Annotated in this window: 102 protein-coding genes, 2 tRNA genes, 2 rRNA genes and 1 pseudogene (1 of these 107 running past the window's edge); 43 read left to right on the top strand and 64 right to left on the bottom strand. The window is 70.2% G+C overall.

Going from position 1 to position 112,397, the window contains the following annotated elements; translation table 11 throughout:
* The 7 genes from E3328_RS11690 to E3328_RS11660 form a co-directional block, all read right to left on the bottom strand.
* On the bottom strand, positions 1-702 hold the 5' portion of the coding sequence (locus tag E3328_RS11690; protein WP_135364826.1) for a DUF7857 domain-containing protein. The gene continues 150 nt to the left of window position 1, outside the view; the window shows 702 of its 852 coding nt (coding positions 1-702); the start codon lies at positions 700-702; its stop codon lies beyond the left edge, outside the window.
* Between the two features lie 94 nt (positions 703-796).
* A complete protein-coding gene (locus E3328_RS11685) occupies positions 797-1,693 on the bottom strand; it encodes a DUF7856 family protein (RefSeq protein WP_135364825.1) in 897 nt (298 codons plus the stop codon).
* Complete coding sequence (locus E3328_RS11680; RefSeq protein ID WP_135364824.1) at positions 1,690-2,028, bottom strand: DUF7855 family protein; 339 nt, start codon at positions 2,026-2,028, stop codon at positions 1,690-1,692. Before E3328_RS11680 ends, E3328_RS11685 begins: the two co-directional genes overlap by 4 nt.
* A gap of 70 nt (positions 2,029-2,098) precedes the next feature.
* Entirely contained in the window at positions 2,099-2,680 is a 582-nt protein-coding gene (locus E3328_RS11675; protein WP_135364823.1) for a DUF7504 family protein, read from the bottom strand.
* 89 nt (positions 2,681-2,769) lie between these two features.
* Complete coding sequence (locus E3328_RS11670) at positions 2,770-3,054, bottom strand: DUF7854 family protein (RefSeq protein ID WP_135364822.1); 285 nt, start codon at positions 3,052-3,054, stop codon at positions 2,770-2,772.
* Positions 3,055-3,060: 6 nt separating this feature from the next.
* On the bottom strand, positions 3,061-5,676 hold the full coding sequence (locus E3328_RS11665; RefSeq protein ID WP_135364821.1) for an ATP-binding protein: 2,616 nt from the start codon (positions 5,674-5,676) through the stop codon (positions 3,061-3,063).
* 111 nt (positions 5,677-5,787) lie between these two features.
* Positions 5,788-6,333: a hypothetical protein gene (locus E3328_RS11660; RefSeq protein WP_135364820.1), complete on the bottom strand. Its 546-nt coding sequence runs from the start codon at positions 6,331-6,333 to the stop codon at positions 5,788-5,790.
* 286 nt (positions 6,334-6,619) lie between these two features.
* On the opposite strand from E3328_RS11660, the gene E3328_RS22540 reads away from it, so the two are divergent.
* Positions 6,620-6,745, top strand: coding sequence for an Sjogren's syndrome/scleroderma autoantigen 1 family protein (locus tag E3328_RS22540; RefSeq protein ID WP_135364819.1), 126 nt, complete (start codon positions 6,620-6,622; stop codon positions 6,743-6,745).
* A 43-nt stretch (positions 6,746-6,788) separates the two neighbouring features.
* Here the strand turns inward: E3328_RS22540 and E3328_RS11650 are convergent, their stop codons facing one another.
* The 7 genes from E3328_RS11650 to E3328_RS11620 form a co-directional block, all read right to left on the bottom strand.
* Complete coding sequence (locus tag E3328_RS11650; protein ID WP_135364818.1) at positions 6,789-7,586, bottom strand: group I intron-associated PD-(D/E)XK endonuclease; 798 nt, start codon at positions 7,584-7,586, stop codon at positions 6,789-6,791.
* An 85-nt stretch (positions 7,587-7,671) separates the two neighbouring features.
* Positions 7,672-7,744 (bottom strand) — tRNA-Pro (locus E3328_RS11645).
* A 90-nt stretch (positions 7,745-7,834) separates the two neighbouring features.
* The gene (locus tag E3328_RS11640; protein WP_135364817.1) at positions 7,835-9,709 is read right to left on the bottom strand and encodes an SLC13 family permease; all 1,875 of its coding nucleotides are present in this window, start codon (positions 9,707-9,709) and stop codon (positions 7,835-7,837) included.
* Positions 9,710-9,778: 69 nt separating this feature from the next.
* Entirely contained in the window at positions 9,779-10,648 is an 870-nt protein-coding gene (locus E3328_RS11635; protein ID WP_135364816.1) for a PHP domain-containing protein, read from the bottom strand.
* A 108-nt stretch (positions 10,649-10,756) separates the two neighbouring features.
* Positions 10,757-12,808: a DEAD/DEAH box helicase gene (locus tag E3328_RS11630; RefSeq protein WP_135364815.1), complete on the bottom strand. Its 2,052-nt coding sequence runs from the start codon at positions 12,806-12,808 to the stop codon at positions 10,757-10,759.
* Between the two features lie 106 nt (positions 12,809-12,914).
* Positions 12,915-14,360 (bottom strand): hypothetical protein, encoded by a 1,446-nt coding sequence (locus E3328_RS11625; protein ID WP_135364814.1) that lies wholly within the window; start codon positions 14,358-14,360, stop codon positions 12,915-12,917.
* Between the two features lie 11 nt (positions 14,361-14,371).
* A complete protein-coding gene (locus E3328_RS11620) occupies positions 14,372-17,752 on the bottom strand; it encodes a tubulin-like doman-containing protein (protein ID WP_135364813.1) in 3,381 nt (1,126 codons plus the stop codon).
* 324 nt (positions 17,753-18,076) lie between these two features.
* On the opposite strand from E3328_RS11620, the gene E3328_RS11615 reads away from it, so the two are divergent.
* Positions 18,077-19,921, top strand: a complete 1,845-nt coding sequence (locus E3328_RS11615) for a hypothetical protein (RefSeq protein WP_135364812.1) — start codon at positions 18,077-18,079, stop codon at positions 19,919-19,921.
* 604 nt (positions 19,922-20,525) lie between these two features.
* The gene (locus E3328_RS11610) at positions 20,526-23,009 is read left to right on the top strand and encodes an outer membrane protein assembly factor BamB family protein (protein WP_135364811.1); all 2,484 of its coding nucleotides are present in this window, start codon (positions 20,526-20,528) and stop codon (positions 23,007-23,009) included.
* A gap of 66 nt (positions 23,010-23,075) precedes the next feature.
* Here E3328_RS11610 and E3328_RS11605 read toward each other — a convergent pair whose 3' ends face one another.
* The 3 genes from E3328_RS11605 to E3328_RS11595 all read right to left on the bottom strand — a co-directional run bounded on the left by E3328_RS11605 (position 23,076) and on the right by E3328_RS11595 (position 25,585).
* Positions 23,076-23,426, bottom strand: coding sequence for a DUF7968 family protein (locus tag E3328_RS11605; RefSeq protein WP_135364810.1), 351 nt, complete (start codon positions 23,424-23,426; stop codon positions 23,076-23,078).
* Positions 23,427-23,494: 68 nt separating this feature from the next.
* Positions 23,495-24,319: an MBL fold metallo-hydrolase gene (locus E3328_RS11600; RefSeq protein WP_135364809.1), complete on the bottom strand. Its 825-nt coding sequence runs from the start codon at positions 24,317-24,319 to the stop codon at positions 23,495-23,497.
* Positions 24,320-24,736: 417 nt separating this feature from the next.
* A complete protein-coding gene (locus E3328_RS11595; protein ID WP_135364808.1) occupies positions 24,737-25,585 on the bottom strand; it encodes an alpha/beta fold hydrolase in 849 nt (282 codons plus the stop codon).
* Positions 25,586-25,723: 138 nt separating this feature from the next.
* On the opposite strand from E3328_RS11595, the gene E3328_RS11590 reads away from it, so the two are divergent.
* Positions 25,724-26,332 (top strand): hypothetical protein, encoded by a 609-nt coding sequence (locus E3328_RS11590; RefSeq protein ID WP_135364807.1) that lies wholly within the window; start codon positions 25,724-25,726, stop codon positions 26,330-26,332.
* On the opposite strand, the gene E3328_RS11585 is transcribed toward E3328_RS11590, so the two are convergent.
* Entirely contained in the window at positions 26,329-26,976 is a 648-nt protein-coding gene (locus tag E3328_RS11585; RefSeq protein WP_135364806.1) for an ArsR/SmtB family transcription factor, read from the bottom strand. The genes E3328_RS11590 and E3328_RS11585 overlap by 4 nt on opposite strands.
* A 97-nt stretch (positions 26,977-27,073) precedes the next feature.
* Complete coding sequence (locus E3328_RS11580; RefSeq protein WP_135364805.1) at positions 27,074-27,790, bottom strand: DUF1405 domain-containing protein; 717 nt, start codon at positions 27,788-27,790, stop codon at positions 27,074-27,076.
* A 174-nt stretch (positions 27,791-27,964) separates the two neighbouring features.
* Here E3328_RS11580 and E3328_RS11575 point away from each other — a divergent pair, with 174 nt between their 5' ends.
* Complete coding sequence (locus E3328_RS11575; protein WP_135364804.1) at positions 27,965-28,381, top strand: DUF5802 family protein; 417 nt, start codon at positions 27,965-27,967, stop codon at positions 28,379-28,381.
* Positions 28,382-28,486: 105 nt separating this feature from the next.
* Positions 28,487-29,227, top strand: coding sequence for a competence/damage-inducible protein A (locus E3328_RS11570; protein WP_135364803.1), 741 nt, complete (start codon positions 28,487-28,489; stop codon positions 29,225-29,227).
* Between the two features lies 1 nt (position 29,228).
* Here E3328_RS11570 and E3328_RS11565 read toward each other — a convergent pair whose 3' ends face one another.
* The 3 genes from E3328_RS11565 to E3328_RS11555 form a co-directional block, all read right to left on the bottom strand.
* Entirely contained in the window at positions 29,229-29,807 is a 579-nt protein-coding gene (locus tag E3328_RS11565) for a GNAT family N-acetyltransferase (protein WP_135364802.1), read from the bottom strand.
* Positions 29,807-30,373 (bottom strand): GNAT family N-acetyltransferase, encoded by a 567-nt coding sequence (locus tag E3328_RS11560; protein ID WP_135364801.1) that lies wholly within the window; start codon positions 30,371-30,373, stop codon positions 29,807-29,809. Before E3328_RS11560 ends, E3328_RS11565 begins: the two co-directional genes overlap by 1 nt.
* Before the next feature lie 67 nt (positions 30,374-30,440).
* Positions 30,441-31,088: a DedA family protein gene (locus E3328_RS11555; protein WP_135364800.1), complete on the bottom strand. Its 648-nt coding sequence runs from the start codon at positions 31,086-31,088 to the stop codon at positions 30,441-30,443.
* Between the two features lie 156 nt (positions 31,089-31,244).
* On the opposite strand from E3328_RS11555, the gene hemB reads away from it, so the two are divergent.
* From hemB to E3328_RS11510, 9 genes and pseudogenes are all read left to right on the top strand, one after another.
* Positions 31,245-32,225: a porphobilinogen synthase gene (gene hemB / locus E3328_RS11550; RefSeq protein WP_135364799.1), complete on the top strand. Its 981-nt coding sequence runs from the start codon at positions 31,245-31,247 to the stop codon at positions 32,223-32,225.
* Positions 32,226-32,638: 413 nt separating this feature from the next.
* A complete protein-coding gene (locus tag E3328_RS11545; protein WP_394345912.1) occupies positions 32,639-34,045 on the top strand; it encodes an ammonium transporter in 1,407 nt (468 codons plus the stop codon).
* A complete protein-coding gene (locus E3328_RS11540) occupies positions 34,038-34,391 on the top strand; it encodes a nitrogen regulatory protein GlnK1 (protein ID WP_135364797.1) in 354 nt (117 codons plus the stop codon). Before E3328_RS11545 ends, E3328_RS11540 begins: the two co-directional genes overlap by 8 nt.
* Before the next feature lie 6 nt (positions 34,392-34,397).
* Positions 34,398-34,862: an Lrp/AsnC family transcriptional regulator gene (locus E3328_RS11535; RefSeq protein WP_135364796.1), complete on the top strand. Its 465-nt coding sequence runs from the start codon at positions 34,398-34,400 to the stop codon at positions 34,860-34,862.
* Between the two features lie 367 nt (positions 34,863-35,229).
* Positions 35,230-37,062, top strand: a pseudogene (locus tag E3328_RS11530) (ammonium transporter).
* Between the two features lie 13 nt (positions 37,063-37,075).
* The gene (locus tag E3328_RS11525; RefSeq protein WP_135364795.1) at positions 37,076-37,534 is read left to right on the top strand and encodes an Lrp/AsnC family transcriptional regulator; all 459 of its coding nucleotides are present in this window, start codon (positions 37,076-37,078) and stop codon (positions 37,532-37,534) included.
* A gap of 121 nt (positions 37,535-37,655) precedes the next feature.
* Positions 37,656-38,504, top strand: a complete 849-nt coding sequence (locus E3328_RS11520) for a CBS domain-containing protein (RefSeq protein ID WP_135364794.1) — start codon at positions 37,656-37,658, stop codon at positions 38,502-38,504.
* The gene (gene glyS / locus E3328_RS11515; protein WP_135364793.1) at positions 38,501-40,330 is read left to right on the top strand and encodes a glycine--tRNA ligase; all 1,830 of its coding nucleotides are present in this window, start codon (positions 38,501-38,503) and stop codon (positions 40,328-40,330) included. Before E3328_RS11520 ends, glyS begins: the two co-directional genes overlap by 4 nt.
* Positions 40,331-40,364: 34 nt before the next feature.
* Complete coding sequence (locus E3328_RS11510; protein ID WP_135364792.1) at positions 40,365-40,946, top strand: diacylglycerol/polyprenol kinase family protein; 582 nt, start codon at positions 40,365-40,367, stop codon at positions 40,944-40,946.
* A 24-nt stretch (positions 40,947-40,970) separates the two neighbouring features.
* Here E3328_RS11510 and E3328_RS11505 read toward each other — a convergent pair whose 3' ends face one another.
* Positions 40,971-41,732, bottom strand: a complete 762-nt coding sequence (locus E3328_RS11505; protein WP_167837384.1) for a baeRF10 domain-containing protein — start codon at positions 41,730-41,732, stop codon at positions 40,971-40,973.
* A 280-nt stretch (positions 41,733-42,012) separates the two neighbouring features.
* On the opposite strand from E3328_RS11505, the gene E3328_RS11500 reads away from it, so the two are divergent.
* From E3328_RS11500 to E3328_RS11490, 3 genes are all read left to right on the top strand, one after another.
* Complete coding sequence (locus E3328_RS11500) at positions 42,013-42,342, top strand: hypothetical protein (RefSeq protein WP_135364790.1); 330 nt, start codon at positions 42,013-42,015, stop codon at positions 42,340-42,342.
* 87 nt (positions 42,343-42,429) lie between these two features.
* Positions 42,430-45,021: a DEAD/DEAH box helicase gene (locus tag E3328_RS11495; protein ID WP_135364789.1), complete on the top strand. Its 2,592-nt coding sequence runs from the start codon at positions 42,430-42,432 to the stop codon at positions 45,019-45,021.
* A 132-nt stretch (positions 45,022-45,153) separates the two neighbouring features.
* The gene (locus E3328_RS11490; RefSeq protein WP_135364788.1) at positions 45,154-45,690 is read left to right on the top strand and encodes a redoxin domain-containing protein; all 537 of its coding nucleotides are present in this window, start codon (positions 45,154-45,156) and stop codon (positions 45,688-45,690) included.
* 110 nt (positions 45,691-45,800) lie between these two features.
* Here the strand turns inward: E3328_RS11490 and E3328_RS11485 are convergent, their stop codons facing one another.
* Complete coding sequence (locus tag E3328_RS11485) at positions 45,801-46,613, bottom strand: Sjogren's syndrome/scleroderma autoantigen 1 family protein (protein WP_135364787.1); 813 nt, start codon at positions 46,611-46,613, stop codon at positions 45,801-45,803.
* Between the two features lie 173 nt (positions 46,614-46,786).
* Here E3328_RS11485 and mdh point away from each other — a divergent pair, with 173 nt between their 5' ends.
* Positions 46,787-47,710: a malate dehydrogenase gene (gene mdh, locus E3328_RS11480; RefSeq protein WP_135364786.1), complete on the top strand. Its 924-nt coding sequence runs from the start codon at positions 46,787-46,789 to the stop codon at positions 47,708-47,710.
* A gap of 95 nt (positions 47,711-47,805) precedes the next feature.
* Here mdh and E3328_RS22735 read toward each other — a convergent pair whose 3' ends face one another.
* From E3328_RS22735 to E3328_RS11465, 4 genes are all read right to left on the bottom strand, one after another.
* Positions 47,806-47,934, bottom strand: a complete 129-nt coding sequence (locus tag E3328_RS22735; RefSeq protein WP_281275784.1) for a hypothetical protein — start codon at positions 47,932-47,934, stop codon at positions 47,806-47,808.
* Positions 47,935-48,059: 125 nt separating this feature from the next.
* The gene (locus tag E3328_RS11475) at positions 48,060-48,995 is read right to left on the bottom strand and encodes an OapC/ArvC family zinc-ribbon domain-containing protein (protein WP_135364785.1); all 936 of its coding nucleotides are present in this window, start codon (positions 48,993-48,995) and stop codon (positions 48,060-48,062) included.
* A gap of 7 nt (positions 48,996-49,002) precedes the next feature.
* Complete coding sequence (locus E3328_RS11470; RefSeq protein WP_123535269.1) at positions 49,003-49,392, bottom strand: DUF2073 domain-containing protein; 390 nt, start codon at positions 49,390-49,392, stop codon at positions 49,003-49,005.
* 4 nt (positions 49,393-49,396) lie between these two features.
* Positions 49,397-50,038 (bottom strand): Era-like GTP-binding protein, encoded by a 642-nt coding sequence (locus E3328_RS11465; RefSeq protein ID WP_135364784.1) that lies wholly within the window; start codon positions 50,036-50,038, stop codon positions 49,397-49,399.
* 1,030 nt (positions 50,039-51,068) lie between these two features.
* Here E3328_RS11465 and E3328_RS11460 point away from each other — a divergent pair.
* Positions 51,069-52,856, top strand: a complete 1,788-nt coding sequence (locus E3328_RS11460; RefSeq protein ID WP_281275783.1) for a Cdc6/Cdc18 family protein — start codon at positions 51,069-51,071, stop codon at positions 52,854-52,856.
* 39 nt (positions 52,857-52,895) lie between these two features.
* On the opposite strand, the gene E3328_RS22840 is transcribed toward E3328_RS11460, so the two are convergent.
* On the bottom strand, positions 52,896-54,119 hold the full coding sequence (locus E3328_RS22840; protein WP_135364783.1) for a S24/S26 family peptidase: 1,224 nt from the start codon (positions 54,117-54,119) through the stop codon (positions 52,896-52,898).
* Positions 54,120-54,225: 106 nt separating this feature from the next.
* Here E3328_RS22840 and E3328_RS11450 point away from each other — a divergent pair, with 106 nt between their 5' ends.
* On the top strand, positions 54,226-55,998 hold the full coding sequence (locus tag E3328_RS11450; RefSeq protein WP_135364782.1) for a DNA-directed DNA polymerase II small subunit: 1,773 nt from the start codon (positions 54,226-54,228) through the stop codon (positions 55,996-55,998).
* A 42-nt stretch (positions 55,999-56,040) separates the two neighbouring features.
* Here the strand turns inward: E3328_RS11450 and E3328_RS11445 are convergent, their stop codons facing one another.
* Both E3328_RS11445 and E3328_RS11440 read right to left on the bottom strand, forming a co-directional pair.
* Positions 56,041-56,337 carry a hypothetical protein gene (locus E3328_RS11445; RefSeq protein WP_135364781.1) on the bottom strand — a complete coding sequence of 99 codons (297 nt, stop codon included), beginning with the start codon at positions 56,335-56,337 and terminating at the stop codon, positions 56,041-56,043.
* A gap of 126 nt (positions 56,338-56,463) precedes the next feature.
* Positions 56,464-56,760 (bottom strand): hypothetical protein, encoded by a 297-nt coding sequence (locus tag E3328_RS11440; protein WP_135364780.1) that lies wholly within the window; start codon positions 56,758-56,760, stop codon positions 56,464-56,466.
* A gap of 213 nt (positions 56,761-56,973) precedes the next feature.
* Between E3328_RS11440 and E3328_RS11435 the strand changes: the two genes are divergently transcribed.
* Positions 56,974-58,266, top strand: a complete 1,293-nt coding sequence (locus tag E3328_RS11435; RefSeq protein WP_135364779.1) for an O-acetylhomoserine aminocarboxypropyltransferase/cysteine synthase family protein — start codon at positions 56,974-56,976, stop codon at positions 58,264-58,266.
* A gap of 31 nt (positions 58,267-58,297) precedes the next feature.
* On the opposite strand, the gene serB is transcribed toward E3328_RS11435, so the two are convergent.
* The 3 genes from serB to E3328_RS11420 all read right to left on the bottom strand — a co-directional run bounded on the left by serB (position 58,298) and on the right by E3328_RS11420 (position 61,916).
* Positions 58,298-58,936 (bottom strand): phosphoserine phosphatase SerB, encoded by a 639-nt coding sequence (gene serB / locus E3328_RS11430; RefSeq protein WP_135364778.1) that lies wholly within the window; start codon positions 58,934-58,936, stop codon positions 58,298-58,300.
* Positions 58,937-59,025: 89 nt separating this feature from the next.
* The gene (locus tag E3328_RS11425; protein WP_135364777.1) at positions 59,026-59,502 is read right to left on the bottom strand and encodes a GyrI-like domain-containing protein; all 477 of its coding nucleotides are present in this window, start codon (positions 59,500-59,502) and stop codon (positions 59,026-59,028) included.
* Positions 59,503-59,672: 170 nt separating this feature from the next.
* Positions 59,673-61,916, bottom strand: coding sequence for an ATP-dependent DNA helicase (locus tag E3328_RS11420; protein ID WP_281275782.1), 2,244 nt, complete (start codon positions 61,914-61,916; stop codon positions 59,673-59,675).
* 291 nt (positions 61,917-62,207) lie between these two features.
* Here E3328_RS11420 and E3328_RS11415 point away from each other — a divergent pair, with 291 nt between their 5' ends.
* Positions 62,208-63,737, top strand: a complete 1,530-nt coding sequence (locus tag E3328_RS11415; RefSeq protein WP_135364776.1) for a BGTF surface domain-containing protein — start codon at positions 62,208-62,210, stop codon at positions 63,735-63,737.
* 254 nt (positions 63,738-63,991) lie between these two features.
* Here E3328_RS11415 and E3328_RS11410 read toward each other — a convergent pair whose 3' ends face one another.
* From E3328_RS11410 to pyrE, 5 genes are all read right to left on the bottom strand, one after another.
* Positions 63,992-64,600 (bottom strand): ArsR/SmtB family transcription factor, encoded by a 609-nt coding sequence (locus tag E3328_RS11410; RefSeq protein ID WP_135365709.1) that lies wholly within the window; start codon positions 64,598-64,600, stop codon positions 63,992-63,994.
* 806 nt (positions 64,601-65,406) lie between these two features.
* Positions 65,407-66,687 carry a S8 family serine peptidase gene (locus tag E3328_RS11405; protein ID WP_135364775.1) on the bottom strand — a complete coding sequence of 427 codons (1,281 nt, stop codon included), beginning with the start codon at positions 66,685-66,687 and terminating at the stop codon, positions 65,407-65,409.
* Between the two features lie 80 nt (positions 66,688-66,767).
* The gene (locus tag E3328_RS11400) at positions 66,768-67,028 is read right to left on the bottom strand and encodes a hypothetical protein (protein ID WP_135364774.1); all 261 of its coding nucleotides are present in this window, start codon (positions 67,026-67,028) and stop codon (positions 66,768-66,770) included.
* Between the two features lie 61 nt (positions 67,029-67,089).
* Complete coding sequence (thrS, locus tag E3328_RS11395; RefSeq protein WP_135364773.1) at positions 67,090-69,081, bottom strand: threonine--tRNA ligase; 1,992 nt, start codon at positions 69,079-69,081, stop codon at positions 67,090-67,092.
* 316 nt (positions 69,082-69,397) lie between these two features.
* Positions 69,398-69,955 (bottom strand): orotate phosphoribosyltransferase, encoded by a 558-nt coding sequence (gene pyrE, locus E3328_RS11390; RefSeq protein ID WP_135364772.1) that lies wholly within the window; start codon positions 69,953-69,955, stop codon positions 69,398-69,400.
* Positions 69,956-70,172: 217 nt separating this feature from the next.
* Here pyrE and glmM point away from each other — a divergent pair, with 217 nt between their 5' ends.
* Positions 70,173-71,549 carry a phosphoglucosamine mutase gene (gene glmM / locus E3328_RS11385; RefSeq protein WP_135364771.1) on the top strand — a complete coding sequence of 459 codons (1,377 nt, stop codon included), beginning with the start codon at positions 70,173-70,175 and terminating at the stop codon, positions 71,547-71,549.
* 154 nt (positions 71,550-71,703) lie between these two features.
* Here the strand turns inward: glmM and E3328_RS11380 are convergent, their stop codons facing one another.
* The 5 genes from E3328_RS11380 to E3328_RS11360 form a co-directional block, all read right to left on the bottom strand.
* Entirely contained in the window at positions 71,704-72,300 is a 597-nt protein-coding gene (locus E3328_RS11380; protein WP_135364770.1) for an L-threonylcarbamoyladenylate synthase, read from the bottom strand.
* Between the two features lie 391 nt (positions 72,301-72,691).
* A complete protein-coding gene (locus E3328_RS11375) occupies positions 72,692-73,681 on the bottom strand; it encodes a ring-cleaving dioxygenase (RefSeq protein ID WP_135364769.1) in 990 nt (329 codons plus the stop codon).
* A gap of 68 nt (positions 73,682-73,749) precedes the next feature.
* Positions 73,750-73,986 carry a hypothetical protein gene (locus E3328_RS11370; protein WP_135364768.1) on the bottom strand — a complete coding sequence of 79 codons (237 nt, stop codon included), beginning with the start codon at positions 73,984-73,986 and terminating at the stop codon, positions 73,750-73,752.
* Positions 73,987-74,043: 57 nt separating this feature from the next.
* Positions 74,044-74,559 (bottom strand): redoxin domain-containing protein, encoded by a 516-nt coding sequence (locus E3328_RS11365; RefSeq protein ID WP_135364767.1) that lies wholly within the window; start codon positions 74,557-74,559, stop codon positions 74,044-74,046.
* Positions 74,560-74,829, bottom strand: coding sequence for a glutaredoxin family protein (locus tag E3328_RS11360; protein WP_135364766.1), 270 nt, complete (start codon positions 74,827-74,829; stop codon positions 74,560-74,562).
* A gap of 116 nt (positions 74,830-74,945) precedes the next feature.
* Between E3328_RS11360 and E3328_RS11355 the strand changes: the two genes are divergently transcribed.
* The 3 genes from E3328_RS11355 (at position 74,946) to E3328_RS11345 (ending at position 77,703) form a co-directional block, all read left to right on the top strand.
* Positions 74,946-75,362, top strand: coding sequence for a cupin domain-containing protein (locus E3328_RS11355; protein WP_135364765.1), 417 nt, complete (start codon positions 74,946-74,948; stop codon positions 75,360-75,362).
* Between the two features lie 108 nt (positions 75,363-75,470).
* On the top strand, positions 75,471-77,078 hold the full coding sequence (locus tag E3328_RS11350) for a glutamate-cysteine ligase family protein (protein WP_135364764.1): 1,608 nt from the start codon (positions 75,471-75,473) through the stop codon (positions 77,076-77,078).
* A gap of 151 nt (positions 77,079-77,229) precedes the next feature.
* Entirely contained in the window at positions 77,230-77,703 is a 474-nt protein-coding gene (locus E3328_RS11345) for a DUF6789 family protein (RefSeq protein WP_135364763.1), read from the top strand.
* 16 nt (positions 77,704-77,719) lie between these two features.
* Here E3328_RS11345 and E3328_RS11340 read toward each other — a convergent pair whose 3' ends face one another.
* From E3328_RS11340 to E3328_RS11315, 6 genes are all read right to left on the bottom strand, one after another.
* Positions 77,720-78,799, bottom strand: a complete 1,080-nt coding sequence (locus tag E3328_RS11340; RefSeq protein ID WP_135364762.1) for a dipeptide epimerase — start codon at positions 78,797-78,799, stop codon at positions 77,720-77,722.
* Between the two features lie 2 nt (positions 78,800-78,801).
* A complete protein-coding gene (locus tag E3328_RS11335; protein WP_135364761.1) occupies positions 78,802-79,824 on the bottom strand; it encodes an N-acetyltransferase DgcN family protein in 1,023 nt (340 codons plus the stop codon).
* Between the two features lie 483 nt (positions 79,825-80,307).
* Positions 80,308-81,207, bottom strand: coding sequence for a Vms1/Ankzf1 family peptidyl-tRNA hydrolase (locus E3328_RS11330; RefSeq protein WP_135364760.1), 900 nt, complete (start codon positions 81,205-81,207; stop codon positions 80,308-80,310).
* A 521-nt stretch (positions 81,208-81,728) separates the two neighbouring features.
* Positions 81,729-82,136, bottom strand: coding sequence for a pyridoxamine 5'-phosphate oxidase family protein (locus tag E3328_RS11325; protein ID WP_135364759.1), 408 nt, complete (start codon positions 82,134-82,136; stop codon positions 81,729-81,731).
* A 105-nt stretch (positions 82,137-82,241) separates the two neighbouring features.
* Positions 82,242-82,931 carry a zinc metalloprotease gene (locus E3328_RS11320; RefSeq protein ID WP_394345909.1) on the bottom strand — a complete coding sequence of 230 codons (690 nt, stop codon included), beginning with the start codon at positions 82,929-82,931 and terminating at the stop codon, positions 82,242-82,244.
* The gene (locus tag E3328_RS11315; protein WP_135364758.1) at positions 82,928-84,727 is read right to left on the bottom strand and encodes a TraB/GumN family protein; all 1,800 of its coding nucleotides are present in this window, start codon (positions 84,725-84,727) and stop codon (positions 82,928-82,930) included. The genes E3328_RS11320 and E3328_RS11315 overlap by 4 nt, the downstream gene beginning before the upstream one ends.
* A 231-nt stretch (positions 84,728-84,958) precedes the next feature.
* On the opposite strand from E3328_RS11315, the gene E3328_RS11310 reads away from it, so the two are divergent.
* On the top strand, positions 84,959-88,225 hold the full coding sequence (locus E3328_RS11310; RefSeq protein WP_135364757.1) for a methyl-accepting chemotaxis protein: 3,267 nt from the start codon (positions 84,959-84,961) through the stop codon (positions 88,223-88,225).
* A gap of 53 nt (positions 88,226-88,278) precedes the next feature.
* Here the strand turns inward: E3328_RS11310 and E3328_RS11305 are convergent, their stop codons facing one another.
* Positions 88,279-89,286, bottom strand: a complete 1,008-nt coding sequence (locus tag E3328_RS11305; RefSeq protein WP_167837383.1) for an AI-2E family transporter — start codon at positions 89,284-89,286, stop codon at positions 88,279-88,281.
* Between the two features lie 262 nt (positions 89,287-89,548).
* On the bottom strand, positions 89,549-90,292 hold the full coding sequence (locus E3328_RS11300; protein ID WP_135364755.1) for a DNA polymerase sliding clamp: 744 nt from the start codon (positions 90,290-90,292) through the stop codon (positions 89,549-89,551).
* Positions 90,293-90,576: 284 nt separating this feature from the next.
* Between E3328_RS11300 and E3328_RS11295 the strand changes: the two genes are divergently transcribed.
* The gene (locus E3328_RS11295) at positions 90,577-91,152 is read left to right on the top strand and encodes a PGF-CTERM sorting domain-containing protein (RefSeq protein WP_135364754.1); all 576 of its coding nucleotides are present in this window, start codon (positions 90,577-90,579) and stop codon (positions 91,150-91,152) included.
* 54 nt (positions 91,153-91,206) lie between these two features.
* Positions 91,207-91,941, top strand: coding sequence for a sporulation protein (locus tag E3328_RS11290; RefSeq protein ID WP_135364753.1), 735 nt, complete (start codon positions 91,207-91,209; stop codon positions 91,939-91,941).
* Positions 91,942-91,947: 6 nt separating this feature from the next.
* Here E3328_RS11290 and E3328_RS11285 read toward each other — a convergent pair whose 3' ends face one another.
* Positions 91,948-92,862, bottom strand: a complete 915-nt coding sequence (locus E3328_RS11285) for an NmrA/HSCARG family protein (RefSeq protein ID WP_135364752.1) — start codon at positions 92,860-92,862, stop codon at positions 91,948-91,950.
* A gap of 231 nt (positions 92,863-93,093) precedes the next feature.
* Here E3328_RS11285 and E3328_RS11280 point away from each other — a divergent pair, with 231 nt between their 5' ends.
* Positions 93,094-93,876 carry a 23S rRNA (uridine(2552)-2'-O)-methyltransferase gene (locus tag E3328_RS11280; protein ID WP_135364751.1) on the top strand — a complete coding sequence of 261 codons (783 nt, stop codon included), beginning with the start codon at positions 93,094-93,096 and terminating at the stop codon, positions 93,874-93,876.
* A gap of 1 nt (position 93,877) precedes the next feature.
* Here the strand turns inward: E3328_RS11280 and rio1 are convergent, their stop codons facing one another.
* The 6 genes from rio1 to E3328_RS11250 all read right to left on the bottom strand — a co-directional run bounded on the left by rio1 (position 93,878) and on the right by E3328_RS11250 (position 97,325).
* Positions 93,878-94,738, bottom strand: a complete 861-nt coding sequence (gene rio1, locus E3328_RS11275; RefSeq protein WP_135364750.1) for a serine/threonine-protein kinase Rio1 — start codon at positions 94,736-94,738, stop codon at positions 93,878-93,880.
* Positions 94,739-94,810: 72 nt separating this feature from the next.
* A complete protein-coding gene (gene eif1A / locus E3328_RS11270; RefSeq protein ID WP_135364749.1) occupies positions 94,811-95,098 on the bottom strand; it encodes a translation initiation factor eIF-1A in 288 nt (95 codons plus the stop codon).
* 67 nt (positions 95,099-95,165) lie between these two features.
* Positions 95,166-96,086, bottom strand: a complete 921-nt coding sequence (locus E3328_RS11265; protein WP_135364748.1) for a metal-dependent hydrolase — start codon at positions 96,084-96,086, stop codon at positions 95,166-95,168.
* Between the two features lie 93 nt (positions 96,087-96,179).
* Entirely contained in the window at positions 96,180-96,506 is a 327-nt protein-coding gene (locus E3328_RS11260) for a DUF5783 family protein (protein WP_135364747.1), read from the bottom strand.
* Between the two features lie 131 nt (positions 96,507-96,637).
* Complete coding sequence (locus E3328_RS11255) at positions 96,638-96,919, bottom strand: hypothetical protein (RefSeq protein ID WP_135364746.1); 282 nt, start codon at positions 96,917-96,919, stop codon at positions 96,638-96,640.
* Between the two features lie 184 nt (positions 96,920-97,103).
* Positions 97,104-97,325, bottom strand: coding sequence for a hypothetical protein (locus E3328_RS11250; protein ID WP_135364745.1), 222 nt, complete (start codon positions 97,323-97,325; stop codon positions 97,104-97,106).
* Positions 97,326-97,455: 130 nt separating this feature from the next.
* Here E3328_RS11250 and E3328_RS11245 point away from each other — a divergent pair, with 130 nt between their 5' ends.
* Positions 97,456-98,313, top strand: coding sequence for a DUF7551 domain-containing protein (locus E3328_RS11245; RefSeq protein WP_135364744.1), 858 nt, complete (start codon positions 97,456-97,458; stop codon positions 98,311-98,313).
* Positions 98,314-98,498: 185 nt separating this feature from the next.
* On the opposite strand, the gene E3328_RS11240 is transcribed toward E3328_RS11245, so the two are convergent.
* A complete protein-coding gene (locus E3328_RS11240) occupies positions 98,499-99,926 on the bottom strand; it encodes a RecJ family nuclease (protein WP_135364743.1) in 1,428 nt (475 codons plus the stop codon).
* Positions 99,927-100,151: 225 nt separating this feature from the next.
* Between E3328_RS11240 and E3328_RS11235 the strand changes: the two genes are divergently transcribed.
* Both E3328_RS11235 and E3328_RS11230 read left to right on the top strand, forming a co-directional pair.
* Complete coding sequence (locus E3328_RS11235) at positions 100,152-100,499, top strand: hypothetical protein (RefSeq protein WP_135364742.1); 348 nt, start codon at positions 100,152-100,154, stop codon at positions 100,497-100,499.
* 290 nt (positions 100,500-100,789) lie between these two features.
* Entirely contained in the window at positions 100,790-101,347 is a 558-nt protein-coding gene (locus E3328_RS11230) for a mechanosensitive ion channel domain-containing protein (RefSeq protein WP_135364741.1), read from the top strand.
* A 1-nt stretch (position 101,348) separates the two neighbouring features.
* On the opposite strand, the gene E3328_RS11225 is transcribed toward E3328_RS11230, so the two are convergent.
* A complete protein-coding gene (locus E3328_RS11225) occupies positions 101,349-102,341 on the bottom strand; it encodes a DUF7544 domain-containing protein (RefSeq protein WP_135364740.1) in 993 nt (330 codons plus the stop codon).
* Positions 102,342-102,440: 99 nt separating this feature from the next.
* Positions 102,441-102,827, bottom strand: a complete 387-nt coding sequence (locus E3328_RS11220) for a hypothetical protein (protein WP_135364739.1) — start codon at positions 102,825-102,827, stop codon at positions 102,441-102,443.
* Positions 102,828-103,391: 564 nt separating this feature from the next.
* On the opposite strand from E3328_RS11220, the gene E3328_RS11215 reads away from it, so the two are divergent.
* The 5 genes from E3328_RS11215 to E3328_RS11195 all read left to right on the top strand — a co-directional run bounded on the left by E3328_RS11215 (position 103,392) and on the right by E3328_RS11195 (position 107,636).
* On the top strand, positions 103,392-104,402 hold the full coding sequence (locus E3328_RS11215; RefSeq protein ID WP_209452190.1) for a formylglycine-generating enzyme family protein: 1,011 nt from the start codon (positions 103,392-103,394) through the stop codon (positions 104,400-104,402).
* Between the two features lie 101 nt (positions 104,403-104,503).
* Positions 104,504-105,463 carry a winged helix-turn-helix domain-containing protein gene (locus tag E3328_RS11210; protein ID WP_135364738.1) on the top strand — a complete coding sequence of 320 codons (960 nt, stop codon included), beginning with the start codon at positions 104,504-104,506 and terminating at the stop codon, positions 105,461-105,463.
* Positions 105,464-105,526: 63 nt separating this feature from the next.
* Positions 105,527-105,781 (top strand): hypothetical protein, encoded by a 255-nt coding sequence (locus E3328_RS11205; protein ID WP_135364737.1) that lies wholly within the window; start codon positions 105,527-105,529, stop codon positions 105,779-105,781.
* A 129-nt stretch (positions 105,782-105,910) separates the two neighbouring features.
* Positions 105,911-106,849, top strand: a complete 939-nt coding sequence (locus E3328_RS11200; RefSeq protein WP_135364736.1) for an ABC transporter ATP-binding protein — start codon at positions 105,911-105,913, stop codon at positions 106,847-106,849.
* On the top strand, positions 106,842-107,636 hold the full coding sequence (locus E3328_RS11195) for an ABC transporter permease subunit (RefSeq protein ID WP_135364735.1): 795 nt from the start codon (positions 106,842-106,844) through the stop codon (positions 107,634-107,636). Before E3328_RS11200 ends, E3328_RS11195 begins: the two co-directional genes overlap by 8 nt.
* 60 nt (positions 107,637-107,696) lie before the next feature.
* Here E3328_RS11195 and E3328_RS11190 read toward each other — a convergent pair whose 3' ends face one another.
* Both E3328_RS11190 and E3328_RS11185 read right to left on the bottom strand, forming a co-directional pair.
* Entirely contained in the window at positions 107,697-108,752 is a 1,056-nt protein-coding gene (locus E3328_RS11190; protein ID WP_135364734.1) for a quinone-dependent dihydroorotate dehydrogenase, read from the bottom strand.
* Positions 108,753-108,793: 41 nt separating this feature from the next.
* A complete protein-coding gene (locus E3328_RS11185) occupies positions 108,794-108,991 on the bottom strand; it encodes a hypothetical protein (RefSeq protein ID WP_006882158.1) in 198 nt (65 codons plus the stop codon).
* A gap of 268 nt (positions 108,992-109,259) precedes the next feature.
* Here E3328_RS11185 and E3328_RS11180 point away from each other — a divergent pair, with 268 nt between their 5' ends.
* The 4 genes from E3328_RS11180 to E3328_RS11165 all read left to right on the top strand — a co-directional run.
* The gene (locus E3328_RS11180) at positions 109,260-109,607 is read left to right on the top strand and encodes a non-histone chromosomal MC1 family protein (protein ID WP_135364733.1); all 348 of its coding nucleotides are present in this window, start codon (positions 109,260-109,262) and stop codon (positions 109,605-109,607) included.
* Positions 109,608-110,371: 764 nt separating this feature from the next.
* Positions 110,372-111,843: ribosomal RNA gene (locus tag E3328_RS11175) — 16S ribosomal RNA — on the top strand.
* A gap of 93 nt (positions 111,844-111,936) precedes the next feature.
* Positions 111,937-112,008: transfer RNA gene (locus E3328_RS11170), tRNA-Ala, on the top strand.
* A gap of 257 nt (positions 112,009-112,265) precedes the next feature.
* A 23S ribosomal RNA gene (locus tag E3328_RS11165) occupies positions 112,266-112,397 on the top strand; the annotation flags it as partial.

The raw sequence follows: 112,397 nt of genomic DNA, 5'->3' as shown, positions 1-112,397 counted from the left end.
CCGGAGCGCCCGCCGGTCGGCGGCGACGGCCGCCCCGAGCGCCGCGTCGGACCCCCGCCCTTCAACTCGACTCCCGGGTCCGTCCCGCCGTCTCCCCGCCTCGCCGGGCCGGCTCCTCGACTCCCCCGGCTCGGCGTCGAGCCGTTCGTCGACGTCCCGGAGCCACGCCCGGACGGCGCCGGGGACGACCAGCCGCTCGGCGTCGGCGCCCTCGTTCACCGCCCGGCCCTCACCGGTGTCCGCCCGCCGCTCCCGGTCGGTTCCCGTGTCGTCGTCCGCCTCCGGCGACGGTTCGGCGTCCCGTCCGGGGAGCGGGACGCTGTCCCGTGGGACGACGGGGTCGCCCAGGTCGCGGACGACGCCCGCGGGGGTCGACTCGACCGCGGGCGCCGGGCCCGCCGGCTCCCCGTCGCCGTCCCCTTCGTCCGGTTCCGCCGGTTCCGTCGAGACGACCTCGGCGGGCGGATCGGCGGGCCGGGCGGGCGTCGCGTAGCCGGCGGTCAGCCGGCCCGTCTCCGGGACCGTCCCGGTGAAGGCGTCGCCGTCCCAGCCGGTCGCCGGCTGTCCCCGCCGCCGCGGCGGCCACACCGGGCCGTCGAGGCGGTTCTCGACGCGCACCCGACACGGGCGGTCGGCCGCGACGACGAGCGAGACGAGCGTCACCCCGTCGCTCCGTTCGCAACTCCACTCGAGCGTGACCATGGCGGCGCTGGTCGCCCGTTCCGGTATAAACTCACGGACGCCCGCCCGACCGGCGGGACCGCCGGCACGCCCCGACCGTCGCTGCCGTCGCCGCTCAGACCCGGATCACGGGCGCGTCGAGCCACTCGGCGGCCGCGTCGGGGCGTTCGAACCGGTCGCAGGCCACGACCACCGGCGCGCGGAAGTCGGCGACCCGCCCCACCGCCAGCGCCGCGGTGACCCCATCGACCGCGAACGGGTCGTCGACCGCCCCGGGGCCGCCCGGGACGGTCGCGAGGGCCGCTTCGTACTCGTCGCGGATCCGCTCGACCAGGTGCGCGCGGGCGCGCCGCCGGAGGTTGGCCCGCCGGTCTTCGAGCCGCCGCCGTCGCTCGCGGGCGTCGCGGCTCTCCCGGGCGAGTCGCTCGGCCCGCTCGACGGCCTCCCGCGCGGCGGCCCGCTCGGTCTCCCGCTCGCTGAGTTCGCGAGTCGCCTCGGCGAGTTCGGCCTCCAGGTCGCTCACGTCCCGGCCCGCCTCGCGGCCGGCCTGGACGCGGCCGCGCAGCGCCGCCACTCGCTCGCGGATCCGGTCGACCGCGTCGTCCGTGCCCGCCAGTCGTTCCCGCGGCCCGTCCAGATCCGGCGGCTCCGGCACGGTCAACTCGGCCAGTTCCGCGCGCACCTCGGCCAGTTCCGCGTCCTGTGGCGCCTCCCCGCCCCGCGAGCGCGCCGCGGCGGCCAGCGCGGTCCGGACCCGAACGCACACCGACGGCCGCACGCAGCCCACGTGCTCGTGGACCGCCCGCGGCCGCGGGCAGTCGACGGTCACCCCGCAGTCCGTATCGCTCCCCGCGTCGCCGCTGTCCCCGCTCCGCTCGTCCCGCGACTGAGACCCCTCGCGGACCGCGGCGGCGACACGGTCCGGATCGAGTCCCCGGTCGCGCAGGTCGACGGCCCGGCCGCTCGCGGGGTCGCCGTCCGGCCGCACCGTGATCCCCCCGTACTCGCTCATAGCTCGGCGTCGCGCATCCGCTCGGGGTCGGGGTAGTCGCTCCCCTCGGCGAACGTCGCGTAGGGCAGCGCCGGCCGGTCGCGGTCCTCGTAGGCCGCGGCGGCTGCCCGCACCGACTCGTCGACGGCCTCGTACTCGTTGAACGGTCGCGTCCGCTCGATCTGCACGTCGCCCCCGTGTTTCTCCCGGAGCCGCAGCGCCTGGAACGCCGCGAACTCCGTCTCCGCCAGCAGTGCAACCCGGCCGAACCGCCGGACGACGGCCCCCTCGTGGGTCCGGCAGATGTTCCGGAGCGTCCGCCGCGCCGCCCGCGAGTAGGTCACCACCAGCAACACGAGCGTCGATCGTACCGCCTCCCGACATAAAGTTATCGGACAGACAGAACGAACGCGTGTCAGGAGCGCGCTACTGGAGGAGGTGTCGCTTGCGGATCTCGGGGCCGTCGGCGCCGAACTCGACGACGGCGTCGAACAGGGATGCGATGCTGTCGACGGTCGTGCGGTCGTGTGCGGTCGGGTCGATGTGGAAGTGCGCCCGCGCGTCGGCGGCGTACAGCTGGCCGGTGATGGCGTGGAGGAACTCGTAGGCCGTCTCCACGTCGACGTACTGGAGCATCGCCGTCAGCGAGTCGAAGCAGACGGCCGGCGGCGTCTCCCACTCCGAGAGCAGTTCGCCGATGGTGATCCCCAGCCCGGTCAGGTCGCTCGGCGAGGAGACGTGCTCGACGGCGACCCCGTCGGGCCGGCTCCCGGGCGACTCGCCCACGACGACGACCGTCGCGTCGGCGGGTCGCTCCCCCGTCTCGCCGACCCACTGGTCGACGCAGTCGGTCGCGTCCCCGCGGAAGGTCACCCACAGCGCGGTCGCGTCCGCCGGGTTCGACGGGATCAGCAGGTCGGTACAGGCCTCGGCCTCGCCGCCGGTCATCGACGGCGCGGACAGCAGCACGGTCCTGGCGTCGGCCAGTTCTGAGTGCAGGTCGGTCATCCCAGTGTCGGTCTACCCGACGTAACCGCGGCCCGCCCAAAGTCCTTCCGTTCCGGCACCTGCGGGGCGCTCCCGCCGATCCCCGGCCGTCACTCCCCGTCGAATCGCTCGACGGCGAACGAACCGGGCCCGTCGACGAGCTCGCGCACCCGCTCGCGGGCCCCCTGTCTCGACCCCGCCAGCACGACCGTCCCGTCGACGCTCGCGTCCGCCTCGCTGACCGCCCGGTAGGCCGACAGCTCCCCCTCGAACTCCGTCGCGTACGTCCGCAGCGTCCCGCGGACCTCCCGCTCCAGCCCCGCCAGGTCCACCTCGCCGTCCTCGAAGGCTGCCAGCGCGTCCTCGACGTTGCGCAGCGCTGAGATGCGGTCCATGACCGGTCACGTGGTGCGGAGGTAGTCGGTGCGCGGCTCGTAGACCTCGCCCTTCTGTTTGAGCTGTTCGATCTCGTGTTCGGCCTTCGACTGGTCCATCCCCACCTCCTCGGCGCGGTCGACGACCACGTCGACCGGCGCGCCCTCGTCGTACTCGTCCTCCAGGTCCTCGATGAGCCCCTTGATGTTCTTGATGCGGTCGCGCTGGCTCTTGGACGTGCCCGCCTCGATCATGTCGGCGTCGAGTTCGCCCGTCTCGGGGTCGACGCCCACGTCCTCCATGCACGAGCGAACGATGTCGATGACCCGCGCGGCGTCGTCCTGGGTGACCTTGTCCGACAGCCGGACCCGCGCGGACGCCTCGGCCAGCCGCACCGTCGCCTCCAGTTTCCGCGCCGTCACGGGGACCGCCGCGTCCTCGTCGGTTCCCTGGGTCCGCAGGTCGACGTAGAAGTCCTCGATCTCCTCGCGGGCTTCCTCGGTCATCGTCGGGTAGCAGTTGCGCTTCGCGTAGGCGATGTACTTGCGCAGGAGCTCGGGCTCGATCGTCGGCGCCACCTCGTCGGTGACCGACTCGACCTCCTCGTCGCTGAAGTTCGACGAGTTCGACTCCACGCGGTGGGTGTGCAGCTCCCCCGCGAAGTTCGTCCGCAGGATGTGGTCCGCCAGGTTCCGGTCTTTCTCCTCGTTGGGCTGGTCGGTGACCGTGAAGATCAGGTCGAACCGCGAGATCAGCGCCGGCTCCAGGTCGATCTGCTCGCTGATCGGCTCGTACTGGTCGAAGCGGCCGTACTTGGGGTTGGCCGCACCGAGCAGCGAACAGCGGGACTTGAGCGTCGCGTTGATGCCCGCCTTCGAGACGCTGATCTCCTGCTGTTCGAGCGCCTGGTGCATCGCCGAGCGGTCGTCCGCGGCCATCTTGTCCAGCTCGTCGACCGCAGCGATACCCTGGTCCGCGAGGACCAGCGCGCCCGCCTCCAGCGTCCACTGCTGGCCGTCTCCGAAGTCGTCGCGAACAGCTGCAGCGGTCAAACCGGCCGAACTGCTGCCCTTCCCCGAGGTGTAGACCGAACGCGGCGCGATGTTTTTGATGTATGATAGCATCTGGGAATTGTGCGAGAGGACGCCGTTCGATACGTAGTTGTGTGTCCCCTCGATTTCGAGGTCGTAGACCCACTCGTCGTCCGGTTCGACTGGTTCGAGCGACTCGACACGGTCGGGTACTGCGACCGTATGGCCACCGTCTGCCGCTGCTGGGGAATCAGCAGTTTCGGGCTGAACTGATGGACGAACGGCGACCTGCTGGCCGGCTTCGAGATTCTCGGCTCTCACCGCTTCGAACCGACCGCCGGACTGAACGAACAGCGGGTGCGACGGCGTCACATCGAGTTCGCGGCCGGTCGACGTGCGGACGCGATACATCCGCTCCGGCGCCTCGCGTTTCCAGACCTTGGTCGCCCGCTGTGGGGCGAGATTCCCATCGTCCTGCAGTGATGGGACTTCGAAGTCGACGGTGTCCCAGACGCCGTCGTCGACGAGTTTCGGATCGTCGAGGTTCTCTTCGACGAGTTCTCGTATGGGCATCTCCGACCCGTCGGCGAGCGTCACGCGGGTATCGCCTGCGACGCACTTCCCCGTACCCGGGTCACCGATCAGGAGCATATGGAGGTCGCCACGGATCCGGGACTCGTCGGGGAGGTGCTTGGTCACGCCCGAGAACAGCTGGAGGATCATCGAGAGCTTCTCGCGCTCGTAGCCGTAGATGGAGGGGGCGATGGCGCCGACCATCTCGTCGTAGATGTTCTCGCGGCCGGAGAGCTCGATGATCTCCTGTTTGTCCTCCTCGGTGATGTCCATGTCCTCGAACTGCTCGTCCTCGATCTCGACGGCGAAGCCGTCCATGTACACGTCGAACATGGGCGACTGGTCCTGCTCGCTGCCCTGCTGGTCGAGCTTGAGGACGCCGGAGACGCGGACGTGGTCGCCGGCGGTCACCTCGCCGGTGATGTCGTCCTCGATGTTCACGTCGATGCTCTGGGGCGTCTCGCCGCCGCGCAGCCCCTCGGGGGACTCCTGTACCCGAATTTTCTGGGCGTCGATGAACTCCGACTGGTCGAAGTTGATGCGGAACGGGCCCTGCCGCTCGCAGCCCTGGCACTCGTGGGGCTCCTGGAAGTCGCCGGACTCCTGGGGGATGCGCGTCAGCGTCCCGCAGCGCTGGCACTCGAAGGCGGCCTGGGTGATCTTGGGCTTGACGTCGGTGGCCTTGCGGACGATGCCGCGGACGGAGATGAGCTGGCCGCGGTGGTCGGCGCGGATCTCGCGGATGTCGGTGGTGTCGGGGAGGTTGTGGACGCGGACGTGGGCCTGCCCGAGCTTCACGTCGACCGGCAGGTCGTACAGCCGCAGGGCCTCCTCGGCGTACTCCCGGAGTTCCTCCGGGTGGGAGCGCACGTCGTCGGCCAGGTCCGGGTCGAACCGGTGGATGTCCTTCCAGTCGAGATACAGCGACTTCTGCTCGGTCGGGTACTTCTGGGCGAGCTCGCCGATCTCGTTGCGGTAGTAGTCCCGATAGAGCTCCTCGAAGGAGTCTATCAGCTCGGTGTTCTCGGCGCGCGCCATTGACTGGGCCAGGTTAGCCCTCCCTCGGGTAAGAAGGTTCGCAAACCGGGGCGGAAGTGAACGCCGCGGGCGGCGAACCGCGGCGGGACCGCCCGGCGGCCCGTCCGGCGGTCACCAGCTCACGTCGTAGGTACAGCGGTCGGCGCCCTCGCTCCGGCAGGCGCCGACCTCGCAGACGCACACGAACCCGTCGGCGTGAGCGACGGCGGCGCCCTCGACGACGCCCCGGTCGAACGCGCAGGGGTAGGGCGTCCGACACTCGACGCGGCCGTCGGCGGCGCCGATCTGCCGGAAGGCGTACCCGCCCGGGTCACCGCCGCGGTGGCCGGCCCGGCACACTCCGTCGAGGGCGGCGAGCGCGGCCGGCACGCCCTCGGCGTCGTCGGGGAACGAGACCGCCCGGGCGATGCGCTGGCCGAGCGCGTGGACCGCCTGGTCGCCGACGCTGTCGTGGATCGCCCCCACGGCGTCGACGTAGCCCGCGAGCGGGTACCACTCCCCGGGGTCGGCCGCGGCGAGTCCCGCGTCTTCGAGCACGACCAGCGCCGACTCCCGCGCGTCGGTCGAGAACTGCTCGACGCCGGCGGCGACCGCCCGGACCCACTCCCCGGCCACCTCCATTCCGGTGACCGGCCGGTCGCCGCGTGCGGAGTTCATACCACTACGGACTCCCTCGCGGTTAAAATGCACACGGCCAAACCAGTTAGGAGCCCGGACCGACTGCGGACCCCGAAGAGAGGGAGATATCAGGGGTACGGTCGCCCTCGCTGTCCGCCCCGTGGCCGAGTGCCCCTCGGCCACTCGAACCTTGGGCGGGTCGCACCGTCAGTGGACCCCCTCGATATCGGGGGTATTGATCATTCGGTCGGTGCGGTCGCCGGTCGTTTCACGCCGTGATACCGCCCCGACGTGTTTTTGTGTGATAATAACAGACAGTGGAACGATGTCGGGTCAAGGGCGATCGACGGGCGAAGAGACGTGTCCGGACTGTTCGGCGGAACTCGTTCAGGACGGTCCAGGCAAGTACTACTGCGTCAACTGCGGCTACTCGCGCAACGAGAGGGTCTGAGAGCGAGCGATATGACTCGTCTCCGTTGATTCAGATTTAGCGTTCAGTAGGGCCAGCGGTTCCCGAATTCGTACTCCTCCGCCCAGTTGATCGACGGCATCTCGGTGTCGGGATCGTCGACTCTGAGCGAGATCGACGTGTCGAACTCGTCGGGATCTACGAGATATGCCTGGGCGGTCTCCGCACAGTACACGAGAAACCAGTCGATACTGTCCCTGTCCGTGCTCGAATTAGGGTGGAACCGAATTCGGCCGTCCTCGACCCATCCCGTTTCGACGCCGAGCCGAACGACCGTATCTGCTGCGTCCACGAGGAGATCGTACTCCGAGATAGTCACCGCTCTCGCGAAGTCGAACTCGCGCTGACGGAGGCACTCGCTGGCCCGCTCGACGGTGGGACGGTCGTTCGCCGTTGTCGCTCCATCGGGCCGGGGCGGCCACCGCTCCTCGAACCGATACTCCTCGGCCCAGTTGATCGTCTCGTGTGACTGCTCGGGGTCGTCGATGCGGAGTTGCATTCCCGTCCCGAACTCCGCCTCGCCGATCAGGTACATCGAATCGAGGTCGGGCACGTAGACGATGAAGTAGTCCACGTCCCCCTCGTAGTCCATGTAGGTGTTCCCGGTCGAGTTCGTGTGCTGGGACTTTCCGTGAAACTCGATCTTCCCGTCCCGGATCCACCCCGTTTTGATCTGCACCCGTAGCAGTCGGTCGGCCGGCGTCGCGACGACGATATCGTACCGCTCGTTGTCCCCAAACGGTATCGAAACCGAGATGCGCCGACGCTTCAGTTCCGCGATCACGGCTGCCTCGGTCGCGTCCCCCCGCTCGTGTGACTCCATCGCGTACGGGTCCCGCGTGATACTATTTATCGATACGTGCCCGCGAGGGTTCAGAGCGCTCGACTATCGCGAATAGAGCAAGAAGTGGGATCGCCCAGATTTGAACTGGGGGTACAGCGTCCCAAACGCTGAAGGTTACCAAGCTACCCCACGATCCCGCGTCGTCTACTCCGTGGGACGCAGGGTAAAGCGTTTCGCTGCGCACCCGTTCCAACCCCGAATCCTCGCCGGTTCCCCCGAAAGCACCCTCACAGCCCCCAGAACGCGTAGATCCCGAGAGTCGTGGCGGCGGCGAAGATCAGTTGCAGGGGCGTGCCAACTCTGAGGTAGTCGGAGAAGCGGTAGCCGCCGGGGCCGTAGACGAAGAGGTTGGTCTGGTAGCCGACGGGAGTCATAAAGGCCGTCGAGGCGGCGAAGGTGACGGCGAGGATGAACGAGAAGGTGTTCACGCCGAGCTGGCGGGCGGCCTCGACGGCGACGGGGATCATGAGGACGACGCTGGCGTTGTTGCTGATGACGTTCGTGAGCAGCGCGGTGACGAGGTACATCACGGCGAGCACGCCCAGCGGCGGGAGCATGGTCGCCGACTGGACGACCAGGTCGGCGATCAGATCGGCGCCGCCGGTGTTCTCCAGGGCGATGCCCAGCGGGATGACGCCGGCGAGCAGGAAGATCACGTCCCACTGGACGGCGTCGTAGATCTCGGTGGGTTTGAGACAGCCCGTGAGGACCATCAGGAGCGCGCCGGCCAGCGCGGCGACGACGATGGGGAGGAGGTCGACCGCGGCCAGGCCGACGACGCCGAGGACGATCCCGACGGCGACGGGGATCTTCGAGCGGCGGTAGTCCGGGCGGTCGATCGTCTGTGCGACGATGAAATCGCGGTTGACGTTGAGCCGCTCGATGCTGTCGGGGGGCCCCTGGATCAGGAGGGTGTCGCCGACGCGGAGCCGCACGTCGTCCATGCGCTGGCGGAACAGCTCCCGGCCGCGCCGCAGGGCCAGCACCGTCGCGTCGTAGCGCTGGCGGAAGTTCGCCGTCCGGAGCGTCTCGCCGACGAGGTTCGACCCCGGCGCGACCACGACCTCGACGAGGTTGTCGCGCTCGTTGGGGGTCTCGAGTTCGTCCTCGTCGACTTCGACCTCGGGGAGCAGGTCCAGCCCCTCGGCGTCGGACAGTTCGACGAGCGTCCCGCGGTCGGTCCGCACGGCGAACACGTCGCCGGCCCGGATCGTCTTGGGGTCGAGCGGCTCGGTGAACGCGCGGCCGTTCCGTATCAGCTGGACGAAGTCGATGTCGAAGTCGGTGTCCCGGAGCGCGTCGCGGACGGTCGCGCCGACCAGCGGCGAGTCCTCGCGGACGACCACCTCGGTGAGGTACTCGCCCATCTCGAACTCCTCGGTGAGGTCGCGGGCGACCGGGATGCGCTCGGGGGTCAGCCGCCGGCCGACCGTCAGGAGGTACGCCGCGCCGACGACCGAGAGGACGGCGCCCAGTTGCGTGAACTCGAACATCGTGAACGTCCGGCCGACGAGCCGCCCCGACAGCTCGGAGGCGAGGATGTTCGTCGAGGTGCCGATCAGCGTCAGCGTCCCGCCGAACATCGAGGCGTAGGAGAGCGGGATGAGCAGCTTCGAGGGGGAGGTCTCGCCCTCGTGGGCGAGGTCGGTGACCATCGGCAGGAGGATGGCGACGGCGGCGGTGTTGTTGATGAACCCGGAGATGGGGCTGACGAGGCCGATGACCGCGCCGAGCTGTCGGGACTCGCTGTCGCGGGTGAGCCCGGCGATCTTCGACCCGAGGATCTGGACGACGCCGGTTCGCTGGACGCCGTCCGAGAGGACGAACATCGCCAGCACGGTCAGCGTCGCCGAACTGGCGAACCCCGAGAGGCCGTTGTCGGTGGCCGACAGCCCCGCCTCGGGGTCCGAGAGGACGACCAGACCTTCGGCGAGCAGTCCGAGGTCGGCGGCGGCCGCCGTCAACGGCTCGACGACCAGCAGCGCGACGAGGACGCCGATAGCCGTGATGTCGACGGGCACCGGCTCGGTGGCGAACAGGACCAGCGCGACGAGGATGACGGCGAAGACGAACGCCGCGCCCGCGGTGATCCCGAGTGGCACGTCCGCACAGTCACAGGGATGCCGGAAAAAGGCCACTCATCGCTCGGCTCCCGGGCTCGGCCGGTCTCGCTACCGTACTCGCCCGGCGATCCGCCGCGGGAGACGGCCGGCCCGTCCCGTTCGCGACCCCACCAGGAGGGCCGAGCCGAGCACCGCGCCGGCGCCGACCGCGGGGTGGGAGCCGGCGGCCGACCGCCCGGTCCCCGCGGCGGACCGGGCGGAGTCGACGGCCGTGGCGGCCGTGTCGCGGGCGTGCCAGGCGTAGGTCGCCGCGAACTCGACGGGCGTCGTGACGGTCCCCTGCGCGGTCGCGGTGCCCGCGCGGATCCCCGCCAGCACGTCCGCGACGGTCATCGTCGCCCAGTCGACGCCCGCGGGGAGCGTGACGCTGGTGAACGCCCGGCCGACCAGGCCGGGTCGGTGGGCGTCGCTGCCCCCGACCGTCGGGTATCCCTCGGCGGCCGCGAACCGGCGGGCCCGACGGTTCCCGTACCCGGTGACCGCGACGGCGTTGCGCGTCTCGACCCCGTCGACATCGCAGTCGGCGAGGACGGACTGGCGGACGCCGTGGCGGCTGACCTGGAAGGGATGGGGGACGACCGCGACGCCGCCGGCCGCCCGGACCGCCGCGACCGTTTCGGCGAGCGGCCGGTCGGGCGCGGGCGCCCGGTCGACCCCGAGTGCGAGGAGGTGCCCGTCGGCGGTCGAGACCTCGACGCCCGGCACGACGAGGAGATCCGTCCCCGCGGCGGCCTCCACGGTGGGTCCGACACCTGCGACTGTGTCGTGGTCCGTGACGGCGACGGCGTCGAGGCCGGCCGACAGCGCCGCGTCGACGACCCGCTCGGGCGCCGCCGAGCAGTCGTAGGAGGCGTCCGTGTGGACGTGGGCGTCCAGGGTGATCGTGCGGGTCGGGTCCGGCCCGGTTCCGGCAGTCATTGCCTGTTCCAGGCCGTCGACGAGGATAAGTCTGTGGGCGCCGCGTGTCGGGAGCTACCACGGAGTACTGTCGGCCTACCGCCTCGGTCGACGGCCCCACCGCGCTCGCTACCGCTCGTCGTCGCGCAGTTCCATCGTGGCGACGATCTCGTAGGGGTCGTCGCCCTTCCGGATCCCGTCGAGCAGCAGGAACGCGTCGTCGGGCGAGAGGAAGTGGGAGGTCACGGCGCGGCCCATCGGCGTCGGTTCCAGCCCGTCGATGAACTCGTACTCCAGCAGCTTGCCAACCGCGTGTTTCGTCGGCACCTCGCCGATCATCCGGTCGTTGAGCCGCTTGGCGTGTTTCCCGCCGACGGTGACGTTGGCGAGCGTCTCCTCGACGGCCGCGCCCTCGTCGTAGCGGGTGATCACGGGGTCCATCTCCCCCTTCAGGAGCTTGAACGCCACCTCGTCCTCGCTCATCTCCTGGCTGTTGTGATACGACCCGTCGGGTTCGACGAGGACGTAGACGGTCCCCTTGTCGTGGTAATCCGGACGGCCGGCGCGACCGAGCATCTGGTGGAACTCCTGGACGGTGAGCCACTCGATGCCCATCGCCAGCGAGTCGAAGACGACCTGCGAGGCCGGGAAGTCGACGCCCGCCGCGAGCGCGGCGGTCGTGACCACGGCCGCCAGGTCCTGGTCGGCGAACTGTCGCTCGACCTTCTTGCGCCGGCGGTGGTCCAGCCCGGCGTGGTAGGGGGCCGAATCGTACTCCAGTTTGCGAGATATTTCGTGACAGCGCCGCCGGGAGTTGGTGAAGATGATCGTCTGGCCGCGGTAGCCCTTCGACGACTTCGTGTCGAACGCCCGCCTGACGAGCTTGTTCTCGATCCGCATCTTCTCGCGGCCGTCGGCGAAGGTGACGTGGCGTTCGATGGGGACGGGCCGCTCCTCGAACTCGATGAGCTGGGCGCGCAGCTGCTCGGCCAGATCGCCGGGGTTGCCGACGGTCGCCGAGAGGTAGATCCACTGGGTCCCGTCGGTGCTCTTGTTGTCCGACAGCTCCCCGCAGTAGTGTTTCAGCCGGGAGATCAGGCCGTCGAGACGGTGACCCCGCTCGTCCTCGCCGAGGGTGTGGACCTCGTCGATGACCACGGTCCCGATGTTGCCCAGGTCCTTGCCCGTCCGCAGCGCGTGGTCGATGCCCTCGTAGGTGCCGACGATCACGTCGGCGCCGGGGTCGAAGCGGCCGCCGCCGTCGTTGATGCGGCTGGCGCCCACGCGCAGGGACACGTCGACCATGTCGCCGTAGCGCTCCTCGAAGGACTCGTGTTTCTGGTTGGCGAGCGCGACCAGCGGGACGAGGAAGAGCATCTTGCCCTTGCCGTTCAGGACGCGGTCGAGGCCGGCCATCTCGCCGATGAGCGTCTTCCCGGTCGCGGTCGCGCTGACGACCAGCTGGTCGCGGCCCTCCGTGACGCCGTTCTCGACGGCGAGGCTCTGGACCGGCAGGAGCGTGTCGAACCGCCCCTCCAGGTGGTCCTGAATGCCCGGGTGGAGATCCAGCGAGTCCACAGGTACAGGATCGACCTCGTCGACGGTCGCGGAGATCTCGTCGAACTTCGTCAGGTCGGGGTCGAGGTCGCCTTTCAGGAGATTGGACACGCGGTCGAGGTCCTGGACCTCGGTGAGAAGGTCGTAGAGGCGGTCGCGGGCGCCGCTGGTGATCTCGCCCTTGTAGGCGAGTTCGCGGTCGAGTTCCGCCCTCGCGCAGTCGGGGCAGATGTACTCCCCGTCGGCCTCGATGGCCGTCTCCGAGGTGATGGGCGAGTAGTGGCCCTCGCTGGCGCAGTAGCGGCAGGTGCGGACGGCCTTCGCCTCCAGCTGGTAGGCGTCGAGCAGTTCCTGCAGCCGGCGGCGAACCTCCGGGGAAGTCTGCTCGGAGATGCGGATGCGGGAGGCCGAGCGGGCGAGTTCGACGAAGAGATCCGGCGGCCGGGGCTCCTCGTCGGTGCCCTGTTTCACGCGGAGCCGGGCGGGTCGCGGCCCGGCGCCGGTCTCCTTGAGTTCCAGTATCGCGTGGAGGCGCCGCTCTCCCTCTCGCACGACGGCGACGCGCACGTCGTCGCCGTACTCGTGGAGGAACAGCGTCCCGACCTCGCCGACCTGCTGTGACACGGTCCTCCGTCGGTCCGGCAGGTATTTGAGCCGTTCGGACTGCAGCGAGTGGAGCGCCGGCCGGAGGGGGCCCGTCCCTCTGCCCCGTCGGCCGACCGCGGACCGCTCAGAACAGCGTTTCGAGGACTCGCTCGGACCCTTTGAGCCGTGACCCGGTCTCCGCGTCGTCGCTCGCTTCGCGGTCGACGACCACGATGTCCTCGGCGTCGGGCTGCCTTCCCCTCCACGCGTCGGACCCGTCCAGGAGGGCGTCCCGGACGAACGACCTGAAGTCGGTGTCGTAGAGCGGCACCTGGGGGCCGCCCTCCTCGGCCGTGTACTCGTCCATGGCCGTGCTCCCGCCGGTCACGACGAAGAGGAGCCGTGTCCGGGAGTCGTCACCGAAGCTCCGGTACAGCCGGGCGAACGTCTCGACGGCACTGTCGTTCGCCGCGATGTCCGGGTAGTGGACCGCACACACCACGACATCCGCACCGAGGACCGCGTTGTGTATCCGGCGACCGGTACCGGTTTCGTCAGGAGTCGCCTTCGGAACGGCCAGCCGCAGGTATCGTTTCGTCCGGTCGACGAAGCGATTTCTCGTTCGGTTGCGAGCGGTAACCGCGTCGTCGATCGCGTTGAAGTGGTACTCCGTGAACCGGGTCGCGGGGAGTGCCCGGGCCCCGACGGCGACGGTCTGACTGAACCAGCCGACCGGGCGGAACTGGAACCCGCGCCTGGTACCGTCCTCACGACCGCTCCGGCCGCCCGTGTCCACGACATCCGTCAGGTCGTCCCAGGAACTGACGTTAGACGCCCGCAGCAGCCACTCGTGGCTCTCGGTCGTCACGGCGGCGTCGCCGTAGATCTGTCGCACCGTCTGGTACAGCCCGCCGGTGACGTTGGCCTCCGTGATCCCGTCGCCGTCAGCCGAGACGATGACCATCGTGACCGGGTTCCTGTACCGCGTGAACGAGCCGAGGAGGACGGCCACGACCAGGACCGCTCCGAGGTCGCGCCACAGGTACCGTGCCTCGACGATCGCCGCGCCCGACGCCAGGTGGTACTCGAGAAACCCGATCGCCGCGACGCCCGCGAGCACCGCGTGGAGCCCGTTCGCCGCCGCGGGGAACTCCCTGACGTTGCCGGAGACGTTCCGTCCAGCGAGTGCGACCGCCGACCCGACGAGCAGACCGACCGCGAGAAACGGAACCTGGGCCCCCCACTGGATCGCGTACCACCTGCCCTCCCCCGTCACCGCGACGTAGAAGACGGGGAACAGCGGCACGAGCGTCAGCGCCTGCATCTGCTTCGACGAGTCCAGCAGGAAAAACAGGAACAGCGTGACGACGAACGCGACGGCCGTCGCGACAGCCGCGGCCTTCGAGAGGCCCAGCGCGCCGAGGGTTCCGGTGACCGCACCGTAGACGATGCCGCCGCTGTCCCAGGCGTCGACCAGCATCCGCGCCAGGACCGCGCTCGCGGCCCCGACGAGGAGCGCCGAGGCGACGAGCAACACCGCGTCGATGCCGTCCCACCGTCGCCGGAGCGACGTCTCTGCTGTGTCTCCCATGTCCTCGCTGGTCACTCCAGGTCCACGGTGCTGTCGAACTCGGTGAACCGGTGTCGCGCGATCAGTTCGTCGATGACCGTCGCCTCGTCCTCGGTGACGAACATGTCGTGTTCCGGCGTCCCCATGTTCACGACCTCGTCGCGGACGACGTACCCGCCGCGGCCGCTGGCGCTCCAGTCGTGGTAGTCGTCCAGTCCGTCGAGCGCGTGCGTGTGCCTGATGCGGATGTTGTCGCGCTTGTCCGACCGCTCCGTCTCGTAGGTGTTCAGGTAGCCGTTACCCGGCTGGGAGACGAGGCCCAGGTTGTCGAGGAAGACGCCGCCGACGAACGGGACCATCGCGAAGTCCCACGGATTGGCGTTGCCGACCTTGCTGGGGTGGTACCCCTCTCTGTTCCCCTCGACGTAGACGCCGTTTTTGACGAGGCTCTCGTGGACATCCTCGAAGTACGGGTCGCCGCTCTCGTCTCTGTCGAGCGCACGGCTCAGGTACACGGGGTAGACCCGATGGTTCATGTACACCCCGTCGTCGTCCGGTGACGCCTCACCCGTCTCACCTTTGTTTTCGATCTGTCCGATATTTAGCGGGAGCGACCCGCCGAGGTTCCCGACCTCCTCGGCCTGCTCGACCAGGTTGGTCTTGATCTTTTTGTTCTCCCTCTCGTAGAGGTTCGCTTCGACGATGTCGTCCGACGTGAGAAGCCGTCCTTTCTCCTCCGGGTCGAGTATCTGGTGGTACGCGTAGGACTCCTCGTCAGCGCCGTCGAACGACATCTCGATGTCGTCGGGGCCGGTCCCGTTCTCGGTGAAGTCCGACCCCTCGTTGCGGATGAGACCCCGGACGCGCTGGTACTGCTGTTCCTCGCTCTCCAGCGTCTCCAGCCGTTCCGTCCGGCGCTCGATCTCCGTTTCGACGGGCGCGACGAACGAGGTGTCGAACGCCTGGAAGACGATCCCGCTCGAGCTCACGTCGGGCCGCCCGCCGTCCCGGCAGAGCTCGTCGAGGATGGAGGCGGGGTGGGCCTCGGAGAGGTCGTCGGAGAGCTCCTTGCGGAGCTGGTCGGCGTAGAAGTCCTCGGACCGGCCGACCCCGGGGACCTCCACCGACTCGACGACCGACGAATCGGCCGCCACCAGTCCTTCGAGGTCGAAGTTCGGCCGTTTGACTGCCCGGTCGAGTTCGTTGACGACGTCGTCGACACGCTGGCGCCGTTCCTTGGTGAGCGCGCTGGCCCGGTTCTTGATGTTGTCCTCGTCGAGGAACTCGCAGTCGAACGACAGCGAGTCGAACTCCGAGGGAGCACGGAACAGGTTCTGGTCGACGTTCTGGCGGGCCGCGTAGAACCTGTCTTCGAGCTCTTCCTCGGCGTCGGGGCCGAAGATGTCACCGAGCGCGTCGAGGAAGCCGCCCTCCTCGTCGGCCATCAGCCAGACGCGTTTCATCTCCGCGAGCCCCTGCAGGGACGCGGTGATGGTGTCCTCGTCGACCGTTCTGTTCTCGAGGCCGAGCGCCTCGAAGTCCTGATTGATCGCGTCGAACCCGGAAAAGTCGAGCGGGTCGTCCGGGACCTGTTTGGGGTTGTGCGCGCTGTCGATCGTGTTCGTGGCGTCGATGATGCTGTCGTTCAGGTCCGACAGTCGGTCTTCGAGGCGCTGGCGACGCGTGTCGACGTCGATCAGATACGAGAGGTCGTCCTCGACGGACGCCCGCCAGCCCTCGATCGCTTCGTCGCGCTCACCGTCCAGCGCCTCGCGTAGGTCCTCCAGGTCCGCCATCTCCTCCTCGAGCCGGTCGATGTCCTCGACGACGCTCTGCCACTCGCTGTTGAGGTCGCCCGCGGCGGCGAACCCCTGATCCGCGTCGAGCGCGATCCGGAACCCTTCGCGTATCGGCTCGGACTCGATCACGTGGAGGGCCTTCAGGATCTCCGTGCGCCGCTTGATCGCCCGGAGCTCGTCGCGGAGCACTCTCGCGAGCTCCCGGTCTTTCTCCTCGCCGGCGTACAGCTCCTCGACCGGGTCGAGCAGGTCGACGCTGCTCGCCGCCGTGTCGACGACTTCCTCGCGCTGTTCCCGGGCGGACATATCGTCGGTGAGCCCGTTCTCGGCGTTGTCGATCGCGTCCCGGAGGTCGGACAGGAGGTCCTCGTGCGCCTGGTAGTCGAGGTCGTCGAACGCCTGGTCTCCGAGCAACTGCTCGAACTCGTCCAATCGGTCCCGCGCCCGGCGCGCCTCCTCGCCGTCGAGGTTGTAGAGGTCGTGTGTCGCGTGCCCGTCCTGAGCGAGACCGGCCTCGAGCTGTTCGCCGGCGGTGTCGAAGTTCTCGACGATAGCCTCGATGGCGGCGTCGTACAGGTCCAGTTCCGTCTCGAGGGCGGCCTGTTTCTCCTTGCGGAACTCCTCGACGGCCTCCTTGGCCTCGGTGACGCCCTTCGCGTTGTACCGGAGGATCCGAGGGGAACACACCGTGAACGGCGCGTAACTCGCCGGGCCGCGGTTGTCGTTGTTGTTGTTGAGCTTGTTTCGGTGGTTCGATTCGAGATTTCGGTGAGCGATCATCGCGTAGGCCACCGCCTCCTCGAACAGGTCGTCGTCGCTCGACGGCCCGTAGGGGACCAAGACGACGTTCTGGAACGGGTCGCTCTGGGTGAGGCTCACGTACTCGATCTCCGAGAGCGCCGCGTGGGCGTTGGCCCGCGTGTCGTTCTCCTCGCGCGGCCCCGGGAGCACGCCGAACAGCTCGACGTCCGTGGCGCCGTGGGTCTCGTTGATGCGCTTCGCGAGATCGAGGAACATCCCCGATCCCGTTCCGCCGCCGAGGCCGACGACGATGTACACCTTGTTCGAGTTCCCCGCCTTGTTGACGACCCTCGAGAGCGGGTCCGTCCCCGTCCCCGCCTGGCTCGCGTGGTACAGCGCCTTGCTCAGCGCCCGCCGCCTGATGACGCCCTCGCTGTAGTTCTCGTTCTCGTCGAGCAGCTCCGGGTTCTGGTCGAACCACCACGCCTTGAGGTTGGCCTCGGTCGCGATGTCGGCCACCGTCCCCGGGAACGTCAGGCCGTGCGCGCTCGTGTACCGCTGGTCGGTCTCCTCGATCGGGTTGATGTATTCGAGTTCCGTCGTCGCGTTGTTTCCGTACTCGCCGAGTTTCTTCTCGATCTCGTCGTTTATCGAGCTGATACGTTCGACGTCGTCGTCCTGCTCGGCCCCGGTTACCGTATCGATCACCACGGGATCGATACTCGGGTTGCTGTCGGCCTCTCGCGGCTTCAGCGCGTCCTCGAGCACCCAGTCCTGTTCGAGGAGCGTGTAGACCACCTGTTTCCCGGCGTTCCCGATCCCGATGATCGTGTCCGGGACCGTCACCCGACTGTCGGCTTCTTGTGCCGCCATATGGCACTAACACTTGTAATTATCTTATAAATCAATTGTGGTGTACTCACCGATTGCGGACAGACGGCGGCGCCGTTCCCCGGACGAACGTTCGGTACAGCCCGCCGGTCGGGGAGACACCTCATGTTCCCGGATCGCACGGGTCTCGCCGTTCGATCCCTCCGGACGCCCGGACTGTCCGGAGTCGACGACTGTTCAGGATCCGGTGAGATCACCCGATCCGTCGGCAACATGGACTGTAATCGTAACCGTAATTACACGGAATCGACCATTAATGGTCCTATGGGCGTCCAAGATCGGGTCTCTTCCTTGCGAGATAGGAGCGTGTTCGTGTTATGGGACTGGGTGGAACTCATCGGCTACTTCCTCGCTTTCCTCGCTTCCGCCGTGTTCGTGTCGAGGATGTTCATCCGCTGGTGGAACAAAGGTGGTGTCACGAAGGGGATCATCGCCGGTGTCTTTCCCGAGTTCGGCGTTCCCGCGGTCGTCGTCTACGTCGTGCTCGCGGGCTTTTTCGTCGGGCTGTTCGGGACGTTCCTCTTCGACTCGTACCGTCGCGGGAAGGGCGTGCTCGTCTTCCTGTTCGGGTTCTTCCCCGCGGCGGTCTTTCTCGCCGTCAACGGCGTCTTCCTCGATATGGTCGCCTCCCAGGCGAACGTACTCGCCTTCCTCGGTCTCGTCGTCTCCGTGGCCGCCGGACTGTGGTACGGCGGGATGCGCAGCGAGGAGTGGACCGACCTGTTCGAGGGCAACCGAGTCGTCCTCGACGACGCCGTCAACCGCGTCTGGTGGGCGGTCGCGGCCGCGCTGGCCGTCGTGTTCGTGGAAGCGCACCTCCGCTACCGGAGCCCCATCCAAGTCGTCGACAGCGGATTCGTCGCCCGGCAGGTGTACTTCTACGGGTTCGACCTCGGGGCGATCCTGCAGGACATCGCCGTCATCGGCGTGTTGCTCTTCTCGCTCAAGCAGTTCGCGAACTTCCAGGCCAACCAGAAGGTGATGATGATGGGCCCGGCACGGAGCGGAAAGACGGCCGCGTTCGGCGGCATGAAGGCCGCCGTCGAGGATGTCATCGACAGCGCGGCGATGAACGAAGACCGGGGAGCGACCCCGATCAACCAGGCGCGCGACAGTATCAAAGACGGCCGGTGGCCCGACCCCAACGAGAGGGGAGACGACGACATATTGCAGTTCGGGTACAAGTACGCGCCGGGGTTGTTCCCCAAACAGTTCCATTTCGAGACGTACGACTACCCCGGTGAGCGGCTGAACGACATCTGTCAGCACATCCTCGGTGACGAAGACCTCGAGGAGACCGACAGGGCCGACCGCAGCGAGTCAGTCACCGAGCCCGGCCCGTCTCGTCGACCCGATTCGGACGAGGACGACGACGAAAGCGAGGTCGAGGCGGAGACGGACGAGGCAGTGACCGACGGCGGAACCGGTCGGCGGTCCCTGGGCAGCGACCTCGCCGACCGAGTCGAAGCACAGATCGAGGAGTCCGACACGCTCCTGTTTACCATCCCGATGGACGACTTCCTGCAACCGGTTCTGGAGCGGGGAAATCAACGGGAGTACTTCGACCTCGAGTACATCGGTTCCCGGGGCGACCTCCTCAGCACGGGACGCGACGAACAAGCCCCGAACGTCGTCGCCGTTTCGGACCTCGGCGATGAGGCACGCCAAACGATCGAGTGTATCCCATCCGGCGCGGAGGCGGGCTGGGTCCACTGGGAAGTCGGTGGCCGGATGTATCCGGAGTACCCACCAGGCAACCGGAGCGAGGAGAAGGGGTATCTGGAGTACTACCGCGACTTGGCTCGCGCCTACAGCGACAAGCAGTGTTTCGTGGTCGCGACGAAGGCGGACTACGTCTGGAAGGACTACCAGGAGATGAGCGTCGAGGAGGACCAGAGCTTCCCGATCCCGGTCGAGGAGGAGTACGACGGCTTCGCGACTCACGTCAGCCAGGAGGTGCTCGGAGCGGAATCGGACGTCGTCAACGACCTGATCGCCCACACGGAGAACGAGGGGGCCGTCTATCCGACGTGGTACTTCATCGACCCGGACCGGCGAGACAACGAAGACAAGTCGCTGATCAAGACGCGAAACGTCCCGAAGACGGTCTTCCAGGGGTCGATCCAGCTCCTCAGACGGATCCACGGGTGACCCGATGACGCTGAAACTCCACCCCGGTCCCACCGGCGAGATCGTCTACACGAGCGGTCCGCGGACGGACGAGCAGATCGATACATCTGTGGTCGATGATTTCAACGCTGGACTCCTGCTGGAGTACGACCCGTCGGCGGGGTACGTCTGGTCGTTCGTCGGCGTCCGTCGGTCGGATCCGGAACAGTTCATCGCCACCTACGAGACGGACGGGTCGCCGGACTTCCTCGACGAGTTTCAGCGGCGAGTACGCGAGGCGGTCGAGAGCCGGGACTGGGTCGTCAGGGACGGCGCTAGCGGCGGTCACGTCGTCTTCGAGAATCTCACGTCAGCGGATCCGACCGGCCCACCGATATCCGACGACCTGGCCGACGACCTGCTCGACCACTGCGGGACCCTCAGCTTCGCCGCCCCCGACGAGCTGACGGCGGTCCGTCTGTTCCGATACTTCTACGACCGCTACGGGGACGACCGGAGCTACGCGATCTGTCGGCAGCCGCCGTCGCAGTTCGACACCGACGCGGACATCTACATCGAGCCCAACGACCAGTTCGACGGCATCCGGCTGACCGGACAGGCGGCGGACGCCAGGCGGGACTGGAAGGTGGCGGATGCGACGGACGAGCTGTCGGAGTCGGTCGACGCGCTCGCCTCGGCGGCCGGCGAGAAACTGTCCGGGCACCGATCGGCTGCCGGGGTCGTGGCGGCCCTCGAGCGTCAGGGGTTCGACGAGGCGTTCCCGGTGACCGTCCGCCAGAAGGTCGATCCGGGCATGAACTGGGAGGGCGTCGCCAAGACGGGGCTGCTCGCGTTCGCCGTCGCGCTCGTCGCCGGTCTCGGCTACGCCGCGTGGCGCGGTTCGTTCACCGAGCTGGCGTCGCTCGCGACAGACTCGATCACGTACACGTTCCCGCCCCACCTCCCGCCGGTCGTCCCCACCGTCGAGTTCACGGCGGCGAACTGGCAACTCGTCGGCCCGCTGCTGGCGTTCCTGCTGGTTACCGTCGTGCTCAGACGGCGGGTGAGAGTCCCCATTCGGCGCGCGTTCTCGCGGCTCCGGTCGCTGCTCAGCCGGTCGCCGTTCCCGACGGAACTGGACCGCCGGGCCGAACAGGTGGTCGCCGACGCCGAGTCCCTGGAGTCGCTGGCCCGGTCGACCGACGAACTCGTCGGGCAGCTCTCGGACGGGTTCGCCGACCAGCCGGTCGAAGTGTCGACGACGGACCGGTCCTGGGTCTCGAAGCACTCGGCGACGCTTCTGGGAGTCGTCGGCGGTACCGCCGTCGCGGCCGTCCTGTTCGTCACCGCGTCGGCGATCACGGAGCTAGTCGTCGACAACTGGAATCCGGTCGTCGACGGGCTAGTGGTGGTCACCGCGCTGTGGGTCCTCGGCCACGCCGCCTACGCGGTCGGGACTCTCGCCGGCCGACTCTGGCCTTCGGGCTCGGTCCTGCGGCTTCCGCTTCGCCTCTTTACGCCCCCGTCGTCGACCGGCGGCTCGAATGGCCAGCAGGCCGACCGCGATGTTCGCCTCGAGGAGGTCAAGCGGCTGTCCGCGAACACCACCCACCAGACGCGAGAGACGCCCTCCCGGGAACAGATCTGGAAGTACATCGACGACGAGGACGCGGAAATTCGGGAGATCGCCGCGGAAGCCGCGAAGAAACTCGACGACGAGTCCTCCGGGGACGTGTTCGACAAACCCCAGCGCCAGAAGTACAAGCAGATCCTCCGGAACAGGAACCAGCAGCGGGGCCAGCGGAGCACTCGTGCCGACTCGAATACCTCCGAATCGAACCGGTCTCCGAACGACAAGCGGTCACGGACCGAGTCCCGGGGAGATTCCGGCGGGAAACCGGCCGGTTCGAACGCTTCGGGGAACGCCCCGGAGCCGGCACCGGAACTGGACCCCGTAACCGAGGAGCGGTCCTCGCAGTCACAGTCGAACCAGCGGACGGAGTCGACATCCGACGGGTCGGTCGCCGCGACGGCATCGGGTGGAGTGACCGACAAGTCGACCACGCCTGCACCCTCGGGATCGTCCGGATCCGCACCGATGGTCCGGTACGACGCGCAGAACACGGGATCGACGCCCGACCGCGGGCCGAAGAATTTCAAACGACGCCGCCGTGCGGACCTCTGCAGTTCGGGGTTCATCGGTTCCCCGACCACCAACGGCGAATACGTCTGCATCGCCGCGAAATCCGGGACCCTCTACGTATACGACCTACGGAACCACGAGGAACACTGGTCGATGGATCTCGGTTCGATCACTGCCCCTCCGTCCCTCCACGATGGAAGGGTCTACGTCCCGGTTGGTAGATCGGGAGAACGGGACCCGAGGGTGGCCGCGTTCGACCTTCAGACGAAGGAACGACGGGGCGAGTATCGACTTCCCGACATAGTCAATTCGACACCGGTCCACAGTGAGAATGTCGTCTACTTCACCAGTGACGAGCGGTTGTACGCCGTCGGAGACGGACTGGATCGCGACCGGTTCAAGATTACCGTCTCGGACATGGTGCCGGGGCGTCCAGTCGTCGACGACGACGTCGTCTATCTCTCGGACCGAGTTCTCATTGCTTTCGGGGCTGCCAACGGGTCGAAGATAGATCGCGACTGGGGGGTAAACTACGCACTCGACTGGGACCCGGTAGTCACCAACGACCTGATCTACGTTGTCACTAATCGTGACAAGTTCCACGTCGTCCGCAGTGACCCGAGCCGGGAAAAGGTCCGAGATGGGCCCTGGGAAGTAAACGGACGGTACGCGGCTCCCCCTGTCGTCTCTTCAGACAAAGCGGCAATATGTAAGGAAAGTGGAAAAATATACTGTTTCTCCGCGACTCTCGACGCCCTCTGGTCGAGGAACCTCAACTGCAATATCAACTCGGCGCCGGCGTTGACATCTGAGGGTCGTCTCTACGTCGCAGGCGAGAACGGCAGTGTCTTTGGATACACTCCCGACGGTGACCTGCTGGACATGTGGGACGATGCAGCGGGTAGTAACCACAGCCCGACCGTTGTCGGCGACCGGTTGCTCGTCGCGGACACCGACGGGCGGCTCCACATCCTCGAAGAGGGGTGACCCTGCGTCGCTGCCGGCGGTGGCGGCGACCTTCCGTGTCAGCGGCCCGCTCGGAGCACCGCCGCGTTACCCCTCGTCCAGCGCCTCGGGTTCGTCGTGCTGGACCGACCAGCCCTGGTTGATCCCGCAGGCCTCGCGCTCGGTGTACTCGATCTCGGTGTCCGTGTCGACCCGCGAGCCGCCCTCGACTGCCTCGACCACGAGCGGCACGTCCATCTGGCTGCCGCAACAGCCAACGTCGGTGAACTCGTCCCACTCGTCGCCCTCGGCGGCCGCGTCGTGGACCTTGGTGAGGTAGTTCCTGTAGTAGTCCGAACGGATCCGGGTACGGCCGTGCTTCCCGATGTCGGCCGGGAACGACAGCACCACCCGCGTCGCGAGCGGTTCAGTCGCCTCGTCGGGGGCCTGGCTGCTCATGTACCCCGGTTCGGGCGCGAGCGGTATGGAGTTTCCGGGCGCGTGCGTCGCTGGCAGGTCAACCCGGATCAGAGGCTATACGTCTCGCCGTCGACGGCCAGCGGCTCCTCGAACGCCCGGTCGGCGTCGAGGAAGTGGGAGACGTGGACCACCCGCGTCTCGTCCGCGTCGAGGTCCTCGCCCAGCGCGACGGCGCCCTCGACGGTCATGTGCTTCGTGCCGAACGTGCGGGCGCGCCCCTCGTCGTCGAAGTGGTTGCCGCCCGCCGGGTGGTGCTCGCACAGGTCGGCGGTCACGATCCCGTCGGCGAGCAGCAGGTCCGGGTCGTCGAGGACCGCCCTGGAGTCCGCGCCGATCCCGTAGGTCGTATCGCCGGAGACCGAGAGCTTCGCGCCGGTCTCGGGGTCCTCGACGGCGAGGCCGTAGCAGACCAGCGGCGGGTGGTCGACCGGGACCAGCGTCACCTCGAACCCGCAGGTCTCGAAGGGTTCGAAGGGCGTCTGGGGGACGACTGCGACCTGGTCGAGGTAGTCGTAGCGTCGCCGGACCGTCTCGGCGACGCTCTCGCCCGTCTCGGGGTCGCGCTCGTCGGCGGCGTGGACGGGCAGGCTGTCGAACAGCCGGTAGGCGTGCCCGAGGCCGTCGAGGTGGTCGAAGTGGATGTGCGTGATCACGGCGGCGTCGGGCAGCGGTACGTCGTGGCCGAGGAACTGGTGGCGGAAGTCCGGGCTGGTGTCGACCAGCAGCGACTCGCCGGTGCGCTCGTTGCGGACGTGCACTGAGAACCGCGAGCGCTCGACGCCGCGGTCGACCGCCCGCCGGCAGGTCTCGCAGTCGCAGCCGGGCGTCGGCGTCCCCGTCGTGTCGCCGGTCCCGAGGAGGGTGACTTCCATCGCCCGACCAAAGGACGCCCCGCCTCTAAAGGCCGTGGGCGCCGGCGATTGTCGTCGGTTCGTTCTAGTGGTGAGAGGAGCTGTCGGCAGTGGTGGATGTGCTCGTCACGCCCGCTATCTGTCGTATCTACCGCACTCGACGACAGGCGGTGAAAGCCCTCGGCGCGCTCGCGCCTTGCCCTTTCAGTCCGCCAGGACCGCGCTGCACCCGCATAGCACCGCGACCGCTCCGCCCGGCAACGCAACCGCGGACCGCCGGTAGCGAGCGCGACGGAGCGCGCTCGCGAGGGCGCCACCACTCCTCCCCGGTCGCGCCGCGTCCGCGGCGCGACACGCTTCCTGACCGCACACAGTCGGTCGCCAGCGGTGGCAGCGGCGGTCCCGTCGGCGGTCCCCGGCAGTGCCGCACTCCCCCGGTCAGATGTCGTCGAGGAAGCTCCGGAGCCGTTCGGTCGCGAACGCGCGGCGGTCGCGGAAGACGCAGTGGCCGGCGTCGTCGACGTGCAGCAGGCGGCCGTCGGGGAGCAGGTCGACGGCATCGCGGTCGCGCTCGCGCGCCGCCTCGTCCACGTCGGCGCGGACGACCAGCGTCGGCGCCTCGATATCGGGGAAGGCGTCCTCGGGGTCGACCCAGCCGCTGGTGAATACCCCGGTGATGTTCGGGCTGACTCGCAGGCGGGCGTCGGCCAGTAGACTCGCGAGCTCCTCGTCGCCGTCGGCGACGTGGCCGGCGAGTTCGTCGTCGGCCTCCAGCAGTTCGGCCTTGGTGTGGTCCTGCCACCACAGGATCCGCTGGCGGATCCCCTCGACCTCCGCCTCGTCCATGCGTTCGTCGCCGCGGTTGTCGGCGTTGTGGCCCAGCAGACAGGCGGGGTCGACCGCGACGACGGCCCGCGGCCGGCCCGGATCGAGCGCGGCGGCCGCGAGCACGGTATCCCCGCCCATCGAGTGGCCGAAGAGGATCGGGTCGGCGACGCCGAGTCCTTCGAGCAGGCCGATCAGGTCGGCCGCCCGGGTGTCGGCGTCGTAACCCGACTCGGGCGCCGACGACTGGCCGTGGCCGCGGGCGTCGTAGACGATCACGTCGTAGTCGTCGGCCAGGTCGCGGGCGAGCGGGAGCCGACAGCGCCCGTCGTCGAAGACGCCGTGGGCGACCACCAGCGGCGGCCCGTCGCCGCCGCTGCGGTCGTAGTGCAGTCTGACTCCCTCGGCGACCTCCACGTGGCCCGCCGTCCAGTCGGCCGGCGGGCGCGTCTCGATTGGCATGACGCCACGTACGCGCATCGGCCGCAAAAGCGTGCGGGCACCGGAACCGGAGACTGGTAGGGGTCCCCTCGCTCGTTCTGTCGCCGCGGGGGCGACGCGAGGAAAAGGCACATGGGCCCTCGGTCCGGAGTGTCGGGTATGTCAGAGCGGACGGACGAGCGGGTCGAGGACCTCGACGGCGACCTCGGCGACCCCGACGACGGCGACGTGGGGTTCAGCGACGACGAACTCGGGGTCGACGTGGACGCGCTGACCGGCGACCTCGACGGCGGGGGCGGCTCGACCGCCGACGCCGGGAGCGAAGCGAGCGCCGGGTCCGCCTCCGGGGCCGACTCGGGCCGGAGCCTGCGCTCGCGGCTGACGCCCTCGATCGGCCGCCCGAGCCTCGGGGTCAGCGTCCCCTCGTTGCGCTCGTTCCTGCTCGCCGCGGTGGTCGTGATCGGCGGGATGTTCGCCGGCAGCGCCGTCCCGCTGATCGGGTCGGTCACGGGCCTGATCGGCCTGTTCCTCGGCGCCTTCCTGCTGGGCGCGGTCAGCGGCACCCGCCGGTACGTCCCCGTGGCGGTGGCCGGCGCGGCCGCCGCCGTCTTCGCGACGATGATGCAGGGGGTGCTGACGCTGACGTTCGTCGAGAGCCTCGGGCTCGGGCCGACCGCCGCGCTCGGCGCGACCACCGGGATCGTCGTCGCCGTCCTCGGGCACTACTTCGGCCGGGACCTGCGCGACGGGCTCACCCGCGAGATTTAGTCCGGGAGCGTCCACTCGTCGCCGTCGCGCTCGGCGACGCCCTCCTCGGCGAGCCGTTCGAGCGCTTCCTCGACGACCTCTGGGGGCGCCTCGACGCGGCGGCTCACCTCCTCGACGGTGCCCGAGCGGGTCGCCAGCGCCGAGACCACGTCGCCGAGCAGGCGGGCGTCCTCGCCCTCGAACTGGTCGGTCAACTGCTCCATCACCTCCGAGAGGCGGCCGTGGACCCACCGCTGGGCCAGCGACAGTTCGCGGTCGAGGTCCTGCAGGCGGTCGAGTTCCGCCGCCAGATCGCCGGCGTCGGACCCTTCCTCGACCTCGGCGTCGATGGAGACGTGCCGGCAGGTGGTCACGTCGATGGAGCTGCCGGGGTAGCCGCTCTTGGTGCCGAACGTGTAGGGCGAGACGGTCACCTCAAGTCGGAGGTTCCGGGCGATGCGGAAGTACTTGCGGCGCTGGTCGTCGACGCTGCTCTCGACGAGGCCGGCCTCGTCGAGCCGTTCGAGGTGGTCGATGACCGCCTTCGGGCTCACGCCGATGTACTCGCTGATCTCCGTGACGTAACAGGGCTTGTGCGCGAGCAACCGGAGGATCCGCCGACGGTTGGCGTTGCCCAGCAGGTCGAGCAGTTCGGCGGAGTCCATTCACCTGAGGTTCGCGGTCGAGCCCTAAAAGCGTGTCCCCGCTGTCCCGGCGCCGTCGTGCGGCCGTCGGAACCGGGGTGTGTGAAGTCCCGTCCGGTCACCGCCCGGCCGCGCCGTCGGCGCCCAGTCGCGGGAACGCGCGGGCGGCGAGGCCCACGGCGAGGACGGACGTGGCGACGCTCCCGGCGACCAGAACGAGGCCCGGCTCGTAGCGCAGCGGCGGGTGGAGCCCGAAGCCGTAGTCGACGAGGTCGTTGCCCAGCGCGAGCGCGAGCGCGAGGCCGAGCGCGCCGGGCGTGGTCCGCCCGAAGTGCGGCAGGAGGTACGCCTCCGGGACGAACAGGAGGTGCGTGACCAGCACGCCGAAGTACCGCCAGAGGTCGGGGAAGTAGAGCCCGAAGTGGAGATTGAGGGCCAGCGCCGTCCACAGCCCCGTCTCGACCAGCCAGACGAACGTCACCGTGTAGAGGTAGGCGAGCACGAGATTGGCGGGCGCGGCGTCCAGCCGACGCCCGAGGTTCGGGAGGAGCGTCGCCAGCGCCAGCGCCATCAAAAGCGTCGCGACCGGCGAGTCCATGTACACCGGCCACGCCAGCGTGTCGACGCTCGCCAGCGCGGGCTCCTCGACGCTGAGGTAGAAGAAGAAGCCGACGAACACGCCCGCGACGTTGGCGAATATCAGCCACAGGAGGCTGGGGGCGTTCTCCAGGTAGTAGCGGGCCCACCGCCGCGGGATCACGGCGCTGCGGTCGGTCGCCCCTCCGTCCGCCCGCTCGTCGTCCGCTCGCCCGTCGCCCGCCGGCGACTCGTCCATGGTCGACCCGGAGTCCCGCGGCCACAAAGCGGTACCGAAGCCGTGGGCGTGCGGGAGTCGGTCCCCACCGGAACCGCCCGACTGCGGTCGCGTCGTGCGGTCTGAAAGCGCGCCGGCATAAGGCTACCGGGGAAGACTTATCCGTTACCGTGGTTGTGATCCACTCGCACGGCAATGTTCGAACAGTTCTCCAGCGGCTACTACCTGGGTCGGCTCTACGTCGAGCCCAGAGAGGGCGACGCGGCGGCCATCGCCGCCGCCGCCCACGAGCAGGTCAACGAGCAGCTGTACGCGGACGAGGGGATCTCGCGGACGGACCTCCCTCTGGTAATGAAACTGGAGAACACACACTTCACCGTCTACGGGGACGAGCGCGTCCCGGCGGACACCATCGCTCTCCCCGAATCGCTCGTCGAGGAGACGAACGTCCGCAACCCCCCCTCGCTGCGGGAGGTGTTCCTCGCCAAGGCCGAGCGGGCCAGACAGCTCCTCGCGGTCGCCGCCGGTACCCCGACGAGCGAGGAAGCCGTCGAGGAGGCCGTCCCGGACCACCCCTTCGACGGCGAGTTCGGCGGTCCCACCGGGATCTGAACGGCGGCCGGGAGCGGTGCGGTCGGCGCACACCGGAGCGCGCGTTCGCACCGAGGACGGTCACGACCCGACACCGTTTACCGGCTCTGTACCCAGCAGACGCCCATGGAAGTCGCGCTCGTCACGGTCGGGGACGAACTGCTCGCGGGGGACACGGAGAACACGAACGCGACGTGGCTGGCCCGCCAGCTCACCGAGCGGGGCGCGACTGTCGCGCGGATGCTCACGATCCCGGACGACCGCGCGGTGATCGCCCGCTGGGTCGGCGACTTCGCCGACGAGTTCGACGCCGTGGTCGTCACCGGCGGGCTGGGCGACACCCCCGACGACGTGACGGTCGAGGCCGTCGCCGACGCCTTCGGGCGCGACCTGGAGGTCCAGCCCGAGGTCCGCGACCGCGTCGCCGAGAAGGCCCGCCGCTACCGCGAGGAGAACCCCGAGTACTACGAACAGCACGACTTCGACCTCGACCTCGACGAGACGGCGGCGCTGCCGGCGGGCGCCCGTCCCATCCAGACCGCGGAGAGCTTCAACCCGGGCTGTGTCGTCGAGAACGTCTACGTCTTCCCCGGGTTCCCGGGGGAACTGAAGGTGATGTTCGACGCCGTCGCCGACGAGTTCGGCGGCGACGCGGTCTCCGCGTCGGTCGCCACGTCGACGCCGGAGGGCGCGCTGCGGCACGTCCTCGACGGCGTCCGCGACCGGTTCGACGTGGCCGTCGGCAGCTACCCCGCTCGCCGCGGGGAGCCCGGCCGGGTGAAGGTGACCGGCACCGACCCCGACGAGGTCGAACGGGCCGTCGAGTGGGTCGACGAGCAGGTGGCCGACCCCGAGGACGGCGAATGAGTCAGGTCCCGTCCCACTCCTCGGCGAGCAGGCCGTACTCGACGCGGTCGACGCGCTCGCCGCCGACGAAGTAGTACCCGCGGCGGCGCCCCTCCTCGACGAAGCCGAGCCGGTCGAGCAGCGCCGCCGACCGGTCGTTGGTCGCCAGCCGCCCGGCGTTCAGCCGGTCGAGCCGCCGCTCGGCGAAGGCGTACTCGACCAGCAGCGACAGCGCCTCGGTCGCGTACCCCTGCCCCTCGGCGTCGGGCGCGAGCCACGCGCCGACCTCCGCGCGGCCGGAGTCCGCGTCGATGTCGAACAGGGCGCAGAACCCGAGGCGGTCGGGGTCGTTCTCGTCGCTCGCTCCGTCGCCTCCGCGCTCGCCCTCTCCTCGTCCGTCGCTCTCGCAGATCAGGAGCCCGACCGTCCCGTCGCTCTCGACGTACTCCTCGCGGATCGCCGCGCGGTTCTGCGGGTGGACGCGCGGCATGGACCGCCGGACTGCGGGGTCGTTGTGGGTGCGCTGGAGGAACTCGACATCCTCGTCCTCGGGCGGTCTGAGCGTGACGCGCTCGCCCCGGAGGAAGACCGGTCCGGGCATCAGTCCCCGTCCTCGCTCCGGTCGACGAGATACGCCGGCCGCTCCCACTCGCTCTCGACGATCCCGTAGAGGTCGGCGTCGACGTACTCCCCGTCGACGTAGAAGGTGTCCCGGCGGCGGCCCTCGCGTTCGAACCCGACCTTCTCCAGAACCGCACGGGACCCGTCGTTGAACGCCAGCACGCGCGCGTCGACCTTGTGGAGCCGGCGCTCGGCGAAACAGTAGTCGACCAGCAGTTCGGCCGCGGCGGTGGCGTAGCCGTTGCCCTGGTGGGCCGGCGCGATCCAGTAGCCGATCTCGACGCTCCCGCGCTGCGGTTCGAGGTCGAACAGGAACGCCTCGCCGACGCGGTCGCCGTCGGCACGGACGAGGAATATCTCCCTGTCGTCCGCGTCGGTGAACTCCTCGACGTAGCCGGCGACGCCGTCGTCGCCGAGGGCCGTCGCCGACCCGAAGCCGGCCCTGATCTCGGGACGGTTCAGGTTTCGCTTGAGGAACTCGCGGTCGCGCTCCTCGACCGGACACAGCGCGACGCGGTCGCCGCGCAGGAAGACGGGGCCTGGCATACCTCCGACTCGCGCGGTCGCGGCGAAAGCGTTGGGGTGGTGTGGGATCCGCTCCCGCGGTCCCCGTTCAGAAGAAGTCCAGCAGGCCCAGCGAGACGGCGTAGTGGTAGGCCAGCGCGAGCCACGCCTCGAAGACGAGGGTGCCGGCCGCCGAGAGGACGGCGAACTCGCGGGTGTCGATCTCGGCGACGCCCGCGGGGACGGTCAGCATGCCGCGGGTAAAGAGGAGGGCGTTGCTGACGGGGACGGCCCACTTGCCCCAGCGGTCGAACCAGCGGTCGAAGCGGTCGAGTTTCGACTCGTCGACCCGGAACCACGGCTTCTGGAGCAGCCACTCGCGGCCGCCCCGCTTGGCGAGCTGGAACAGCGCGACCTGCCCCAGCGTCGCGCCGACGGTTGCGACGACGAAGATGAGCGCGACCGTCACCCACTCGTAGCCCGAGGGACCGGTCGCGAGGAACTCGATGGCCCCGGGGACGAGCGCCTCGCTGGGGGCGAAATAGAGGAGCATCGCGCCCTCGAGGACGAAGATGGGGAGCAGGGCGGGGAGGCCGTAGGTGTCGATGATCCGCTGGGCGAACTGCTCGTCGCCGAAGACGAACAGGACGGCGCCCGCGGCCGCGAGCAGGAAGAAGACGCCGGCGACGACGATCAACCCGTAGTCCTCGGCGAACCCGCGCAGCCGGGCCCGACGGGTCGAGTCCAGTGATGCCATTCACCGGAACGGTCCGGGCGTGTCGGGCAAATGTCTTCCGCTCGGGGGCGCCGACCGCCCGCGGAACCGCGCCCGCCGTCAGCCGGGCGGCCGCCGACCCCGGGCGCGACGGCGTCCGGCCGCTACGCTGATTACCCCGAGACGACGAATGCGGGTATGGACCTGCCACGCCGACCGCGGCGACTCCGGAGCGACGGCGTCCGCCCGCTCGTGCGGGAGACCGACCTCTCGGCGTCGGACCTGATCGCGCCCGTGTTCGTCGACGCGACGACCGACGAACGCCGCCCGATCGGGTCGATGCCGGGGCACGCGCGCGTGCCCGTCGACCAGGCGGCCGAGCGCGTCCGCGAGGTGCGCGAGACGGGCGTCGAGGCCGTCATGGTCTTCGGGATCCCCGAGTCGAAAGACGCGGAGGGCTCGCGCGCCTGGGCCGACGACGGCGTCGTCCAGCGCGCCGTCCGGGCGATCGCCGACGGGACCGACGCCTACGTGATCACCGACGTGTGCCTCTGCGAGTACACGGAACACGGCCACTGCGGCGTGCTGGAGGAGGGGGCCCGCGAGGACCCACAGCTGACCGTCGACAACGACCGCACGCTCGAACTGCTGGCCGAGACCGCCGCCTCCCACGCCGAGGCCGGGGCGGACATGGTCGCGCCCTCCAGCATGACCGACGGGATGGTCGGGGCCATCCGGGCGGAGCTGGACGCCCGCGGCTTCGAGTCGCTGCCGGTCATGAGCTACGCGGCGAAGTACGAGTCGGCCTTCTACGGGCCCTTCCGCGACGCCGCCGACGGCGCGCCCGCCTTCGGCGACCGCCGCCACTACCAGATGGACCCCGCCAACCGCCGCGAGGCGGCCCGCGAGGTCGCGCTGGACGTCGAGGAGGGCGCCGACGTGCTGATGGTCAAGCCCGCGCTGCCCTACCTCGACGTGGTCGCGGACGTGCGCGAGAACTTCGACCACCCGGTCGCCGCTTATAATGTCTCCGGGGAGTACGCGATGCTGCACGCCGCCGCCGAGAAGGGGTGGCTCGACCTGGAGGCGGTGGCCCGCGAGTCGCTGCTGTCGATCAAGCGGGCCGGCGCCGACCTGATCCTCACCTACTTCGCCGAGGACGTGGCCGAGCGGCTGTAGCGACGGCCTCGTCCCGCCGATCCAGCCCCCACCGCCCGGAGTCCCGACCCGGTCGCTCGCCGCCCGCGGTTCCCGATCGGACCGGGCCGCGCGCGAGCGGAACGACCCCGATCCGCCGCCGATCCCCCGTATTCCGGTCGACGAACGTTCGATTCGATCGGACGATCGTCGATAAAACTGGACGTACAAGTACCTTATATCCATGATACCATGGGGTACTTTCCACGGTCGTCCCGTTACACCCGATATATTTCTATCTTTTCAAGAATACCCTTATGTAGTAGGGTTCCATGACCCTCAACCGAGATGGAGACTACGAACGTAGTGAGAACGGGTGGAACGGTACGCGATCATCAAGATATATCGGGTCGCCCCGGCGGGGCGGAGGTGAGCCGCTGATGGCGGCGGCGCCGCTGGCGCCGGCGGCCGACGCGGTGCTCCAGCTGGACCCGGGCGCGGTCGCCGACGGGGTGAACAACGTCTGGATCCTCGTGGTCTGTTTCCTGATCTTCTTCATGCAGCCGGGCTTCGCGCTGCTGGAGAGCGGGCAGGTCCGCGCGAAGAACGTCGGGAACGTCCTGATGAAGAACATGACCGACTGGATGCTCGGCGTGCTCGTGTTCTTCGCCGTCGGTGCGGCCGTCAGCGCCCTCGTCGGGCAGCTGACGGCCCCCGGGACGGCGTTCGACCTCGGGGGCGCGTGGGGCCACGTCAACGACCCGACCCAGTACATCGGGTGGTTCTTCGGCGCGGTCTTCGCGATGACCGCCGCGACCATCGTCTCCGGCGCGGTCGCCGAGCGGATGAACTTCTCGGCGTACGTCTTCATCGCCGCGGCGATGACCGCCGTCATCTACCCGGTCGTGACCGGACTGACGTGGGCCGGCGGCCTGCTCTCGGCGGACGGCTTCCTCGGGCAGGCCATCGGCGTCGGGTACCTCGACTTCGCCGGCGCGACGGTCGTCCACATGGTCGGCGGCCTCGCCGGGCTCGTGGGCGCGAAGATGGTCGGTCCCCGCGCCGGCCGCTACGATTCGAGCGGGAACAGCCAGCCCATTCCCGGCCACTCGATGCTGCTGGCGGTGCTGGGCACGCTGTTCCTCGCGTTCGGCTGGTACGGCTTCAACGTCGGCACCCAGGCGACCGTGCTCTCGGCGAGCGACGGCGGTGTCACGTTCATGGGCGCCGCGCTCGGCCAGGTCGTCGTGAACACGACGCTTGGCATGGGCGCGGGCGGCGTCGCGGCCATGGTCGTCTCCTCGGCGTGGCAGGGCAAGCCCGACCCGCTGTGGGCCGCCAACGGCCTGCTGGCCGGGCTGGTCGCCGTCACCGGCGCCGTCCCCCACGTCACCTGGTGGGGCGGCGTCGTCCTCGGCGGTCTCGCGGGCGCACTCGTCCTGCCGACCTACCGCTGGGTCGTCGATTCGCTGAAGATCGACGACGTCTGCGGCGTCTTCGCGGTCCACGGGAGCGCAGGCGCCATCGGGACCGTCCTCATCCCGGTCTTCGGCGTCACCGCCACCGGCGGCTACACGTTCCTCGGCGTGAACCAGCTGACCATGCAGGTCGCCGGCTGCCTCGTCATCGCGGTCTGGACCGTCCTCGCCAGCGCCGTCGCGTTCAAGGTCGCCGACGCCCTCTTCGGCCTCCGCGTCTCCGACGAGGAGGAGGAGGCCGGCCTCGACGAGAGCGAACACGGCGTCTCGGTCTACCCCGAGTTCACCGCCGGCGGCAGCCGCGACAGCCCCGCCGTGAGCGCGGACGGTGGCTCCGAACTCCGCACGGACGGCGGCGCCCAGGGAGGTGTCTCCGATGACTGACGACGGGATCAAGATGGTCGTCGCCGTGGTCCGCCCGGACAGGCTCGGCGACGTGAAACAGGCGCTCGCGGAGGCGGGCGCCCCCTCGCTCACCGTCACGAACGTCTCCGGTCGCGGCTCGCAGCCGGCCAAGACCGGCCAGTGGCGCGGCGAGGAGTACGTCGTCGACCTCCACCAGAAAGTCAAGATCGAGTGCGTCGTCTCCGAGATCCCCGCCCGGGACGTGGTCGACGCCATCGCCGACGCCGCCCAGACGGGCGAGCCCGGCGACGGCAAGATCTTCGTCCTCCCCGTCGAGGACGCCGTCCAGGTCCGGACCGGCGACTCGGGCCCGGAGGCCGTCTGAGATTCGATGTCGGCGGACATCGACGACACCGACCGGCGGATCGTCGACGCGCTGCTGGACAGCGGGCGCGCCAGCGCGAGCGAGCTCGCCGAGCGGGCGGAGGTCGCCACCGCCACCGCGACCAAACGGCTCCAGCGCCTCGAGGAGGACGGCGTCATCGAGGGGTTCCAGCCCGAGGTCGACTACGGCGCCTTCGGCTACGACGTGACGGCGGTGTTCCGGCTGGACGTGGACGGCGCCGGCCTGGAGACGGTCGTCGCCGACCTGCGCGGCGCCGGCGACATGGTCGGCGTCTACGAGGTCACCGGGAGCGACGACGTGGTCGCCGTCGGCAAGTTCGAGAACACGGAGGCCCTGAACGCCCGGATCAAGTCGGTGCTCACTCACCCCGAGGTGCGCTCGGCCCGAACGAGCATCGTCCTCGACACCGTCTGCGAGTACGACCGCCTCCCCGTCGACGTCGACGGGTAACGGTCGCCCCGTCGACCCGCTCCGACGCTCGATCACTTTCTCGCCCTCCCCGGATCCGATCGTCACGTCGAGCGCGCGAGAGCGTCTACCCCCCGGATCGGCCGTTTTTGCCGCCATCACCGGTTGACGAGCGTCCAGATTCGACGCGCGTCAACCTAGCGTTTCTGGACGGAATACAACCTTAAAGGGATAATATTCTACCATAATTTTGACGAGCGTCTACGGAACCCCTGAAAGTTTCGTCATTGTAAAGCCAACCCTTATACAGTGGGATTCCGCACAGTTCTCCCGTACTCTCCGAAACAATCGGAGACCAAAAACGCTCCCGGCTGAACGATCCGGAACCAGTCGGGCACCACAACGACACATGCTCGAACTCACGCCACTGCAGACGGAGACCCAGACGCTGATCGACGCGATAAACAACGTGTGGATACTGGTCGTCACGTTCCTCATCTTCTTCATGCACGCCGGCTTCGCCATGCTGGAGGCGGGGCAGGTCCGCTCGAAGAACGTCTCGAACCAGCTGACGAAGAACCTGCTGACCTGGAGCGTCGGCGTCACCGTCTTCTTCCTGGTCGGGGCGGGCGTCGACAGCCTCGTCGGGACGGGGAGCTTCTCGCCGGCGTTCGGCGCCGACACCGCCGCCGACTGGATCGGCTGGCTCTACGGCGCCGTCTTCGCGATGACGGCGGCGACCATCGTCTCCGGGGCCGTGGCCGGCCGCGCGAAGCTGCGCGCCTACGTCGGCTACACGCTCCTGCTGGCGGCGGTCATCTACCCGGTCGTCTCCGGCATGGCCTGGTACGCGACGGGCCTGCTCGGCGCCGACGGCGCCGTCGGCTCGGCCGTCGGCGCGGCCTTTACCGACTTCGCCGGCGGGACGGTCGTCCACGCGATGGGCGGCATCGCCGGCCTCACGGCCGCGTGGGTGCTCGGCCCGCGCATCGGTCGGTTCAACGACGACGGCTCGGCGAACGTCATCCCCGGTCACTCGATGACCTTCGCCGTGCTGGGCACGCTGATGCTCGCGTTCGGCTGGTACGGCTTCAACGTCGGCACCTCGGCGATCTTCAACAGCGACAACGTCTTCGTGGCCGACCAGCTCGGCCGCGTCGCGCTGACCACGACGATCGCGATGGCCTGCGGGGCGATGGGGGCCGGCGCGGCCGCCGGGCTGAAGACCGGCAAGGTCGACACCCTCTACGTCGCCAACGGGCTGCTGGCCGGCCTCGTCGGCATCACGGCGATCCCCCATACGACGACGTGGTGGGGCGCGTTCCTCGTCGGCGGCGTCGCCGGCGTGCAGCTGCCCATCGTCTTCAGCTTCGTCGAGAAGCGCCTGAACATCGACGACGTGTGTGCGGTCTTCCCCGTCCACGGGAGCGCGGGCGTCATCGGGACGCTCATGTACTCGTTCGTCGCGGTCGAGGCCTGGAGCGGCTTCACGCCGAACGTCGGGTTCATGATCGAGGGCTTCATCGCCCAGTTCGCGGGCGTCGCGATCATCACGGTCTGGACGGTCGGCACCACCGGCCTCGTCTGGGGCGCGTTCAAGGCGCTCGGTCAGGCCCGCGTCAGTCGCGAACACGAGCAGGAGGGTCTCGACGTGAGCGAGCACGGCGTCGAGACCTACCCCGAGTTCGGCGACGAGGGCGCCGCGGTCGCCGACGGCGGGTTCGTGAGCGAAGAGAACCCCGTCCCCGCCGAGCGCACCACGGACGAACGGAGTGACTGACCCATGACCGACGACACCCAAACTGACAGCATCGACGCGGACGACCACGCGAACACGGACTCGAAGATGACTGACAACGAGATTCGCACGGACGGCGGCGAGGCGGAACCGAACGACGGAGAGATCAAGATGGTGGTCGCGATGGTGCGGCCCGACAAGCTGGGCGACGTGAAGCAGGCGCTGGCGGAGATCGGCGCCCCCTCGCTGACGGTGACGAACGTCTCCGGCCGGGGCTCCCAGCCGGCGAAGAAGGGCCAGTGGCGCGGCGAGGAGTACGTCGTCGACCTCCACCAGAAGGTGAAAATCGAGTGCGTCGTCGCGGACATCCCCGCCGACGACGTGGTCGACGCCATCGTCGAGGGCGCCAACACCGGCGAGAAGGGCGACGGCAAGGTGTTCGTCCTCCCCGTCGAGAGCGCGACCCAGATCCGCACGGGCAAGACCGGTCGGGACGCGGTCTAGAGGCCCGGAAGCCATGGTCGACATCGACGAGACGGACAGGCGGCTGGTCGACGCGCTGCTGGCCGACGGCCGCGCGAGCGCGAACGAGCTCGCCGACCGGGTCGGGATCGCGACCGCGACCGCCACCAAGCGCGTCCAGGCGCTCGAAGACGCCGGCGTCATCGAGGGGTACCGTCCCGAGGTCGACTACGGCGCCTTCGGCTTCGAGGTGACGGCCGTGTTCAACCTCGACGTGGTCGGCTCCGGGATCGAGGCGGTCGTCGCCGACCTGTCCGGCGCGCGCAACATGGTCGGCGTCTACGAGGTCACCGGGAGCCAGGACGTGGTCGCCGTCGGCAAGTTCACCGACACGGCGTCGCTGAACGCCCGGATCAAGGAGCTGCTCGTCCGCGACGAGGTCGAATCGGTCACCACGAACGTCGTGCTGGAGGTCGTCGCCGAGAACGACCCGCTCCCGCTCGCCGGGGAGTGAGCGGCCCCGACCGCTTCGGTCGACGCGCGATCGGAGCGCCCGACCGCCTCGCCGGCGGCGACGCTCGCGCGAGCGGTGAAGTGTAAGGTCTTAGTATTTGGGGCTGGGAGTACGCTGTACTATGAACGTCGCAGACGTAATGACGCCCCGCGAGGACCTCGTCACGGTCGAGTTACCCGGCACCCGCGACGACGTCCTCGAATATCTCCAGGAGCGGGCGTTCTCGTCGGTCCCCGTGGTCAAGGAGGGCGACGACGGCGAACAGTTCCGCGGTCTCGTCTCCCGCGACGCCCTGATCGACCAGCCCGACGAGGACCAGCTCGCCATGCTCGTCGAGGAGGTCCCCACCACCAGCGCCGACGCGAGCCTGACGGAGCTGGCCGAGCTCATGCTCGCCGAAGGCGCCCGGCGGGTCCCCGTCGTCGACGGCCGCCTGGAGGGGATCGTCACCATTACCGACGTGGTCCGCGCTATCGCCACGGGCGACGTGGACGGCGACGTGACCGTCGGCGACCTCGCCCAGCGCGAGGTCAACTGCGTCTACGAGGGCGCGCCGCTGCCCGTCGCCGAGCGGGAGCTGTCCCACGCCGACGCCCCCTACGGCGTCGCGCTGGACGACGCCGGCGAGACCAGCGGGATGATCACCGAGGTCGACATCATCGACGTGGCCCGCGTCGTCGAGGGCGAGGAGGAGACCGGCGACAGCCTCGCCGCCGACGACGACGACTGGAAGTGGGAGAGCGTCAAGGCCGTCGGCTCCCGGTACATGCCCACCCGCAACGTCGAGATCCCCGCCGGCCCCGTCTCGGAGTTCATGACCGACGACCTGGTCACCATCAGCGGCCGCCGCACCGCACAGGACGCCGCCCAGCTGATGATCGAGCACGACATCGAGCAGATCCCGCTGGTCTCCGGCGACGACCTGACCGGCGTCGTCCGGGACATGGATCTCCTGGAGGCGCTTCGATGAGCGAGGGCGAGCAGCGGAGCGGCGCGGACGGCGCGGGCGACGACCGGAGCGGCGATCTGACCGAGCTCGCCAAGCGGCGGGGCTTCTTCCTCCAGAGCGCCGGCGCCTACGGCGGCGTCTCCGGCTTCTACACGTTCGGTCCCAACGGCGCCGCCCTCAAGGACAACGTCGAGGACACCTGGCGCGACCGGTTCACGGTCCGGGAGGGCAACATGGAGATCGACGCCCCCACCGTCATGCCCGAAGCCGTCTTCGAGGCGTCGGGCCACCTCGACGGCTTCGACGACATGATAGTCGAGTGCCCGGACTGCGGCGAGAGCCACCGGGCGGACCACGTCGTCGAGGACAACACGGACTACGAGGAGGCCGAGGCGCTCGGCGCGGAGCGCGTCGGCGAGATCATCGCCGAGTACGAACTCGTCTGTCCGGTCTGTGGCGCGGGCCTGGCCGGCCAGGCCATCGAGGAGTTCAACCTCATGTTCGAGACGACGATTGGTCCGGGGTCCTCCTCGCCCGGCTACCTCCGCCCGGAGACCGCCCAGGGCATCTTCGTCGAGTTCCCCCAGCTGAAGGAGTACGCCCGCAACCAGTTGCCCTTCGGCGTCACGCAGATCGGCCGCGCCTACCGCAACGAGATCAGCCCCCGGAAGTCGCTCGTGCGCGTCCGGGAGTTCACCCAGGCCGAACTCGAACTGTTCATCGATCCGGAGGAGGACGAGCCGGACCTCTCGGCGGTCGAGGACGTCGTCGCGCCCTTCTACAGCGCGGCCGCACAGGAGGACGAGGACGGCGAGGCCCGGGAGCTGACGATCCGGGAAGCCGTCGACGAGGGGCTCGTCGCCGACCCGTGGATCGCCTACTACCTCGGCGTCGCCGCGGAGTGGTACGAGTCCATCGGCGTCGACATGGACCGGTTCCGCTTCCGCCAGCACCTCGGCGGCGAACTCGCCCACTACGCCGCCGACTGCTGGGACGCCGAGAGCTACATCACCGGCGACTGGGTCGAGATCGCCGGGTTCGCCTACCGCTCGGACTACGACCTCTCGAAACACGACGAGTACTCCGACGACGACTTCACGGTCTTCCGGCAGTACGACGAGCCCGTCACCGTCAAGCGACCCGCCGTCGACCCCGATATGAGCTACCTGGGGCCGGAGTTCGGCGGCGCGGCCGGCGACGTGGCCGACGCGCTGGAGCGGCTGGCCGAGGAGGACCCCGACGCCTTCCGCGAGGCCGAGGAGGACCCCGACGGCGAGGGCACGGTCACCGTCACGGTCGACGGCGAGCGCCACGAGGTGCCCGTCGGCCAGACCGGCTTCGCCGTCGAGGAGGTCACCGAGTCGGGCGAGCACTTCCTGCCCCACGTCGTCGAGCCGTCGCTGGGTATCGACCGCGCGCTGTACACGGTACTCGACCACTGCTACCGCGAGGACGAGGTCGACGGCGAGGAGCGGACCTACCTCGAACTGCCGGCCGAGGTGGCGCCGACGACCGTCGGCGTCTTCCCGCTGATGGATCGGGACGGCCTGGGCGAGAAGGCACGGGAGGTCGCCGCCGACCTGCGCGAGCGCGGTCTCTCCGTGGCGTACGACGACTCGGGCGCCATCGGCCGGCGCTACCGCCGCCAGGACGAGGTCGGGACCCCCTTCTGCGTCACCGTCGACTACGCGACGGTCGGCGAGGCCCGCGACGACGACGAGGGCGAGCCAGGGACGGTGACCGTCCGCGAGCGCGACACCACCGCCCAGCGGCGCGTCGACATCGACGACCTCCCCGAGACGCTGGAGGCGCTGCGGGACGGCGACATCGAGTTCGCGGAGCTGTAGCTCACGCCGCGGCGGACGCCGCGGACCGACACCCATGCGCGACGAGATACTCCGGCGGCTGGTCCACGCGAGCGGGACAGCGGTGCCGCTCGCGTACCTGTTCGTGCCGGCCGTCGAGTGGCTCCACGTCCAGGCCCTGCTGGTCGCCGGCCTGGCCGTCGCCTCGGTCCTGGAGGTCGTCCGGCTGGTCGTCGGGCTGGACTGGTGGGTCTACGAGAAGCTCACCCGGGAGTACGAGCAGGACAACCTCGCGGGTTACTTCCTCGCCGTGTTCAGCATGGCCGTCGTCGCGCTCGTGTTCGAGCCGACCATCGCCGTCCCGGCCATCCTGATGCTGACCATCGCCGACCCCGTCTCCGGCCTGCTTGGCTCGGGCGAGCTGCGGACCGCCAAGGACGTGACCGTCCTGCTGACGACCTTCGCCGTGGCGACGCTGCTGGCGGTCCCCTTCGTCCCGGCGACCGCCGCAGTCGCCGGGGGCGTCGCGGCGACCGTCGCCGACGGGATCAAGCCCGTGGTTCGGGGCTACGTCATCGACGACAACCTCACCATCCCCGTCGCCGGCGCCGCCGCGATGTTCCTCGCCGTCGAGTTCCTGCCGTCGACGCCGGTCTGAGCCGCGACCGTCGCCCCCGTCCACTCACTCCGAGTCACTCAGGAGAGCGCCGACCGCGAACGTCTCCGCGAACCGCGCGCCGCGGGCGGAGTTCCCGGGGACGACGAGCGTCTCGCCGCCCCGAGCGGCCACGGCCGCCTCGATCCCCTCGCGGCGCTCCCGGTCGACCGTCGCGGCGACCAGCGCCGTCTCGACGGTGCCGTCGTCGACCGCCCGGTCGAGGTCGTCGTCGCCGTAGACGACTCCCTCGCCGTCGCGCAGGCGCTCGAAGAATTCCGCGAGCGTCTCGCGGAGCCGCCGCGTCGCCGGGTCGAGGAGGTCGGCGGCCGCGGCGTCGAGCAGTTCCCGCAGGCCCGGTTCGGACGCGTGTTCGACGGTGAAGGTGCCGACGAGACGGTCGGTCAGGCGGTCGTCGAGGTGCCCGCCGTCGACGAACGCCGTCGCGGCGTCCATCGGGCCGCCGACGGCGAGGCGGGCCACGGGGTCGTCGCCGAGGAACGCCTCGTCGGCCGCCGCGGCGACCTCGCGGAAGAACGCGCGGCTCCGGCGCCGGCGCTCGCGCTCGAAGCGGTCGGGGTCGTCCGTTCCCGCACGGGCCGATCCCGTGATCCCGCCGTCGACCGTGGCGACGGGTTCGACCCCGCCGTCCACGACGCGGCCGAGGGCGGCGTTCCCTCGTTCGACGACGAGCAGGCCGTACTCGTCGCCGCCGGGCGGTCCGCTGTCGTTCGAGGGACCGCTGTTCGGTTCGCTGTCCGTGCTGTCGTGTCGCGTGTCGTCTGTCATCTGTGGTGATGGCGGGTGTCGGTCGGCGAGCGGTACCCGTGGCCCGCGAGGGCCGGCCATCACCGTCTTCAGAGAACGAGCGTGCCGCTCGCGACCGGCGCGGACGCGGCGCGGGCGTGGTCGGAGCGGCGCATACCCGAGTGAACGGATGGATGACACAAAGCCGTTCGGGTGGCGTGGGTGGCCGTGACACGGCCGAGGGACGGCCGGCGACTGGCGGCGGCCGGCGGCTTGCCACGGCAGGCCCGCCGTTCATCGGTCGCGCCCGGCAAGCCCGGGTATGCTCGACGACCCGGACTGGCAGGCGTACCTCGGGACGCGCGTGACCGACCGCGGGAAACCGGTCGGGACCGTCGTCGACTTCGACGCCGACCGCGGGGAGTTCTACCTCGAACCCTCCCCGGAGATCGACCGGAACACCTGGGACGGGCTGGGCTGGGGCGACCACGCGGACTACGACCGCAACTGGGAGGACGTGGACTACGACCGCTGGCGGGCGGGGGAGAGCGATCTGCCCGTCGGCTACGACGAGTGGCCCTGTACGCTGCCGAACGCCCGCCTCGAAGAGAGCGAGGACGGTGCGGAACTGCGACTGGTCGACGCGACGTGAACCGAGGTTCTGGACGGCGAACACCCCTGTTTCACTTCCGGCGCGGTACCTGAAGCCTTATCGGGCGGCGGGGCCAACCACGGACAAATGGCGACGACCGACGAGGCCGAGGGGGTGTCGGGGCCGCTCCTCACCGACGGGTTCCTCGAGGACCGGACCTACCAGCGGCGACTGGCCGACGCGGCGCTGGAGACCCACACCCTGGTCTGTCTCCCCACCGGCCTCGGGAAGACGACGGTGAGCCTGCTGGTCACCGCCGAGCGGCTGGCCGGCGACGCCGTCAACAAGTCCCTGCTGCTCGCGCCGACCAAGCCGCTGGTCACCCAGCACGCCGAGTTCTACCGGGAGGCCCTGGAGGTGCCCGACGGCGAGATCGTCGTCTACACCGGCGACACACGGCCCGACGACCGCGCGGACCTGTGGTCGGGCGCCCGGGTCGTCGTCGCGACCCCCGAGGTCGTCGAGAACGACCTCGTCGGCAACCGGGTCGACCTGACCGACGTGGTCCACTGCACCTTCGACGAGTGCCACCGCGCGACCGGCGACTACGCCTACAACTACATCGCCGAGCGCTACCACGACGAGGCCCGCGACCCCCTCGCGACGGGCATGAGCGCCTCCCCCGGCGACGACGAGGAGGCCATCCTCGAGGTCTGCGGCAACCTCGGGCTCGCCCAGGTCGAGGTGATGACCGAGGACGACGCCGACGTGGCCGCCTACACCCACGAGACCACCGTCGACTGGGAGCGCGTCGAGCTCCCGGAGACGGTGATCGAGATCCGCGACGCGATCAACGACGTGATCGCCGATCGCCTCTCGAAGCTCCGGGACCTGGGGGTCACGAACACCAGCAAGCCCGACGTGTCGGAGCGCGAGATACAGAAGATCCAGGGCAAGCTCCGGGAGCTGATGGACAACGACCAGTCGGAGGGCTACGAGGGGATGAGCCTGCTCGCGGAGGTGCGCAAGCTCAGGACCGCCGTCACCTACGCCGAGACCCAGAGCGTCGAGAGCCTCCGGCGGTACTTCGAGCGCCAGAAGCAGGCCGCCCGCTCGTCGGGCGCGTCGAAGGCCGACCAGCGGATGGTCTCCGAGCCCAAGGTGCGGGAGGCGATCCGGCGGGCGGAGGACTACGACGACCTCCACCCGAAGTTCAGGCGGACGCGGATGCTGATCGCCCAGACGCTCGGTATCGAGGACGGCGAGCGGGTCATCGTCTTCACCGAATCGCGCGACACCGCGGAGACGCTGACGGACTTCCTCGGCGAGCACTTCCAGACCCGGAAGTTCGTCGGCCAGTCCGACACCGAGGGCAGCGACGGGATGACCCAGACCGAACAGCAGGAGACCTTAGACGAGTTCCGCGCCGGCGAGTTCGAGGTGCTCGTCTCCACGTCCGTCGCCGAGGAGGGGCTGGACGTGCCCGAAGTGGATCTGGTGCTGTTCTACGAGCCCGTGCCGACGGCGATCCGCGCCATCCAGCGGAAGGGACGGACGGGCCGCCAGACCGAGGGGGCGGTGTCCGTGCTGCTCGCGGAGGACACCCGCGACGAGGCGTACTTCTGGAAGGCGCGCAACGACCAGAAGCGCATGGAGGAGGAGCTGCGCTCGCTGAAGTCGATGGCCGGCGAGATCGAGAGCGAGCTCACCCAGACCGGGATGGACGAGTTCGCCGCGGCCGGGGCGAAGCAGGCACCCAGCGACGACTCGGCTCCACACGAAACGGGGGGCGAAGCGGCAACCGACGACGGGGAGGTCGCAGCCGAGCCGGACGACTCCGCAGCCGAAACGGGGGGACGGGAAGCCGAACCCGAGGAGTCCGCAACCGCCTCGCAAGCGTCCGGGGACGGCGGTGACGACGCCGACGCGAGTGACGAGTCCGGGGGCGACGACGACACCGGCGGCGACGGCCAGGCGGGGCTCGACGCGTTCGCCGGGGGATCGGACTCGGACGAGCGGGGCGACGAGTCCGCCGACCGCGACGAGCCGGACGGGGAAGTGGCGACCGCGAGCGCCGACGACGAGAGCGTCGAGGTCGTCGTCGACCAGCGGGAGCTCGACGCGTCGATCGCGAAGGACCTCTCGCGGCAGGACGGCGTCGAGACGCGCCTGGAGACGCTGGCGGTCGGCGACTACGTCCTCTCCGACCGGGTGGTCGTCGAGCGCAAGACGGTCGCGGACTTCCTGGACACGCTGACCGGCGGCGACGAGCGCTCGCTGTTCGAACAGCTCACCGACGCGGCCCGCTACTACGCCCGGCCCGTCGTCGTCATCGAGGGCGAGGACCTCTACGGCGAGCGCAACGTCCACCCCAACGCCATCCACGGCGCGCTGGCCTCCATCGCGGTGGACTTCGGCGCGAGCGTCCTCCGGACGACCGACGCCGATGAGACCCGGGACCTGCTGGCGAATATCGCGGCTCGCGAGCAGGAGGAGGAAGACAGGACCGTCAGCGTCCACGGCGAGAAGAGCTCGAAGACGCTGGCCGAACAGCAGGAGTACGTGGTCGCCAGCGTGGCGGAGGTCGGGCCGGTCACCGCCGAGTCCCTCCTATCCGAGTTCGGCAGCGTCGAGGCGGTGATGACCGCCGACGCCGACGAACTCACGGCCGCCGACGGCGTCGGCGAGGTCACCGCCGAACGGATCCGCGAAGTGGTTGGAAGCGACTACGACGGCTGATCCCGGGGTTCGACCGCCGGACGCGGTGGCGGCGACTCGACTCGAACACCCCTTCGTTTCGAGTCGAGATTTTGAACGATCCGAACAACGATTATCCCCGGGTTCGAAGCCGATACCAGCAGGGGGCTACAGATGAGCGACGGCATGCAATGGATCGTCAGGTTCGAGTTGCCGAACGGGGGGCCAGGGCCGGATACGGTCGCGAGCGAGGACCTCGCGGCCGAGTTCGACGCCGTGGTCGTGCTCCTGTTGCGAGACCACTACTGTCAGGTATCGCGCGAGCGCGCCACGGCCTACAGCGAGGCGTTCGACGAGTTCGCCGCCGAGGACGTGGCCGTCGTCGGCGCGCTCCCGGACACCGCCGAGCGGGCCGGCTACTGGCGGCGACGCTACGACCTGACCTATCCCGTCCTCGCCGACTCCTCGGAGGGGCCGACCGCCGACGCCGGCGCCGACGCCGGGGCGGCGACGGCGATGACCGACGGGACGCCGCGGTTCGACGCCTTCGCGGACATCGAGGTCGGCGTCGACACGCTGCCGGGGATCGGCGTCCTCGACACCCGCCAGCAGTTCCCGCGGCTCGTCCACACCGAGGGCGGCGAGACCCTCCAGGAGTGCCCATCCCCCGAGGCGGCGCTCGACGCGGCGCAGGACGCGCTCGGGACGTAAGGACGGATATCCGCGGGAGTGGGGACCGCGGTGGGGAAGTCCGACGCAGCGGCGACGTTCTTCGCGGTGGGGGAGTCCGGTACAGCAGAGAAGTGCTTCGGGTGGGACGTTCAGTACGACCCCGAGAGCGCGCCGAGGGCCTCGGCCGCCTCGCGGGCCGCCGCGAGGTGGTCGCGGGCGCGGCGCGGGTCCTCGCAGTTCTCCGCGCGCTCGGCCTGTTTGCGGAGCGTCCGCACCAGCGACGCGCGGGCCGCACCGAACTCGTCGTCGGCCTCGGCGACCGGGGCCTCCGCCCGCTCGGGCGTCGACGGGGTCCGGGACGGCTGGTCCCGCGAGCGGTTCGGCTCGGCGGCCCCCGACTGTGACTGGCTCGACTGTCGGCGCGTCGCCTGTGACTGGCTCGGCTGTCGGCGCGTCGCCTGTGACTGGTTATCCTCGGGATCCCGGCTCGGGGTCGACCCCTCCGCGGTCGCCTGCTCGCCGCTCGATGCGTCGGCGCCGGTCCGGACGGCGGGGCCGTCGGGCTGTTTGATCTCGATGTGGCCGGGCGTGTCGCCGTTCTCGGCCTCCGCGGGCCGATCGGCGCTCGCGTCGCCCGCGTCGGCGCTACCCTGGTCGGGGCCCCCCGCGTCGGCCGCGCCGCCGTCGTCGGGCGTCTGGACGGGCTCGTCGACCTGCCCGTCGCCCTCGGCGGCCTCCTCGACGGCCTCGTCGTTCGTGACCACGCGCTGGCAGGTGGGGCAGAACTCGTCGCCGTCGTAGCGGAAGATCGGGTCGCCGCAGTCGTTGCAGTGGGCGTTGGTCATCGTCGCGCCCTTCAGCAACAGGTCGCTCATCCGCTCGCTGGCCTCCCGCTTTTGCTTGTCCTGTTCGTACTTCTCGCGGAGCCGCTCCCGTTCGGCCTCCTTGTCGAAGTCGCTCATACCCGAAGGATACCGGCGACTCCCAAAAAGGCCGTCGCCACGGCCGCCCGAGTGACGGCCCGACCGTTCGCCACTGTTATCGACGAGTGTCGAACCGAGAATGGACGAACGACGGCCCCAGCGGACGGGTTTCGATACTTTTACCCCCGGAACGTGGGAACAGATCACGTGATATGACGAAAGTCAGCATCGTCGGTGCGGCAGGCACCGTCGGGGCGGCAGCGGGGTACAACCTTGCGCTTCGGGACATCGTCGACGAGCTGGTGTTCGTGGACATCCCGGACAAGGAAGACGAGACGGTGGGCCAGGCGGCCGACACCAACCACGGCGTCGCCTACGACTCGAACACGACCGTCCGGCAGGGCACCTACGAGGACACCGCCGGCTCGGACGTGGTGGTCATCACGGCCGGCATCCCGCGGTCGCCCGGCCAGACCCGCATCGATCTGGCGGGCGACAACGCGCCGATCATGGAGGACATCGGCTCCTCGCTGGCCGAGCACAACGACGACTTCGTGACGGTGACGACCTCGAACCCCGTCGACCTCCTCAACCGCCACCTCTACGAGACGGGCGAGCGGGCCCGCGAGAAGGTGGTCGGCTTCGGCGGCCGGCTCGACTCCGCGCGCTTTCGCTACGTCCTCTCCGAGCGGTTCGACACGCAGGTCGGCAACGTCGAGGCGACGATCCTCGGCGAGCACGGCGACGCGCAGGTCCCCGTGTTCTCGAAGGTCCGCGTCGACGGCCGCGACCCCGAGTTCTCCGCCGACGAGCGCGAGGAGATCCTCGAAGACCTCCAGGAGTCGGCGATGGACGTCATCGAGCGGAAGGGCGCGACCCAGTGGGGCCCCGCGACGGGCGTCGCCCACACCGTCGAGGCGATCCTCCGGGACACCGGCGAAGTGCTGCCCTGCTCGGTCGCCCTCGACGGCGAGTTCGGCTACGACGACACCGCCTTCGGCGTCCCGGTCAAGCTCGGGTCCGACGGCGTCGAGGAGGTCGTCGAGTGGGAACTCTCCGAGTACGAGCGCGACCTGATGGACGACGCGGCCGAGAAGCTCTCCGACCAGTACGGGCGGATGACGAGCGAGGAGTGACCGGCGGACGCCGGCGAGCGAGGCGGGTCGGATCGGGGCGAACCTGACGGCCGAATACCGGTGTCTGCCCGGCCGGGATTCGGCCCGGCACCGGGTCAACCGCCCCGCTGGGGATCCGGCCGGTCGGTTCGGCGCTCGCGGCGCCCCTCGTCGAGGGCGTCCTCGGACACTCGCTCGTCGAGCAGTGAGGCCCACTCCTCGAGGTGCGTTCGCTGGCGAGTCACGGGTACCCCTCCGTTGGGACGAGTATCGACGGCCGAGAGTATAACGATTGTGCCTGCACGCGTGACCGCCGGACAGCGACGGCTTTCGAACCGAGTGTCGAAGGTCGGGACGCAGGAGGAGGAGGTCAGGCGTCGGCCTGACGCCAGGTCTCGGGCACCTGGATGCTGTAGCGGCCGTCTTCCTGGAGCGCGATGATGTACTCCTCGCGGTCGTACAGCTCCATCAGGTTGAGTTCGTACTGCCCGGGTTCGACCACCCGGATGCTCTCGAACTGGTCGTTCAGCTCCTCGCGGAGTTCGGCCAGGTCCGGCCGGTCGGCGCGCTCGGCGTCCGGCTGTTCGGCGACGGATCGCTCTTCGGAGGGCGAACCGGCCGCGTCGGCCTCGGCGTCCGCCCCGGGTTCGGCCCCGTCGACCGCGTCAACACGCTCGGGCGGGGCACCAGCGTCGGACGGAGCGTCCGCGTCCGTCGGGCCATCGGCCTCGGCCGGGCCATCCTCGTCGGCCGGGTCGAACCCCTCGCTGTCGGGCATCTCGTCGGGGTCGACCAGCTGGCTGCGCGCGTCGGCCTGGGCGGTATCCTCGGTTCCGGGGTCGGACTCCGCGACGATGATGTCGTCGTCCCCGCCCGCCAGCCCGTCCGCGGAGTCGGGCGCATTCGCGGGATCGAGAGCGTTCGCGGGGCCGGACGTGTCGGCGGTCCCCGCCGAGCCCGTCTCGGCCGCCGTGGACTCCGCCGGGGGGCGCGCATCGGTGGCGTCGCTGCCGGCCGAGCCGCCGACCAGGTCACGGACCGTCGCGGCGGCGTTGCCGACCGTCCGGCTCACCGAGTCGCCGGGCCGGTCGGTCGGCTCCGGCGGCGAGTCCGGCGCCGAACCCGGAACCCCGCCGTCGTCCGGGCCTCGACCGGTCGAGCCGCTCGCGTCGTCGCCGGCGGGCGAGTCGTCGAAACCGTCGGGCCGGAACTGGAACTTCGTGCCGCCACACTCCGGACAGCCCGACAGCATCTCCTTGGAGCCGTCGGCGAACGTCCGGTCGCAGTTCGTACACTGGTGGGGCATACCTTGGCTATTTCCGCGAGACGAGCGCGCTGATGAGAGTTTCGTCCTTGTGGAGCGTCTCGATCTGGTTCGCCGGACCGATCACCGTGAGCTTCTTGGTCTCCTCTTTGCCCATGAGGCGGCCGAGCAGGCTCGAGTCGTCGGCCTGGGACTTGGGATAGGTCTCGATCTCGATGCCGTTGAACTCGTCGGGGCTGATCTCGGTCATCGTGACCTCGATGAGCCGCGACTCCTCGTCGGGCGTGAGGCCGGCCTCGAGGATGACGATGTTGTTGTCCCGGACGCCGTCTAAGATCATCCGGATCTTCTCCATCGTCGTCTTGCCGTCCATGCGCTCGGCGCTGATCAGGTCGATCTGCACTCCGTCTTCGTCTTCGGGGTGTTTGGCTTCGGCCATGATATCACCCGAAGTACTCCGCGATCTTGTCGTACACTTCGTCCATGTTGTCACCTTCGAGGGCCGACAGCTCCGTCGTCTCGTGTTGCGGGAACGCGTTGCGGATCCGCTGGACCGACGACTCCTCCAGGTCGATCTTGTTCGCGAGGATCAGCACCGGGAGGTCCTGGCTCTCGATGATCCCGATGAGCATCGTGTTGACCTGGGTGAACGGGTCTTCCGTCGAGTCGAGCACGTAGATGACCCCGTCGACGTCCTCCCGGAGCCAGTGCATCGCCTCCGCGACGCCCTCCGTCGCCTCCCGCGAGCGCCGGACGGCGTCGTCTTTCTCCATGTCGTGTTCGAGAAACTCGGTGTAGTCGACCTTCGTCGTCACGCCGGGCGTGTCGACGATGTCGATGTTGACCGTCTTGCCGTCGCGCTCGATCTCGACGTCCTCCTTCCTGCGAGCCCGGCGCGTCTCGTGGGGAACGTGACTCTCCGGGCCGACCGCGTCGCCGGTCCAGTCCCGGGCGATGCGGTTGGCCAGCGTCGTCTTCCCCGCGTTCGGCGGGCCGTAGATGCCGATACGTTTCGGGTCCTCCTCCGAGAACAGCGTCGACGCCGCCCTCGAAATGCTGTCTTTGAGCTCTGTGAACAGTCCCATCCTATCCTCCTGCGCCGCCGCGGCGCATCTGAGCGAATAAGCCGCTCCGACTCACTTAAGCCTACGTCAGACATATATAAATATCCGGATAGTACGGGGGAATTCGGACTCCTCACGTCGTCTTCCACGGATTTACGGGTCGGCCGCGACAGCGGTCCCTTTCGGATCGACCGCGACTGCAGCCGGAACCCGACGCGCTCGAAAATCGGAACCGGGTCGACGGCCCCCCGAGGGGCGCCCGCCGAGGAGCGGTCCGGGCAGCCGGCCGGGAGCGGTTCGGACCTCCACCGGGACCACCCCAGATAGACGAGCGGGGCGGGCGCCGGACGATCCGGCGAGCGGAAACCCGACCCCCACCCCTTCGTTTCAACTGGAACGGCGGCCACCCGTGGGGGTGGTTCGAAGGACGGTCGAACCCGTTGCTACTTCGGGGTCGGGATTGGATGTCTTCCGATCATTCTAGAGTGGTCTAGAATAACCTTCAGTGATTTCAGGATAACTAGAGGGCATAGATCCTCTACAACTAGACACGAACGTAGACGAAATATTGTTTTCTCTCTGGTGCGGATTTGGTTTTACGGTCTAGATAGTAAATCTTTCTCTCTAGCAAGCTCAGGTAATCCCGCTGGGACCCCCCACCCCCTCTTGTCGCGTTCCACCCGAAATGAAGGGGTGGGGGTGTTCCGCCGATTCGTGTTCGATATCGATCGCGAATCGCGACGGGCCGGACCGCCGTCGGACCTCCCGGTCACTCGGGTCGTCGTTTCGGTCGACAGAATCGTCCGAATATGGAGCTCTACCGCCCGTTCTTCGGACGATCGGGGTTCGCTCTGGATCGCTCCCGCGACGGTCACCGAAATATTTAATATCGTATCAACCACGGGTTCTTGTGGTTCAACTGGACTCGCCGTGATCTTCGAGATCGGCTGAACGCGGCGATATCATCGACGGGAGTCGCGCTCTGCGGGTGCGCGACGACACTTCCAGGCGAAACGGAGGGGTTCGGATACGCGGTACTCCAACGACTACGATGAACGGGGACGACACAGACCAGGACACGACGCTCGATTCACAGCGGTTCGTGGATGGAGCGGGCGAGGACGGCGAACAGGCACCCCCGACGGCGGACGGGGAGGAACCGACCGGGCGCGACGGCGACCGACAGACGGACGAGGGGGGCAGTTCGACGGACGGCGACTCGGGGAGGGGTGACTCCCAGGGAGACGACTCGCCGGGGGACGATTCGCCCGGAGACGACTCGCCGGACGCCGGCTCGGCGGCCCCGGAGGGGGGCGACCCGTCGAGCAGCGTCCGGGGGAGCGTCGGGTCAGCGGACGTCGACCTCGACGCCGGGGGCGACGGGGTCGACTCGTCGGTGCTCGACGACGTGATGCTCGACGACGTGGGCTCGGAGGACACCGAGGAGGCCTCCCAGGGGCTGTTCGACGACCTGCTGGCCGGCGACCCGATCTTCGAGAACAAGGAGGTCCTCCGACCGTCCTACACGCCGCGCAAGCTCCCCCACCGCGAGGAGCAGATCAACAACATGGCGACGATCCTCGTGACCGCGCTGCGCGGGGACTCGCCCTCGAACATCCTCATCTACGGGAAGACGGGGACGGGCAAGACCGCCAGCGCGAAGTTCGTCAGCACGGAACTCGAGTCCACGTCCCAGAAGTACGAGGTGCCCTGCGAGGTCGAGTACATCAACTGCGAGGTCACCGACACGCAGTACCGCGTGCTCGCCCAGCTCGCCAACAAGTTCATCGAGAAGAACGAGGCGGTCATCGACGAGGAGCTCGACGCCCTCGAAGACCTTCGCGAGCGCGCACGGGACGATCCGGCGGCCCTGGCCGACACGGAGTACGACTCGGTCGCCGCCGTCGAGGACCGCATCGAGCAGCTGGAGGACGACCGCGACTCCTTCGAGCAGGTCCCGATGACCGGGTGGCCCACGGACAGGGTCTACAGCACCTTCTTCGACGCCGTCGACTACCACGAGCGGGTCGTCGTCATCATGCTCGACGAGATCGACAAGCTCGTCGAGAAATCGGGCGACGACACCCTCTACAACCTCTCGCGGATGAACTCCGAGCTGGAGCGCTCGCGGGTCTCGATCATGGGCATCTCCAACGACCTGAAGTTCACCGACTTCCTCGACCCCCGGGTCAAGTCCAGCCTCGGCGAGGAGGAGATCGTCTTCCCGCCCTACGACGCCAACCAGCTGCGGGACATCCTCGAACACCGCGCGGAGGTCGCCTTCGAGGGCGACGCGCTCACCGACGACGTGATCCCGCTCTGTGCCGCCTTCGCGGCCCAGGAGCACGGCGACGCCCGACGGGCGCTCGACCTGCTGCGGACCGCGGGCGAACTCGCCGAGCGCGACCAGACCGACGACGTCAACGAGGACCACGTCCGCAAGGCCCAGGAGAAGATCGAGCTCGACCGCGTCGTCGAGGTGGTCCGCACCCTCCCCACCCAGTCGAAGCTCGTCCTGTTCGCGATCATCATGCTGGAGAAGAACGGCGTCCACAACATCAACACCGGCGAGGTGTACAACGTCTACCAGCGCCTGTGCGAGGAGATCGACGTGGACACGCTCACCCAGCGTCGGGTCACCGACCTCATCTCGGAACTCGACATGCTCGGCATCGTCAACGCCGTCGTCGTCAGCAAGGGCCGCTACGGCCGCACCAAGGAGATCTCCCTGTCGGTCCCCATCGACGAGACCGAGGCCGTCCTCCTCTCGGACTCGCGGCTCTCTGACATCGAGGACACCCAGCCGTTCGTCCAGACCCGCTTCGACAGCGACAACTGAGCGGACGCCGACGCTTCTCGCCGGGAACTCGACCTGTGCCTACGGAGCGACGGCGCTGCGGTTCCCCGACCCGGCCGCCAGCGCCGCGTCGGTCCCTCCGTCCGATACCGGGTCGGCCGCCCCATCCGGTACCGGGCCGGCCGCGCCGGTCGGTGCCGCGCGGAACCCGTCTGCGCACCGCTCGTTGCGCAGCCGGATGCAGCCGAGCTTCGGGACGCGGACCTCCGCGGTCCCGACGATCCACCCGGGCTTGACCGGTCCGCTGAGCGGGTCGGCCTGGGCCTGGTCGTAGGCGCCGTTCGCGTCGCCCTTCGTGATGAACCCGGCGTGGGGCGCCGGGCAGGTCGGCAGCGCCTCGTCGGTCGTCTCGCCGCACTCGCTGTAGCGGCCGATCGACTGCCGGTCGGCCTCGTCGTACCAGTTCTCGCCCTCCTCGACGTAGAACATCGCCCGGTGGATGATCGGCGTCGCGCTCGCGCTGCCGTCGGGCTTGTAGACGATCACGTCCCCGGGGCGCTGGAACTTCCGGTAGTCGCTGTCCTGGCCGGAGTGTAGCGTGACGACGCCGGTCCCGGCGACCGCGCCGTCGCCCGGGAATCGCTGTTCTTCCATCACGAACACCAGGTCGCCGGTGCTCATGTGCGGTTCCATGCTCCCGCTCTCGATCGCGACCATCGGCGGCCAGACGCCGCTGACCGCGAACAGCAGGGCGCCGACCAGCAACACGGCCAGCGCGCTCGACACCACGTCGACCACGAAGGTCCGCAGCCCGCTCCCCTCGGCGGTCTCGTCGTCGGCAGTCGACCGGCGTGCGGCGGGGGCGTCGGCGGCCGCTTCACCGCCGTTGACGGCGACGCCCGAGGGTCCGTCACTGCCCCGGGTTCCCGGAGGGTCGTCCCGGTTCTCCCCCGTTTCCGGGGCCCCGTTTTCCCCGCTTTCGGAGGTCCGGTTCTCCCCTGGTTCGGAGACCCCGCCCGGCCCCGTCGGGTCCCGGCCGTCGTCGGTTTCGGCGTCCGGACCGTCGTCGATTTCGGCGTCCGGATCCCCTACGGTGGTCGGGTCCCGATCGAACGGTTCGCCGTCGACACCCTCGGGACCCGGGTCGGCCTCCCCCGGTCCGCTTCCGTCGTCGGTTCCGCGGAGGTCGGCTCCGTCGTCGGTCTCGCCGGGGTCGGTCCCGTCGTCCCCGCCCGGTCGGTCACCGCCGTCGACGGGCCGGTCGGGATCCTCGGACGGCGGTTCGTCGTCGCGGGGCGGGCTCATTGCCGGCCCGTTGGGTCAGTGGCGGTTTGAATGTTCTGACCCGCCCTCGGCCGGCCGCGGCCCCGCGGTCCGCTACGCTTTTGCGGACCGCCGCCGATCACCGACTGTGCCGCTCGAGACGCCGGTTCACGTCGCCAACGAACTCGCCAGGCGCGGCTACAACGCCGAACCCGAGGCGGTCACCCTCCTCGCCGCCACCCCCGACCCAGCCGGCGCCCTCGACCGTACACTCGAAACCGTCCCCGACGACGCCGTCAAGCTCACCGCCGACCACGTCAAGGAGGTCGTCGATACCCGCTCGCGGTCCGGCGATCCGGCCGCCCGAACCGACCCGGACCCGACCGCTGAAAGTGCCGCCCAGCCGCCGACGGAAGACCCCTCTGTTTCAACTGGAGGCGACGCCCCCGAACCGGCGGACGGGGGCGGGGCTGGTGCAGTCGAAACGAAGGGGTCTGCCGCGGAGGAGGACGGCCTCGCGACCGACGAGGCGGGGCAGCTGTCGGCGGATCCGGACGGGGCGTCGCCAGAAGATCCGGACGGGGCGTCGCCGGCGGCGTCCGGCACTCCGTCGGCCCCCGGTCCCGACGCGGGGGCCGATCCGAACGGGACGGATGGGACAGCCGATCCGGGTCGGACGGACGCGACGGGCGCAGGCGGCCGGACGCCGGCCGACCCCGACCAGCAGTCGGTGGCCATCGAGGGCGACATCCGGAGCACGGGGACCGGCGAGTACTCCGATTTCGTGGCTGTGTTCCGCGACCGCTACGAGAAGCTCTCGAAGCAGCTGCGCGGGCGGGTCAACCACCGGCCGACCGACGCCATCGAGTCGATGCCGGGCGGCAGCGAGGCGGCGCTGGTCGGCATGGTCTCGGACATCCGCTCGACCGCCAGCGGCCACTGGCTGGTCGAGCTGGAGGACACCAACGGCACGTTCCCCTGTCTGGTGATGAAAGACCGGGACATCGCCGACCTGGTGAACGAACTCCTGCTCGACGAGGTGATCGCCGTCGACGGGACGCTCGCCGACGACGGGGGCATCCTCTTCGTCGACTCGCTGTACTTCCCGGAGATCCCCCGTACCTACGAGCCCTCGACGGCGGATCGGGAGGTCGAGGCGGCGCTCATCAGCGACGTGCACGTCGGCAGCCAGGAGTTCGAGGCCGACGCCTGGCACCGCTTCACCGACTGGCTGCACACCGCCGACGCCGACAGGGTCGAGTACCTCCTCATCGCCGGCGACATGGTCGAGGGCGTCGGCGTCTACCCCGACCAGGACGAGGAACTCGACATCGTCGACATCTACGAGCAGTACGAGCGGTTCAGCGAGTACCTCAAGGAGGTGCCCGGGGACATGGAGATCGTCATGATCCCGGGCAACCACGACGCGGTCCGCCTCGCCGAGCCGCAACCGGCGTTCGACGAGGAGCTCCGGTCGATCATGAGCGCCCACGACGCCCGCATCTCGGGCAACCCCTCCACCGTGACCGTCGAGGGCGTCGACGTGCTGATGTACCACGGCGTCTCGTTGGACGAGGTGATCGCCGAGCTGCCCGACGAGAAGGCCAGCTACGAGGAACCGCACAAGCCGATGTACCAGCTTTTGAAGAAACGGCACGTCGCCCCGCAGTTCGGCGGCCAGACCCGCCTGGCCCCCGAGGAGGAGGACCACCTCGTCATGGAGTCGGTGCCCGATATCTTCCACTCCGGCCACGTCCACAAACTGGGCTACGGCAAGTACCACAACGTCCTCACCATCAACTCGGGCTGCTGGCAGGCCCAGACGGACTTCCAGAAGAGCGTCAACATCGACCCCGACGTGGCCTTCGCCCCCATCGTCTCGCTGGACACGCTCGACCTGCGGATCCACGACTTCGAGTAGGCCGGCGCGCGGAACCCCCTCACTTCGGGTGGAACTCCCCGCTCACCCGAGCAGCGGCGTCTCCTCGCCGGCGACGACCAGGATCAGTCCGACGAGCGCGAGCACCGGATACGCGGGGTGAGCGGCGGCGAACTCGACGAGCGCCGCCGCGACGCCGCTGTCGGCGAGGACGGGTGCGGCGTTCGAGGCCGACCGACCGGGGACCGAGAGCCCGTGGGGCGTGGCGAGGCTCGCGGCGGTGACGACCGTCGCACAGACGAGCGTCGCCAGCCCGGCGATCCGCAGGGTCTGCCCGTCGAGGACCGTTCCCGTGCCGGGGTCACCACCGAGTCGCGTCATCGAGTGTGTGCAGCCATCACGACTGCATAAATCTACGTCAGACACCGCCCGGGCGGATGGCCGGCTCTCGCAGCCGTGGAGCGACGCCCGGGTCCGCCACCGCCGTCACTCCGCGTCGCAACCGGGTCAGCTCCCGATCAGCGGCGTCTCCTCGCCGGCGGCCACGAGGACGAGCCCGACCAGCACCGCGGCGGGGTAGGCGGGGTGGGCGGCGGCGAACTCGACGAGGGCGGCGACCGCTCCCGCGTCGGCGGCGATGGCGGTGGTTCCGCCGCTCGTCTCCCCGGCGCCGGGACCGCTTCCCGTGGAGACGCTGACCGCGGCGATCCCGACCGACAGGACGATCATGAGCGATCCGACGACCCGCAACACGTGCGCGCTGACCGCCGACACCAGCCGCGACAAGCGATCCGAGGAACTCATTGCCGGAAACGTACGGCTTCCAGGGACTTAACTGCGCGTTAGATGCGACGGCGGGCCACGGTCCGGGTCGGCAGCTCCGGTTCGAGTCGGCGGAGCCGCCGGTCCGGAGCGAACCGGTTCGGTCGGGCCGAAATCCTGCCGGGACCGCCGACAGCGGGCGGGACTCGCCGGGCTGGTTGGGACTTATGTGGCCGGCGGTCGTCAGTCGATCCCATGTCCGACGACTGGGACCCGGCGACGAAGGCACTGCACGTTGGCCAGGAGGAACCCGACGCGGCGACCGGCGCGCGCGCGCCGCCGATCTACCAGACCACGAGTTACGTCTTCGAGGACGCCGACGACGCCGCCCAGCAGTTCGCCCTGGAGAAGCCCGGGCACATCTACTCGCGGCTGATGAACCCGACCAACGCGATGCTCGAGGAGCGGCTCGCCTCCCTGGAGAACGGCGCCGCCGCGGTCGCCACGTCCTCCGGGATGGCCGCCTTGAACCTCGCGACCTTCATGCTCGCGGACGTGGGCGACAACATCGTCACCGCGTCGTCGCTGTACGGCGGGACCTACACCTACTACACGCACACGGCGCCGCGGATGGGCGTCGAGGCGCGGTTCGTCGACACGCTCGACTACGAAGCGTACGAAGAAGCCATCGACGACGACACCGCCTACGTCCACTTCGAGACCATCGGCAACCCCGCGCTGGTGACGCCAGACATCGAGCGCATCGCCGACATCGCCCACGACCACGGCGTGCCGCTGTTCGTCGACAACACGTTCGCGACGCCCCACCTCTGCCAGCCCATCGACCACGGCGCCGACCTGGTGTGGAACTCCACCACGAAGTGGATCCACGGCCACGGCACGACCGTCGGCGGCGTCCTCGTCGACGGCGGAACCTTCCCCTGGGACGAGCACGCCGAGAAGTTCCCGGAGATCGCCGAGCCGAACCCCGCCTACCACGGCGTCAACTTCCGCGAGCGGTTCGGCGACGCCGCGTTCACCTACGCGGCGGTCGCTCGCGGGCTGCGCGACCTCGGGAGCCAGCAGTCGCCGTTCGACTCCTGGACCACGATGCAGGGGCTGGAGTCGCTGCCGATGCGGATGGACCGCCACTGCGAGAACGCGATGGCCGTCGCCGAGCATCTGGCCGATCATCCCGAGGTCTCCTGGGTCACCTACCCGGGCCTCGACGACCACGAGACCCACGAGGAGGCCGGCGAGTACCTCGACGGCGGCTACGGCGGCATGATCACCTTCGGGCTGGCGGAGGGCTACGACGCCGCCCGGACCACCGTCGAGTCGACGGAGATCGCCTCGCTGCTGGCGAACGTCGGCGACGCGAAGACGCTGATCATCCACCCCGCCTCGACCACCCACCAGCAACTGAGCGACGAGGAGAAACAGGCCGCCGGCGTCACCGACGACATGGTCCGCCTGTCGGTGGGCCTCGAATCCGTCGACGACATCGTCGCCGACCTCGACCAGGCCATCGACGCCGCGACGAACTGAGAGGGGGAGTCGCGGTTTCGTTTTCGCGCGCTCAGTCCAGCACGTCCTCGCCTTCGAGGACTTCCTGCAGTTCGGCCATCGTCTCGACGATGGTGTCGCAGGCGGGCGCGACGGCCGGTTTCGGGTCGAAGCCGACCGCCAGCCCCGCGACCTGCAGCATCGGGAGGTCGTTGGCGCCGTCGCCGACGGCGATGGTGTCCTCGCGGTCGGCGCCGACCACGGCGGTCAGCACCTCCAGCGCGTCGTCTTTCGTCCCCTCGATGAGCGGCCCCTCGACGGTCCCGGTCAGTTTCCCCTCGGCGACGGGCAGCCGGTTGGCGACGATGGCGTCGACCTCGACGCCCTCTTTTTCGAGCGCGCGGGCGACCCCGCGCTCGAACCCGCCGGTGAGGATGGCGACGTAGACGCCGGCCTCCCGCAGCGCCGCGATCACGTCGGCGGCGCCCGGTCGGAGCTCTACCTGGTCGAAGGCCGCCCGCGCCTCCCCGTCGGGGAGGTCCTCCAGCAGCGCGCAGCGCTGGCGGAGGCTCTCGGCGTACTCGATCTCGTCGTTCATCGCCCGCTCCGTGATCTCGGCCATGTCGTCGGCCGTCCCGTTCCGCTCGCCCAGCAGGACGGTCATCTCCGAGTCAGAGAGCGTCCCGTCGAAGTCGAACGCGACTACGGTCATGGCTCACCGGTTCGCTACGGGGGGATTCAAAGCCCCCGATTTCGGGTGGACGAGCCCCGTCGGCCCCGGCGGGCGTCGGGCGAGCGGCGTCAGTACTCGTCGTCGCGGACGGGGACGTAGATCTCCCGGTCGGCGACGGTCGTCGGGTCGCGGTCGGACTCGTAGCGCTCGAAGACGGGCGCGTGGACCTCGTCGTCGTCGCGGTCGTCGTCCCGGAGTTCCTCCGCGTGGATCTCGCGGACCATCTCCTCGACGGACTCGTGGTCGGGTCGGAGGACGGCGTAGGTCGCCTGGGGGATCTCGACGGCGGTCAGCTCCGCCGAGAGGTCGTCGGTGTCCTCCACCTCGCGGCCGGCGACGTAGGTGAACTCCCCGCTGTCCGCGTCCACGTCGAACATGACCGCGTAGCGGTCGGTGCCGACCGCGGCGTCGTTCAGGTCGTCGGCGTAGTCGTCGATCGAGTCCCACAGCGCGGCCTCGTCGACGTCGGTCCCCCGGTGGGCGACGCCCGCGACCGTGAAGTCACCGTGTCGTTCCGTCTCGGGCTCGTCTGTGTCGAGAACCATAGCGTCCCATCGTTGGGGCGGACCCGGCTTACGTGCCCGGAATCGGGGGACAACCCGGCGATCAGCCGGCGTCCAGACCGGGGCGACCCGCAACCTGCGCTTGCGAGTTCAGCCGTCCGAACGACACCGGTCGCCCGGCACCGCCGCTCCTCGACCTCGGTAGGGCGATCTTACGGCCGGGGCGGTTCGCCGTCGTAGCCGTCCACGTCCTGGTAGAAGTTCAGGAGCCCGAACTTGAGCTTCTCGGGGTCCACGTCGACCATCTCCCGGCGCTCCTCGGGCGGGAAGGTGCCCCGCACCGAGTAGTCGGACATCTCGACCTCCGAGCGCTCGGTGTAGCGCCTGTCGAGCAGGATTCGGGCGCCGAAGTCCTCGGGCGAGCGGACGACCCGACCGAGCGCCTGGCGGGTCTTGCGGACGGTGGGGATCTCGACGGCGTAGCGCCAGCCCGCGCCCTCGTCGTCGTCCCGACCGCTGGCCCCCGAGCCGCCGCGACCCCCGGGCTCGTCCTCGTCGCCGAACGCGGCGTCGTAGGCCTCCTGGACGGCGTCCATGCGGTCGTCGAGGTGCGGGTACGGGACGCCGACGACGACGACGGTCCGGGCGTCGTCGCCGTCGAAGCTCACCCCCTCGGCGAGGGTGCCCCACAGCGAGGTGAACAGGACGGCGTCGTCGTCGTCGGTGAACCGCTCGCGCAGTTCCTTGGCCGAGGTGCCGGGGCGGTCGAGGTAGGTCGCGCCGGCCGTGTCGACCCGCTGGTGGTAGCGCTCGGCCTCGGCGTAGCTCGGGAAGAAGGCCAGGGTGTTGCCGGGCGTGAACCGCGCGGCGTCCTCCAGCGCGCCGGCGACCGTCGACTGCACCTCCATGTCGTCGCGCTTGCTGGCGAACAGGGCGGGCCCGTCGACGGCGTAGGTGCGCCGCCGCTCCTCGGGGAACTGCGGCCCGTAGGCCAGCGTCTCCGGGTCGTCGAGGCCGAGCACGTCCTCCGTCACGTCGAACGGCCGCAGCGTCGCGCTCATCAGCACGCTGGCGTGCAGGTCGCCGAAGAGATCCGCGGTCACCTGGCTCGGGATGCAGGTGTACAGCTCCGCGCGGCCGTAGATCTCGCCGGCCTCCCGCGGGCCGCCCTCCTCCGCGCGGCGGACGCTCACCACGGGGTACTGCCCCTCGGCGGCGGACTCGTCGAGCCAGTCCTCGACGAACGTGGCCGCCTGCAGCGTCTGGCACTCCTGGCGCGTCGTCGTCTCGCCGTTCTTGTAGGCCTCCTCGTAGGACTGGTCGAGTTCCCGCGCGAGGTCGAGCGTCCGGTCGAGCTCCTCGCGGAAGCCCGGCCCGGAGTAGTTTTGCAGGAACGAAAGCGTCAGGTCGTCGCGGGCGTCGTCGTTGTCGATCGACAGGTCGTACCAGCTGTCCTCGACCTGTTCGCGCTCGCCGAAGGAGAACGCCTCCTGGTAGGCGTCGACCAGCGCCTGCCTGAAGGTGTCGAGGACGTTCAGCCCCGCCTCCGTGCGGGGGTCGTCGCTGCCCTCCAGTTCCTCGACGGCCTGGTCGAGCGTCGTCTCGGTGAGCGTGCGGCGGGCGTGGTCGCGGGCCGCGTCCTCGACGTTGTGGGCCTCGTCGAAGACGGCGATCACGTCCTCCGGGTCGCGGCCCAGCCACCGGAAGAACTGCTCGCGGATGGTCGGGTCGAGCAGGTGGTGGTAGTTGCAGACCACGAGATCCACGCCGTCCATGCCCTCCTTGAGCAGTTCGTAGCCGCACATCCCCTCCCGTTCGGCGTAGCCGTACACGTCCTCGGGGGTGCGCACGTCGTCGTAGAGCCAGCCGTAGAAGGCGTCGGTGTCTGCGGTCAGGTTCTCGTAGTAGTGCTCGCAGACGTTCCGCTCCTCGCGGATCTGTTCGATCTCCTCCTCGACCGATTCGAGTTCGTCCATCACCGCGCCGCGGGCGTCGGCGGCCTCGGCGCTGCCGTCCTGGCTCTCCTCCAGGAGCGCGCGCTGCTGTTCCTCCAGCTCCGCGCGGTTCTCCTCGGCGTCGACGAGTTCGCGGGTCGTGTCCCGCAGCGCCTGGCACTCCTCGTAGCCCACGTCGATGTGGCACATCGAGGCCTTCCCCTGGAAGACGACGGCGCGGATGGGCTCCTGGTCGGTGATCGCGGCGGCCTCGCGGACGAACTGGCGCATCTGCTGGTGGACGTTGGTCGTGATGACCACGGTCTTCGACGTCTCGCGGGCGTACTCAAGCGCGGGCGCCAGCGAGGCGAGCGTCTTGCCCGTGCCCGTCGCCCCCTCGAAGAGGACGTTCCGGGCGTCGGCCAGCGCGTCGGAGATGGTGCCCATCGCCTCCGTCTGGTGGTCGTACGGCTCCTCGTACGGGAAGAATCGCAGGTAGTCCGGGTCGGACGCGCTCGCCACTGTGGATACGTCTTCGCGCGCCCGGATAAAAGCCCTAGCCCCGCGCGGCGGACCTCGTGACCGTCGCGGTTCCGTCGGGGACCCGCGGCGGACCGCCGCTCAAAGCCAGTTTGAAGCTTACGGGAGTGGTATTTGTACGCCGAACGACGCTCCGAGTGCGATGACCGAGGACTGCCACCCTGACCGGTCGCCCGCGACCGGCACCTCCGACCGACGCACCGCACGCGGACAGCCACGCGACGCCCGTCCGCGGAACGCCGCCGCTCGACCGCGTCCGACGGAGGTGGTCGGATGACCGGCATCCCCTCCGTCACTGCCGGCGCCCGCGCGCTCCCCGCGCGAGCGCGCCGCGGCGCCCGGCTCGCCCTGGTCGCCGTCCTCGTCACGACGCTGGTCACCGGCCCGCTGGCGGGGGTCGTCGCCGCCGGCGCCCCGGCGAGCCCGTCCTTCGAGGAGACGATCACCACGGTCCGACAGGGCGAGACGGCCGAGATCGCGATCAACACGACCGGCTCGGACGGCGAAGGCATCCGGTTCGCGATCGGCGACGCGGACGCCGAGGACCAGAACTTCGAGGCCCGCGCGACGGTCACCGACGCCGACGGCGACGGGACCGTCGTCGTCCGCTTCGACACGGCGGCCGTCGACGAGGGCGGCCCCGGGTCGTACCTCACCGTCGCCGACGGCGACGCGGTCGACAACCGGACGGAGCTCGCGGGCACCGACGACCCGCTCGCGCCGACGGCCTACGACCTCTCGCTGGGCGACCCCGCCGACCCGGCCGCCATCGGGTCGCTGGCGCTGCTGAGCGCCGACGGCGAGTCCACGGGGGACGACGGCAGCGACGGGGCCGACGGGACCGACGAGACGGCGACCCCGCGGCCGCTGCACGACGGGACGACCGTCGACACGAACGACGACGGCGAGGTCGTCGTCGACGCGGCCGCACAGCAGCAGATCTCCGGCGAGACGACGCTCGATCCCGGGACGACGCTGTCGGTCCGGGTGACCTCCCGCTCGTCGTCGTCGCCGTTCCTCATGCAGGTCGAGACCACCGTGGACGACGACGGGACCTTCGCCGGGTCGTTCGACTTCACCGACGTGTCGGCGGGCACGCCCTTCGAGGTGACCGTCCGCGGCGACGGCGAGGCGCTCGCCGAGGCTTACGGGCGCGTCGCCGACTGCGAGGGCGACTGCCCGACCGCGACGCCCGCGGGCGGTGAGGGATCGACCGCCACGCCGCTCGCGGCCGACGGCGTCGGCGTCCAGGGCGTCACCCAGGTCACCGAGGGCGACGTGGCGCGGATCCCCGTCGCGTTCGGCGACGCCGACGCGCTGACCGTCACCCTGGGCGACAGAGAGGAGGTCGCCTACGAGACGACCGCCGTGATCCGCGACACGAACGGCGACGACCGCGCGGTCGTGGTCGTCCGGACGGGCGCGACCGACGACGCCGACCGCCCCGCGCTGGCCGTCGCCGAGGCCGGCGAGGTCCGCCCGGCGAACGTCACGAGCGAGACGACGCTCGACAGCCCGCTCGACCCCTTCGACTACGACGTGGCCGTGTCGGCCGGCGCCGGGGCCGACGGCGAGCCCGACGCCATCGGCACGCTCGTCGTCATGGCCGACGACGGCGCGAGCGGCGCGGACGGCGACGCCTCGACGGCCACCGCCGACGACCCGCCCGCCGGACCGGACGGCGCGACGGTCGCCGCCGCCGGCGGTTCCGGTTCCCTGCTCACCGGCCTCGGCGCGCTGGCGGTGGGCGGCCTGATCGCCTTCGGCGGCGTCGCCCTCTTCCTCGGCTTCGTCCGGGGCTGACCCCGTCCGGCTCGCACGTTCGGCCGCTTCTGACCTGTTTTCCGTTACCGTTCCCGCCACCGTTTCCGGGAACCGCTGCTGTTCTCCGCGTTCTCACCGTTCCTCACTACTGTCGCCGCCGTCGTCACTTCGCCGCTGTCGACGCTCATCGCTGTCGACGGTCGTCGCGCGCGGGGATGCCGACCGTATCCGTCGCTGTCGGTGTGAGAAACGTCGACGGTCGGGGCGTGTTGTCTGCCGATCGAGGCGAGGGTCTACCGGTCGAGCGCCAGGGCCGCGAGGGCGGCCACCGCGAGACAGGCGAAGAAGAAGAGGACGCCGGGCTCGACCACGTCGAAGACGAGCCAGGCGAGCGAGCCGGGCTCGCCGACGGTCGCGTTGGGGCTCGCGGGACCCGCACCGGCGCCCCCGATGGAGGGCCGGGCGACCCGCTCGGCGCCCCACTGGACGAGCAGCGCGCCGACGCCGAGCAGGCCGATCCCGCCGACCACGTCGGTCAGCGTCCGCTGGACGCGCGGGCGGACCTCCTCGTTGCCGACGATCACCAGCGGGTCGCTCGCCGGCCCGTAGACGGTCATCTCGTTGCCCTTCTCGGAGTAGCGCGTGTCGACGGGCTCGACCAGCCCGGCCGCTTCGAGGTTCGAGACGTGGTAGTGGACGTTCTGGACCGACGTGTCGACGGCGTCGGCGATCTCCGAGGCGGTGCGCGGGCGCTCGAACAGCGCCCGGTAGACCGCCCGCCGGGTGTCCGTCGCGAGCGCGTCCAGCACGTCGTCGGTCTCCTCGCCCTCGACGTCGAGGACCCGCAGTCGCTCGTCGCTGGTCGCCGTCCGGTCCTGGATGCGGTCGATGAGCCCCGACATCTCCTGTTCGATCCTTTCGTCCCTGTTCATATAGCCCTACCCGAAGGTTAAATCCCGCTTTGAACGGTCGGTGTCTTGCGATTCGGTGGTGGTCGGTGTGAGGGTGTGGGGCCCATCTCTGTCGGCTGTGTCGTGGTTCGTATTCGGTTCGTAGCAGTCGGTCGGCTCGCACTCGATAGTGTCCGCTGAGAGCCCTCGCCGCGCTCGTTAGCAGTGACCGCGACCGCAAGAAACGACAGGCGCTGAAAGCCCTCGGCGCGCTCGCTCTGGATTGGATCGACCGTACTTGACAGCAAACGATGAAATCCCTCGGCGCGCTCGCTAACTGGGGTCGCTACCGCAGGGGACAGCAAGCGGTGAAAGCCCTCGGTGCGCTCGCGGTCGCTGAGCGACATACCCTCGCTACGCTCGGGTAGGGGTCGCTCAGGCGACTGAACTGCACGCGAGCGCGCCTCGCCCGTTCAGTCCGCCAGGACGGCACCGCCCCGCACAGCACCGCAGACGGCCACACACCTCCCCAGCCGATTGCGCTCCTCGCAAGCTGCGGTGCTCATCCACCGTCAGAGACAACCTCTGACGAGCCTTCTCTCACGAGTTCGAGAAGACCTCGCGCGGCTACGGTCGCGCGCACGAGAGCGCGCCAACGTCAGAGCAAGCTCTGACGGCCCTCGGAATCGCAAGCGATTCCGAGACGACAGCGCGCGCCGACAGCACCGCTCGTTGGATCCACCGCTCGTCGGATCGACTGCTTGGAACACTCCTTCGGTCGCCCGGTCGTGACGCGACGCCTGCCGTGGGAGTCTCCCTCAGCCGGTGGCGTTGGCGGGGACGTCGACGGCGCGGCCGGGGACGACCAGGCCGTTGCCGGCGACGGGGTCGGTGCCCGCCGGGCCCACGTCCTCGGCCGTCCGTTCGAGGCGGAGTTCGACGGCACGGGGCGAGCGGTCGGGGTCGGCGTCGAGGACGAGCGCGGCGAGGCCGCCGACGTACGGCGTCGCGGCGGAGGAGCCGACCAGCGGCTCGTCATACCCCCCGATTTCGTGTCGAGCGGGCGCGACCACGTCGACGCCGAGGCGGCCGTCGGCGGTGGGGCCCCTGGAACTGTAGGGTTCGACACGGCCGGCGGCGGGGTCGTAGGCGCCGACGCCGATCACGCCGCGGCCGGTGGCCGGGGCGGCGACGCTCTCCGCGGGGCGGGTCCGCTGGAAGCGGTGGGTCGGCGACGAGAGGCGGACCCGCGCGCCGGTGGCGTTCGGCGGGCCGCGGACGACGACGTAGTACGTGCCGCCCTGCAGTCGGGCGTTGATCCGGGCGTTGGGGACGCCGTCGCCGGGGAACGGCTCCGAGCGGGCGACCAGCGTGCGCTCGCCGTCGTCGGTCCGGTAGAGTTCGGCGACGAAGGTCCGGTTGGCGTGCGCGCGGTCCCAGGCGAGCCAGATCCGCGCCTCGCTCCCGCGGCCGGCGAGGTAGTTGCGCGTCGACTCGCCGAACCGCAGGCGGCCGTCATCGGGGTCACCGTAGCGCCCCGCCCAGTGGCCCCGGGCGAGGTTGCCCGTCGGCGCGACGAAGACGACGCCCTGCCGGCGGGCCCACTCGCCGAGTCGCGCGACCGTCGAGGTGCCGTCGCCGGGGCGGCCGTAGAACGAGACCGGGGCGACGACCACGTCCACGTCGGCGGTGACGAGCCACGTCACAGCCCGCCGGAAGCCGGTCGTGTCGTCGAAGGTGGCGAGCCGGAGGTCGGCGTCGGGAGCGGTGCGCGCGACGACGGCGGCGGTGGCGGTGCCGTGGCGGTTGCGGCCGCCGTTCTCTACCGTCGCGCCGTCGCCGAACGCGCGGCTCTCGACTACCTGGCCGGCGATCGCCGGGTGGTCGGTATCGAAGCCGGTGACGCCGACGACGCCGACGGTGACGTTCCCGCCGGTGACGCCGGCGGCGTGGAGGCGCTGGAGGCCGCCGTCGGTCGGGTCGCTCTGGTCGGCGTCGGCGGGGGCGCCGGGGACCGACAGCGCGAGGGCGCCGATCGCGGCCAGCAGACACAGGAGGGCGACCGCGACGACCCCCAGCGCGCGGATGCGGGCGGGCATGGAGGGGGACTAGCGGGTGGTCGAATCGCGACGAGCAAAACGATACCGGTGTTCGGGCGTCTCGTCGTCGCTATCGGCGGTCACTCGGCGTCGGGACGGTCGGCCGGCCGGGGGTCGTCGCCCGCCCACGAGACGCCCGCCGCCAGCACCGAGAGGACTAGATACCCGACTGCGCCGACCAGAAGACCGGACGGGACTATCACGGTCACCGCGCCGGGCACGTAGTCGCCCCGCGGCAGCGCGTCGATCACCTCTCGGAGCTGGAGGGCGATCAGGCACAGGGGGATCGCGAGGACCGCGACGCCGCGCCGCACCGTCCGTCGGAGCGCGTCGGTCGCCATGCTCGCGGTGTGTGGCAGCCAGCGACAAAAACGGTCCGGGTCGGCCCGGACGCGTCCCCGACTACTCGTCGAGGAAGTCCGGTTCGAGCCGCTTCTCCGCCCGTTCGTCGCGGAGGTGCTCGCGGAACTCCTCGGGGTCGACGTCGCGGGCCTCGCGCTCGGCGCGGTCGCGGACGGAGACGGTGCCCGCCTCTTCCTCGTCGGGGCCGACGATGAGCATGTACGGGACGTTCTCGTCGTGGGCGGCGCGGATCTTCCGCTGGAGCGTGTCGTCGCCGTCGGCGACCGTCGCGCGGAAGCCCTCCGCCTCGAAGTCGTTGCGCAGGCGGTGGGCGTAGCCGAGCACGTCCTCGTTGAGCGGGAGGACGCGGACCTGTTCGGGCGCGAGCCACAGCGGGAAGCGGCCCGCAAAGTGCTCGATCATGACGGCCATGAACCGCTCGAAGGTCCCGAGCAGCGCGCGGTGGATCATGACCGGGGTGTGTTCCTCGTTGTCCTCGCCGACGTAGACGAGGTCGAACCGCTCGGGCTGGACGAAGTCGAGCTGGACGGTGCCGACGGTCCACTCGCGGCCGATGGCGTCCTCGGCGTCGGCGGCGATCTTCGGCCCGTAGAAGGCCCCCTCCCCGGCCTCGAGTTCGTAGCCCTCGCCGAGCGCGTCGAGCGAGCTGCGGAGGTCGTCCTCGGCGCGCTCCCACAGTTCGTCGTCGCCGAAGGAGTCGTCGGGCTGGGTCTCCAGCTTGAAGGTCACGTCCAGCCCGAAGTCGGCGAGCACGTCGTCGATCACTTCGAGCGTGCGGGTGACCTCGCCCTGGATCTGGTCGCGGGTGACGAACGCGTGGCCGTCGTCCTGGGTGAACCCGCGGACGCGGAGCATCCCGGAGAGTTCGCCGGAGCGCTCGTTGCGGTAGCAGGTGCCGAACTCGCAGTACCGCTTCGGGAGCTCGCGATAGGAGCGGCGTTCGCGCTGGTAGAGGTGGACGTGGTTGGCGCAGTTCATCGGCTTGAGGCCGTACTCGTCGGCCTCGTCGCCCTCGGTGCGGGCGCTGGCCTGGTCCCAGTGGAACATCTCGTCCTCCTCGCAGAAGTGCTCGTAGTGGCCCGAGGTCTTCCACAGGTCGACCTTGTTGAGCTCGGGGGTCCAGACCTCCTCGTAGCCGAGCTCGTCGTTCTTCTCGCGGATGTACTCCTCCAGCTCGCGGCGGATGGCCATCCCGTCGGGGTGGAAGTGCACGCAGCCGGGGGAGTGCTCGGGGATGGAGAAGAGGTTCATCTCCCGGCCGATGCGGCGGTGGTCGCGGCGCTCGGCCTCCTCCTTGCGCTCCCAGTAGTCCTCCAGGTCCGACTCCGACTCGAAGGCGGTGCCGTAGACGCGGGTGAGCCGCGGCTGGTCCTCGTCGCCGCGCCAGTTGGTCGCGGCGATCTCCCGGAGGTCGACGGCCCCGATCTCGCCGGTCGAGGCGACGTGCGGGCCGGCACAGAGGTCCGAGAACTCGCCCTGGCTGTAGAACGAGACCGTCTCGATGTCGTCGTCGGCGCCGCGGTCGCCCGCCGCGAGGTCCTCGAGGATCTCCTCCTTGTAGGGGGAGCCGGCCACCCGCTCGCGGGCCTCGTCGATGGGGACCTCCTCGCGCTCGATCGCCAGGTCGTCTTCGACGATGGACTCCATCTCGGCGACCAGCTCGTCGAAGTCGTCCTCGTCGACGTCGACGCCGTCGAAGTCGTAGTAGAATCCCTCCTCGGTGGGCGGGCCGGTGGCGAGGTCGGCGTCGGGGTACTCCCGCAGGACCGCCTGGGCGAGGACGTGGGCGGCCGAGTGGCGCATCACCTGCAGGTACTCGTCGGCCGAGGGGGTGACGATCTCGACGCGTGCGCCGTCGTAGACGGGCTCCTCCTTGGCGACGAGTTCGCCGTCGAGCTTGCCGGCGACGGTGTCGGAGCCCAGCCCCGGACCGATCTCGTAGGCCACGTCTTCGACTGTGGCGCCCGACGGAACGTCGAGCGTGCTTCCATCGGGCAGTTCCACCGTGACTGAGGATTCCTGCTGTGACATGTCATCGACCTCCACCGCGCCAGGCGCCGCTGTCCGGCAGCGAGCGACGAGCGCGAGAACGTGGCGGTGACTGGTTATGGGGCGCGAGGCCCGCCTGTAAAGCAGTCACCTGCCATCCTGCCCTTCGCTAACGCGCTATCGAATAAAAGCGTTGTGACGTGGGCCGACTGCCCCTTCCGTGCGTGTGATTCACAGGCGCGGAGCGGCCGGATACCGCCGTCGACCGGTCGGTGAATTTCGCGGGATCCGAAATCGGGGCTCCCCGGCGTCAGGTGACGTAGGCGTCGGGCGGCGTGGGAGTCAGACGGTGCTGGCGTCAGGTCGCGTCCACGCCCTCGGGCGCGTCGTCGAGCAGGTCAGAGGCGGTGACCAGCGATTCGAGTTCGAGGTCGTGCTCGGCGAGGTTCTCGGCGGCGCCCTCCTCGCGGTCGACGACGACGAGCACCCGGTTCACGACCGCGCCGGCCTCCCGCAGCGCCTCGGCGGCGTCGACGGCGCTCTGACCGGTCGTCGCGATGTCCTCCAGCACCACGACCTCCTCGCCGTCGGCGAGTTCGCCCTCGACGAGGTTGGCGGTGCCGTACTCCTTCTGCTGCTTGCGGACGATGACGTAGGGGTTGCCCGACTCGACGCTGGTGACCGCGACCAGCGGGACGGCGCCCAGCGCGACGCCGGCGAGTTTGGTCTCGCCGTCGGTCGTCCGCGCGAGGTGGTCGGCGAACGCCTCGGCGATAGCTTCGAGGCAGTCGGGGTCGGTCTCGAAGAGGTACTTGTCGACGTAGTAGTTCGAGGTGCCGCCGTGGGAGAGCTCGAACTCCCCGAACTTGACGGCGTCGGCCGCGCGGAGCGCGTCGATGAGTCCCTGGGTGTCCATACCCCGGCTGTCGGCCGCCCGCGGTTTAGCCGGTTCGATACGCGGTCGCGCCGCGAGCGCCGCGAGTGGAGCGCGATGCCGGGGAGCTATCGGCCGGGAAGCGACCGGCCGGCGAATCGCTAGGGCTTGCGAGGGCAAGCGGCGCCGGGCGGCGGCCGCCCGGCCGGTCCGTCGCGCTCCGGAACCACTATGCGGGCGGACCGCTGACTAGCGCGTGATGAGGGTCTTCGGGTCCAGCGGCGTGCGCGGCGTGGTCAACGACGACCTCACGCCGAGCGATGCAACCGACGTGGCGCAGGCGGCCGGCACCGTCTGGCGCGCCGGGGGCGCCGACCGCGTCGCGGTCGCCCGGGACACCCGCCGGACCGGCCCGATGCTCGTCGATTCCGTCGCCGGCGGCCTCGCCAGCGTCGGCGTCTCCGTCGACCGCCTCGGCGTCGTCCCCACGCCCGGCCTCCAGGCCTACGCCGAGCGGGAGGGCGTCCCGGGCCTGATGGTCACCGCCTCGCACAACCCCCCCGAGTACAACGGCATCAAGCTCGTCGGCGCCGACGGCGTCGAACTCCCGCGCGAACGGCTCGAAGCCATCGAGACGCGGCTGCTCGACGAGGCGCCACGGCGCGTCGGCTGGGCGGAGACCGGCGAGCGCCGCCACGTCGACGGCGCCGCCCGCGCCTACGTCGACGAACTGCTCGCCGCCGTCGACCGCGAGGCCGTCGCCGACGCCGACCTCACCGTCGCGGTCGACCCCGGCCACGGCGCCGGCGCGGTCACCAGCCCCGAGTTCTTCCGCCGGCTCGGCTGCCGCGTCAAGACGATCCACGCCCAGCCCGACGGCCACTTCCCCGGGCGCGACCCCGAGCCCGTCGCGGCGAACCTCGGCGACCTCCGGCGGTTCGTCCGCGCCACGGACGCCGACCTGGGGGTCGCCCACGACGGCGACGCCGACCGCGCCATCTTCGTCGACGAGCGGGGCGACCACGTCGAGGGCGGCGCCGCCCTCGCGGCGCTGGCCGCCGACGCCCTCGACGAGGGCGACACCGCCGTCTCCGCGGTCAACGCCTCCCAGCGGCTCGTTGACGTGGTCGACGCCGCCGGCGCGGACCTGACCCTGACGCCCATCGGGTCGACGTACATCGTCTCGCGCATCCGCGACCTGCTGGCGACCGGCGAGTCCGTCCCCGTCGCCGGCGAGGGCAACGGCGGCGTCCTCTTCCCCGACTACCGCATCGCCCGCGACGGCGCCTACACGGCAGCCCGGTTCTGCGAGTTGCTCGCCCGCCGCGGCGAACCCGCGAGCGACGTGGTCGCCGACTACGACGACTACGTGAACGTCCGCCGGGACGTGGCCTACGACAGCGAGCGACAGCGCGAGGCCATGCTCGACGCCATCGAGCGCGCCGCGGAGGAGTCGGTCGCCGACCTCGACACGACGGACGGTTACCGCCTCGACTACGGCGACGGCTGGGTGCTCGCCCGCCCGTCGGGCACCGAGCCCGTCGTCCGCGTCTACGCCGAGGCCCGCTCGGCCGACCGCGCCGAGGAGCTGGCCGACCGGCTCCACGACGCCGTCTCCGGCATCCGCGTCGATTAGTTGCGACTTCGCCCCCTGTTTCGTGTCGAACCCCGGTACCTGACGGTGTCCCCGGCGATTAGTTGCGACTTCGCCCCCTGTTTCGTGTCGAACCCCGGTACCTGACGGTGTCCCCGGCGATTAGTTGCGACTTCGCCCCCTGTTTCGTGTCGAACTACCCGGTGTCGGCGTGGTCGGCGAGCCACGCCTCGATGTCGTCGGCCATCGCGCCGCGGCGGTGGATCTCGCCGGTCTCGGCGTCGACGACGGTGCTCTCCATCCCGTCGGTGCGCCCGCCGTCGAGCACCGCGGCCACCCGCTCGCGGACCTCGTCGCTCAGCTCCGAGGGCTCCCGGACGCTCCCGGTCCCCGAGAGGTTGGCGCTCGTGGCGGTGACCGGTACTTCGGCCGCCTCGAACAGTTCCAGCGCGAGGTCGTGGTCGGGGACGCGGACGCCGACCTTCTCGCGCCCGGCGGTCAGCACGTCGGGCACGGCGTCGCGTCGCCTGACTACGACGGTGACCGGCCCGGGCAGGAACTCGCGCATGAAGTCGAGTTCCCGCTCGGTCGGGTCGACGTACTCGGTGGCCCGCTCGACGCTCGGCACGCCCAGCGAGACGGGCTTGTCCCGGTCGCGGCCCTTGACCTCGAAGACCCGCTCGACCGCCTCGGCGTCGACGGCGTTCGCACCCATCCCGTAGACGGTCTCGGTCGGGTAGACCACCAGGTCGCCGTCCGCGATGGCTCGGGCTGCGCGCTCCACGTCGGTCATCGTCGGAGTTCGGTGGGTCGTCGGGAAAAGCGTGACGCGATTCGCTCGCCAGGAGTTGAATCGACTGTACTCGACAGTGAGCGCTGAAAGGGCGAGGCGCGCTCGCGGTCGCTGAGCGGGATATCCTCGCGGCCCAAGGGCCGCTTCGGATAATGGCCCGCTCAGACGACTGAACAAGCGCGAGCGCGCCTCGCCCGTTCAGTCCGCCAGGAACGGCACCGCCCCGCACAGCACCGCAGGGGGCCTCACACCTCCCCAGCCTCTTGCGCGTCTCGGCCTGCGGCCTGCGATGCTCATCCCTCGCGCGGTGTTGTCGCGCGCATGAAAGCGCGCTCCAGCGCGCGCCACGGTGGCTGTTTCACGGTCCGATACGCGCGTCGGCCGAGCGGTCTCAGTCGTCGGCTTCGGCAGCCTCGGCGCGCGGGACGGTCACGTCGGCGAGGTTGGCCTCGATCTCCTCGCGGCGGTCCTCGAACGTCCCGGGGAGGACGAGCCGGCCGCCGAGGTCGTCGAGCGGTTCGTCGCTGGTGTAGCCCGGATCCCTGGTCGCGAGTTCGAAGAGGACGCCGCCGTGCTCGCGGAAGTACACCGAGCGGAACCAGTGGCGGTCGATCTGCTGGGTGGGGCTGAGCCCGCGCGAGCGGACGGCCTTGCGCATCCCCTCCTGGTCCTCGTCGGTGGGCGTCTGGAAGGCGACGTGGTGGACCGTGCCGTGGCCCTGCCGGCCGCCCTGGATCGTCGGGAGCACGTCGACGTACTGCCCGACCGCGCCGGTCGCCTCGAAGCGGGTGCGCTCGTCGCCGGGCGTGCCACCCTCCGCTTCCTCGGTGCCAACCCGCTCCATGCCCATCGCCTCCAGCAACTCCTCGGTGGGCTGGGGGTCGGCGAGCCACAGCGTCACCGAGTGGAACCCGCGGATCGCCGCCTCCTCGGGGACGAACTCCGTCCACGGGACGGTGGGATCGTCGTCGGGGATCTCGACCTCGACGAGTTCGACGGGGAGGCCGTCGGGGTCCTCGAAGGGGAGGACCGTCTCGCCGAACCGCTCGACGCGGTCGTCGTAGTCGACGCCGTAGTCGTCGAAGCGGTCCTCCCAGTAGTCGAGGCTCCCCTCGGGCACGCGGAAGGCGGTCCGGGAGACCTGGCCGGAGCCGACCTTCCCCCGGGTCATCCCCTCCCAGGGGAAGAAGGTCATGCTCGTCCCGGGCGTGCCCTCCGCGTCGGCGAAGAAGAAGTGGTAGGTGCTGGGGTCGTCCTGGTTGATCGAGCGCTTGACGAGCCGCAGGCCCAGCGTCTCGACCCAGAAGTCCATGTTCCGCTGGGGGTCGCCGGCGATACAGGTGACGTGGTGGATGCCCGGTGTCGGGTTCGGATCTGCCATTGCTCCCCGATACGTGCTCCCGGTACTTCAATAGGCGCTGACATCGATGTCACCGGGTCGCCCGGGTGTCAGCCGCGGTCGAGGGCCGTCTCGCAGTACTGACAGCGAACGTCGTCGGGGTCGTTCGGCGCTCCGCACTCGTCGCAGTTGACCCGGTCGGGGCCGGTCCCGGCGGCGCCGCCGTCGGCGAGACTGACCGCGAGGAGTACCCCGCCGAGCGCGACCATCCCGGGCGGTCCGGCCGCGTACAGCGCCAGCCCGCCCGCGACCAGCGCGACGCCGATGCGGTCCAGCGAGCGCGACATACCGGACGGTCGGCTGACACCTCGAAAAGCCCTGGGGGCGGTCCCGGCGATACCGCCCTACAGCTCGTCGATGGCGGCCTCGACCTCGTCGTAGTCGGGGAACTCCGGCCACTCGGAGGCCACCCAGGCGTACTGGACGACCCGCTCCTCGTCGAGGACGAAGACGGCCGGCCGCGGTTCCTCGACCCCGGCCATGCCGTCGAGGTCGTTGACGATGTCGAACTGTTCGGCGACCCCGTTGTTCGGGTCGGAGTAGAGTCGGGCGTCGACGCCGCGGTCGTCCAGCAGGTCGGCGTGCTCGTACGGCGAGGAGATCGACAGCCCGACGACCTGGGCGTCGTCGCGGTCGAGCCACCCCCGCTCTCGAATTTCGTTCCAGACGTAGGTCGCGGGGAAGGCGCCGTCCATCGGGTGGAAGACGAGGACGACGGGGCCCTCGTCGGTCAGCGTCGAGAGCGAGACGTCCTCCCAGTACTCGGGGCCGACCAGCGGGCGCTCGAAGTCGGGGACGCGGTCGCCCGCCTCGGGGTGGTCGGTCTCGGGGAGGTCGACGACCTCGAAGGGCAGGTCCATTCAGGCACCCCCCTTCGCGCGCTCGCCGTACGTGGCGTCCAGGTACTCGACGATGTTGCCGCTCTCGGACATCGTGACGCCCGTCGACTCGTCGACGATGGCCGGCACGGAGCGCTTGCCGGTGAGTCGCTGGACCGCGTCGCGGTCGCTGTGCATCGGCTCGACGAACCGCGAGCGGTAGTCGAGGTCGTACTCGTCCAGTTTGCGGACGACCCGCTCGCAGAACGGGCAGGCCTGCAGCCGGTAGAGCGTGATGGCTGGGTCGCTCATCTCGCCGGTAGTACGGCCAACAGCCGGGTAAGCGCTTCGCCCCCGGCAGCCGCGAACGGGGCCCCGCTCGACTGTCGGGGACCACAGTCATTGTCCCCGGGCGCGTAGCCGCCGCCATGAGCGAGACCGACGGGACCGACGACCTGGAGACGACCGCTGATCCGGCGACACCGGTGGTGCGGCGCGCCGAGGACATCGAGTACGAGGAAGTCGACGCCGCCGAGGGACTGTCGAAGGCGGTCCTGATCGGCGAGGCCCACGGCGCCGAGAACCTCGCGATCCGCCGGTTCACACTCGCGCCCGGCGCCGAGGTGCCGAAACACAAAAACGAGATCGAACACGAGCAGTACGTGCTCGCCGGCGAGTACGTCGTCGGGATCGACGGCGAGGAGCACACGGTCCAGGGCGGCGACGCGCTGCACGTCCCCGCGGGCGCGGTCCACTGGTACCGAAACGAGCGCGACCTGGAGGGCGCCTTCCTCTGTGCGGTCCCGACCGGCGACGACGCCATCGAACTCGTCGACGAGGAGTGAGCGCGGGCGGGGCCCGGCCCGGCGACTGGGACGGCGGAGCGACGGGGAAGCGCCACCGACGGCGCGGCGCCCGAGCCTTTTTTGACCGCGGTGGCCCACCCTCGGGCAATGACCGACCACGAGTCGCTCGTCAGGCGCTCGCTCGCCGGGACCGACGCGTTCGACGAGCGGGTCCGCGCCCAGGCCGACCGGCTGACCGACGCCCTCGCCGACGGCGCCTTCGACAACGCGGCCGCCACGCTGGGACTGGAACTGGAAGTCTACGCCCTCGCCGGCGACGGGGAGGACGAGCGCCGGACGCTCGCACCCATCCCGGACGGCGTGTACGAGGGACCGGCCGACAAGGAACTGGGGCTGCACAACGCCGAACTGAACGCCGCGCCGAGCCGCTTCGACGACGACGGCGTCGCCGCCCAGGCCGCCGAGATCGAGGGCGACCTGGCCGCGACCCGCGAGCGAGCCCGCGAACACGGCCTCGAGATCGTCCTCGACGCGATGCCGGCCGTCGCGCCCGCCGGCGGGACCCACGCCTACCTCGACGACGTAGTGGTCGAGGGCGGTCCGACCAGTACCGGGGAACGGCCGGTCGTCGTCCCCGGCGGCGGCGCCGACGACCCCGTCCTCGTCGCGCGGAACATGCGGAAAGACCCCCGTTACGGCGCGCTCGACAACGTCGCCGTCCGGCGGGCCGGCGGCGAGATCGACTTCTCCGTTCCGGGCGCCGAATTGGGCTTTCGCACCATCCTCTTCGAGTCGCTGGCGACCTCGATCCAGCCCCACGTGCAGGTGCCGGACCCGGCCGAGTTCCCCCGCTATCACAACCTCGCGACGCGGACGCTCGGCCCGCTGGTCGCGCTGTCGGCGAACTCCCCGTTCCTGCCCGGCGACTGCTACGACGCCGACGACCCCGAGCGGCTGGTCGCGGAGACCCACCACGAACTCCGGATCGCCGCCTTCGAGCAGTCGATGAACCAGGGCTGTCGGAAGGTCCGGGTCCCCGAGGACCTCGACGACCCCGCGGACGCGCTGGAACAGGTCGTCGCGGACGACACGTTCGCGCCCTTCCTCCGGGAGTGGATCGAGGACGAGGGCGACGTGGAAGAGGAGGGACAGAAGGGCGGCGACCCGGCGAGCGCGGCCTGGGAGTTCGACTACAAGCGGGGCACCTTCTGGCGGTGGGTCCGCGGCGTGGCGGGCGGCGACGCCGTCGACGGCGCCTGCGACCGGCGCTCGCTGCGCATCGAGTACCGCCCGCTGCCCACCCAGCCGACCGTCCGCGACATCGTCGGCCTGCAGGTCCTGACCGCGGGCCTGCTCCGCGGGCTCGTCGCCGCCGACCACCCGCTGGCCGACCTCCCCTGGGACGACGCCGAGCGGAGTTTCTACGCCGCGGTCGAGGACGGTCTCGACGGCGACCTGGCGTGGGTGACCGCCGACGGCGAGCGGACCGACGACTCCGACGAGATCTTCGCCGAGGTCTTCGAGTTCGCCCGGCGCGGGCTGGCCGAGCAAGGGGTCGGCGAGGAAACGCGGGACCGGTATCTCGACCCCATCGAAGCCCGCCGGGAGGCCGGCGTCACGCCCAGCGCCTGGAAGAAAGCCCGCGTCCGCGAGCACCTGGACGACGGGGCGGACCTGGAGGAAGCGCTCGCGCGGATGCAGGGCGAGTACGTCGAGCTGAGCCGCGAGCGCGAGCACTTCGCGGAGTGGATCTGAGGAGTCGGCGGTCGGTCACACGTCGTTGCGGGTCCGCTGCGAGTCCCCCGCGGGATCGTTGCCCCACATAACCGTACCGCCGGCGTGCGTCGTGACGCCACGGACACACTGCCGAGTCGACTTCATTCGTCCTCCGCGAGTCCGCTCGACCATGTCGACAGCGACCGAGGCTGCGACGGAGGAACCGCACGCGAACGACTCCTGGCAGGCCGGCGTCGTCGGCGGGATACTCGGCGCGCTGGCGATGGGCGCGCTGATAGTGGCGATGAACGAGCCCACGATCGCGGTGGCGATCCCGTCGCTGTACGCGCTGGCGCCGCCGCCCAGCGGCGCCGCGGGGCGGTTCGTCCACGCCTCCCACGGCGCCGTGCTGGGCGTGGTCTTCGCGGCCATCGTCGGCGCGCTCGACCTCGATTCGCCCGGCGAGCAGGTCGGCGCCGGAGTCGCCTGGGGCGTCCTGACGTGGGCCGTGCTGGCCGCGCTCGTGATGCCCCTGTGGCTCGACGCGGTGGGGTCGCCGGCGTCGCCGCCGTTCCCGAACTTCGCCGTCCCGTCGCTTTTGTGGCACGCCGTCTACGGGCTGGTGCTCGGCGGCGTCTACGCCGCGACCGTCGACCGGCTGTAGGCGGTGCTTCGACCGGTCACTCGCTCGTTTCGGCCGCGCCGGTTCCCGCACGCTCGACAGCCGCGAGGTCGATCTCGCCGCCGGGCATCGGCACGCCGTCGAAGGGGTCCGAGTCGAGCAGCAGCGACCCGTCCAGGTCCGCGTAGTCGAACAGCGGCGCGAGGTGGGCGCTGGCCGCGATGGTGGCGTTCGAGGCGACCATGCACCCGACCATCGCCTCGCAGCCGTGGGCGTGTGCGACTTCCGCCACCCGGCGCGTCTCGCGCAGACTGCCGCACTTCTGGAGCTTCGCGACGACGATGTCGACGGCGTCGGCCACCCGGGCGGCGTCCGCCGCGGTCTCGACGGACTCGTCGGCCGCGACGGGGACGGCGCCCCGGTCGCGGACGCGGCGGAGTCCAGCAACGTCGTCGGCGGGGACCGGCTGTTCGACGAACTCGACGCCGTGGTCGGCGAGGATCTCGGACCTGGCGACGGCCTCGGCGGGCGTCCAGGCCGCGTTGGCGTCCACGCGGATCGTCGCGTCGGGCGCGTCCTCGCGGACGGCCGCCAGGCGCTCGGCCGTGCGGCCCGCCCCTAGTTTCACCTTGAGGATCGAGTACCCCTCGGCGACCGCGCGTTCGGCTCGTCGGCGGGTCTCGTCGGGGTCCGCGAGGCCGATGGAGAACGAGGAGGTCGGTGCCGCCGCGGGGTCGAGGCCCCACTGCCGATACAGGGGGACGCCAAGGCGTTTGGCGGCCAGGTCGGCGATGGCGGTGTCGACCGCGGCGCGGGCGGCGGGGTTGCGCCCGACGCGCTCGCGCAGCTCGCGGTCGACCCGCTGGCTCGCGTGGGGGTCGCCCACGTCTTCGACGACTTCGAGGAGGGCCGGCAGGACCGCCTCGACGGTCGCGGGCGTCTCGCCGTAGTAGGTCGAGGGCGCGGCGGCGCCGACCCCCTCGTGTGTGCCGTCGGAAATCCGGACGAGGACGTTCTCGGCCGTCTCGGTCGTGCCGCGGGCGATGGTGAACGGGTCGGCGAGCGGGAGAGAGCGCCGTTCGAATTCGGTCGTGAGGTCGGCGTCGCCGGTATCGTCGTCGGCGCCGTTCGGCGACATCTTCAGTCCTCCCCGAGGACCGCCGGCAGAATTTCGCCCGCGTCGAAGCGGACGGGGTCGGTCGCGGGCGCGTCGATGGCGGCGGCGTAGTCCTCGACGGCTGCGCCGGCCGCGTCGTCGTCGAGGTCCTGGGTGTTGAGCGCGCCGGCGACTACCTCCGCGGGCGCGACGGGGTCGGCCAGCGACTCGTAGAGCGCGGCGTACTCCCCCGGTGGTGGGATCGGGACGTGCTCGTACCCGTGGACGGCGTCGCGGCCGGCGACGTGACACAGGACGAGCCGGTCGGGCATCGCACCGTGGAGAATGCTCGTGGTCACCCCGGAGTAGGCCGGGTGGGCGATTGCGCCCTGTCCTTCGACAAAGAGTACGTCGAACTCGGCGGCCCGTTCCTCGACCATCCGCTCGACCGCGCCGGCGGCGAAGTCGGAGACGACCCGGTCCACGGCGATCCCGTAGTTCTCGATGGCGATCCCCGTCTGCCCCGTGGGGACGACGCCGGCGTCGACGCCGCGCTCGCGGGCTGCCTCGGCCAGCTCGAAGGTGGTCGTCATCTTCCCCGACGAGCAGTCGGTGCCCACCGTCAGTATCACGTCGGCGTCGACCTCGCTCGCAGTCCCGTCGCTGACGGTCAGGTCGTCGGGCGGCCGGCGCAGGTCGCGGATCTCGGCGCCGTGTTCGTCGGCGAGGCGGGCGAACTCCTCGTCGTCGGCGAGGAAGTAGTGGAGGCCGGCGACCACGTCGGCGCCCTGTTCGAGCGCCCCGCGCACGTCCGGCCGCCAGGTCGCGTCGAAGCCGCCGCCGATGGGCGCGATCCCGACCACGAGCGCGTCGATGGGCTCGCCGACCGCGTCGATACCCTCGACGATGGGGGCGTCCTGCACGTCCGGGACGTGGTCGCGGACGCGCTCGCCGGCGCGGGTCCGGTCGAGCACCGCGACCACCTCGTCGTCGCCGTACCGCAGGATCCCGACGGCCGTCTTCGCCCGCTCGGGGAACTGCTCGTGGGCCAGGATCGCGACGCGCATGGACGAGTGTTCGTGTTCGCGTGATTTAATCGCACGGTGGATCGAAGTGTCGGAACCGCGATCACAGCCCCAGCAACCGACCGCACCGCAGGCTCGATCGTGACCGCGAACAGCGTGAAAGCCCCGACGCGTTCGGCTCCCGGGGCTCGCTGCGCGCGCTCCCTTCGGTCGCGTGCTAGCGTCGCCCGGGTTCGCCGAACGCGTCGCCCCTTTCATTCCCGCCCGCATCGGCTGACCGGTCAGCCGATGCGGGCGGGAATGAAAGGGGCCGGCCGCTCCGGGAAGACGGCCGAAGTAAGCACCGCAGACGAGCGGAGCGAGTCGAGGAGCGCAGCGAGGCCCTCGACCGGAGCGGACGGGGGCTTTCACGCTGTCTTGCACTACGATCGGGCCGGCGGTGCGGTCGGTTACGGTCGCTACGGAGGGTCACGCTGCTCGCGGTCGTGATACTCGCAGTAGTTCCGATTCCCGCTCCGTCACATTCTACAACGCTCGCAACTGTACCTGCCAGAACTCGCGAAACGCCGACTCCAGGGCGGGCTCGGGGTCGCCGGAGGCGCTCACCGACGAAACGCCGTCGGCCATCTCCTCGAACTCGTCGAGCACCGTCCGCTCGCCGACGACGTACAGCCGGTCGGTGTCGGCTTCCTCCAGCGCCACCCGACAGCGGTCGAGGTGGTTCTCGATCTGCTCGTCGCGCAGCCGCTCGAAGCGCGCCTGCGAGTAGCCGCCCTTGGAGTGTTTGCTCTTCAGCTCGGAGTCGAACCCCTGGAAGGCGACCCGCTCGTCGCCGTCGTACTCGCCCATGGCGAACAGATCGGAGCGCACGAGGGCGAACGTGAACGAGCCCGTCGGCTCGAACCACGACCGGTCAACGGCGAAGGCGTCGCCCCACTCGGTGAACGGCTCGGGCGGGTCCGGCACGGAGAGGCAGGCGCCGACGAGGGCGGCGTCGTCGGTGACGGCGAGACAGGGAGCAGCGCGGCCCACCAGCGCCGCGCGGTCGCCGAACGCCTCGCGGACGGGCTCCGGGAGGTCGTGGCCGTCGGGGACGTAGGCGGTGAACGCGCCCTCGGGGTCGGTCTCGACGGACTCCAGCCGGTCGAGGACCGCCCGGAGCCGGCCGTCGCGCAGCGTCTCCTCGGCGGCGAACGCCCGGTCGGCACCGGCCTGGCCGTCGCGCAGCCGCTCGACCTCCCCTTCGAGTTCCGCGATGCGGTCTTCGAGGCGGTTGACCCGCTCCTCTGCCGCCTGGCGGTCGCTGACGGCGTCGGCCCGCCGCCGCTGCTCGGCCTCCAGCTGCTGCTCGCGGCTGTCGAGCTCGTCTTCGAGTTCCGCGATGCGCTCTTTGAGTTCCGCGCGGCCGAGCACCCGGTCCAGCATCACCGGATGGGGACGCCGCGGCCGGTTAAAACTACAGGGTCCGCTCGCTAGGAATTGGAGCGACCGCACTCGACGGCAGGCGCTGAAAGCCCTCGACGCGCTCGCGGTCGCTGAGGCGGGATATCCGCGCTCTCCGCACCGCCCGCTCACGGCAGAGCCGTTCGCTTCGAGGCGCGCAGCGCCTCGCACCGCGCGGATAGTGGCCCGCTCAGACGACTACATGAACGCGAGCGCGCCTCGCCCTTTCAGTCCACCAGGACAGCACTGCATCCGCACAGCACCACAGGGGGCCTCATACCTCCCCAGCCTCTTGCGCTCCTCGCAGGCTGCGGTGCTCATCCCTCGCGCGGCTACGGTCGCGCGCACGAGAGCGCGCTCCAGCGCGCGCCGACCGCATCCACTCCGCCTTCCCGACCGCATCGCCACCGCGACCCACGCCACCTCCGCAGAGCGACGGGTTCCGGCCAGCCGCTCGCGGTGGCGGAATCGTCCGCGTTCGCGGTGGAGGGGTGAGCGCGGTGTCAGTACGTCGTGTGGGAGGCCGACCCGACGGCGATCCGGACGAGGGTGTTGTCCGACCAGTCGTCGGGGTCGGCGCCGTAGCGGCGGTTGATCCGGCGGTTTGCCTCGCGGTTCTGCTCGTCGTCCTCGACGACCGACGCGGTGCCGCGGACGGTGACCGTCCACTCGGGGTGGCCCGCCTCGCTCTCCTGGATCGAGAGGGCCACCCGCGGGTTCTCGCGGACGTTGGCGAGCTTTCGCCCGGTGGTCATCACTTCGATCACGGGACGGTCGTCGCCGTCGGCCGGCTCGTAGCGGAACCACACCGGCGCCGCGTGAGGGCGCCCGTCGCTGCAGGTCGCGAGGTGGGCCGCGACCGGGTCGCCGGTCAGCAGGTCCTCGACCGCCTCGGGGACTGACTGGGCCATGACGACGCTACGGGCGCCGGGCGGAAGTGGGTTGGCCGCCGGCGACCATCGGTCGCGGAGACGGCTGTCGCCCGCCGGGGCGGCCGGAACAGCAGGTCTGCCCGCTCAGAGCCCGAGGCCGACGAGCGCGTACAGCGCGAGCAGGACCGTCGGGACCGCGACGGCGACGTACACCGGCTTGCTCCAGCCGAGGACCTTCCGGCCGTCGAGCGGGCCGAAGGGGATCATGTTGAACCCGGCGAGCAGGAGGTTGATGCTGAGGCCGCGCTGGCCGATCAGCCCGAGGAGACCGGGACCGAACAGGAACAGCGGCAGGAAGACGGCGGCGAGGCCGACGTTCGTGACCGGCCCGGCCAGCGCGATGAGGCCGTTCTCGCGGGCGGTGATGCGGCCGCGGTGGACGACCGCGCCGGGCGCGGCGAACAGGAAGCCCGCCAGCGCCGACATCACGGCCAGGAACAGCATCCCGTAGTCGGCCTTGAACGCCGCCATCTGGCCGAAGCGGACGGCGACGACCTTGTGGGCGAGTTCGTGCAGCAGGAAGGCGACGCCGACGGTCGCAAGCGAGACGACCAGCGCGATCCCGACCGTCGACGGCGCGACGGAGCCCCGGGCGACCGCGTCGACGAGCGACCGGTCGATGAACAGCATGAACGCGACGCCGAGTGCGAGCCACGCGATCCCCAGGTCACGGAGCTCGCGCCGGCTGAAGGAGATGCCGCGCCAGCCGCGGCCGCCCGGGGAACGGGGACCGCCGCGACCGGGCCGGCCGGCCGCGCCGCCGCGCCGGCTCACGCGACCGCCCCCCAGACGATCCGCCAGCCGTCGCGGGCCCCCTCCAGCAGCAGGCCGCCGATGGCGCTGACGCCGCCGATGTCGGCCGAGAGGTACGGCAGGACCAGCGGGAAGACGACGAGGCTGGCGACCATGCTCCCGACGTTGGTCAGCCCGGCGACGAGGATCAGCCGGAACAGCGGCACCCGGCGCATCCGGGCGAAGATCTCGCTCACCGGCGCCGTCTCGTCGTCCATGATCTCGTTGAGCCGGGAGATGTCCGAGACGTTCACGTCGACGTAGCGCAGCTCGACGTAGCCGGCGAACCAGCCGGGCGCCAGCAGCGGGTTGACGCTGGTCAGCCAGGCGACGCCGCCGCCGACGAGGGCGCTCGGCCAGGTCGCGCCGGCGAGTTTCGCCAGCCCGCCCGCCAGGACCCCGTTGACGAGGAACCACGCGACGAACAGCTCCAGCAGGAAGTCGTTGCTCGCCCCGCCCAGCGCGAGCAGGGCGAAGAAGACGAGGAAGCCGACGGTCATCGCGTAGCCGACCGCCTTGTAGAGGTAGCCGGTGAGGCTCGACCCGGAGGTCTCGCCGACCAGCGACTCCATCGGCGGCAGGCTCTCCGGGTCGGCGAGGTAGCCCTCGATGCCCTCGCGGTGGCCGGCGCCGACGACCGCGACGACGGTGTAGCCCGCCTCCCGCAGCGCGACGAGCCGGTGGGCGATGAACGCGTCGCGCTCGTCGATGAGCGCCTCGGCCGCCCCGGGAGCGAACCGGCGGAACTCCTCCATCATCGCCGTCACCACGTCCGCGTCGGTCAGCTCGTCGACGTCGATCTCCTCCAGCTCGTCCTCCTCGGGCAGGAACGCCGCGAGGACCGCGCCGGCCGCCGCGCCGAGCGTCGCGCCGGCGGCCGCCCCGCCGAGGACGCCGGTCCCCGTCTGGAGGACGAACCCGCCGATCCCGGTCAACTGCTCGCCCGAGACGGCGAGCGGGCCGACGGACAGACCGCCGGCCGCGGCGACCGCGACGCCGGCCGCCGAGCCGGCGACGACGCCGGCCGCGACCCTGGTGTAGGTGGTGTTGGCGACCGGCAGGGGTTCGAGCCACTCGGCGAGCCACGGCTCGACCAGGCTCCAGACGACGACGCCGGCGACGGCGCCGCCGACGAGGCCGCCGGCCAGCGCGACCGTGCCCGGGCCGAGCGCGGCGACGAAGTCGGCGCTCGCGAACCCGAGGGTCCCCGCGGCCAGCGTCGCGACGGCGAAGCCGGCGAACAGGCCAAAGGAGAGGCCCAGGCCGGCGCCGACGGCGACGGGCGAGCCGACGGCGAGCGTGAGGTTGCCGAGCAGCATGAGCTTCCGGACGGGGCTGAGCCGCGCCCAGAAGCGCTGGACGGTCAGCTGGATGTCCCGGTCGACCAGCGCGACGCCGAGGCCGTGCTCCTCGGCGGACTCGACGGCGGCCAGCATGTCGGCGCCCGGGTCGACGCCGAGTTTCTTGCCCAGGCGGGTCTGGACGTAGGAGAGCATCCAGTAGGCGAGAAACTGGAAGACGGTGTTGCCCCGGAGCATGTCGCCGGGGTCGATGTCGTCGGGCGTCTCGCCCCGCAGCTGGCGGAACCGGCCCTCGTCGAGTTCGACGGCGACCACGTCGGGCTTGCGCTCGGCGATGGTCGACTCGACCTCCTCGACGCTCTGCTCGGAGACGTGTGCGGTACCGAGGACGTGGACCTCCCCCTCGCCGCGGGCGCGGGAGGGCGGGCGCGACAGTTCCCCGTCGACTCCGGGGTCGTCGCCGGCGGGCTCGGTCATTCACCCCCGCTACACGGGCGTCCGGTTTACCGTTGTCGGGACGCCGCCGAGCGGTTCGCCGCGCTACCCGGGCGTCGCCGCTCCCGCGGGAGCCGCCGAGACGCCTCCGATCGCCGAACAGATCGCTCGATCTGGTAGGCGAACGGTAATGTTTTGACGGTCGTGGAGAACGCTATCACCTCGTGAAATTTGCCGCGAAGGCTTATATACCGGATTCGTCCTCACCCGGGTATGAACCTGAAGATCAAGCTGGTGGCGCTCTTCCTCGCCATATCGCTGGTTCCGTTGACGGCCGTGGGGGCGGTCGCAACGAACAACATGGGGGAGCTGAACCGCCACGCCCAGGACCAGAGCGCGGAGTACCTCCGCGCGGAGATCACGAGTCAGCTGGACAGCACCGTCGCGGCGAGACAGGACGGCATCCAGAACGAGGTCGACAAGCGCGGCGTCGACGTGCGGTCGATGGCCGCCTCGGCGACGATGCAGGACTACCGGGCGGCCAGCGCGGGCGAGATGGACCTGATCCAGGGCATGAGCGAGGACCAGGTCGGCTACGTCGCCCTGCAGATGCACGCCGCCATCGAGAGCGCCCAGCAGACGGTCCTGGAGACCGAGTACGACGGCCGGTCGTGGGACCAGCTCTCCGACGAGGAGCGCCGCGAGGTCGAGCGCCGCGTCGAGGCGCGGATCGCCGGCACCGACGGGGCGGGCGTCACCGACGAGGGGACGATGGCCGCGACGTTCCGGCCGGGCTACATCGGCGACACGGGCTACGCCTACATCACCGACCTGGAGTCGAACGTGGTCGTCCACCACAGCCTCGACGAGGGGCACAACCTGAAGCGCGACTCGGGCGGGACGCTGCGGGTGTTCGACGACATCAAACAGCGGATCCAGACCTCGCCGCAGATTCAGAGCGGCGACCAGTGGGGCGTCGCCCAGTACGACTGGGAGGACACCACCCAGGAGGGCAACCCCGTCGAGACGAAGTTCATCTCCTACACCTACTACGAGCCGTTCGACTGGATCCTGGCCCCGAGCGTCTACTACTACGAGCTTCAGGAGACGGCGATGCAGGACGCCAAACACCGGACCGCCGACTCCTTCGAGCGGCGGATGACGGCCCAGACGATGACCGTCGGCGGGACCGAGTCGCCGGTCTTCGAGTCGATCACCTACGTCGACGCCGACGGCGAGGCCCAGATCGAGACGAGCCGGATCGACGGCGAGGTCGTCACCGACATGGGTGCGATCGGCTCGCGGGCCGACGCCACCTGGTTCCGGGAGGCGAAGTCGCTGCCGGCCGGCGAGACGTACTTCGGCGAGGTCCGGACGACCGACGGCGGCGACCGCCTGCCCATCGCGGCGCCGGTCTACTACAACGGCTCCTTCGAGGGGGTCGTCGCCGCGGAGTTCAACTACTCGCTGGTCACCGAGATGACCGACTCGGTCACCGTCGGCGACAGCGGCTACCTCTACGTCCTCGACGGGGACGGCCAGATCGTCAGCCACCCCGACCGGTCGGTCGTCGGGACCGACGCGGCCGCCGGCGAGTACGGGGCCGAACTCGGCGATGTGGTCTCCGAGCGGATGCTCGCCGGCGAGTCGGGGATGGCGACCCACAACAGGACCGTCGACGGCGAGAACGTCACCCGGTACGTCCAGTTCGCGCCGGTCGAGTTCGGCGACCGGCAGTTCACGCTGGTCGCGACGGTGCCCGCCTCGGACGTGAACGAGCCGATCGCGGCGCTGGGCGCGAGTCTCCAGGGGAAGGCCAGCGACGCGCGGCTGCTCATGTTCGGCCTGTTCGGGCTCGCGGCGGTCGTCGTCGCCGGCGCCGGCTACGGCGCCGCCCGGTACATCTCCCGGCCCATCGAGCAGGTCAAGGAGCGGGCCACCGCGATGTCCCGGGGGCGGTTCGACGAGGACGGCGACGCGGCCGTCGACCGCGACGACGAGATCGGCGAGATGGTCGACGCCTTCGACGAGATGCAGGCGAACATGAACCGCCAGGTCGACCAGATCGAGGCGGTCGCCGCGTGCCTGCGGACCGGCGACGTGCGCGACGATCTGGAGACCGACCTCCCCGGGAAGTTCGGCGAGATCATGACCGCACTGGAGGCCGGCATGACCGAGCTCCGGGCGAGCTTCGACGAGATCAACCGCGCGAGCGCCAACGTCCGCGCCGGCGACCTGGACCAGGACCTGGACACGGACCTGCCGGGCGACTACGGCGAGGTGATGACGGAACTGGCCGCGGGGCTCGACCAGCTCTCCGAGAGCTTCGACCAGCTAGAGCGGGTCAGCGCCGACCTCCGGGACGGCCGGCTCGCCCAGGATCTCGACGCGGACAAGCCCGGCGACTACGGCGAGGTGCTGGCGAACATCGACGAGGGGCTCGACGCCGTCGACGAGAGCGTCGCCCGCGTCCAGGGCATCGCCGAGTCGGTCCGCACCGCCAGCGACGAGGTCGCCGCCTCCACCGAGGAGATCGAGGCCGCGAGCGAGGACGTGGCCGACTCCGTCCAGGAGATCTCCCACGGCGCCGACCGCCAGGCCGAGAACCTGGAGGAGGCGGCCGGCGAGATGAACGAGCTGTCGGCGACCGTCGAGGAGATCGCCTCCTCGTCGGCGGACGTGGCCGAGACGGCGCGGCGGGCGGCCGAGCGGGCCGACGCCGGCCGCGACCAGGCCGCCGAGGCCTCCGCGGAGATCCGCGAGATCGAAGACGAGAGCGAGCGCGCGGCCGCCCAGGTCGAGGCCCTGGAGTCGGAGATGGACGAGATCAACGACATCGTCGGGATGATCACCGACATCGCCGAGCAGACGAACATGCTGGCGCTGAACGCCTCCATCGAGGCGGCCCGCGCCGGCGAGGCCGGCGAGGGCTTCGGCGTCGTCGCCGACGAGATCAAGGGGCTGGCCGACGAGGCGGCCGAGGCGACCGAGACCGTCGAGCAGCGCATCGCCGACGTCCAGGCGACGACCGGCGACACCGTCGAGGACATCGAGCGGATGCGCGAGCGCGTCGAGTCGGGCGTCGAGACCATCGACGCGGCGGTCGAGCAGTTCGACGACATCGCCGACGCCGTCGAGGACGCCGAGGCCGGCGTCCGGGAGATAAGCGACGCCACCGACGACCAGGCCGCCTCCACCGAGGAGGTCGTCGCGATGGTCGACGAGGTCAGCACCGTCAGCGAGGAGACCGCCGCCGAGGCGACCAACGTCTCCTCCGCGTCGGAGGAGCAGGCCGCCTCGATCAACAGCGTCTCCCAGAACGTCCGGGAGATGGCCGACCTCGCCGCGAACCTGGAGGCGCTGGTCGACGAGTTCGAGGTGTCCGGCGCCGACGCGGCCGCCGGGACGGGCGGCGCGTCCCCCGGGACGGACCCCGACGCGGGCGGCTCGCGCGTCCTCGACGACGCGCTCGATTCCGGCCCCGCGCTCGACACCACCGACGGCGCCGGCGGCCCCGCGAGCGCGACCGACGACGACTGAGGCGTCGACGCGGCGACCGATGGACAGGCCGGACGGCCCGTCCGTCGGCCACCTCACCCGTCGACGTACTGCTCGTCGAACAGCCGGACGAGCGTGCCGAACAGGCCGACGACGATCGGGCCGTAGAACAGGCCGACGGCGCCGAAGGCGTAGACGCCGCCGAACACGCCGACGAGGACCGTCGCCGAGTGCAGCGAGGACCCCCGATCGACGACGTGGGCCCGCAGGTAGTCGTCGACGACGGCGACCGCCGTCGCCCCGTAGACGACCAGAAAGGCGGCCCCGAGCAGCCTGTTCTGGAGCCCCAGCCACAGCGCCGCCGGCCCGAGGACGCCCGCGACGCCGACCACTGGGAACAGCTCCAGCACCATCATCACGCCGCTCCAGAACAGGACGTTCGGGACTCCGACCAGCAGCAGGCCGACGCCCGCGACCCCGCCCTGGACGACCGCGACGAAGACGTGACCCTTCAGCACCGCCCAGGTCGTCCGGTGGGCATCCTCGCGGAGCGTCGCCGTGGTCGCGTCGTCGAACGGGAGCCGCTCGCCCGCCCAGTCGACCAGCCGGTCGCCGTCGACCAGCAGGTAGTAGAGGACGAACAGGAAGAGCACGGCCCCGAGGAAGAAGTCCGTCGTCGCGCTCACCAGCCCGGTGAGGTCGCCGACGAGCAGCTCCGCGACCCGCCGCGGGATCGACTCGACGATCGACGCCAGCGGGATCTCCACGCCGAGCAGCCGCTCGACCCGCCGCTCGGCCGCGGTCGGCACGGACAGCCTCTCCAGCGTCGCCGAGAGGTCGCCCAGCCCGGTCGGCGCCGCGGCGACCAGGGCCGCGCCGACGGCGGCGGTCGCCGCGACCGCGAACCCGACCAGCCCGGCGGCCGATACCCGCTCGCCCACCCGTGGGGCCAGCCGCCGCTGGACCGGCGTGAGCAGCACGGCCAGCAGGACGGCGACCAGCAGCGCCGTCAGGAACGGCCGGACGATCAGCACGACCAGGTACCCGAACACCAGCAGGACGAGCGCGAAGAAGCCGACCTGCAGCCGCTCCGTGTCGACCATCAGGCTCCCCGCTCGCCGGCGGTCGGTCGACCACGCCTCGCTGCTCGCGGGGCGACGCTTCTCCGTACGCGCACGTCGTGATCGTCGGGTCCCGGCCGGAAGGGCCTTGATCCGGGCTACGTGCGGGTGGGGTGCGGGCTGCATCAGAGTGGGTTGCGGGCCACGTGCGGCGGGACGCCCGGCGTGGCGACTTCCCGCGGGATGCGTGTCAGCGGTCGCTGGCCGGCTGAAAGAGACGGCAGAACGGCGGAGCGCGGACGGGTTACTCGCTCTGGATGCGCGGCGCGAGCATGAACGTGACCTGGCCCTCGCCCTCGGCGATGTCGAAGTGCATCTTGACGGGGAACTCCTCGCCGAGCTCCATCCGCACCTCGGCGTCCTTCGGGATGGCCTTGTTCATGTCCTTGAGGTAGTCCAGCGAGAACAGCGAGTGAGCGGGGCCGGCGGTCAGGTCGATGAGGTCCTCGCGGGTGAGCTCGAGGTGGACGTCGTCGGTGTCGCCCTCCGCGTCGACGTAGAAGTACTCGTCGGCGTCGTCGACGCCCAGCGCGATGTGGTCGGAGACCATGTCCGCGGCGGTGACCGCGCGGTCGATGTCCCGGCCCTCGATGACGATCTCCGCCGCGAGGTCCAGGTCGGGCAGGTCCGGCTCCTGGCGGATGGAGTCGGGGTCGATGAGCGCCAGCGTGTACTCGAGGCCGTCGATGGCGATGTGCAGTTTCCGGGTCTCCTCGTCGAGTTCGAGGTGGACCAGCTGGTCGGCGTCGGCCATGCCGGCGATGTCCTCCAGCCGGGAGAGGTTGACGCCGATGACGCCGCCGTCGGTCTCGTAGGACTCGAAGGCCGAGGCCGACAGCTCCAGGTCGACCATGCCGACGTTGGCGGGGTCGACCGCCCGGATCTCCAGCCCGTCCTCCTCGAGGTGGATCTTGCACTCGTCCACCAGCACGCTCACGGAGTCCAGTGTCGTCCGGAGCGTGTCCGCGCTCACGATGGCGTTGAACATCTTGCCCGCGGCTACGCCCCCATCCGTTAAAAAGTCCCTTCTTTGCCCGCGAGCCCGCGCGTGGCCGCGTGGTGCGGTCTCGGCGGGTCGGGACCGTCCGCCGCGGCTGCCTGCGAATGCACCCACCGGTCTTAGCCGGTTCACTGCGCTACCGGAACCGTATGGCGCCACTCCCACGCGCGGATGACCGCCCAGAGTCGACCGACGGAGCTCCGCCGAGCGACGACGACTCCCGACCGGTCCTCTCCCGCCGGCGCGTTCTGCGCAGTGCCGCGATCGCCGGCGTGGGCACCGTCGGCGCAGGCGCGCTCGCGAGCACGAGCGGCGTCGGTTCCGCCCAGATCTCCCAGGCCGCGGTCATCCCGGAGGTCACGCGGTGGGAGAACGACAACCTCGCCGGGTTCATGATCCACGTCGGCGGGTCGACCTCGCCGACCCAGAGCCGGGTCGCCGAGGGCTGCGTCCCTCCCGGCAGCGACACCTGGCCGCCCGACGAGATGCTCGCCTACGACGCGGCAGTCATCAACCGCAAGCAGGGGGACACCCCCGAGGCGTCGACGACGCTGTACATCGGCGGCTCCGTCGAGGTGCTGCCCGGCCAGCTGTACCTCATCAACCGGTTCAACCGCTGCGACGGCGACTTCGTCGGCGTCGTCCTCGAACAGATCGGCCGCTCCGACGTGAGCGCCGGCCCCGGCCAGCAGGCGACCAATCGCCCCGTCGCCGACGTGGAGGAGGACGAGCGACCCAGGGAGCTGGGGACCACGACCACCGGCGACGGCCCCGGATTCGGTTTCCTGGCCTCGCTCGCCGGCCTCCTGGGCGGTGGCGCCCTGCTCCGCCGTCGCGGCGACGACTGAGCCCTCCCCGCGTCCGTACGTTTTTGTATCGAGCCGCCGGAAGTGTCGGGCAGGATGAAGAAGATCCTCGCGTCAGTCGGCATCGGCAACGCGACAGTCGACACGGTACTGGAGAACGAGACCGTCCGGCCGGGCGAGCCGGTCGACGCCGTCGTGCGGGTCGAGGGCGGCGAGGCCGAGCAGACCGTCGACCGGATCGAACTGGAGGTCGAGACCCGCTACCGCGGCGAGGAGGGCTACGAGGAGACGACCGTCGACCGCCTGCATCTCACCGACGGGTTCACGGTCGAACCCGGCGAGGAGACGAGCTACGGGACGACGCTGGACATTCCCTACGCGACGCCGCTGACGATGGGCGACGCCGCCGTCTGGGTCGACACCGACCTGGAGATCGGGATGGCGGTCGACCCGGAGGACGAGGACCCCCTGGAGGTCCGTCCCACCGAGCGGATGGAGACGGTCTTCGACGCCGCGGAGGACCTGGGGCTGTCCCTCCGGACCGCCGACTGCGAGGCCGACCCGTACGGCCGCTACACCGACCGGCGGTTCGTCCAGGAGTTCGAGTTCCGCCCCTCCGGGGGACCTTTCCGGGGCGACCTGGACGAGCTCGAACTCGTCTTCGACCCCTCGCCGGAGGCGCTGACCGTCTACGCCGAGGTCGACCGCAGCGCGGGCCTGCTCAGCGAACTCGCCGACGCCGACGAGCGCAAGACCAGCTTCGCGCTCCCGGCGGTCGACGCCGACGCCGCCCGCGACCAGCTCCGCCGGACTATCGAGCGGCTGGTGTAGGCCGCCCTACTGCATCGCCTTGACCCAGCCGGGGACCGACGCCATCCCGTCCTTGTCCTCCCAGCCGCTGTCGCGGAGGTACGTCTCCAGGTCGTCGAACGCGAAGCCGAACCGCTCCTCCAGCGCCGGGATGTCGGCGCTGTAGCCGACCTCGTTGAACCACTCGCACATGACGGTGAACTCCTCGCCGAACGTCTCGTAGGCGTCCTCGATGGGGACGTGGACCGCCTCGACGTCGACGCCGGTGACCTCGGAGAGCACGGCGGCGGTCTCCTCCAGGGTCTTCTCGTCGCCCGCCAGGTCGATCGCCTCGCCGACGAACTCCTCGGGGCGCTCGAAGGCGACCGCGGCGGCGTGGCCCACGTCGTCGTTTCCGACCATCTGCAGGCCGACGCCCTCCGCGAGCGGGAGGGCGAGCTGGCCGTCCTCGACGATGTCCTCGGCGAACGCCTCCAGGTTCTCGAAGAAGAAGACCGGCTTGAGGACCGTCCAGTCGAGGTCGGTGTCGCGGACGTGCTGGGCGATCTCGTCGGCGGAGTCGAAGTGGGGGATCCCGGTGTCCTCGTCGTGGCTGCCGACGCCGGAGAAGACGAAGTGCTCGACGCCCTCCTCGTCGGCGACCGTCGCGAGATTTTTACCTTGCTCGACCTGGGCGTCGTAGCCCTGCGTCCAGAAGTTGGTGACGGCGAAGACGGCGTCGGCGTCGCCGACGGGGCCACGGAGGCTCTCGGGGTCGTTCAGGTCGCCCTCGACCATGGTGACGCCGCGGTCTTCGAGCGCCTGTGCGGTGTCGCTCGTCGCGTCGCGGGTCAGCCCGCGCACGTCGAAGCCCTCGTCGCTCGCCAGCAGGTGGTCGACGACCGCGCCGCCCTGGTTTCCTGTCGCTCCTGTTACGAGTACGGTGGTGGTGTCGTCAGTCATTGGTTCGTCGTACTGGGGTAGGGCCGCCGCACGTATATCTTTCAGGCGTCGTACACGATACCGGATGACATCGATGTCACCGGGGAGCTCGGGGCCCGGTCGGACGGCCCTCGACGCGGCGGCGGCCGCATCCGACGGCCCTTTCCGCTTCGACGGCGTCACCTCCTCTATGAGCGAGACTTCGCCGGCCCGACCCGCACTCGGGGGGCCACGCAACGCGGTGAGCGGGCGATGAGCGGCAAGGACGAGTACTACAACAAGGCCAAACAGCAGGGCTACCGCGCCCGCTCGGCGTACAAGCTCAAACAGTTAGACGAGACGGCGGGCCTGTTCGGCCCCGGGAACACCGTCGTCGACCTGGGGGCGGCCCCCGGCGGGTGGCTCCAGGTCGCCGCCGAGGAGGTCCACGAACACGGGACCGTCGTCGGCGTCGACCGCCAGCGCATCGACCCGCTGGAGGCCGACAACGTCGAGTACGTCCGCGGCGACCTCACCGAGGACTCGACCATCGACGAGGTCGTCGAGCGCGTCGGCGCCGACGGCGAGGACCGGCCCGTGGACGTGGTGATCTCCGACATGGCGCCGAACATGACCGGCGACTACGACCTCGACCACGCCCGCTCGGTCCACCTCGCGCGACAGGCGTTCGAGGTGGCCGAGCGCGTGCTCGACTCGGGGGGCGACCTCGCCGTGAAGGTGTTCGACGGGAAGGACCTGGCCGATCTGGAGGCCGACATCGAAGCGGAGTTCGAGTACGTCCGGCAGGTCCGGCCCGACGCCTCCCGGGAGTCCTCGTCGGAGCTGTACCTGGTCGCCAAGGGCTACCTGACGGCGCCGGTCCGCGAGGGCGACACGGTCGAGGTCGAGATCGTCGACGTCGGGAGCGAGGGCGACGGGATCGCGAAGGTCGAGGGGTTCACGCTGTTCGTCTCCGGCGTCGAGGAGGGCGAGACCGTCGAGGTCCGCGTCGACGACGTGAAGCCGAACTACGCGTTCGCCCAGCCCGCCGAGTGACCTAGAACGCCGCGTCGCCCTCGTCCGCGAGGATGTAGGACTTCAGCTCGTCGGCGGTCACGTCGTGGCCCTGGCGGCCGAAGAAGGCGGCGACGTTCTCGCAGTCCCGATCCAGGAACTCCTCGGCGTTGGGGTGGTGGACCGTCACCGCCTGGCCCAGGTCGATGACGTAGATGTGGTCGCCGTGGACCACGAGGTTGTACTCCGAGAGGTCGCCGTGGACGAGGCCGGCGTCGTGGAGCCGTCGCATGTACTCGGCGACGACCTCGCAGGCGGTCTCGGGGTTCTCCAGGTTGACCTCCGAGAGCCGCTTGCCGCGGCCCTCCTCGGTGCCGAGGTACTCCATGACGAGGACGTTGCGCTCGACGGCGATGGGCTCGGGGACGAGCACGCCGGCCTTGCGGGCGCGTTTCAGGTTGGCGAACTCCTTGCGGACCCACGCGAGGACGACCTTCTTCTTGTCCGAGCCGATCCCCCGGAAGCGCGGGTCGCCGTCGAGGTAGCCCCGCATGTCGGTGAAGTCGGAGGCGTTGATCCGGTAGACCTTGACGGCGACCTCGGTGTCCTCGTCGCCGAGGGCGGTGTAGACGTTGGCTTCTTTCCCCGTGGAGATGGGGCCGCCGAAGGCGACGATGTGGCCGTCCTGGACGAGCTTGTAGAGGGCGCCGAAGGTGGCGTCGTCGAACACCGAGTCCTCGACCTTGAACTGCTCGGTGTCCTTGATGCGCTTGCGGAACTCGTTGAACTCCCGGTCCCGTTTGCGGGCGATCCGGTCGGCCTCGGTGTCCTCGATCTCGACTTCCTCGAACTCGTCGCCCGGGTGTTCGGCCTCGTCGGTGTCGAGCAGGCGGTACTCCGGCATGGTCAGCGGTCCCGCCCGGCGCGCGAGGAGAAGAGAGGGTGTGCGCGCCCGGCGGTAGTGTCGTCCGCCATGCTACTCCTGGATGTGTCCCTCCTCGCGCAGCTGGTCGGCCTGCTGTTTCTCGTAGCGCCACGTGATGTCGGCCTTCTCGTCCTGCCAGTCCCACGGCTCGACGAGCACCACGTCGTCCTCGCGGATCCAGATGCGCTTTTGCATCTTGCCGGGGATGCGCGCCGTCCGGTTTGTCCCGTCCATGCAGCGTACCTCCACCCGGTTCGCCCCGAGCATCTCCGTGACGACGGCGAACACCTCGTCGTCGTCCGGCATCCGCAGGTCCGTTCGGCCCTCGTTGTCGCTCATACCCGTCCGTTGTCTCGGGAGACGTTTTAACTTTTGCAGGATCGGGAACGGCGGCTCGCGGCGCGACTCAGCCGACCGTCAGGTAGACGGCCGCGTAGGCGACGGCGGCGAGGCTGACCGCCGCGAGCGCGGTCACGCCGGCCCGCCAGGTCCGGAGCCGGTCGGGCGACGGCGGCGCGACCCCGACGACCCCCACGGCGAGGACGCTGAACACGAAGTGATAGGACACCTCCAGCGTGGGCGCGGGGAGGGCGAGCGCCGCGCCCGCGTAGGCCACGCCCAGCACCGCCCGGCGGTCGACGTGGGCGGTCGGCCGCTCGCCGGAGATCCGGAAGTAGGCGGCCAGCGCCAGCCAGACCGTCGCGAGTTCGACCCCGAACGCGCCGAGCAGGTGCAGCGTCGGGTCCGTCGAGAGGACGACCCGCTCGGCGACCAGCGTCGCCTCGAAGGGGTACAGCAGGGCCGGCGGCTCGCCGGTGAGCAGGTCGCCGAACGGGTGGGTGAACAGGCCCACGAGCGCCGCGCCCGCGAGCACCCGGGGCGCGACGCCCCGCCGACGGGCGAGGACGACGACCGCGCCCACGCAGCAGACGAACAGCGCCGCCACCGCGGCGGCGAGCCCGCCCCCGACGGCAGCGACGAGCGCCACGAGCCCCGCGAGCAGCGCCGCGCCGGCCGCTCGGGAGGGGATCCCGGTTCGACCGCCGAGCCAGACGGCGGCGGTGACGACCGCGGCGACGGGCAGGGCGTGGGTGACCCCGCGGTGGACGCGGTTGCCGGCCGCCCAGAACGACTCGACGGGGACGGGCCCCGCGCCCGCCGCGGGCGCGACCAGCCCGGACAGGCCGTAGACCACGTCCACGTCGGGCAGGGTGGCGAACAGCGCCGCGAGGGCGGCCACCCCCAGCGCGCGCTCGCGGGACCACCCGAGGCGGTCGGCGCCGACGGCGGCGACCGCGAACGCGAGACAGGCGTGGCCGACGAACATCACGCCTGTTTCGCCGCGCGCGGAGATAAGTGTCCCGCGAGAACCGGTCGCACACGCCCGTCAGGAGCCGCGGCTATCGCCGTCGAGACGCGGTCACTCCCCGTCGAAGCCGAACACCGACCGGATCTCGGCCTCGATCTCCTCGACGTACCGCTCCAGGATCGTCTCGACCTTCTCGTCGTCGGCGACGAGGACACCGGAGAGCCGCTCGTGGGGGTCCTCGGGGAGTTCGATCCGGAACTGCCCGTCGCCCTCGTAGAACGGCTCGCTCTCGGCGAGGATCTGCTGGTCGATGGCGTGGATCAGCTCCGAGTCGTAGCGGTCGTTCATCGTCTCGAAGGCGCCCTTGTAGGCGCGCTGCAGCTCGGTGAAGTAGTTCGCGTACTTGTCCTCGAACTTCTCGGGGTCGAACTCGGCCATTGCCCGAGACCACGACCACCGCCGACAAAAGTCGTCCGTCTCGGCGCTCGCTCGCGCTGCCTTCCGGCCGCTCGCCCGGGCCGCCTCCGGCCGCTCGCTCGCGCTCGGACGGCCCCTCCCGGGCGGTCCGTTCACTCCTCGTCGCCGATCCCGAAGTCCACGTCGTCGACGGGGATCCGCGTGCGGTTCTCCGGGAACGCCAGCAGGAACAGACCGCTCCCGACGATCCCGGCGAAGACGACACCGCCGACGAGCGCGGCGACGGCCGTCGTCGTCAGCCCGCCCGCGTTCGCGGCGACGACAGCCGCCACGACGCCCAGCATGACCAGCGTCACCATCACGCCGAACACGAACCCCGCGCCGAACAGCAGCTTCCCGTCGTCTGTCAGTGACCGCCCCGATTCTGTCGCCATACGCCCACAGCTAGCGCCTCTCGTACTTAGATGTGTCACCCGCCTCCGTCTCGACCGCGCTCCATCGTCTCCTTCGAGATCCGTACACCCGCCGTTCCGTATATCGATATCGGGTTTACGGCCTGGGCGGTCGACGGGTGACTCTGGACGGGGGCCGAACGGCGATCCGGCCACGAGACCGTCTTCACTGCGTGTTCGGCAGGTAGAGCACGGCGTAGGCGGCGAACAGGACGCCGGCGACGCCGAGCAGGAACAGGTAGGTCAGCGGTCCGAGCGACGTGACCGCGCTCACGGCCCGTCCCACGACCGCCGCGGGGTTCGAAGCGCCGACCGCCGGTCCGACGACGAGCACCAGGGCTATCGCCACCAGCGCCAGGTCGAACGCGTCGCGCTCGGCGACTGCCATCGACGGGATACTCGACACCTGCCCCCATAGACCTCACGGCCCGCCGTTCGCTCCCCGGTCCGAACACCCCGCACTCCCGCCGTCGGAAACCACCCCCTGTTATGTACTCCGGGGTTTTAGGCCAGCCTAAATGATCGGACGGACGCTGACCGACATCAGGGCGGAGCTGGAGGAACTCGCCGAGGACTCGGGGGAGTACTACGTGCAGTGCGGGCGGACGGGCGAGCGGCCGGTGCCCGTCGACGGCCGCCGGTTTCCGGACCGGGAGACGGCCGTCCAGGCGGTCCGCGTGGCCCACGCCTACCGGGCGACGCTCCGGCGGTACGACCCGCGGGCGCCGTGGTACGACTTCGTGGTCTGCGAGGCCGACGCCGACCCCGCCGGCGACCGCGCGTGGTCGTTCCCGCCGGCGGCGGCGGAGTCGCCTTCACAGCGCGCGCTGGTCGCGTACTGTCACGACCTGGCGGGCGCGGTGTTCGAGGCGCTGTCGGCCAGCGACCACGGCGGCGTCGAGCGCGCGGTGATGGACGAGTACCTCGCGGCCGCCGAGCGGACGCCCGACCGCGACCGGCTCTGTCTGCAACTGCTCGCGACGATGGCGGCCGAACTCGACTCCCGGCTCCCCGACCCGGCGCGGGCGGAGGCCCTGCAGCGCGCGACCGCACACCTCCCCGCGGTCGAGGGGAGCGCCCGGCCCGTCCGCGCGGCGCTCACGCACCTCCGCTCGGTCGGGCTGGTCGACGGCTTCGCGCTCGCCGACGGCCACTGGGACCGCCCGCGCGCGGTGACCGTCCGCGGCTACGAACTCCGGCCCCGCGACGGCCGGCTCCCGACGCTCCCGCTCTCGGTCGAGACCGTCCGCCGCACCGCCGGCCGGCCCCGGGTCGCCACGTCCGCGACCCCCGTCGACGACGGCTGGCGGATCGCCCTCTCCCCGGCCGGCGGGGCCGCAGCCTCGCTCGACACCGCCGCCCCGGTCGACGGCTGACCGCCGTTCCGCTTCTTTTTCCGCTCTCACTGCCTTCCCGCCGCGTTTCGCGCCGCTCTCCCCGCCCGACGACCGTCACCCACTTCGCCGCGATAAATTCTATTCGGCTATACGAATCTGGCACCGGACCGCCGAGCCGACGGCTCCGCGACGGTCGGAGAGCGGGCGAGACGGTCTCCCGCGGGTCAGCCGGTCTGGTCACCCACGATGTCGTCGGCGGCGTCGACGAAGGCCTGTTCTTCCCCCGCAGGGACCGTCGCGCCGGCGGCGATGTCGTGGCCGCCGCCGTCGCCGCCGACCGACCGGGCCGCCTCGCCCATCACCGCCGACAGGTCCAGCCCCTCGCGGACGAGCGTCCCCGTCCCGCGGGCCGAGACCTTCGTCTCATCCTCCGATTTCCGGGCGAACGCGACGATGGGCTTGTCCGCGGCGACGCCGTCGGTCCCCAGCGCCATCCCGGCGACGATGCCGACGATGGTCTCGCGGATGGCCTCCCCGGCGTCGAACCACTGGAGGTTGTCCTCGTGAGTGACTCCTTCCCGGCGGACGTACTCCAGTCCCTCCGAGAGGTTGCGACGGTGGTTCGAGAGGAGCGTCTGCGCGCGGTCCAGGGCTCCCTCGCGGTTGCCCAGACAGACGCCCAGCCCCACGTCCGCCCGCTCGTAGCGGGCGGTGGCGTTCAGCAGCGTCGAGAACTCGCTGGCGTCGCGCAGTTCCGTCCCCCGCGGCTCGTCGACCAGTTCGTAGGTCGTCCCGACGAGCGTGTTGATCTTCTTCGCCGGGACGCCGCGCTGGACGGCGTGTTGCACCAGCGCGCTCGCGACCGTCTGCCGTTCCCCGTCGGTCAGGTCCACCCACGTCCGCCACTCCCCGGCGTCCTTGAGGTCCACGTCGAGGTCTTCGAGAAAGCGGACGGCGCCCGCTTCGTCGCCGGAGATGCCCGGGATCTGCACCTCGGTCGCGTACTCGAACAGCTTCGGGAGCGGCCGGGTCTGCTTGCCGTACAGCGACAGATCGGTCCCCTCGGCGAGGACGCCCGCCGCGACGCCCTCCTCGACGATGCCGCGGTTGGCGCCGACGAGTTCGCCGCCCACCGCCTGCATGTCGCCGACGGCGCCGACGACCGCCAGCCCCGCCAGGTCGCGGTTGTCCGCGGACTGGTCGCCCCGCTCCGCGAGCGCCCGCGCGAGGACGTACGCCGCGCCCGCGCCCGACAGTTCAGAGGCGCCGTCGATCCCCTCCAGCAGCGGGTTGAGGTGGTACTCCGTCTCGGCCTCCGCGGGCTGGTGGTGGTCGGCGATCACCGGCTCGAAGTCCCCCGCCCGCTCGTGGGCCGCGATGGCGTCCAGCTGTCCGCTCCCGAAGTCGGTGAACAGGACGGTGTCGTACTCGCGGGCGGCGATGGTCGCGATCTCCGTCTCGTCGAGCTGCTTCTTGAACACCGTCTCGAAGTCCAGGCCGGCCCGCTCCAGCGCCGTCGACGCGACGGCCGCGCTCGTCAGCCCGTCGGCGTCGATGTGCGACGCCAGCAACAGTCCGTCGCTGTCTAGCAGCCTGTCGGCGCAGGCGGCCGCACGGTCCGCCAGGTCGGGTACCGGCCCGGTCGTGCTCATCGAGCCGTTCTTATCGCGGCTTCGGGTTTAAGGGTCCGGGTGTCCGGCCGCCGCCCCCCGACGGTTCCCCGGCGTCCCGGCCGTCGTCCCGGGGTGTCTGCCGCACGTCCGACGCGTGGCCGACGCTCGGGAGAGCGAGCACGGCGCCGCTGTGGTGCGGTTTCCGGCCTGCGCTCCTCGTCGCACCGAACCTGTTTAGTTCGGGTATCTCCAACCGTCAGTATCGTGAACGCGGTCGACCGCTGGGAGGCCGCGCTCGCCGACCGGGGCGAACTCACCCCCGAGGCCGTCGACCGGATCCTCGACCTCCACGGCGAGCGCGGCGCGCGCGCCATCGACGCGGTCTCCGAGCGGCGCGTCAAGGAGTACCGCGACTTCACCGTCGTCGTCGGCCACGACGACGAGTACGTGATCGAGGACGACTCCTGTGACTGCAAGGACGCCGAGTACAACCTCGACGACGACGACCCCGAGGAACTCTGCTGGCACGCCATCGCCGTCCGGATCGCCCGCGCCGTCGGCGCCGAGGACCACCACGACATGTGGTACTCGGAGGTCCGCGAGTTCCTGTGACCATCTTTTTCCCACCCGGGTTTCCTCGCGCGCCTTGGGCGCGCTGCGGGAACCCGGGCGGCAAAAACATGGGTGAACAAACCGGACGACTCGCTCACTTCGTTCGCTCGCGTCCGGCGAACCGGCGCTCCGCGCCGGACGTTCGACTACCGCCTCGCCACTGCTAACCGCGACCGCACAGCCACCGCCCACCACCGCCACGGCACCGCGCCGCTCTGCCGTCGCTTCGCCCCTCGTTTCGGGTCGAACCGCCCCCGACACTCTTGGACCGTCGGTCCAATGGGGTCGCTATGCAGACGCCAGTCGAGTTTGCCGTCGACCTCGCGACCGAGACGGGCAACGAACTCGGGGCCGCGCTCTCGGACGCGATCCCCAAGCTCGTCATGGCGATCGTCTTCGTCTCGGTCGCGTACGTGGCGATCCGGGTCGTCCTGTCGATAGTCCGGCGGTTCTTCCGCAGCATCTACCCCAGCGAGCAGGACCTGATCGCCCAGCTGTGGACGACGATCATCGGGGTCTTCCTCTGGTTCGGCGCCGCGCTCGTCCTCCTGAACATCGTGGGTCTGGGCGCCATCGCGGCGAGCCTCGGCACCGCGACCGGATTTCTCGCGCTGGGCGTCTCCTACGCCCTGTCGAGCATGATCGAGGACGCCGTCGCCGGCGTCTACCTCCTGCGCGACCCCGACTTCAACCCCGGCGACCGCGTGACGACCCAGTCGATGACCGGGACGGTACGGGCGATCGAACTCCGCAAGAGCCGCTTCGAACTCGACGACGGCGATACGGTGGTGCTCGCCAACCGCGAGGTGGAGAAACGCTGGACGAAGGAGGGCGACGCGGCCGCCTGAGTCAGTCGCCGACTGCCGCTCGCTGCTCGGGGATCAGGTCGAACGCCCCGTTCGCGTCGCCGAGCACCAGCAGCGCGTAGTACCGCAGGTAGACGACGACCGGCACCTGAACGACCGCGGCGACGGCGACGACCGCGAGGGCGAACAGGAGCCCGACGACGACGAACGCGGCGACCCCGAGCGGTTCGGACAGGAGAAACAGCGCGAACGCCAGCGCCCCGAGGAGCGCGGCGGGGAGAAGCAGGACGACGGCGGCGAACGCGACGACGACGCCTACCGCCGCGCTCCCGACGATGCCGAGGACGAACGCCAGGACGGCGTAGGCGAGAAACTCCCGCCACTCGCCGGTCAGCGTCGGCCAGAAGCGCCGCCAGCCCGTCAGGACGCCGCACTCGGTCGCCAGCATCACCGGCACGACGAACGCGGTCGTGAAACTCCCGACGACGCCGGCGACCAGCGCCAATACCAGGACGACCGGAACTAACACGACGGCCAGGAAGAGCGTCGACGCCACCGCGTTCGCGGCGTAGACGCCGAGGGCGACGAGGCCGACGAGGAGGGCGACGGCGACCAGCACCGCCAGCCCGACCGCGAGCCGGAATCCGAACAGCCGCAGTCCGCGGCCGAAATGTTGCCGCCAGTAGGCACGGATCGAGACGGATTCCCGCCGGATCGACTCGTAGAGGACGAACTCCATGACCGACCCGACCAGCGCGAACGCCAGCGCGAGCGCGACGGCGACGAGGACCGCGACGGCCACCGCGACCCAGACCGCCGTGGGCACGTCCGCCGGTCCGCCGGGCGTCGGTCCCGGTCCGGGTGTCGGGTCGCTCGCGGGGGTGGTCCACTGAGCGCCGCTCCCGGCCGCGGTCGGCAGGCCGACGAACAGCCCGATCAGCGCGAGCCGGAGCCACCGGCCGCGGTCGACGGGGCGGAGGAAGCCGCTGGTGGCCCGATAGGCGTCGTCGATCCGGTCGAGCGCGGCCAGCGTCATCACCCGTTCCCACGCCGGACCGGGGCAAAAGTATGCGTCGGGTAGCGAACCGTACGGGGACCGTATTCCGGTAGTCCGCGGCTAGACGGGGTCGACCCGCTAGTTCGGGTCGAGCCGGTAGCGGACGGTGGGCTGGCCCTCGAAGGTCGGGCCGGTGCCGGTCCGCTCGAAGCCGGCCGTCTCGGCCGACTCGCGCGTGCCGCCCTCGTCCTCCGGGACGAGCAGTTCGACGGCCATCCCCTCCGAATCGGCGAAGCGGATCGGTTCTTCGAGCAGGCGGTCCCGCACGTCCTCTGTGCCTTCGAGTTGCGTGACGTGGACCGTCTCCTCGCGCGCGTCGTAGCTGACGAACCCCTGGATGGCCTCCTCGTCGGCGGCGACCCGGACGGTCCGGTCGTGGACGAGGTTGCGCATCACGTCCTGGGGCGACCCCGTGAGCTCCGCCAGCCGGTCCGCGTCCGCCTCGACTGCGTCCCGGATGTCCATGTCCGCCACCATGCCCCCTGCGCAATTAAATCCACGCCTAGGTGTGGCCGAATCCGCTCGCAAAGTGGGGACTTCGCAATCCGGCATCCTCGTCGACAGCTCGGGAACTCCGACCGCAACCGCGAACAGCGTGAAAGCCCCCGCCGTCTCGACTCCCGGGCAGCGAGGACCGAAGGTCCCTCGGGCAGCCGGGCGGCGCAGCCGCCCGACGACCTCGCTGCGCTCCTCGGCCTTCGGCCTGCGGTGCTTGCATCGGCCGGGTTCGTCGAGACGGCGGCCCCTTTCATTCCCGCCCGCACAGACTGACCGACCGGTCGACGCGGGCGGGAATGAAAGGGGCCGCGTGCTCCGGGAAGCACGACGACGTAAGCACTGGAGCGAGCGGAGCGAGTGAAGCGCGCAGCGAGGCGCGCGACCGGGGCACGCGGGGGCTTTCACGCTGTTTGCGGTAGTTCTCTCGCTGCCGTCTGCGGTTGCTGTCGTCTCACCTCCCGCAGCCGTCGACGCCCATCTGACAACTCGTCGCACCCAAACCGTTTCCTCGGCGCCGCTCGAAGCGGGTGCGTGAGCGAGGACGACCGCGCGTGCTGCAGCCCCGGACGCGGGGCCGACGACCCGACTGCGACCGACGACTCCGGATCCGTCACCACCGACTCGCCGGACGAGGAGTGGCGCACCGAACCCGCCACGGACGACGACCCGCGGGCCGACCGGATGGTCCGGGTCGGCGCGGGGACCTTCCGGATGGGCACCGACTCCGACGTGGGCTTCCCGGAGGACGGCGAGGGGCCGGCCCGCGAGGTGCGGACCGACGCCTACTACGTCGACCGCCACGCCGTCACGAACGCCGAGTTCCTGGCGTTCGTCCGCGAGACCGACCACACCACCGACGCCGAGCGGTTCGGCTGGTCGTTCGTCTTCGAGGGCTTCGTGGCCGCGGCCGACCGCGAACACGTCCGCGAGCGCGTCCCCGGCGCGGACTGGTGGGTCGCCGTCGCCGGCGCCGACTGGTTCCACCCCTACGGCCCGAGTTCGAGCGTGGTCGCCGACGACCTGCTCGACCACCCGGTCACGCACGTCTCCCACCGCGACGCCGCGGCCTACGCCGACTGGGCGGGCAAGCGCCTGCCGACCGAGGCCGAGTGGGAGCGGGCCGCCCGCGGCGGCCGCGAGGGCACCCGGTTCCCCTGGGGCGACGAACTGGAGCCCGGCGGCGAGCACCGCTGTAACGTCTGGCAGGGGGAGTTCCCCGAGCGCAACACGGCCGAAGACGGCTACCGCGCGACCGCGCCGGTCGACGCCTTCGAGCCCAACGGGTTCGGGCTGTTCAACGTCTGCGGCAACGTCTGGGAGTGGTGCCGGGACTGGTTCGACGCCGACCACCACACGACGGCGGCCTACGACCCGGCGAACCCGACCGGGCCCGACGACGGCGACGAGCGGGTGACCCGCGGCGGGTCGCACCTCTGTCACGAGTCGTGGTGCAACCGCTATCGACTGGCCGCCCGGTCGCACAACGAGCCCGACAGCTCGACGGGCAACATCGGCTTCCGCTGCGTCGTCGACGCCGCGTGACGGGTCGCCGGAGCCCGGCCCGGCGGAGCGGCCGATGGATTTGTACCCGTCGCCACTGAACGGTCGCCCATGCGCGGGACTGGAACGGGAGGGTCGCGGCCGTGACGCCGCCGGCGGGTGACGACGCGGACGGGTCCGAGGCGGTCACCGGCGTCGGCGAGTCGCGTGGACCCACTGGCGGAGACGAGGGCGGGGTCGCAGAGCGGCGCGTCGACCCCGCGGAGGCGTTCGCGGCGCTGTCGGACCCGCTGCGGGTGGACATCCTCCGGGAACTCGCGACCGCCCACCGCGAGCGCGCGGTCGAGTCGGTGGGGTTCGCGGACCTGCGCAAGCGCGTGGGGGTCCGCGACTCCGGGCGCTTTCGCTACCACCTCAACGAGCTCCGGGACAACTTCGTCCGGAAGGCCGACGGCGGCTATCGCCTGACCGTCACCGGCGTCGAGACGGTCGCGGCCATCCTCGCGGGCACCTACACCCACGGCGGCACCCTGGGGCCCGAACCGATCGACAGCGAGTGTTCGGCGTGCGGGGCCGACGCGGTCGCGGTCTACCGCGACGGCCGCTGTGCGGTCTCCTGCCCGGACGACCACTCGCTGTTCGCCTGGAGCCTCCCGCCCGCGGCGGCCGCCGACGCGACGCTCCCGGAGATCGTCTCCCTGGCCGAGCTGCACGCCCGCCAGGCCATCGAGCGCGGCCTCGCCGGCGTCTGCCCGAAGTGCTCGGCGCCCGTCGAGCCCGCGGTCGTCACCGAGCGCGACGACCCCGAGCCGGCCCGCCCGGTCCCGGGGCTGCGCGTCCGCTGTGAGACCTGCGGCGGCCGTCTCGTCGGCCCCGTCGGCTTCTGCCTGCTGGTCGACCCCGCCGTGGCCGCCTTCTACCGCCGCCACGACCGCCCCCTCGACGACCGCCACGTCTGGGAGCCCGCCTTCGTCGCCGACGACGAAACCGTCGAGGTGGTCGAGCGCGACCCGCTCCGCGTCGACGTCGAGGTCGCCCTCGACGGCGACCGCCTCGCCGTCTCGGTCGACGGGTCGGGCGAGGTGTCGGTCCGCGAAGACTGACAGCGCGCGAATAGAAATCCCGTTCGCCGAGCGCCCAAGTGGGCGGCGGCGGTAGAACCGCGTATGGCAACGAACGGTGTCGACTCCGACCCGGACGGGCTCGCGGACCTGTTCGCAGAGGCGAAGTCGATGACGGCCTCGCCGCTGCTGTACGTCGGCGGGATCACGATCGCCGTCGGCACGACCGTCGTCGAGTGGCTCCCGCTGTCGGACTTCCACTCGGCGCTGGCGGCGGCCCCGGTCGCTCTCGTGTTGCTGTACGTCCAGCTGACGCTGCTGGCGTACCTGCGCCGGCGCGGCTCCGTCGGCGGGTGCTGACTTCCGGCGACAGGTGCTGACCGACGGCGGCCGCTCGCCGACGGGGCGTCCCGCTCGGCCCGCGGGGCCCCGGACTCCGGCCGTCGAGCCGCGGCGAGGCTATTTGTGCCTGCCCGTCGAGTCGGGGGCATGGCCGCACTCGAAGTCGAGGGACTCACCAAGGACTACGGCGAGGTCCTCGCCAACGACGACGTGACGTTCGCGGTCGAGGACGGCGAGGTGTTCGGCTACCTCGGCCCCAACGGCGCCGGGAAGACGACGACCATCCGGACGCTGATGGGGTTCCAGTCCCCCACCGCGGGCGGGGCGACGGTCCTGGGCCACGACGTGACCGACGAGGCCGACCTGATAGCGGCGAAGCGGCGGGTCGGCTACCTCCCCGCGAACCCCGCCTTCGACGAGGGCGTCACCGGCCGGGAGATCCTCGACCTGCACGCGTCGATCAAGGGCGACGAGCGCCGCGAGGAGCTGCTGGAGCGGTTCGACCCGCCGGTCGACCGTACGGTGCGGGAGTACTCGACGGGCAACGTCCAGAAGCTCGGGCTCGTCCAGGCGTTCATGCACGACCCCGACCTGGTCGTGCTGGACGAGCCGACCGCCGGCCTCGACCCGCTCATGCAGCGGGCGTTCAACGACTTCGTCGAGGCCGAACAGGAGCGCGGGCTCACCGTCTTCCTCTCCTCGCACGTGCTCAGCGAGGTCCGTCGGGTCTGCGACCGGGTGGCCATCCTCCGGGAGGGTCGGCTCGTGACGACCGAACGGATCGAGGACCTGCTCCACCGCACGGGGAAGTTCGTCCGCGTGCGCGTCGCGGGCGACGTGGGCCCGGCCGCCTTCGATATCGAGGGGGTCCACGACGCCTCGTGCAGCACGACCGACGGTGGAACCGACGAACGCGACGGCGACGGAGAGAGGGCCGGCGCCGTCACCGAGTGCACGTTCACCTTCACCGGCGACGTGAACGAGCTGATCGCGGCGCTGGGCGAGCGGCGGGTCCTCGACCTCGACGTCGAGGAGGCGCCGCTCGAAGAGGTGTTCATGCGGTTCTACGGGGGACAGGATGCTTGAGATCGCCCGCTACGAGGGGCGCCACCGCGTCCGCGGGGCCGCCGCCGCGACCGCCGCGCTCGCCGGGTTCGCACTCCTGTACGTCTTCGTCTACCCGACCTTCGCCGAGAGCCTCGGGGCCGACATCGACCAGTTGCTCGAAGCCTACCCCGAGGCGCTCTCGAAGGCGTTCGGCGTCGAGTCGCTGGCGACCATGGAGGGGTATCTCGCCTCGGAGCTGTACACGTTCGGCTGGCTGCTGGTCGTCGGCATCTACTTCGCCTACGCCGGTGCGTCGCTGATCGCCGCCGACGTGGAGCGCGAGCGCATGGACATGCTCCTCTCGCTGCCGGTCTCGCGCGCGCGGGTCGTCCTCGAATCGTTCGCCTCGCTGGCCGTCCCGCTGGTCGCGCTCTCGACGGTCGTTCCCGTCGTCGTGGTCGCCGCGACCGCCGCCGTCGACTACCCCGTCCCCGCCGTCGACGTGGCCGCCGTCCACCTCCTCTCGGTCCCGTATCTGACGACCTGCGCCGCGCTCGGGCTCGTCGCCTCCGTGGTCTTCGACCGCGCGGGGGTCGCCCAGCGGGTCGCCGCCGGCGCGCTGGTCGGTCTGTTCTTCGCGGAGTCGCTGGTCACCGACACCGACTTCGAGGCCGTCGGCGCCGTCTCCCCGACCCGGTACGTCGACCCCAACGCCGTCCTGCGGGAGAGCGAGTACGCCCTCGGCGACGCCGCCGTCCTCGCCGTCGCGACGCTGGCGCTGGTCGCGCTCGCAGTCGCGATCTTCCGGCGGAAAGACATCGAGTGAACGGGACTCCGCCCGGTCCGCGCGGGGGACCGTTCGGTCGCCGCGTCGGCGCTCGTTCCGTCAGTCCAGGTCGGCGCCGACGGCCTCGGTCACCGAGTCGAAGCCGTCCCGTTCGAGCAGGTCGAGCAGGCCGCGGTTGATCTCCCGGGCGATGGCGGGGCCGCGGTAGAGGAAGGCGGTGTACAGCTGTACCAGGGAGGCGCCGGCGCGGATCTTCCGGTAGGCGTCCTCGGCGGTGGCGACGCCGCCGACGCCGACGACCGGCACGTCGACGCGCTCGGCGACGAAGCGGGTCATCTCCGTGGCCCGGGCCTCGATGGGTGCGCCCGAGAGCCCGCCCGTCTCGACGCGGTTGGGACTCTCCAGCGTGTCCGGCCGCTCGGTGGAGGTGTTGGTGGCGACCACGCCGTCCAGCCCGAGTTCGGTGACCAGGTCGAGCGTGTCCGCGACCGCGGGCTCGGGCAGGTCCGGCGAGAGTTTGATGAGGAGCGGCGCGGCGCCGGCGTCCTGCAGTTCGGTGAGGATCGCCGTCATCGCCTCGCGATTCTGTAACTCCTCGAAGCCCTGGGAGTTCGGGCAGGAGACGTTGACGACGAAGAAGTCGCCGCCGGCCGCCACCTCCTCGTAGGTGGCCAGGTAGTCCGCGGGCGCCCCCGCGGTGTCGACGTGCTCGGACTTGGCGATGTTGACGCCGACGGGGACGGGCGCGTCGAGGGCGCGGAGCCGTTCGCCGACGGTCGCGGCGCCGTCGTTGTTGAGGCCCATGCGGTTGATGACGGCGTCGTCGGCGCGCAGGCGGAACATCCGCGGGCGCGGGTTGCCCGACTGCGGGACGGCGGTGACGCCGCCGACCTCGACGAAGCCGAAGCCCAGCGCGGCCAGCCCGCGGACGGCCTCGGCGTTCTTGTCGAAGCCCGCGGCCACGCCGACGGGGTTGGGGAACGACGACTCCAGCGCGTCGACGCGCAGTCGCGGGTCGTCGACGGCGTAGTGGCGGGCGATGGCGCGGTCGAGCGGCGCCGTACCGGCGGCGCTGACGACCCCGTGGCCGAGGGCGTGGGCGGTTTCGGCGGGGAGCGAGAACAACAGTGGTTTGGCGATGTCGTAGGCGTTCATGGGTGAGGTGCGCCCCCGAGGGGGCGGGACCGGCCCGGGCGCTAGAACTCGTGTTCCACGTCGTCCGGGTCGGCCTTCTGAATGATGATCTTGTTGTCGCGGACCCGGACGAACACCTCGTCGCCGATCTCCATGCCGGCGACGGCCAGCTCGTCCTCGTGGATGTTGATGTGGACGTTGTGGTACTCGCCGTCCTCGTCTTTGGCGCCACTCGGGCTGAGCTTCTTCTTTCGCACCATCGCGCTATCCTATTCGGCCCTTCGCCGCAGGATGCACTTAAGTCTACCGTGCGCGCTCGCGTGGTAGCCCGCCGATCTCGCCGCGACGGTGCGACCGACCGTGCGCGCGAGTTTTATTCCTCGCGCTCGGGGCGGAAATCTGGACGATATCGACCGCCCTCGCGCGGCCGAACGCTCCGTCTTATAAACGAATCGCCAGCACGCGCCCCGATCCGGGGGTATATTTATAATGAATCATGTGCTGGGTTGGCATGGAGCGGTCGAATCCATGGCACCCGACAGCGACAAGCGCAACTTCGCGCTCAGGACGGAGAACGGCGAGGAAGACAGCGTCTTCTCGGGGAGCACACCCCGGCAGGCGGCACTGAAGGCGGCGCGGCGGCTCGACCCGGCCAGCAGCGAGGAGGCGGCCGACCGGGAGTCGATCCGCCTGCGGGAGAAGGGCACCCACAAGGTCCACATCTACGAGGGGTGGTCCTGGAAGGAGTCGCCGCCGGACGTCGACATGAACGAGTGGGACGCCGACGACCCCTCCGACGTGTGGATGAACCAGGTCGACGAGATCACGAAGGCAAACGTCTCGAAACAGGGCGTCGAGCACCTCGACGACATTTGAGGCGGCGGGCTGTTCTCCTCGACGCTCTCCGGCGCCGGTCCCCGTCCGGGCAGCCGGGCGGCCGCCCGCGTCGCTCGCGTGCGTGAACTACATAGGGGAGCCACTCCGAGGGCCGGACGCGTGGCTCCCACTCGGCCACACCGAGCGCGCGACGCGCGGGATGACTGGCCGCCCTCCTGCCACGCGACACCCGACTCGCGAGCCGCGGGACTCGACGCCGCCCGGCCACCGGTCGCGGCTCGCTCGTGTGGTTTCGTCCCATGAAATCGCATGACGTGGCGGGGACCGATCCGACGGCCTTAAGTGAATCACCCCCATCGATTGAGATACGAAGCGGCGCGGGGCACACGCCCCCGCCGGGCCGCGGGACGCGCCCGGTTCGGTCGGACGGTCGACCGGACCTTTGGGCACTCGTCCCACTCCCGTCGTGCGGTTTCGACGGGACTCGATCCGACGCCCTTAAGTGTAACAGGGCGCTCGGATGGATTGCAAGCGCGGCCCGGTCGGGGCCGACGAAACCCGACCGCCCGGACCGAGGCGATGTCGAAGGGGTTATATGCTCCCTCGGCCTACGTTGAGGTCCGAAAGAAATGAGGATTCCACCCCTGCGGTCCGCCGTACAGATGGGATCTGATGTTAGCCCTGGTAGTTCGGTGACACCCGGTCTGTGACCGCGTGTCGCCGGACGCTAGACCACGATAGCGATAGAGATCACACTCACATCGAGTGTGTTCCCGCCTAACCCCCCTGCGTTCGCAGGGGACATTCCGGTTGATCCTGCCGGAGGCCATTGCTATCGGAGTCCGATTTAGCCATGCTAGTCGCGCGGGTTCAGACCCGCGGCAGATAGCTCAGTAACACGTGGCCAAACTACCCTCTGGACGGAGATAACCTCGGGAAACTGAGGCTAATATCCGATACAGCTCGTACCCTGGAGTGGCGCGAGCTGGAAACGTTCCGGCGCCAGAGGATGTGGCTGCGGCCGATTAGGTAGACGGTGGGGTAACGGCCCACCGTGCCGATAATCGGTACGGGTTGTGAGAGCAAGAGCCCGGAGACGGAATCTGAGACAAGATTCCGGGCCCTACGGGGCGCAGCAGGCGCGAAACCTTTACACTGCACGACAGTGCGATAGGGGGACTCCGAGTGCGAGGGCATACAGTCCTCGCTTTTCTGTACCGTAAGGTGGTACAGGAACAAGTGCTGGGCAAGACCGGTGCCAGCCGCCGCGGTAATACCGGCAGCACGAGTGATGGCCGATCTTATTGGGCCTAAAGCGTCCGTAGCCGGCCGTGCAAGTCCGTTGGGAAATCCACGCGCTCAACGCGTGGGCGTCCAGCGGAAACTGTTCGGCTTGGGGCCGGAGGACTCGAGGGGTACGTCCGGGGTAGGAGTGAAATCCCGTAATCCTGGACGGACCACCGGTGGCGAAAGCGCCTCGAGAAGACGGACCCGACGGTGAGGGACGAAAGCTTGGGTCTCGAACCGGATTAGATACCCGGGTAGTCCAAGCTGTAAACGATGCTCGCTAGGTGTGCCGCAGGCTACGAGCCTGCGCTGTGCCGTAGGGAAGCCGAGAAGCGAGCCGCCTGGGAAGTACGTCTGCAAGGATGAAACTTAAAGGAATTGGCGGGGGAGCACTACAACCGGAGGAGCCTGCGGTTTAATTGGACTCAACGCCGGACATCTCACCAGCACCGACAGTGTGCAGTGAAGGTCAGGTTGATGACCTTACTGGAGCCACTGAGAGGAGGTGCATGGCCGCCGTCAGCTCGTACCGTGAGGCGTCCTGTTAAGTCAGGCAACGAGCGAGACCCGCACTCCTAGTTGCCAGCAACACCATGCGGTGGTTGGGTACACTAGGAGGACTGCCGCTGCCAAAGCGGAGGAAGGAACGGGCAACGGTAGGTCAGTATGCCCCGAATGTGCTGGGCAACACGCGGGCTACAATGGCCGGGACAGTGGGACGCCAGTCCGAGAGGACGCGCTAATCCCCTAAACCCGGTCGTAGTTCGGATTGAGGGCTGAAACTCGCCCTCATGAAGCTGGATTCGGTAGTAATCGCGTGTCAGAAGCGCGCGGTGAATACGTCCCTGCTCCTTGCACACACCGCCCGTCAAATCACCCGAGTGGGGTCCGGATGAGGCTCGGATACCCGAGTCGAATCTGGGCTCCGCAAGGGGGATTAAGTCGTAACAAGGTAGCCGTAGGGGAATCTGCGGCTGGATCACCTCCTACTGACCGGGACTGGGGCGTCGCCCCAGCCCACCTATCTGGCGTCCCGCGACCGCCCGCAGCCGGGCACCTATGAACTACCAGGGCTAACGACGGGCCCATAGCTCAGCGGCAGAGCGCCGCCTTTGCAAGGCGGAGGCCCTGGGTTCAAATCCCAGTGGGTCCATGTCACGTACGGCGATTCGAACCGTGTCCCTTAAGTGGGACACGCCACTCGAATCGTAGTACGCAGACCGATGCACCATCCCGTGCGAACGCGGATGGGAAGGGTCGATGCACGCACTGCGTCACCCGCAGGGGTGCAGATGAGACCGTGTGTACGTGCGATCCAGGCGTCCACTGGACTCGTTCATCGAGTCCAACGACGTAGGAGATCCATCCGGATCTCCACACATCCGGAGGTCCCTCATCGGACCTCCTCCACTAACGTGGCTACTATGCCACCTGGTGAATGGCTCGGCTCGAGTGCCGACGAAGGACGTGCCAAGCTGCGATAAGCCTGCGGGAGCTGCATGGAAGCGAAGAACGCAGGATCTCCGAATGGGAATCCCCACC

Origin of the sequence: Halosimplex halophilum (assembly GCF_004698125.1) — an archaeon.
GTDB lineage: Archaea > Halobacteriota > Halobacteria > Halobacteriales > Haloarculaceae > Halosimplex > Halosimplex halophilum.
The sequence above is the reverse complement of the archived record's forward strand: the minus strand, read 5'-3'. Positions and strand labels throughout refer to the sequence as shown.

What these genes read in the sequence shown, in the direction of transcription:
- E3328_RS11685 (WP_135364825.1), bottom strand. Translation starts at nt 1,693, where the DNA reads ATGAGCGAGTACGGGGGGATCACGGTGCGGCCGGACGGCGACCCCGCG.
- E3328_RS11675 (WP_135364823.1), bottom strand. Translation starts at nt 2,680, where the DNA reads ATGACCGACCTGCACTCAGAACTGGCCGACGCCAGGACCGTGCTGCTG.
- E3328_RS11670 (WP_135364822.1), bottom strand. Translation starts at nt 3,054, where the DNA reads ATGGACCGCATCTCAGCGCTGCGCAACGTCGAGGACGCGCTGGCAGCC.
- E3328_RS11665 (WP_135364821.1), bottom strand. Translation starts at nt 5,676, where the DNA reads ATGGCGCGCGCCGAGAACACCGAGCTGATAGACTCCTTCGAGGAGCTC.
- E3328_RS11660 (WP_135364820.1), bottom strand. Translation starts at nt 6,333, where the DNA reads ATGAACTCCGCACGCGGCGACCGGCCGGTCACCGGAATGGAGGTGGCC.
- E3328_RS22540 (WP_135364819.1), top strand. Translation starts at nt 6,620, where the DNA reads ATGTCGGGTCAAGGGCGATCGACGGGCGAAGAGACGTGTCCGGACTGT.
- E3328_RS11650 (WP_135364818.1), bottom strand. Translation starts at nt 7,586, where the DNA reads ATGGAGTCACACGAGCGGGGGGACGCGACCGAGGCAGCCGTGATCGCG.
- E3328_RS11635 (WP_135364816.1), bottom strand. Translation starts at nt 10,648, where the DNA reads ATGACTGCCGGAACCGGGCCGGACCCGACCCGCACGATCACCCTGGAC.
- E3328_RS11625 (WP_135364814.1), bottom strand. Translation starts at nt 14,360, where the DNA reads ATGGGAGACACAGCAGAGACGTCGCTCCGGCGACGGTGGGACGGCATC.
- E3328_RS11620 (WP_135364813.1), bottom strand. Translation starts at nt 17,752, where the DNA reads ATGGCGGCACAAGAAGCCGACAGTCGGGTGACGGTCCCGGACACGATC.
- E3328_RS11605 (WP_135364810.1), bottom strand. Translation starts at nt 23,426, where the DNA reads ATGAGCAGCCAGGCCCCCGACGAGGCGACTGAACCGCTCGCGACGCGG.
- E3328_RS11600 (WP_135364809.1), bottom strand. Translation starts at nt 24,319, where the DNA reads ATGGAAGTCACCCTCCTCGGGACCGGCGACACGACGGGGACGCCGACG.
- E3328_RS11595 (WP_135364808.1), bottom strand. Translation starts at nt 25,585, where the DNA reads ATGCCAATCGAGACGCGCCCGCCGGCCGACTGGACGGCGGGCCACGTG.
- E3328_RS11590 (WP_135364807.1), top strand. Translation starts at nt 25,724, where the DNA reads ATGTCAGAGCGGACGGACGAGCGGGTCGAGGACCTCGACGGCGACCTC.
- E3328_RS11585 (WP_135364806.1), bottom strand. Translation starts at nt 26,976, where the DNA reads ATGGACTCCGCCGAACTGCTCGACCTGCTGGGCAACGCCAACCGTCGG.
- E3328_RS11580 (WP_135364805.1), bottom strand. Translation starts at nt 27,790, where the DNA reads ATGGACGAGTCGCCGGCGGGCGACGGGCGAGCGGACGACGAGCGGGCG.
- E3328_RS11575 (WP_135364804.1), top strand. Translation starts at nt 27,965, where the DNA reads ATGTTCGAACAGTTCTCCAGCGGCTACTACCTGGGTCGGCTCTACGTC.
- E3328_RS11570 (WP_135364803.1), top strand. Translation starts at nt 28,487, where the DNA reads ATGGAAGTCGCGCTCGTCACGGTCGGGGACGAACTGCTCGCGGGGGAC.
- E3328_RS11565 (WP_135364802.1), bottom strand. Translation starts at nt 29,807, where the DNA reads ATGCCCGGACCGGTCTTCCTCCGGGGCGAGCGCGTCACGCTCAGACCG.
- E3328_RS11560 (WP_135364801.1), bottom strand. Translation starts at nt 30,373, where the DNA reads ATGCCAGGCCCCGTCTTCCTGCGCGGCGACCGCGTCGCGCTGTGTCCG.
- E3328_RS11555 (WP_135364800.1), bottom strand. Translation starts at nt 31,088, where the DNA reads ATGGCATCACTGGACTCGACCCGTCGGGCCCGGCTGCGCGGGTTCGCC.
- hemB (WP_135364799.1), top strand. Translation starts at nt 31,245, where the DNA reads ATGGACCTGCCACGCCGACCGCGGCGACTCCGGAGCGACGGCGTCCGC.
- E3328_RS11540 (WP_135364797.1), top strand. Translation starts at nt 34,038, where the DNA reads ATGACTGACGACGGGATCAAGATGGTCGTCGCCGTGGTCCGCCCGGAC.
- E3328_RS11535 (WP_135364796.1), top strand. Translation starts at nt 34,398, where the DNA reads ATGTCGGCGGACATCGACGACACCGACCGGCGGATCGTCGACGCGCTG.
- E3328_RS11525 (WP_135364795.1), top strand. Translation starts at nt 37,076, where the DNA reads ATGGTCGACATCGACGAGACGGACAGGCGGCTGGTCGACGCGCTGCTG.
- E3328_RS11520 (WP_135364794.1), top strand. Translation starts at nt 37,656, where the DNA reads ATGAACGTCGCAGACGTAATGACGCCCCGCGAGGACCTCGTCACGGTC.
- glyS (WP_135364793.1), top strand. Translation starts at nt 38,501, where the DNA reads ATGAGCGAGGGCGAGCAGCGGAGCGGCGCGGACGGCGCGGGCGACGAC.
- E3328_RS11510 (WP_135364792.1), top strand. Translation starts at nt 40,365, where the DNA reads ATGCGCGACGAGATACTCCGGCGGCTGGTCCACGCGAGCGGGACAGCG.
- E3328_RS11505 (WP_167837384.1), bottom strand. Translation starts at nt 41,732, where the DNA reads ATGACAGACGACACGCGACACGACAGCACGGACAGCGAACCGAACAGC.
- E3328_RS11500 (WP_135364790.1), top strand. Translation starts at nt 42,013, where the DNA reads ATGCTCGACGACCCGGACTGGCAGGCGTACCTCGGGACGCGCGTGACC.
- E3328_RS11495 (WP_135364789.1), top strand. Translation starts at nt 42,430, where the DNA reads ATGGCGACGACCGACGAGGCCGAGGGGGTGTCGGGGCCGCTCCTCACC.
- E3328_RS11490 (WP_135364788.1), top strand. Translation starts at nt 45,154, where the DNA reads ATGAGCGACGGCATGCAATGGATCGTCAGGTTCGAGTTGCCGAACGGG.
- E3328_RS11485 (WP_135364787.1), bottom strand. Translation starts at nt 46,613, where the DNA reads ATGAGCGACTTCGACAAGGAGGCCGAACGGGAGCGGCTCCGCGAGAAG.
- mdh (WP_135364786.1), top strand. Translation starts at nt 46,787, where the DNA reads ATGACGAAAGTCAGCATCGTCGGTGCGGCAGGCACCGTCGGGGCGGCA.
- E3328_RS11475 (WP_135364785.1), bottom strand. Translation starts at nt 48,995, where the DNA reads ATGCCCCACCAGTGTACGAACTGCGACCGGACGTTCGCCGACGGCTCC.
- E3328_RS11470 (WP_123535269.1), bottom strand. Translation starts at nt 49,392, where the DNA reads ATGGCCGAAGCCAAACACCCCGAAGACGAAGACGGAGTGCAGATCGAC.
- E3328_RS11465 (WP_135364784.1), bottom strand. Translation starts at nt 50,038, where the DNA reads ATGGGACTGTTCACAGAGCTCAAAGACAGCATTTCGAGGGCGGCGTCG.
- E3328_RS11460 (WP_281275783.1), top strand. Translation starts at nt 51,069, where the DNA reads ATGAACGGGGACGACACAGACCAGGACACGACGCTCGATTCACAGCGG.
- E3328_RS22840 (WP_135364783.1), bottom strand. Translation starts at nt 54,119, where the DNA reads ATGAGCCCGCCCCGCGACGACGAACCGCCGTCCGAGGATCCCGACCGG.
- E3328_RS11445 (WP_135364781.1), bottom strand. Translation starts at nt 56,337, where the DNA reads ATGACGCGACTCGGTGGTGACCCCGGCACGGGAACGGTCCTCGACGGG.
- E3328_RS11440 (WP_135364780.1), bottom strand. Translation starts at nt 56,760, where the DNA reads ATGAGTTCCTCGGATCGCTTGTCGCGGCTGGTGTCGGCGGTCAGCGCG.
- E3328_RS11435 (WP_135364779.1), top strand. Translation starts at nt 56,974, where the DNA reads ATGTCCGACGACTGGGACCCGGCGACGAAGGCACTGCACGTTGGCCAG.
- serB (WP_135364778.1), bottom strand. Translation starts at nt 58,936, where the DNA reads ATGACCGTAGTCGCGTTCGACTTCGACGGGACGCTCTCTGACTCGGAG.
- E3328_RS11425 (WP_135364777.1), bottom strand. Translation starts at nt 59,502, where the DNA reads ATGGTTCTCGACACAGACGAGCCCGAGACGGAACGACACGGTGACTTC.
- E3328_RS11415 (WP_135364776.1), top strand. Translation starts at nt 62,208, where the DNA reads ATGACCGGCATCCCCTCCGTCACTGCCGGCGCCCGCGCGCTCCCCGCG.
- E3328_RS11410 (WP_135365709.1), bottom strand. Translation starts at nt 64,600, where the DNA reads ATGTCGGGGCTCATCGACCGCATCCAGGACCGGACGGCGACCAGCGAC.
- E3328_RS11405 (WP_135364775.1), bottom strand. Translation starts at nt 66,687, where the DNA reads ATGCCCGCCCGCATCCGCGCGCTGGGGGTCGTCGCGGTCGCCCTCCTG.
- E3328_RS11400 (WP_135364774.1), bottom strand. Translation starts at nt 67,028, where the DNA reads ATGGCGACCGACGCGCTCCGACGGACGGTGCGGCGCGGCGTCGCGGTC.
- thrS (WP_135364773.1), bottom strand. Translation starts at nt 69,081, where the DNA reads ATGTCACAGCAGGAATCCTCAGTCACGGTGGAACTGCCCGATGGAAGC.
- pyrE (WP_135364772.1), bottom strand. Translation starts at nt 69,955, where the DNA reads ATGGACACCCAGGGACTCATCGACGCGCTCCGCGCGGCCGACGCCGTC.
- glmM (WP_135364771.1), top strand. Translation starts at nt 70,173, where the DNA reads ATGAGGGTCTTCGGGTCCAGCGGCGTGCGCGGCGTGGTCAACGACGAC.
- E3328_RS11380 (WP_135364770.1), bottom strand. Translation starts at nt 72,300, where the DNA reads ATGACCGACGTGGAGCGCGCAGCCCGAGCCATCGCGGACGGCGACCTG.
- E3328_RS11375 (WP_135364769.1), bottom strand. Translation starts at nt 73,681, where the DNA reads ATGGCAGATCCGAACCCGACACCGGGCATCCACCACGTCACCTGTATC.
- E3328_RS11370 (WP_135364768.1), bottom strand. Translation starts at nt 73,986, where the DNA reads ATGTCGCGCTCGCTGGACCGCATCGGCGTCGCGCTGGTCGCGGGCGGG.
- E3328_RS11365 (WP_135364767.1), bottom strand. Translation starts at nt 74,559, where the DNA reads ATGGACCTGCCCTTCGAGGTCGTCGACCTCCCCGAGACCGACCACCCC.
- E3328_RS11360 (WP_135364766.1), bottom strand. Translation starts at nt 74,829, where the DNA reads ATGAGCGACCCAGCCATCACGCTCTACCGGCTGCAGGCCTGCCCGTTC.
- E3328_RS11355 (WP_135364765.1), top strand. Translation starts at nt 74,946, where the DNA reads ATGAGCGAGACCGACGGGACCGACGACCTGGAGACGACCGCTGATCCG.
- E3328_RS11350 (WP_135364764.1), top strand. Translation starts at nt 75,471, where the DNA reads ATGACCGACCACGAGTCGCTCGTCAGGCGCTCGCTCGCCGGGACCGAC.
- E3328_RS11345 (WP_135364763.1), top strand. Translation starts at nt 77,230, where the DNA reads ATGTCGACAGCGACCGAGGCTGCGACGGAGGAACCGCACGCGAACGAC.
- E3328_RS11340 (WP_135364762.1), bottom strand. Translation starts at nt 78,799, where the DNA reads ATGTCGCCGAACGGCGCCGACGACGATACCGGCGACGCCGACCTCACG.
- E3328_RS11335 (WP_135364761.1), bottom strand. Translation starts at nt 79,824, where the DNA reads ATGCGCGTCGCGATCCTGGCCCACGAGCAGTTCCCCGAGCGGGCGAAG.
- E3328_RS11330 (WP_135364760.1), bottom strand. Translation starts at nt 81,207, where the DNA reads ATGCTGGACCGGGTGCTCGGCCGCGCGGAACTCAAAGAGCGCATCGCG.
- E3328_RS11325 (WP_135364759.1), bottom strand. Translation starts at nt 82,136, where the DNA reads ATGGCCCAGTCAGTCCCCGAGGCGGTCGAGGACCTGCTGACCGGCGAC.
- E3328_RS11315 (WP_135364758.1), bottom strand. Translation starts at nt 84,727, where the DNA reads ATGACCGAGCCCGCCGGCGACGACCCCGGAGTCGACGGGGAACTGTCG.
- E3328_RS11310 (WP_135364757.1), top strand. Translation starts at nt 84,959, where the DNA reads ATGAACCTGAAGATCAAGCTGGTGGCGCTCTTCCTCGCCATATCGCTG.
- E3328_RS11305 (WP_167837383.1), bottom strand. Translation starts at nt 89,286, where the DNA reads ATGGTCGACACGGAGCGGCTGCAGGTCGGCTTCTTCGCGCTCGTCCTG.
- E3328_RS11300 (WP_135364755.1), bottom strand. Translation starts at nt 90,292, where the DNA reads ATGTTCAACGCCATCGTGAGCGCGGACACGCTCCGGACGACACTGGAC.
- E3328_RS11290 (WP_135364753.1), top strand. Translation starts at nt 91,207, where the DNA reads ATGAAGAAGATCCTCGCGTCAGTCGGCATCGGCAACGCGACAGTCGAC.
- E3328_RS11285 (WP_135364752.1), bottom strand. Translation starts at nt 92,862, where the DNA reads ATGACTGACGACACCACCACCGTACTCGTAACAGGAGCGACAGGAAAC.
- E3328_RS11280 (WP_135364751.1), top strand. Translation starts at nt 93,094, where the DNA reads ATGAGCGGCAAGGACGAGTACTACAACAAGGCCAAACAGCAGGGCTAC.
- rio1 (WP_135364750.1), bottom strand. Translation starts at nt 94,738, where the DNA reads ATGCCGGAGTACCGCCTGCTCGACACCGACGAGGCCGAACACCCGGGC.
- eif1A (WP_135364749.1), bottom strand. Translation starts at nt 95,098, where the DNA reads ATGAGCGACAACGAGGGCCGAACGGACCTGCGGATGCCGGACGACGAC.
- E3328_RS11265 (WP_135364748.1), bottom strand. Translation starts at nt 96,086, where the DNA reads ATGTTCGTCGGCCACGCCTGTCTCGCGTTCGCGGTCGCCGCCGTCGGC.
- E3328_RS11260 (WP_135364747.1), bottom strand. Translation starts at nt 96,506, where the DNA reads ATGGCCGAGTTCGACCCCGAGAAGTTCGAGGACAAGTACGCGAACTAC.
- E3328_RS11255 (WP_135364746.1), bottom strand. Translation starts at nt 96,919, where the DNA reads ATGGCGACAGAATCGGGGCGGTCACTGACAGACGACGGGAAGCTGCTG.
- E3328_RS11250 (WP_135364745.1), bottom strand. Translation starts at nt 97,325, where the DNA reads ATGGCAGTCGCCGAGCGCGACGCGTTCGACCTGGCGCTGGTGGCGATA.
- E3328_RS11245 (WP_135364744.1), top strand. Translation starts at nt 97,456, where the DNA reads ATGATCGGACGGACGCTGACCGACATCAGGGCGGAGCTGGAGGAACTC.
- E3328_RS11240 (WP_135364743.1), bottom strand. Translation starts at nt 99,926, where the DNA reads ATGAGCACGACCGGGCCGGTACCCGACCTGGCGGACCGTGCGGCCGCC.
- E3328_RS11230 (WP_135364741.1), top strand. Translation starts at nt 100,790, where the DNA reads ATGCAGACGCCAGTCGAGTTTGCCGTCGACCTCGCGACCGAGACGGGC.
- E3328_RS11225 (WP_135364740.1), bottom strand. Translation starts at nt 102,341, where the DNA reads ATGACGCTGGCCGCGCTCGACCGGATCGACGACGCCTATCGGGCCACC.
- E3328_RS11220 (WP_135364739.1), bottom strand. Translation starts at nt 102,827, where the DNA reads ATGGACATCCGGGACGCAGTCGAGGCGGACGCGGACCGGCTGGCGGAG.
- E3328_RS11205 (WP_135364737.1), top strand. Translation starts at nt 105,527, where the DNA reads ATGGCAACGAACGGTGTCGACTCCGACCCGGACGGGCTCGCGGACCTG.
- E3328_RS11200 (WP_135364736.1), top strand. Translation starts at nt 105,911, where the DNA reads ATGGCCGCACTCGAAGTCGAGGGACTCACCAAGGACTACGGCGAGGTC.
- E3328_RS11195 (WP_135364735.1), top strand. Translation starts at nt 106,842, where the DNA reads ATGCTTGAGATCGCCCGCTACGAGGGGCGCCACCGCGTCCGCGGGGCC.
- E3328_RS11190 (WP_135364734.1), bottom strand. Translation starts at nt 108,752, where the DNA reads ATGAACGCCTACGACATCGCCAAACCACTGTTGTTCTCGCTCCCCGCC.
- E3328_RS11185 (WP_006882158.1), bottom strand. Translation starts at nt 108,991, where the DNA reads ATGGTGCGAAAGAAGAAGCTCAGCCCGAGTGGCGCCAAAGACGAGGAC.
- E3328_RS11180 (WP_135364733.1), top strand. Translation starts at nt 109,260, where the DNA reads ATGGCACCCGACAGCGACAAGCGCAACTTCGCGCTCAGGACGGAGAAC.